This is a genomic window from Streptomyces sp. NPDC027185 (assembly GCF_055567035.1).
In genome coordinates, this window is the sequence record NZ_JBVHRF010000001.1 from 1,156,986 (window position 1) to 1,245,264 (window position 88,279).

Annotated in this window: 60 protein-coding genes, 1 tRNA gene, 1 rRNA gene and 1 other RNA gene; 19 read left to right on the forward strand and 44 right to left on the reverse strand. The window is 74.0% G+C overall.

The features are described 5' to 3' along the window. Positions 1-14: 14 nt before the first annotated feature. The 3 genes from ACZ4M8_RS04985 to ACZ4M8_RS04995 all read right to left on the reverse strand — a co-directional run bounded on the left by ACZ4M8_RS04985 (position 15) and on the right by ACZ4M8_RS04995 (position 2,162). Positions 15-404 (reverse strand): type II toxin-antitoxin system death-on-curing family toxin, encoded by a 390-nt coding sequence (locus tag ACZ4M8_RS04985; RefSeq protein WP_467603334.1) that lies wholly within the window; start codon positions 402-404, stop codon positions 15-17. Beyond that, positions 401-601 carry a CopG family transcriptional regulator gene (locus ACZ4M8_RS04990; RefSeq protein WP_467603336.1) on the reverse strand — a complete coding sequence of 67 codons (201 nt, stop codon included), beginning with the start codon at positions 599-601 and terminating at the stop codon, positions 401-403. The genes ACZ4M8_RS04985 and ACZ4M8_RS04990 overlap by 4 nt, the downstream gene beginning before the upstream one ends. A gap of 64 nt (positions 602-665) precedes the next feature. Next, positions 666-2,162: an MFS transporter gene (locus ACZ4M8_RS04995; protein WP_467603337.1), complete on the reverse strand. Its 1,497-nt coding sequence runs from the start codon at positions 2,160-2,162 to the stop codon at positions 666-668. A gap of 548 nt (positions 2,163-2,710) precedes the next feature. On the opposite strand from ACZ4M8_RS04995, the gene ACZ4M8_RS05000 reads away from it, so the two are divergent. Further along, positions 2,711-2,782: transfer RNA gene (locus ACZ4M8_RS05000), tRNA-Cys, on the forward strand. A gap of 258 nt (positions 2,783-3,040) precedes the next feature. Here the strand turns inward: ACZ4M8_RS05000 and ACZ4M8_RS05005 are convergent. The 9 genes from ACZ4M8_RS05005 to ACZ4M8_RS05045 form a co-directional block, all read right to left on the reverse strand. Beyond that, positions 3,041-5,383, reverse strand: a complete 2,343-nt coding sequence (locus tag ACZ4M8_RS05005; RefSeq protein ID WP_467603338.1) for a xanthine dehydrogenase family protein molybdopterin-binding subunit — start codon at positions 5,381-5,383, stop codon at positions 3,041-3,043. Next, positions 5,380-8,163 carry a 2Fe-2S iron-sulfur cluster-binding protein gene (locus ACZ4M8_RS05010; RefSeq protein ID WP_467603339.1) on the reverse strand — a complete coding sequence of 928 codons (2,784 nt, stop codon included), beginning with the start codon at positions 8,161-8,163 and terminating at the stop codon, positions 5,380-5,382. Before ACZ4M8_RS05010 ends, ACZ4M8_RS05005 begins: the two co-directional genes overlap by 4 nt. Further along, positions 8,160-9,056 (reverse strand): FAD binding domain-containing protein, encoded by an 897-nt coding sequence (locus ACZ4M8_RS05015; RefSeq protein WP_467603340.1) that lies wholly within the window; start codon positions 9,054-9,056, stop codon positions 8,160-8,162. Before ACZ4M8_RS05015 ends, ACZ4M8_RS05010 begins: the two co-directional genes overlap by 4 nt. Before the next feature lie 291 nt (positions 9,057-9,347). Then, complete coding sequence (locus ACZ4M8_RS05020) at positions 9,348-11,030, reverse strand: beta-N-acetylhexosaminidase (RefSeq protein ID WP_467603341.1); 1,683 nt, start codon at positions 11,028-11,030, stop codon at positions 9,348-9,350. 11 nt (positions 11,031-11,041) lie between these two features. Next, positions 11,042-12,040, reverse strand: coding sequence for a carbohydrate ABC transporter permease (locus ACZ4M8_RS05025; RefSeq protein ID WP_467603343.1), 999 nt, complete (start codon positions 12,038-12,040; stop codon positions 11,042-11,044). Further along, complete coding sequence (locus ACZ4M8_RS05030; RefSeq protein ID WP_467603482.1) at positions 12,037-12,993, reverse strand: carbohydrate ABC transporter permease; 957 nt, start codon at positions 12,991-12,993, stop codon at positions 12,037-12,039. The genes ACZ4M8_RS05025 and ACZ4M8_RS05030 overlap by 4 nt, the downstream gene beginning before the upstream one ends. A gap of 5 nt (positions 12,994-12,998) precedes the next feature. Further along, positions 12,999-14,297 (reverse strand): extracellular solute-binding protein, encoded by a 1,299-nt coding sequence (locus ACZ4M8_RS05035; RefSeq protein ID WP_467603344.1) that lies wholly within the window; start codon positions 14,295-14,297, stop codon positions 12,999-13,001. Between the two features lie 331 nt (positions 14,298-14,628). Further along, the gene (locus ACZ4M8_RS05040) at positions 14,629-14,928 is read right to left on the reverse strand and encodes a DUF3039 domain-containing protein (protein WP_467603346.1); all 300 of its coding nucleotides are present in this window, start codon (positions 14,926-14,928) and stop codon (positions 14,629-14,631) included. Beyond that, positions 14,915-16,096, reverse strand: a complete 1,182-nt coding sequence (locus tag ACZ4M8_RS05045; RefSeq protein WP_467603347.1) for an MFS transporter — start codon at positions 16,094-16,096, stop codon at positions 14,915-14,917. The genes ACZ4M8_RS05040 and ACZ4M8_RS05045 overlap by 14 nt, the downstream gene beginning before the upstream one ends. Before the next feature lie 241 nt (positions 16,097-16,337). Here ACZ4M8_RS05045 and ACZ4M8_RS05050 point away from each other — a divergent pair, with 241 nt between their 5' ends. After that, positions 16,338-17,627: a LysR family transcriptional regulator gene (locus ACZ4M8_RS05050; RefSeq protein WP_467603349.1), complete on the forward strand. Its 1,290-nt coding sequence runs from the start codon at positions 16,338-16,340 to the stop codon at positions 17,625-17,627. Positions 17,628-17,698: 71 nt separating this feature from the next. On the opposite strand, the gene ACZ4M8_RS05055 is transcribed toward ACZ4M8_RS05050, so the two are convergent. Further along, positions 17,699-18,373 (reverse strand): YqgE/AlgH family protein, encoded by a 675-nt coding sequence (locus ACZ4M8_RS05055; RefSeq protein WP_467603350.1) that lies wholly within the window; start codon positions 18,371-18,373, stop codon positions 17,699-17,701. A gap of 297 nt (positions 18,374-18,670) precedes the next feature. Between ACZ4M8_RS05055 and murA the strand changes: the two genes are divergently transcribed. Continuing rightward, entirely contained in the window at positions 18,671-20,017 is a 1,347-nt protein-coding gene (murA, locus tag ACZ4M8_RS05060) for a UDP-N-acetylglucosamine 1-carboxyvinyltransferase (RefSeq protein ID WP_399090276.1), read from the forward strand. Positions 20,018-20,370: 353 nt separating this feature from the next. Here the strand turns inward: murA and ACZ4M8_RS05065 are convergent, their stop codons facing one another. From ACZ4M8_RS05065 to ACZ4M8_RS05080, 4 genes are all read right to left on the reverse strand, one after another. Beyond that, the gene (locus ACZ4M8_RS05065; protein WP_004951951.1) at positions 20,371-20,652 is read right to left on the reverse strand and encodes an HU family DNA-binding protein; all 282 of its coding nucleotides are present in this window, start codon (positions 20,650-20,652) and stop codon (positions 20,371-20,373) included. A gap of 353 nt (positions 20,653-21,005) precedes the next feature. Then, the gene (locus ACZ4M8_RS05070; protein WP_467603351.1) at positions 21,006-22,439 is read right to left on the reverse strand and encodes an NAD-dependent malic enzyme; all 1,434 of its coding nucleotides are present in this window, start codon (positions 22,437-22,439) and stop codon (positions 21,006-21,008) included. Positions 22,440-22,881: 442 nt separating this feature from the next. Then, the gene (locus ACZ4M8_RS05075; RefSeq protein WP_467603352.1) at positions 22,882-25,365 is read right to left on the reverse strand and encodes a HelD family protein; all 2,484 of its coding nucleotides are present in this window, start codon (positions 25,363-25,365) and stop codon (positions 22,882-22,884) included. Positions 25,366-25,605: 240 nt separating this feature from the next. Then, a complete protein-coding gene (locus tag ACZ4M8_RS05080) occupies positions 25,606-26,223 on the reverse strand; it encodes a CGNR zinc finger domain-containing protein (RefSeq protein WP_467603354.1) in 618 nt (205 codons plus the stop codon). A 351-nt stretch (positions 26,224-26,574) separates the two neighbouring features. Between ACZ4M8_RS05080 and ACZ4M8_RS05085 the strand changes: the two genes are divergently transcribed. Next, a complete protein-coding gene (locus ACZ4M8_RS05085; protein WP_467603355.1) occupies positions 26,575-27,351 on the forward strand; it encodes a class I SAM-dependent methyltransferase in 777 nt (258 codons plus the stop codon). Positions 27,352-27,692: 341 nt separating this feature from the next. On the opposite strand, the gene ACZ4M8_RS05090 is transcribed toward ACZ4M8_RS05085, so the two are convergent. Then, positions 27,693-28,847, reverse strand: a complete 1,155-nt coding sequence (locus ACZ4M8_RS05090) for a uroporphyrinogen-III synthase (protein WP_467603356.1) — start codon at positions 28,845-28,847, stop codon at positions 27,693-27,695. Positions 28,848-29,448: 601 nt separating this feature from the next. Between ACZ4M8_RS05090 and ACZ4M8_RS05095 the strand changes: the two genes are divergently transcribed. Next, positions 29,449-29,592, forward strand: coding sequence for a hypothetical protein (locus ACZ4M8_RS05095; protein ID WP_467603358.1), 144 nt, complete (start codon positions 29,449-29,451; stop codon positions 29,590-29,592). A 176-nt stretch (positions 29,593-29,768) separates the two neighbouring features. Continuing rightward, complete coding sequence (locus tag ACZ4M8_RS05100; protein ID WP_467603360.1) at positions 29,769-30,542, forward strand: GIDE domain-containing protein; 774 nt, start codon at positions 29,769-29,771, stop codon at positions 30,540-30,542. 118 nt (positions 30,543-30,660) lie between these two features. Here the strand turns inward: ACZ4M8_RS05100 and ACZ4M8_RS05105 are convergent, their stop codons facing one another. Further along, complete coding sequence (locus tag ACZ4M8_RS05105; RefSeq protein WP_467603361.1) at positions 30,661-31,641, reverse strand: LysR family transcriptional regulator; 981 nt, start codon at positions 31,639-31,641, stop codon at positions 30,661-30,663. A gap of 103 nt (positions 31,642-31,744) precedes the next feature. Between ACZ4M8_RS05105 and ACZ4M8_RS05110 the strand changes: the two genes are divergently transcribed. Then, positions 31,745-33,037, forward strand: a complete 1,293-nt coding sequence (locus ACZ4M8_RS05110) for an MFS transporter (RefSeq protein WP_467603363.1) — start codon at positions 31,745-31,747, stop codon at positions 33,035-33,037. Positions 33,038-33,069: 32 nt separating this feature from the next. On the opposite strand, the gene ssrA is transcribed toward ACZ4M8_RS05110, so the two are convergent. From ssrA to ftsE, 5 genes are all read right to left on the reverse strand, one after another. Then, positions 33,070-33,439, reverse strand: a transfer-messenger RNA (tmRNA) gene (gene ssrA, locus ACZ4M8_RS05115). 169 nt (positions 33,440-33,608) lie between these two features. Further along, on the reverse strand, positions 33,609-34,109 hold the full coding sequence (smpB, locus tag ACZ4M8_RS05120) for an SsrA-binding protein SmpB (protein ID WP_399090247.1): 501 nt from the start codon (positions 34,107-34,109) through the stop codon (positions 33,609-33,611). 18 nt (positions 34,110-34,127) lie between these two features. After that, a complete protein-coding gene (locus tag ACZ4M8_RS05125) occupies positions 34,128-35,333 on the reverse strand; it encodes a S41 family peptidase (protein ID WP_467603364.1) in 1,206 nt (401 codons plus the stop codon). 78 nt (positions 35,334-35,411) lie between these two features. After that, on the reverse strand, positions 35,412-36,323 hold the full coding sequence (gene ftsX / locus ACZ4M8_RS05130) for a permease-like cell division protein FtsX (protein ID WP_399090242.1): 912 nt from the start codon (positions 36,321-36,323) through the stop codon (positions 35,412-35,414). A gap of 32 nt (positions 36,324-36,355) precedes the next feature. Then, on the reverse strand, positions 36,356-37,045 hold the full coding sequence (gene ftsE / locus ACZ4M8_RS05135; RefSeq protein WP_030287586.1) for a cell division ATP-binding protein FtsE: 690 nt from the start codon (positions 37,043-37,045) through the stop codon (positions 36,356-36,358). A 251-nt stretch (positions 37,046-37,296) separates the two neighbouring features. Between ftsE and ACZ4M8_RS05140 the strand changes: the two genes are divergently transcribed. Continuing rightward, positions 37,297-37,485, forward strand: a complete 189-nt coding sequence (locus ACZ4M8_RS05140; protein ID WP_467603366.1) for a hypothetical protein — start codon at positions 37,297-37,299, stop codon at positions 37,483-37,485. 108 nt (positions 37,486-37,593) lie between these two features. Here ACZ4M8_RS05140 and ACZ4M8_RS05145 read toward each other — a convergent pair whose 3' ends face one another. The 4 genes from ACZ4M8_RS05145 to ACZ4M8_RS05160 form a co-directional block, all read right to left on the reverse strand. Then, positions 37,594-38,454: a hypothetical protein gene (locus ACZ4M8_RS05145; RefSeq protein WP_467603367.1), complete on the reverse strand. Its 861-nt coding sequence runs from the start codon at positions 38,452-38,454 to the stop codon at positions 37,594-37,596. 356 nt (positions 38,455-38,810) lie between these two features. Then, positions 38,811-39,929, reverse strand: a complete 1,119-nt coding sequence (prfB, locus tag ACZ4M8_RS05150; RefSeq protein ID WP_467603369.1) for a peptide chain release factor 2 — start codon at positions 39,927-39,929, stop codon at positions 38,811-38,813. A 44-nt stretch (positions 39,930-39,973) separates the two neighbouring features. Continuing rightward, the gene (locus tag ACZ4M8_RS05155) at positions 39,974-41,281 is read right to left on the reverse strand and encodes a serine/threonine-protein kinase (protein WP_467603370.1); all 1,308 of its coding nucleotides are present in this window, start codon (positions 41,279-41,281) and stop codon (positions 39,974-39,976) included. Positions 41,282-41,527: 246 nt separating this feature from the next. Beyond that, positions 41,528-43,201: a serine/threonine-protein kinase gene (locus ACZ4M8_RS05160; protein WP_467603372.1), complete on the reverse strand. Its 1,674-nt coding sequence runs from the start codon at positions 43,199-43,201 to the stop codon at positions 41,528-41,530. Between the two features lie 513 nt (positions 43,202-43,714). Between ACZ4M8_RS05160 and ACZ4M8_RS05165 the strand changes: the two genes are divergently transcribed. Next, positions 43,715-46,972, forward strand: a complete 3,258-nt coding sequence (locus ACZ4M8_RS05165; RefSeq protein WP_467603483.1) for an FtsK/SpoIIIE domain-containing protein — start codon at positions 43,715-43,717, stop codon at positions 46,970-46,972. 631 nt (positions 46,973-47,603) lie between these two features. Then, positions 47,604-48,545 carry a class I SAM-dependent methyltransferase gene (locus tag ACZ4M8_RS05170; protein WP_467603374.1) on the forward strand — a complete coding sequence of 314 codons (942 nt, stop codon included), beginning with the start codon at positions 47,604-47,606 and terminating at the stop codon, positions 48,543-48,545. Between the two features lie 82 nt (positions 48,546-48,627). Here the strand turns inward: ACZ4M8_RS05170 and ACZ4M8_RS05175 are convergent, their stop codons facing one another. Further along, entirely contained in the window at positions 48,628-49,323 is a 696-nt protein-coding gene (locus ACZ4M8_RS05175) for a class I SAM-dependent methyltransferase (protein WP_467603375.1), read from the reverse strand. A gap of 446 nt (positions 49,324-49,769) precedes the next feature. Here ACZ4M8_RS05175 and ACZ4M8_RS05180 point away from each other — a divergent pair, with 446 nt between their 5' ends. From ACZ4M8_RS05180 to galE, 3 genes are all read left to right on the forward strand, one after another. Beyond that, positions 49,770-53,522: a bifunctional glycosyltransferase/CDP-glycerol:glycerophosphate glycerophosphotransferase gene (locus tag ACZ4M8_RS05180; protein WP_467603377.1), complete on the forward strand. Its 3,753-nt coding sequence runs from the start codon at positions 49,770-49,772 to the stop codon at positions 53,520-53,522. Positions 53,523-53,795: 273 nt separating this feature from the next. Further along, complete coding sequence (locus tag ACZ4M8_RS05185) at positions 53,796-55,439, forward strand: glycosyltransferase (RefSeq protein ID WP_467603486.1); 1,644 nt, start codon at positions 53,796-53,798, stop codon at positions 55,437-55,439. 41 nt (positions 55,440-55,480) lie between these two features. Continuing rightward, complete coding sequence (galE, locus tag ACZ4M8_RS05190; protein ID WP_467603378.1) at positions 55,481-56,467, forward strand: UDP-glucose 4-epimerase GalE; 987 nt, start codon at positions 55,481-55,483, stop codon at positions 56,465-56,467. Positions 56,468-56,530: 63 nt separating this feature from the next. Here the strand turns inward: galE and ACZ4M8_RS05195 are convergent, their stop codons facing one another. The 3 genes from ACZ4M8_RS05195 to ACZ4M8_RS05205 all read right to left on the reverse strand — a co-directional run bounded on the left by ACZ4M8_RS05195 (position 56,531) and on the right by ACZ4M8_RS05205 (position 61,604). Next, entirely contained in the window at positions 56,531-57,679 is a 1,149-nt protein-coding gene (locus ACZ4M8_RS05195) for a glycosyltransferase (protein WP_467603379.1), read from the reverse strand. Continuing rightward, positions 57,676-60,558: a bifunctional glycosyltransferase/CDP-glycerol:glycerophosphate glycerophosphotransferase gene (locus ACZ4M8_RS05200; RefSeq protein WP_467603381.1), complete on the reverse strand. Its 2,883-nt coding sequence runs from the start codon at positions 60,556-60,558 to the stop codon at positions 57,676-57,678. The genes ACZ4M8_RS05195 and ACZ4M8_RS05200 overlap by 4 nt, the downstream gene beginning before the upstream one ends. 407 nt (positions 60,559-60,965) lie before the next feature. Next, entirely contained in the window at positions 60,966-61,604 is a 639-nt protein-coding gene (locus ACZ4M8_RS05205; RefSeq protein WP_467603382.1) for a TetR/AcrR family transcriptional regulator, read from the reverse strand. Between the two features lie 274 nt (positions 61,605-61,878). On the opposite strand from ACZ4M8_RS05205, the gene ACZ4M8_RS05210 reads away from it, so the two are divergent. Next, positions 61,879-62,817, forward strand: coding sequence for an ABC transporter permease (locus ACZ4M8_RS05210; RefSeq protein WP_467603383.1), 939 nt, complete (start codon positions 61,879-61,881; stop codon positions 62,815-62,817). Further along, positions 62,810-63,661 (forward strand): ABC transporter ATP-binding protein, encoded by an 852-nt coding sequence (locus ACZ4M8_RS05215; RefSeq protein WP_467603385.1) that lies wholly within the window; start codon positions 62,810-62,812, stop codon positions 63,659-63,661. Before ACZ4M8_RS05210 ends, ACZ4M8_RS05215 begins: the two co-directional genes overlap by 8 nt. Before the next feature lie 122 nt (positions 63,662-63,783). On the opposite strand, the gene ACZ4M8_RS05220 is transcribed toward ACZ4M8_RS05215, so the two are convergent. The 3 genes from ACZ4M8_RS05220 to ACZ4M8_RS05230 form a co-directional block, all read right to left on the reverse strand. After that, the gene (locus ACZ4M8_RS05220) at positions 63,784-68,799 is read right to left on the reverse strand and encodes an NAD-glutamate dehydrogenase (protein WP_467603386.1); all 5,016 of its coding nucleotides are present in this window, start codon (positions 68,797-68,799) and stop codon (positions 63,784-63,786) included. Between the two features lie 476 nt (positions 68,800-69,275). Next, on the reverse strand, positions 69,276-69,938 hold the full coding sequence (locus ACZ4M8_RS05225) for an HAD family hydrolase (protein WP_467603387.1): 663 nt from the start codon (positions 69,936-69,938) through the stop codon (positions 69,276-69,278). Positions 69,939-70,365: 427 nt separating this feature from the next. Continuing rightward, positions 70,366-70,860 (reverse strand): DUF6912 family protein, encoded by a 495-nt coding sequence (locus ACZ4M8_RS05230; RefSeq protein WP_467603389.1) that lies wholly within the window; start codon positions 70,858-70,860, stop codon positions 70,366-70,368. A 315-nt stretch (positions 70,861-71,175) separates the two neighbouring features. On the opposite strand from ACZ4M8_RS05230, the gene ACZ4M8_RS05235 reads away from it, so the two are divergent. Further along, complete coding sequence (locus tag ACZ4M8_RS05235) at positions 71,176-72,276, forward strand: Rv3235 family protein (RefSeq protein ID WP_467603390.1); 1,101 nt, start codon at positions 71,176-71,178, stop codon at positions 72,274-72,276. Positions 72,277-72,452: 176 nt separating this feature from the next. Here ACZ4M8_RS05235 and secA read toward each other — a convergent pair whose 3' ends face one another. Next, on the reverse strand, positions 72,453-75,278 hold the full coding sequence (gene secA / locus ACZ4M8_RS05240) for a preprotein translocase subunit SecA (RefSeq protein WP_467603391.1): 2,826 nt from the start codon (positions 75,276-75,278) through the stop codon (positions 72,453-72,455). 238 nt (positions 75,279-75,516) lie between these two features. On the opposite strand from secA, the gene ACZ4M8_RS05245 reads away from it, so the two are divergent. Further along, positions 75,517-76,119, forward strand: a complete 603-nt coding sequence (locus tag ACZ4M8_RS05245) for a GNAT family N-acetyltransferase (RefSeq protein ID WP_467603393.1) — start codon at positions 75,517-75,519, stop codon at positions 76,117-76,119. Between the two features lie 151 nt (positions 76,120-76,270). After that, on the forward strand, positions 76,271-77,455 hold the full coding sequence (locus ACZ4M8_RS05250; protein ID WP_467603394.1) for a winged helix-turn-helix domain-containing protein: 1,185 nt from the start codon (positions 76,271-76,273) through the stop codon (positions 77,453-77,455). Positions 77,456-77,551: 96 nt separating this feature from the next. Here the strand turns inward: ACZ4M8_RS05250 and ACZ4M8_RS05255 are convergent, their stop codons facing one another. The 7 genes from ACZ4M8_RS05255 to mtnA form a co-directional block, all read right to left on the reverse strand. Further along, positions 77,552-78,307, reverse strand: a complete 756-nt coding sequence (locus ACZ4M8_RS05255) for a response regulator (RefSeq protein ID WP_467603395.1) — start codon at positions 78,305-78,307, stop codon at positions 77,552-77,554. Between the two features lie 224 nt (positions 78,308-78,531). Further along, positions 78,532-79,224 carry a ribosome hibernation-promoting factor, HPF/YfiA family gene (gene hpf / locus ACZ4M8_RS05260; RefSeq protein ID WP_467603488.1) on the reverse strand — a complete coding sequence of 231 codons (693 nt, stop codon included), beginning with the start codon at positions 79,222-79,224 and terminating at the stop codon, positions 78,532-78,534. A 252-nt stretch (positions 79,225-79,476) separates the two neighbouring features. Further along, on the reverse strand, positions 79,477-80,262 hold the full coding sequence (locus tag ACZ4M8_RS05265; RefSeq protein ID WP_467603397.1) for a ComF family protein: 786 nt from the start codon (positions 80,260-80,262) through the stop codon (positions 79,477-79,479). An 88-nt stretch (positions 80,263-80,350) separates the two neighbouring features. Then, a complete protein-coding gene (locus tag ACZ4M8_RS05270) occupies positions 80,351-82,267 on the reverse strand; it encodes an LpqB family beta-propeller domain-containing protein (protein WP_467603398.1) in 1,917 nt (638 codons plus the stop codon). Beyond that, positions 82,257-84,296: an MtrAB system histidine kinase MtrB gene (mtrB, locus tag ACZ4M8_RS05275; protein ID WP_467603399.1), complete on the reverse strand. Its 2,040-nt coding sequence runs from the start codon at positions 84,294-84,296 to the stop codon at positions 82,257-82,259. The genes ACZ4M8_RS05270 and mtrB overlap by 11 nt, the downstream gene beginning before the upstream one ends. Position 84,297: 1 nt before the next feature. Next, positions 84,298-84,975 (reverse strand): two-component system response regulator MtrA, encoded by a 678-nt coding sequence (gene mtrA / locus ACZ4M8_RS05280; protein WP_004000747.1) that lies wholly within the window; start codon positions 84,973-84,975, stop codon positions 84,298-84,300. Next, positions 84,972-86,120 (reverse strand): S-methyl-5-thioribose-1-phosphate isomerase, encoded by a 1,149-nt coding sequence (mtnA, locus tag ACZ4M8_RS05285; RefSeq protein WP_467603401.1) that lies wholly within the window; start codon positions 86,118-86,120, stop codon positions 84,972-84,974. Before mtnA ends, mtrA begins: the two co-directional genes overlap by 4 nt. Before the next feature lie 152 nt (positions 86,121-86,272). Here mtnA and ACZ4M8_RS05290 point away from each other — a divergent pair, with 152 nt between their 5' ends. Beyond that, positions 86,273-87,559 (forward strand): DUF7847 domain-containing protein, encoded by a 1,287-nt coding sequence (locus ACZ4M8_RS05290; protein ID WP_467603402.1) that lies wholly within the window; start codon positions 86,273-86,275, stop codon positions 87,557-87,559. A gap of 456 nt (positions 87,560-88,015) precedes the next feature. Here ACZ4M8_RS05290 and rrf read toward each other — a convergent pair. Further along, positions 88,016-88,132: ribosomal RNA gene (gene rrf, locus ACZ4M8_RS05295) — 5S ribosomal RNA — on the reverse strand. Positions 88,133-88,279: the final 147 nt, after the last annotated feature.

The following is an 88,279-nucleotide window of genomic DNA, read 5'->3' on the forward strand; positions in this document are numbered from 1 at the left end:
AAGTGGGGCGAGCGTCACGTCAGCCTCTCCCGCAACGACCGCAAGTGTGTGGCGATGACCAGGACATCCTCAAGTTTCCCGGTCGCCACGTCGATCACCAACCGTTCCGCGAAGTCGATGTCGGGTCGGAGCGACTCGCCGTTCATACGGAGGAACGCCATACATGACAGCCACGCTGTGCGCTTGTTGCCATCGACGAGCGGATGGTTGATGACGAGCGACTGGAGTAGCGACGCCGCCTTGCCGAAAACGTCCGCGTACGCCTCCTGACCGAACATCTCCGCGGACGGCCGGTGCACGGCCGACTCCAGAAGCCCCGCGTCCCGCACTTCGATGCGCATGTCGTCGCAGGCGATCCCGGCGAGGGACAGGACTTCCTCCGCGGTGAGGTAGAACACCGTCACTTCAGGCGCTCCAGGAGCTCGCGCCACTTTGCCGCCTCCTGGATGCCCACCTCCCGCACCATCGCCTCCCGTGCGTGCTGCGCCAGGTAGTCGTCCACCGCCCGGAGCACCACGGCGTGCATGCTGCGCCCCTCCAGCTCAGCCTGCTTCTTCAGCGCTTCCGTCCGGTCGTCATCGAGACGCAAATTCATAGCCATACCGAAATGGTACCGAGAATGGGGTCACTTCAGTACCGGATTGCCGCACCCCCGTCCCTCTCCCTTACACCGTCTCCGCAGGTCGCAGCCGTCCCGCCAGGACGGCGCCGAGGGCGGCGACCGCGGCCATCGCGGCGAAGACGGCGAGGAAGGCGGCGGGCGGCGCGGCAGCGGCGGGGTGGGGGCCCGCGCCGGTGGCCGGGGAGCCGCCGCCGAAGGCGACGAAGAGGGCGCCGCCGAGACCGACGAGAACGACGTTGCCGAGCGCGTCCGCCATCTGGAGCGAGGCGGAGTTGGCGCCCGCCTCCTCGGGCCGGGACAGCTTCAGCAGCAGTACCCCGCCGCTGGAGATGTTCAGCCCCATCCCGAAACCGCCGACCGTCCACGCCACCGCGACCGTCCACACCGGGACCGCGTCGGCCAGCACCAGCGGCACCGCCGCGACGGCCACCGCCAGGAACGCCATCCCGGCGCCCATCAGCCGCTCCCGGTACGGCTCGCACCGCGGGCGGCTCTGGACGTACGAGCCGAGGGCCCAGGTCAGACCGCCGCCGGTGAGGGAGAGCCCGGCGAGGGTGGCGGACAGCCCGCGCTCGGTCACCAGCAGCAGCGGGATGAAACTCTCCGCGGTGACCAGCGCACCGGCCGCCAGCCCGCGCATCAGCACCACCATCGGCAGCCCCCGCGCCGCCCGGAACGTGCCCCGGGGCAGCAGCCGCCGTACCGCGGGCACCAGCAGCGCCAGCCCCGCGGCCGCCGGGAGCACCGCGTACGGCGTCAGCTGCCCGCCCGCGTACTGGAGCAGCCAGGCACCGGCGGCGACGGCCAGCGCGAGGAGGGCGCGGCGGCTGCGGAGCACCGCGCCGAGGCCGCCGCGCGGGTCCGGCGCCTCGCGTGGCAGGGCGCGCAGCGCGGGCAGCATCACCGCCAGCGGCAGCAGGATCAGCACCGGGATGGCGAGGAAGACCCAGCGCCAGCCGGCGTGCTCGGCGACGGAACCGGCGGCCAGCGGGCCGACGATCACGGGCAGCACCCACGCCGCCGAGAACGACGCCATCACCGCCGGCCGCAGCCGCTCCGGGTAGGCCCGCCCGACGACGACGTACAGCGAGACGATGACCAGCCCGCCGCCGAGCCCCTGTACCCCGCGCCCCGCGACGAACAGGCCCATGGTCGGCGCCGCCCCCGCGATCACCAGCCCGGCGCCGAACCCGCCGATGCCGGTGAACAGCGGCACCAGCGGCCCCCGCCGGTCATTCCACTCCCCCGCCAGCGCCATCGCGAAGAGGCTGGTGGTGAAGAACGCGGAGAAGGCGAAGGCGTACAGCCCGATGCCGTGCAGCGCGCGGGCGGCGAGGGGCATCGCGGTGTTCACCGCACTCGCCTCGAAGGCGATCAGCGACACCACCGAGACGATCCCGAGCGTCAGCGCCCGGTACCCCCGCCCGAACACGCCCCCATCGGGCGGCCCGCCCTCCCCGACGGGCCCCGGCCCGTCCGAGGCGGACGACGGATCGGCTGAGATGACGACATCACTGTCGCGCGCGGCGTCGGCGGTCATCGCCCCAGCGTAAGGGCCGACACGCCGCACAGCCCCTGTCCCCGGCCCGGACATCCGACGGGTATCTCCCTCGGCCGAAGGGCCTACGACGGGGGCCGACGGTCCCTGCCCCCTCCCCTTACGGGAGGGGGCAGGGACCCCGTACGGGACGGGTGCGCCGCGGCGGGCGCCGGCCCCGTAGGGGACGGGGACCGGTCTCGTAGGGGACGGGGACCGGTCTCGTAGGGGACGGGGACCGGTCTCGTAGGGGACGGGGACCGGTCTCGTAGGGGACGGGGACCGGTCTCGTACGGGCCGGGCGCGGGACCCGTACGGGCGGCCCCGTACGGGCGGGCGGGCACGGGCCCGGCGCCCGGGTCCCGTACGGGCGGCGCACGCCGACGGGTGGCCGCCACTGCCCGCCGGATGAACCCCGCGTTGCTCCGCGTGACCGCTCGTTGCCGCGTATTGCCGTACGTGTGCGCCGTGTTGCGGGCTCGTGGCGGGGCGGGCCGGGGGCTTCCGGGGGCCGCGCGGGTCTGCCTACAGTCGGTGCATCGCCTCATCCCGGCCGTGTGCCCGAGTGGTTGAGGGACTCGCCTGCAAAGCGAGTTACGCGGGTTCGATTCCCGCCACGGCCTCCGGTCCCTCGATCAGGGACTCATCGAGGGCGGTCCCGCTGCGGGTGGACCGCCCTCGACGGCGTTCGTTCCGCGGACGGCGCGCTGTCGCGTCGTCGTGCTCCACGCACCGTCCCGGAACGGACCGCCGTACGTCCTGAAGGCGGCCCCGACCTCGGCGGGGACCGCCTTCAGGTCTTTTCCGCCGCCCCGCACCGGGAAGAGCCCGCCGGGCCGCCCGCCCCGAGGACGTACGGCCCGGCGGGCCCCGGAAAGGCCCTACGCGTGCGCCTGCGGCACACCCTGCGCGCTCTGCGCCACCGCCGCCTGCGGGCGGATCGGGAGCCGGCCGATGGGACGGCCGGTGGCCGCGCGGACCGCGGAGGCCACCGCCGCCGGAGAGGTCACCACCGGCACCGCACTGGCCGCCTTCGCGCCGAACGGGGCGACCACGTCGCGCTCCTCGACCAGGCTCACGATGCGGATGTCCGGCGCGTCCAGCGCGGTCGGCAGCGCGTAACCGGTCAGATCCGGGTGGCGCACCTGACCGCGCGTGGTGCGCAGGTTCTCCATCAGCGCGGCGCCCAGCCCCTGGGTGACCCCCGCCTCGATCCGGGCCCGCAGCTGCCGCGGGTTGAGCACCCGGCCGACGTCCTGCGCGACGGACATCTCCACCACGCGGACGGTGCCCAGCTCGATGTCGACGTCGGCGACGCAGCGGATCGCGCAGAACGCCATCCCCACGAACGCGTCGCCCTGCCCGGATTCGTCCAGCGGCTCCGTCGGATGCGGACGGCACTGCGCGGTGGCCCACAGCTCCTTGCCGTCCAGCGCCTCCGCGACGGTGGTGGAGAGCACCCCGTCGTACGAGGTGATCTTGCCGTCGGTGATCTGGAGCAGTTCGGTGGACATCCCGAACTTGTGGGCCAGCGGCTGGAGGAGCTGGGTGCGGACCATCCTGGCGGCCCGTTCGACGGCGCCGCCCGAGACCCAGGTGTGGCGGCCGTGGCAGGCGCGTCCGGCGGGCGGCTGATCGGTGTCGACGCCCGCGATGTGCACCTCCTCGACGCCCAGCGTCTCCTGCACGATCTGCCGGGCCAGCGTGGAGAATCCGCCGCCGGTCTCCACGGCGGCGCAGATGACGGTGGCGACCGACCCGCTGACCTTGACGGTCGCGGTGGACACCTCGTCGGCGCCCTCCGCGCCCAGCATGTGCACCATGCCCAGCGCGTAGCCGACGCCGCGGCGCACCGCGCCCGGCTCCCCGGCGCCCTCCGGGCCGCCCGGCAGCAGCCACTCCGCCTCCGGGGTGTCCTTGGGCAGCTCCGGCAGCGGCGCCTCGGTGACCGCGCGCAGCAGCTCGGCGACGGGCGCGGGGCACGTCACCGTCTGCCCGGTGGGCAGCAGGTCGCCGGTGGCCATGACGTTGCGCCGCCGGATCTCGTCCGGCTCCAGGCCCAGCCGCGCCGCGAGCTTGTCCATCTGCCCCTCGTGGGCGGCGCAGACCTGCATCGCGCCCTCACCGCGCATATGGCCGGAGGGCGGGTTGTTGGTACGCACCGCCCAGCCCTCGATGACGGCGTGCGGGACAACGTACGGGCCGCAGGCGAAGGAGACGGCGGCGGCCAGCGCCTCGGCGGAGGTGTCCGCGTAGGCACCGGCGTCCATCAGGATCTGCGCCTCGACCTTCACCAGCTTGCCGTCGGCGTCCGCGTGGTGGCGGTAGCGCAGCAGCGTCGGGTGGCGGTGGGCGTGGGCGAGGAAGGACTCCTCGCGGGTCGCGGCGAGCTTGACCGGGCAGCCGGTGCGCAGCGCCAGCAGCCCCAGGGAGAGCTGGATGCCGGGGTCCTCGCGGTCCGCGGTGGCGCCGGGCACGCCCGTCACCACGACCTTGACGCGCTCGGGGTCGAGGCCGAAGGAGGCGGCGGCCAGATCGCGGTCGGTGTGCGGGTCGGTGGAGGCGGTGTAGATCTCCACGCCGCCGTCGGGCCGCGGCACCGCGAGCCCGGCCTCGGCGCCGATGGGCGCGGGGTCCTGCCGGCCGATGCGGTACAGCCCCTCGACCATCACCTCGCCGACGGCCTCCGGGTCGCCGAAGCGGAGCGGAATGTGCCGGATGAGGTTGCCGTCCGGGTGCAACGGCTCGGCCTCGAAGGCGAGTTGCGGATCGGTGACCGGGTCCAGCAGTTCGTACTCGACGGCGATGGCGGCGGCGGCCAGCCGCGCGGTGTCCGGGTGGTCGGCGGCGATCGCCGCGATCGGCTCACCGTGGTAGCGCACCTCGTCCTTGGCGAACACCGGCCGGTCGGCGACGCCGCGGCCGTGCCCGGCGTCCCCGGGGACGTCCGCGTGCGTGACGATCGCCCGGACGCCGGGCAGTTCGGCGGCCTGCGCGGTGTCGAGGGAGACGATCCGGGCGCGCGGGTGCGGCGAGCGCAGCACCGCCGCCCACAGCAGCCCGTCGGCCCAGAGGTCGGCGGCGTACGGGAAGGTGCCCTGGGTCTTGGCGGACGCGTCGGCGGACGGCAGGGAGACGCCCAGCCCGTGCGGCGGCGGCTCGACGGGCGGGATCGGCACCCCGGCGGCGGGGGTGGCGGTGGCTGCGTCGGTCGTGCCGCTCATGCGGGGCCTCCCGTCCGGTGCGGTGCGTCCGGACCGTAAGGTTCGTCGGGGTCGTGGCCGGGGGCGCCACCGTGCCCGTCCGGGGCGGGCGGACCTGGCTCGTGCGCCCCTTGCGGGGCGGGCTCCTCCGGGCCCGTCTGGTGCGGGATGTGCGCCGCGTCCTCGGGCGCCTCCGCCTCCGCGGCGGCCTCGGCGGCCTTCTGCCGGGCGGTGACGACGGTGTCGACGGCGTCGAGCACCCCGCGGTACCCGGAGCAGCGGCAGAGGTTGCCGCAGAGCGCCTGACGGGTCTCCAGCTCGCTGGGGGCGTGGTTGCCCTCCAGGAGGTCGTGCACGGTCATCGCCATGCCCGGGATGCAGAAACCGCACTGGACGGCGCCGGATTCGGCGAGGGCGCGCTGCACGTCGGAGGGGCGGCCGCCCTCGGCGAGCCCCTCGACCGTACGGACCTCACTGCCCGCGGTGGTGGCGGCGGGCACCAGGCAGGAGGCGACCAGCCGCCCGTCCACCTGCACGGAACAGGCCCCGCACTCCCCTTGGGAGCAGCCGTCCTTGGCCCCCGCCAGCCCGAGCCGCTCGCGCAGCACGTACAGGAGCGACTCACCGATCCAGGCGTCGGTGACCGGCCGGTCGGCGCCGTTGACCCGCAGCACGTACGAGGCGTGCGGATGCTCCTCGGCGTACGCGTCGGCCCCGGCGGTGTCCGGCCCCGAGTGCGGCAGGACCTGGGGGGCCGGGTCGGGAGCGGACGCGTCGGGAGCGGATGCGTCGGGAGCGGCCGTACCGGGCGCGGGCGCGTGGGCCGCGGACGTCTCGTGGTCGGCGGGCTCGTGACCGGCCGTCTCCGGGGCGGCCTCGGGGCCTTCGGGTGCGGTGGCCCTGGGCTGTCCGGGGGCGGCCGGGGGCAGGCCGTCGTCGCCGGGCTGCCGGGGAGCCGTTCCGGTGGCCTCGTGCGTCTCGTGCGCCTCGGCGACCTCGTGCGCCTCAACGGGCTCCGGCGTCCCGCCGATCGCTCCGGTGGCGCCGTCGGTCGTCACGGTGCCGTCGGTGAATCCGGGGGTCGCGGTGTCCGCCGGGCCCGGTACCGGCGCGTCCTCCGGGTGACCGGCCCCGGGCACGGGGGCCGCGGAGTCGCCGGGGGGCGCCCCGGTGACGGCGTCCTCCGCCGCGGGAACGGCCTCGGCAGCGGCCTCCGGCACGGGGACGCCGTGCGCCGGCGTGCCCTGGACGGCCGTGCCGGACGCGGCGACGGACTCCTGGGCGGGCGCGGCGGCAGGCTCGTCGCCCGGCGCGTGAACGGCCCCGTGGACGGCGTCAGGGCCGGGCTCGTGGTGGTACGCCGGTGCGTCCGGCTCCGCGCCCGGCGCCCCGGGGACGCCGGACTCCGGCTCCGGTGCGCCCGGGGCCCCGGCGGCGGGCAGGCCGTCCGCGGGGAGGCCCTCGGCGGGCAGGCCGGTGGCGGTGCCCGCCGGACCGGCGTCCGCCTGCGGGGCCTGCGGCTCCCCGGTGGCGTACGGCGCGTCCCCGGCGAACGGGTCCGCGGTGAGGTGGCGCTCGTCCGGGACGGCGTGCGGCTCCCCGGCGGGCTCCGGCGGCCGGGGCGCGGTGTCCGCGCCGGGCCCGGACGCGGCGGGCGCGCCCTGCTCGCCGGGGGCGTGCGGGGCCTCGGTGTGCGCCGTCTCCGGCGCCTCCGGACCGGCCGTGTCCTCGGCGGGTGTGCCGTAGCCGGAGTACGTCCCGTAGGCACCGTCGCGTACCGCGTCGAGCGGGAACTCGCCGGCGGTGTCGGGCTGTTCAGCCGCGGCGGGGACCGTCCAGGACACGGTGTCCGCCGGGGGCTCGGCAAGGTGGCCGGAGGGCTCGGGGGCGGGCGCCTGCGACGTGGCCGGGTCGGCCGGCGGCCACTGGGCGAGCGCGTCGGCGGGCAGGGACCAGTGGCCGCTGCCGCCGCCCGGCGTCACGGGCGGCGCGGCCTCCTGGGCGCCGTACGCGTCACCGGTGCCGTGGGCGGTGTCCTGGGGCAGCCCGTGACCGCCGCCCTGCGGGTACGGCTCCTCGGAGATGCCGCCGAACAGCGGGTCCTGCCCCAGCGGGTGACCGCCGTAGCCGCCCTGGCCGCCGTAGGTGTCACCGGACGGGGCGTAGCCGTACGGGTCGGGGGCCGGGTGACCGGGGTCCTGGCCGCCGTAGGTGTCGCCACCGGGGGCGGCGGGGTCGTAGCCGGTGCGGTACCCGGTGGCGGGGTAGCCGCCCGTGGGGCCCTGGCCGTGCGGGGCGGGGCGGCCGTCGTCGACCAGGTATTCGCCGGACTCCTCCAGGACGTCGTCCGGGGCGCCCGGGACCGCCCACTGACCGGTGCCGCCGGCGGCGTCCGTACCGCCCGCGACCGGCCATTCGACGTGGTCGCCGCCCCACTGGGTGCCGTGCGGCGGGGTGCCGGTCGGCCCGGCGTCCTGCCCGGTGTGGGCGGGGTAGCCGGCCGACGGGTCGGCGTACCCGGCGGAGGGGTCGGCGAACGGCATCGTCCACTGGCCGGTGGCCGACGGGTCGGTGCCGGCACCGGGGATCGGCGGGGTGAAGGTGGCCGGGGGGACGTAGCCGTGACCGGGTGCGGCGAGCGGGTCGGCGCCCGGCTGGTAGTAGTCGCCGCCGCCGAGGGCCGCGGTGGTGAACCCCTCGGGCAGCTGCACGAAGGCCGTGGCCTCCTGCTCGTACTCGCCGCCCTGCGGCAGCGGCTGCCAGCCCTGCTCGGACTGCGGACTGCGATTGTCGTCGCTCACGAGAGCGCCCTCCCAAGTGCGCGGCGGGCCAGGGCCGCCACCGTACGGCGCAGATGCAGCGCGGCGGGCGGCAGGGTCTGCGGCTCGGAGCCGTCCTGCGGCGGCGCCGGGTCGGGGATGCAGGCGGCCGCCACGTAGTCGCCGAAGGCCGCCAGGGCCTCCGGGACGAGGGCGCGTTCGCCGTCCCAGTCGATGAGGGAGGCCACCCACTGCTCGGCCTCCAGCGGCCGCAGCGGCATCGCGGCGACGGCGCCGACGGCGCACCGCACCCCGCGCCGCGCCGGGTCGAGGACGAGCGCGACGGAGGCGGTGGCGCGGCCGGGGCCGGTGCGCCCGGTGGCCTTGAGGAACGTCTGCGGGGCGTGCAGCAGCGGAACCCGGACATAGCCGACAAGTTCGCCGGGGTGCAGCATCTCGCGGCCCGCCAGGAGGTGGCTCACCGGGATCTCGCGGCGGCCGCCCCCGGGACCCGCGATGATCAGGGTGGCTTCCAGGGCGGCCAGGACCGGCAGGGTGTCGCCGGTCGGCGCGGAGCTGACGATGTTGCCGCCGAGCGTCCCGGCGTTGCGGATCTGCGGGGGCCCGGCGGCGCGGGCGGCGGCGGCGAGCCCCGGGATCAGCGCGGCGAAGTCGGGGCGCCCCATGCGGGCGAGGGTGAGTCCGGCGCCGAGGAGGGCGTGGCCGTCCTGGTACTGCCAGCCGCGGATTTCACTGATCCGGGCGAGGCCCACGAGGCCCGCGGGTCTGAGGAGTCCGGCGTTGACCGCCGCCATGAGGTCGGTGCCGCCCGCGACGGGTACGGCGGCGGGCATGGCGGCGAGGGCCGCCACCGCCTCGTCGAGCGAGGCCGGCAACGTCACCGTGTGCGACGCCTGCGGTGCGTGCGTGGTCAAGCCAGCTGCCCCTTCCCCGGTGTCCCGGCAGTTCCGCTCGCCGTACGGTACGTGCTCACGGTCCGGACGTGGCAACTCTGGCACATTCTCGCGGGGGCCCGGCGCGAGGGTCCGCGAAGCGGTGGTCCGTCCCGAACGTCGCGCCGGTCCGCCTCCGTCCGGGGCGGCGGGCCCGCGGGGCGGCGGTGGTACGGGGCCGTACGGGCACGCCGGGGCGCCCGCGCGGTGCCCCGGGGCGGCGGTCGTCCGGCCCGGGAGCGGCCCGCACGGGCGCCCCGTTCGTACGGCGGCTCACACGTTCGGGGGCGGCCCGTCGATCGGGCGTCCGAGCAGACCGGGGCGGCGCTGCCAGGGGTGGGGGCCGCCGGGCGGGCGGTAGGCGACGCCGAGCGCGTCCAGGCGCGGGTAGTGGGCGGTCATCCGGCGGTCGAATTCCTGGTAGTCGCGGTCGGCGGGCGCGGGCAGCCGGGACCAGGCGACCTCGGCGAGCGCCACCAGCCGCGGGAAGACCTGGTAGTCACGGCGTTCCTGACTCTCCATGACCTCGGTCCACACGTTGGCCTGGGTGCCGAGCACCCGCTCCGCCTCCGTCTCGGTGAGGGTGTCGGGGACGGGTTCGAAGCGGTAGACGTCCTCCAGCGTGCGGACGAAGCCGATCGGCACCGGCTCGTCGGGCCCGGCGTCCTGCCGGTGGTCCAGATAGACCTGCTGCTCGGGGCACATGACGACGTCGTGGCCGGCGCGGGCTGCGGCGACGCCCCCGGCGTAGCCGCGCCAGGAGGAGACCGCGGCGCCCTCGGGCAGGCCACCCTCCAAGATCTCGTCCCAGCCGATGAGGCACCGGCCGCGGTCGGCGAGCCAGCGGGCGAAGTGGCCGAGGAACCAGCTCTGGAGGCCGTCCTCGCCGTCGACACCCAGTTCCGCGATGCGCTTCTGGGCGGCGTCGGACGCCTTCCACTGCTCCTTGGGGCACTCGTCGCCGCCGAGGTGGACGTAGCGCGACGGGAACAGCTCCAGGACCTCCTCCAGCACCTCCTCGTAGAAGCGGACGGCGTTGTCGGTGGGGGCGAGTACGTTCGGGTTGATGCCCCAGGTGTCCCAGACGGAGAGGGAGGACGTGTCGATGACGTCGGTGTTGCCGAGTTCCGGGTACGCGGCGATGGCCGCCTGCGAGTGGCCGGGGATATCGATCTCCGGGACGACGGTGATGTGGTGGCGCGCGGCGTAGGCCACGATCTCGCGCAGGTCGTCCTTGGTGTAGTGGCCGCCGTGCGGGATGTCGGTCCACAACGGCGAGGCGCGGTGGCCGAGTTTGGTGCGGGCGCGCCAGCCGCCGGTGCGGGTGAGTTCGGGGTGGCGGTCGATGGGCATCCGCCAGCCCTGGTCGTCGGTGAGGTGCAGATGCAGGACGTTGAGCTTGTGCGCGGCGAGCAGGTCGATCCAGCGCAGCACGCCGTCCTTGGGGGTGAAGTGCCGGGCGACGTCGAGCATCATGCCGCGCCAGCCGAAGCGCGGGGCGTCCTCGATCCGCAGCGGCGGCAGTGACCGGGCGCGGATGCCCGGGGTGAGCGGTGCGCGGCGGAAGACGTCGGCGCTGTCGTCGGCGAGGAGTTGACGCAGGGTCTGGGCCGCCCAGAAGACGCCGGCCGGGCCGCCGCCGTCGAGGGTGAGTCGGGCGCCGTCGATGGTGAGCCGGTAGCTCTCGGGGCCCAGGCGGCGGGCGAGTTCCGGGTCGGTGCGCAGCCGGATGCGGCTGCGGCAGCCGTCGTGGTGCGGGGGCAGCGGCAGGGCGGTGGCGGAGCCGAGGGCGGTGCGCAGCCAGTGGGCGGTGTCCTCGGTCCCGGGCCCGGCGTCGATGCCGGTGGCCGCGTCGAGGACGAAGGCGTCGCCGTCCGGGAGGCCGTCGGCCCGGAGCGGAAGCGGAATGACGGTGTGGTCCGGGGCGCCGGGGTGTGTGGTGGAGTGGTCAGGCATGCGGGAACCCTTCAGTCCTTCACCGCGCCGCCGAGGCCCGAGACCAGCCGGCGCTGTACGAGTACGAAGAAGACGAGGACGGGGAGGGTCATCACGGTCGACGCGGCCATGATGCCGCCCCAGTCGTTCTCGTCGGGTTTGAAGAAGACGAGCAGCGCCATCGGCAGGGTGGAGTTCTCGGTGGCGCTGATCAGGAACGACTTGGCGAAGAGGAAGTCGTTCCAGGTGGAGATGAAGGAGAAGACGCTGGTCGCGACGAGTCCGGGCAGGACGAGCGGGAAGAGGATCCGCCACAGGAAGCGGGCCCGGCTCGCCCCGTCCAGCGCGGCGGCCTCCTCCAGGCTCTCGGGAACGGCCCGGACGAAGCCGCGCAGCATCCAGATGGCGAACGGCAGCGAGAAGGCGAGGTGCGGCAGGATCAGCGAGCCGAGCGTGTTCAGGCCGATGCCCGGCACGGCGGTGCCGACGTCGCGCAGCAGGAAGAAGAGCGGGATGGTCAGCGCCTCGACGGGCACCGTCTGCGCGATCAGGAACATGATCAGCAGCGTGGTGCGGAAGCGGAAGCGGAACCGCGTCACGGCGGTGGCGGCGAGGAAGGCGATCAGCGCGGAGGCCACCACCACCGTTCCGGCGACGAAGAGGCTGTTGAGGAAGTAGCGGCCGAAGTCCTCCTGCTGGAAGACGCGCCGGAAGGCGTCGAGGGAGGGCGCGAGCGTCCAGGGGCGCGGCGAGTCCGACTGCACCTCGGCGTCGGGTTTGAAGGCGGAGAGCACCATCCAGTAGAGCGGGAAGGCGACGACGACGGCGATCAGCAGCGTCGCGGTCTCGGCGGCCGGCCGCCAGGGGCGGCGGCGACCACGGCGGCGGCGGAGAGGAGCGGCGGCGCGGGCCGTGCCGCCGGCGCGGACCGGCGACGCGCCGCCCGCCGGGCCACCGGCCCGCGGAGCACGGTCCTGCGCCGTCCGGGCAGCCCCGCCCGTACCGGTCTCCCCGGTGTGCGGTCGGCTCACAGCTCCTCCCCCTGGCGGCGCAGCAGCCGCAGATAGACGAGGGTCACGCCGAGCAGAAGCAGCAGCATGACGACGCCGATCGCCGCGCCGAGGCTGTACTGCGAGGAGGCGAAGGCCCGTTGGTAGGCGTAGACGTTGAGGACGAGGTTCTGCCGGGCGACACCGCCGCCGTCGGTCATCACATAGATCTGGGTGAAGAGCTTGAAGTCCCAGATCACCGACTGGAGCGTGACGACGACGAGGATCGGCCGCAGCATCGGCGCGAGGACGCTGCGCCAGATCCGCCACGCGGAGGCGCCGTCCAGGGACGCGGCCTCCACGATCTCGGCGGGGACGGCGCGGATCCCGGCGTAGACGGTGACCATGACGAACGGGAAGGAGCACCAGACGACTTCCAGGAGGACGAGCGCGAAGGCGGTGTAGCGGTCGTACGTCCAGGAGAAGTCGGCGAAGCCGCTCAGCCCGAGGGCGGTCAGCACCTTGTTCACGGGGCCGAAGTCCGGGTCGAAGAGGAAGAGCCAGACGGTGGAGCCGGTGATGGCGGGCGTGGCCCAGGCGCCGAGCCCGGCGAGCATCAGGGCGAGCCGGGGCAGCGCCCGGACCCGGGTGAGCAGCACGGCCAGCGCGCAGCCGGTGGCGAGGGTGGCGAGCACGCACGCCGCGGCGAAGACCACGGTGGCGAGCAGGACCGACCAGAACTCCCCGTCGCCGAAGAGCGCGGCGTAGTTGCCCAGCCCCTGGAAGGTCGTCGGCCGGCCGCCGCTGACCTGCGCCTGGGTGTATTCGAGGAACGAGATCAGGCCGAGCTGGTAGATCGGGTAGACCAGCAGCGCGCCGAGGACGGCCAGCGCCGGGGCGAGGTAGAGCCACGGGGCCCAGCCGCCGTGGCTCCGGGCGGGGCCGCGCGGTGCGGCGCGGGGGCGGACGCGGGCGGCGCGGGGCCCGCTGCGCAGGAGGGTCACTTGCGGAAGGCTCCGTCCATGGCGCGGGCCGCCTCGCTTGCCGCCGCGTCGACGCTTTTGCGGCCGCTGACGATCTGCTGGTACATCGTGGGCAGCACCAGCGAGGCGTCGACGGTGGCCCAGCCCGGCGTGACGGGGACGAACTCCGCACCGGCGTCGAGGGTGTCGGTGAACGGCTTGACGTACGGCCGCCGCTTCGCCGCCTCGGCGCGGACGTCGGTGAAGGTCGGCAGGAAGCCCATCGCGTCGAAGAGTCCGCGCTGCGCCTTCTTCCCGGCCAGCCGCTCCATCAGGTCGACGGCGAGGGTGCGGTGGGCGGTGCTGCGCAGCACGCCGATGTTGTTGCCGCCCGCGAACGCCGGGGCGATCTCGCCCTCCTTCCGGCCGGGCAGCGGGACGACGCCGTATTTCCCCTTGACCTTGCCGGCTTCGACGGCGCGGTGGTTGAAGTCGCCGCCGATGGCCATTCCGGCGCGTCCGGCAGCGAAGGCGGTGACGGTGTCGTTGCCGTTCATCCCGGCGCACTTGGACGCCGGGCAGTTGTCGTCACCGAAGAGCGCGGCGTACGCGGCGATGCCCTTCCTGGCCTCCGGGGTGGTGAGGGCGGCGGTGTAGGTGCCGCCTTTCTCGGTGGCGAGGGCGCCGCCGGCCGACCAGAGGAACGGCAGTGCGCCGTAGGTGTACGTGCCGCCGACGGCGAGTCCGTACAGCGCGGGGTGGGCCGCCCGGATCTTCCGCGCGGCGGCGGCCATCTCGTCCTGGGTGGCCGGGGGTCGGAGGTTCAGCTCCTCGAACAGGTCGGTGCGGTAGTAGAGGGCGCGGACGCCGACGAAGAGCGGGGCGCCGTAGATCTTGCCGTTCACGGTCACCGACCGCCGGGCGGTGGGGTCGGTGTCCTTCGCCTCGGGCCAGGCGCCGAACTCCTTCGTCACATCGGCGAGTCCGCCGTCCGCGACGTATCCGGCGGTGTCGGTGTTGCCGTACTCGATGACGTCGGGGGCGCCGGACGGGTCGTTGAAGGCGGCCTTGACGCGCTGGGCGCGGGTGTCGACGGGGATGTAGTCGACGGTGACCTGCACGCCCTTGTGGGCGGCGGTGAAATCGGCGACGGCCTCCCGGACCACCTTCTCCTTGGGGGCGTTGCCGACCTCCCGGAAGAGCCAGACCCGCAGTGTGCCGGTGCGGGAGTCGCCTCCGGCGGCGCCGGACGAGGTGGCCGGGGCGCACGCCGTGGCGGTGAGAGCGGTCAGGGCGAGCGCCGCTCCGGCGGCGGCCAGACGGGGGGAGAGGTGCATGACGGGACCTCCAAGAGTGTTGCAACATACGCAACGGGCGTTTCGCAGTGCACAACTCTGAGGAGATTAAAGGGCGTTGCCCGGTCGGACAAGGGTTCGCCAGAGGTCTCCACCACTCCCCGTCCGCCGCCCCTCGGCCCCGTACGCCACGGGGCCGCACCCGTCACCGGACCGCCCGCCCCCGGACACGGCGAAGGGCCCGGGTTCACGAAAGAACCCGGGCCCTCGGCCCTGTCTGCTGCGGCGCACCGGCCCCGCGCGGCGGTCCGCACCGCCCGCGCCCGGCGGACGGCGGGCTGACCGTCCGCATCGGGCCGGTGTGCGGCTCCGGCTACTTCTTGCCGTCGCCCTTGCCGTCCTTGCCCTTGTCGCCACCGGCGCCCATGGACTCGTAGATCTCCTTGCACATGGGGCAGACCGGGTACTTCTTCGGGTCGCGGCCCGGCACCCAGACCTTGCCGCAGAGCGCCACGACGGGGGTGCCGTCGAGCGCGCTCGCCATGATCTTGTCCTTCTGGACGTAATGGGCGAAACGCTCGTGGTCGCCGTCACCGTTCGACACCTGCGGCGTCGGCTCTACGAGGGTTCCCGTTCCTGCCCCGCGCTCGGGCTCGGGCTCAAGAGTGCTCATACTCGCCAAGGGTACCCAGGCGCCCGGCGTGCCGGGAGCGCCGGGCGCCCACCAGGTGGAGGCCCAGACCGGCGGCGGCGACCCCGGCCGCCGCCCACGGCAGCGCGGACGGCGCGAGCCCCGCCGACAGCGCGAGACCGCCGAGCGCCGAGCCGACCGCGGAGCCCAGGTAGAGCGCCGAGTTGTTGAGCGCCAGGGCGACGGTGCCGCGCTCCGCGCTCAGCGCCAGCAGCCGATGCTGCTGCGGCACCTGGAACGCCCACCCGACCGCACCCCAGACCACCAGCAGCGCCGCCGCCGCGGGCAGCGCGACCGGCGCCGCCACCGGAAGCAGCGCCTGCGCCACGACGATCACCACCAGCAGCCCGCCGGCCAGCGCCCGCACCCGGCCCGTACGGTCCACCAGCGGTCCGGCGGCCACACTGCCCAGCACCCCGCCGACGCCCCACGCCCACAGGTACGGCGTGACCTCGCGGACGCCGCCCGCCGCCGCGAGCACCGGCGCCAGATACGTGTAGAGCCCGAGGCTGGCGACGGCCGCGAGGAACGACACCCCGACGACGGGGGCCACCGCACGGTCGGCGAGCGCGGTCAACCGGGCGCGCAGCGGCACCGCGGGACCGGCCGGTACCGGCGGCAGCAGCGCGGCCAGCCCGGCGAGCGCCAGCGCGCCCAACGCGGTGACCAGCCACATCGTGGCGCGCCACCCGGCGCGCTCGGCGAGCAGGACGCCCAGCGGTACGCCGAGCACGGTGCCGGTGCCCATCCCGCCCATCACCAGCGCCAGCGCCCGGCCGCGCCGCTCGGGCCCCACCAGCGCGGCGGCCGCCGCCGTGGCGAGCGCCGCGTAGACCCCGGCGCCCGCACCGGCGACGATCCGCGCGCCGAGCAGTGTGCCCAGGGTCGGGGCCACGGCGGTCAGGGCGTTGCCGAGCGTGAAGAGCGCCAGCGCGGCGAGGATCAGGGCGCGCGGCCGCACCCCGGCGAGCAATCCGGCGACCAGCGGCGCGGCCAGCGCGTAGGCGAGGGTGAAAGCCGTCACCAACTGCCCGGCCAGCGCCACCCGGGTACCGGTGTCCGCGGCGATCACCGGAAGCAGCCCGGCCATCACATAGGCGTCCAGTCCGAGCGTGAACGCCCCCAGCATCAGCAGTCCCACTTTGCGCACCGCGCGCTCAACTCCCCTCTCACACCGGGATGTCACCCGGAAGCGGCCCGGCCACGGACCGGCCGGCGATCGGCACCACGCACCGACCGGGGAAACGTAGGCACTCTCCGGATAGCCCCGGAAATGCCCGCGAGCAGCTATTTATGCTGGTGAGGCATAGATCGGCGAGGCGGGCCGGGCGACCGGAGCAGGACCCGGCCCGCCCCCGCGGAAGAGACGGCGGAAGGCAGGGAGCGACACGATGACCGGGGCCACCGAGCACCCGCACGGGGCGGGGCGGTACGACACGGGGGCCGGCGCCCCGGCGGGCAGGGGGCCGGTGACCGGGGAACCGGCAGCGGCCAGGGCCGACCGCATCCCGCCGGCGGGCGGACCGGACGGCACCGGGACGCGTACGGCTCCGGCCGCCCCGCCGCGCACCTCCGGCCCCACACCTCACCCCTGCCCCGCCGGTACCGGCGCCCCGAGTCCGGAGGCCGCACCGGCGCCCGGCCCCGACCCCGGCCCCGACCTCTCCCCTGACCCCGGCCCCGGCCCCGACCTCTCCCCGGAGGCCGGAGTCACGGCCTCTCCCGTCCCCGACGCCCTGGACGCGCTCGGTGCCCTCGACGGGTGTTCCGGTATCGAGTTGCGGCACCTGCGGGGGTTTCTCGCGGTCGCCGAGGAGCGGAGTTTCACCTATGCGGCGGCCCGGCTGCGGATCGGGCAGCCCGCGCTGACCCGTACCGTCCGCGCGCTCGAAACGGCGCTCGGCGCCCGGCTGCTGGACCGTACGACCCGCCGGGTGGAGCTGACCGCCGCGGGCCGCGGGCTCCACGCCGACCTGGCGCCGCTGCTGCCCCGGCTGGCCGCCGCCCTGCGGGCCCCCGCGCGGGCCGCGCCGCTGCGGCTCGGCTTCACCTCCCTGCTGCCCACCGCCTGCACCGACCTGACCTCCCGCTTCACCGCCGCCACCGGCACCGGCGTACGCCTCGTCCGGCGGGACGCCCCGCTCGCCGGGCTGGAGAGCGGGGAGGCCGACGTCGCCGTGGTCCGCGGCGCCCTCCCGCGCGGCGCCGCCGTCCGCACCACCGTCCTGCTGCACGAGCCCCGGGTCGCCGCGCTGGCCCGCGCCGTCCCCGGTACGGCGGGCCGGGGCCCCGGCGGCGACGCCGACACCGAGGCGCTGCGGTCCCTCGCCCGGCGCCGGGTCCTGGACTGGACGGAACTGGCCCGGCTGCCGCTGGTGGTCAACACCGTCACCGGCTCCACCGGCCCCGAACTGTGGCCCGAGGGACGGCGGCCCCGCCTGGCCTGCACCGCCGGGAACGTCGACGAATGGCTGGAGGCGGTCGCCGCCGGCCACGGCGTCGGAGTCGCCCCCGACTCCCTCGCCCGCCGCCACACCCACCCCGGCATCCGCTACGTACGCCTGAAGAACGCCCCGCCGGTCACCGTCCGCCTGGCCGTCCCCGAACGCGGCGCCCACCCCCTGGCGGAGCGCTTCCTCACCCTGGCCCGCCCCGCCTCAGCCCCCGAACCCCCGAGCTGACGGACGGACCGGCGAGGTCACCGGCGGGACCGGCGAGCAGCCCGGCCCACGAGCGGGCCGGACCGCGGGCCTCAGTTCAGCGACGGGTCGTCCGGATACGTGGCGACCATCGCGAGTTCGTTGCGCTGGCGGCGCAGGACCGCGCGCCACAGCCCCTCGGGGTCGGGGGACGAGACATCGCCCGGCTCGGAGTCGACGACGTACCAGGCGCCCTCGGAGAGTTCGTCCTCCAACTGCCCCGGCCCCCAGCCCGCGTACCCGGCGAAGATCCGCAGGCTGCCCAGGACGGTGGCGAGCAGCTCCGGCGGGGTCTCCAGGTCCACCAGGCCGATCGCGCCGTGCACCCGCCGCCATCCGGGGGGCTCCTCACCCGGCGCGGCGCCGGGCCGGGCGTCGTCCGGGCGCGGTCCGGCGGCGGTGGCCTGGCCCCGTCCGGGCCGTACGCCGCTCTCCAGGGTGGGCACGTCGTCGGCGCCGGCGAGCCCGCCGGGCATGACGGCCACGCCGAGCGCGGAGTCCAGCGACACCGGGCCGCCCTGGAAGACCACGCCGGGCTCGCCCGCGAGCGCCGCCCATGGGGCGAGGATGTCGCCGACGCCCACCGGGGTGGGCCGGTTGAGGACCACGCCGAGGGAGCCCTCCTCGTCGTGGTCGAGGAGCAGCACCACCGCGCGGTCGAAGTTCGGGTCGGCGAGCGCGGGCGTCGCGACGAGCAGCCGGCCTGTGAGCGAGGACGCCTCGGTCATGGCGCCATGATCCCGCACTTCGGGCCGGAGCGGGGAGTCGATGCCCACACCTGTGCGAGTGCAGGGCAGGGCGTACGGCGGCAGCACCGGCGCACACCACCCCACGCCCGACATCACATTCAAGACAATTGGCCTCTTTTTTGGCCAATTGGTGATTACAAAGCAAAGAATGATCGCAACCGAGCGTGTTGTGACAAAGCCCTTACATGCCGGAGGCCCACTCGTGCCTAGGGACACCCCCTCCGGCCCCCTTACCATTTCTCCTTGGCCCTGCCCGTCTCCAGGAACGCGAGATCCATGACCGTCTCTACTGACGACGTACTGCTTGTCCACGGCGGCACCCCGCTGGAGGGCGAGATCCGGGTTCGCGGTGCGAAGAACCTCGTACCGAAGGCCATGGTCGCGGCCCTGCTCGGCAGTGGCCCCAGCCGGCTGCGCAACGTGCCCGACATCCGCGACGTCCGCGTGGTGCGCGGCCTGCTCCAGCTGCACGGCGTCACCGTGCGGCCCGGCGAGGAGCCCGGTGAGCTGGTCCTCGACCCCTCGCACGTCGAGAGCGCCAACGTCGCCGACATCGACGCGCACGCCGGTTCCTCGCGGATCCCGATCCTGTTCTGCGGCCCGCTGCTGCACCGCCTCGGCCACGCCTTCATCCCGGGTCTGGGCGGCTGCGACATCGGCGGCCGTCCGGTGGACTTCCACTTCGACGTGTTGCGGCAGTTCGGCGCGACGATCGAGAAGCGCGCCGACGGGCAGTACCTGGAGGCCCCGCAGCGGCTGCGCGGCACCAAGATCCGGCTGCCGTACCCGTCGGTCGGCTCGACCGAGCAGGTGCTGCTGACCGCCGTCCTGGCCGAGGGCGTCACCGAGCTGTCCAACGCCGCGGTGGAGCCGGAGATCGAGGACCTGATCTGCGTGCTCCAGAAGATGGGCGCGATCATCTCGATGGACACCGACCGGACCATCCGGATCACCGGTGTCGACAAGCTCGACGGCTACACCCACCGCGCCATCCCGGACCGCCTGGAGGCCGCCTCCTGGGCGTCCGCCGCGCTGGCCACCGAGGGCAACATCTACGTCCGCGGCGCCCAGCAGCGCTCGATGATGACGTTCCTGAACACCTTCCGCAAGGTCGGCGGCGCCTTCGAGATCGACGACGAGGGCATCCGCTTCTGGCACCCGGGTGGCTCGCTGGACGCCATCGCGCTGGAGACCGACGTCCACCCCGGCTTCCAGACCGACTGGCAGCAGCCGCTGGTCGTCGCGCTGACCCAGGCGTCGGGCCTGTCGATCGTCCACGAGACGGTGTACGAGTCGCGCCTGGGCTTCACCGAGGCGCTCAACCAGATGGGCGCGCACATCCAGCTCTACCGCGAGTGCCTGGGCGGCTCCGCCTGCCGCTTCGGGCAGCGCAACTTCCTGCACTCCGCGGTCGTCTCCGGACCGACCAAGCTCCAGGGCGCCGACCTGGTCATCCCCGACCTGCGCGGCGGCTTCTCGTACCTGATCGCGGCGCTCGCCGCCCAGGGCACGTCCCGGGTGCACGGCATCGACCTGATCAACCGCGGCTACGAGAACTTCATGGAGAAGCTCGTCAGCCTCGGCGCCAAGGTCGAGCTGCCGAACGGCGGCCCGCAGGACTGACGCCCGCCGCACCGCGCGAAGGCCGCCCCCGCTCCCGTACGGAGCCGGGGCGGCCTTCGCGTTGCCGGGCCCGGCGGGCGGCCTTCGGGCGGCCGGGCCCGGCCGCCCTCCGCGTCCGTCGCCGTCTCCGCCCCGCTGACGGCGGTCCGGCGCCGGTCCGTCCCTCTTTCCCCGGGTCCGTCCGTCAGGTCCGCAGCGGGGCGCGTACGGGCGCACAGGGGTGCATATGCCCGGGAGCACACCACGGGCGTGCGTACCGGCGCTCCGGCGAGGCGGCCGGGCCGTCTGCGGGGACGACGAAGGGCGGCCGCCCCGGAGAGGGGGCGGCCGCCCTTGCGATGCCTGCTGGGGGCTTACTTGCCCTTGGCGGCTTCCTTGAGCTTGGAGCCCGCGGAGACCTTCACGCTGTAGCCGGCGGCGATCTGGATCGGCTCGCCGGTCTGCGGGTTACGAGCGGTGCGAGCGGCACGGTGGGTGCGCTCGAAGGTCAGGAAGCCGGGGATGGTGACCTTCTCGTCGCCCTTGGCGACGACCTCACCGACGGTCTCGGCGAGGGCGGCCAGAACGGCGTCGGCGTCCTTGCGGGTCACCTCGGCACGATCGGCCAGAGCGGCCACCAGCTCACTGCGGTTCATTTTTGTACTCCCGTGTTCTTCTTGCCAATGGGCGTGCCCCGCGGCCGAAGCCGCGTCTCGGGCACAGCGAAGCCGATGCTGCCAGGGCCCTCGGACAGTCCCCGGACCCGGGTCTGCTGCCAGACCCTCGCGCCCGGTTACGCATCCTGCCCCCACCTGCGGCGGTAAAGCCAATCCGGCACCCTGGCGGGTCACACGGAAAGCGCCGGCGCCCCGGTCGGCGTGACGTTCCGCACCCGTAACCGCTCGGAGGCCGCCACGCGTGGTGGCCGGCCGGTTGCCGTCCGCCACCCTAGGGGCCGCCCGGCGTGGCCCGTCCGCGACGCGCCGTGCCCGAAAGGCCCCGTGGGGCGTCAGAGTGCAGTGGTGGCCGTCACAGCCGGGTCCCCGGCCTTCGCGGCGTCCTTCACCGCACCGGCCACGGCGCCCGCGACCTTGTCGTTGAAGACGCTCGGGATGATGTAGTTCGGGTTGACCTCGTCCTCCTGGACGACGTCGGCGAGGGCGCGGGCCGCGGCCAGCATCATCTCGGTGTTCACCGTACGGGACTGGGCGTCCAGCAGACCGCGGAAGACACCCGGGAAGACCAGCACGTTGTTGATCTGGTTGGGGAAGTCGGAGCGGCCGGTGGCGACGACGGCGGCGGTCTGCCGGGCGATGGCCGGGTCGACCTCCGGGTCCGGGTTGGCCAGCGCGAAGACGATCGCGCCGTCGGCCATCTTCGCGACGTCGTCGCCGTCCAGGACGTCGGGGGCGGAGACGCCGATGAAGACGTCCGCGCCGACGACGGCGTCCTTGAGGGTGCCGGTGACGCCCTCGGGGTTGGTGTTGTCGGCGATCCAGCGCAGCGGGGAGTCCGGGTCGGCGGAGACCAGGTCCTCGCGGCCCGCGTGGACGACGCCGTGGATGTCGGCGACGACGGCGTGCTTGACCCCGGCGGCGATCAGCAGCTTGAGGATGGCCGTACCGGCGGCGCCCGCACCGGACATGACGACGCGGACGTCCCCGATGGCCTTCCCGACCACGCGCAGCGCGTTGGTCAGGGCGGCGAGCACGACGATGGCGGTGCCGTGCTGGTCGTCGTGGAAGACCGGGATGTCGAGGGCCTCGCGCAGCCGGGCCTCGATCTCGAAGCAGCGGGGCGCGGAGATGTCCTCCAGGTTGATGCCCGCGAAGCCCGGCGCGATGGCCTTGACGATCTCCACGATGGCGTCGGAGTCCTGGGTGTCCAGGCAGATCGGCCAGGCGTCGATACCGGCGAAGCGCTTGAACAGGGCGGCCTTGCCCTCCATGACCGGCAGCGCGGCCTTGGGGCCGATGTTGCCGAGGCCGAGGACGGCGGAGCCGTCGGTGACCACGGCGACGCTGTTGCGCTTGATGGTCAGGCGGCGGGCGTCCTCGGGGTTGTCGGCGATGGCCTGGCAGACGCGGGCGACGCCGGGCGTGTAGACCATGGAGAGGTCGTCACGGTTGCGGATGGGGTGCTTCGACGACATCTCGATCTTGCCGCCGAGGTGCATCAGGAACGTACGGTCGGAGACCTTGCCGAGCGAGACGCCCTCGATGCCGCGCAGCTTGCCGACGATCTCGTCGGCGTGCGCGGTGGACGTCGCGGCGATGGTGACGTCGATCCGGAGTTTCTCGTGGCCGGACGCGGTCACGTCGAGGCCGGTGACCGACCCGCCGGAGGACTCCACGGCCGTGGTGAGCTGGCTGACGGCGGTGCCGCTCGCGGGAACTTCCAGTCGCACCGTCATCGAATACGAGACGCTAGGCGCCGTTGCCATGGCCGACTTCCTCTGCTTTCCCTTGTTTCCCTATGCGCTGTCCCAGGAGCGCGGATGCCCTGCGCATCGTCCGATCGTCCCACCTACCAGCCGGTACACGGTAACCAGCCCTATATTCCGGAAAGACACTTCCACCATACGAGAGAGATTCGCCGGGCGGAAGGGGCGTCGGCAGGACGGTTTCCGGCCCGGGGCGGGGTGGGCTCCTCCCGTGCCGGGAACGGCAACGGGCGCCCCTCCCGGAGGAGGAGCGCCCGTCACGCGGTCTGAGACACCGACCCGCCATGCTCGCCTCGCGGCAAGTGGTCGCTCGTAGCGACGATGGTTGGGCCCGGGGGCTTGGATCGGGCCGGTGCCACGGACAAGGCTAACAAACCCTCCCGGAAAGCGAATCCCGTGGCCGCCGCCTTTCGCCGCGGCGGGGCCCGGCCGGGCCCGGACGTCAGTCGCGGAGCAGGTCGGGGACCCCGTCGGCGTCCGGCTCGTCGCGGTCGCCGGAGAGGACCGTCAACCGCTGGGTGGCGCGGGTCAGGGCGACGTAGAGCACCCGCAGGCCGGCCGGGGACTCGTCGGCGATCTCGGCGGGCGCGACCACCAGCGCCGCGTCGTACTCCAGCCCCTTCGCCTCCAGGGAGCCGAGGGCGACGACGCGGTCGCCGAGCGGGGCCAGCCAGGCGCGGGCCTGTTCGCGGCGGGCCATCGCGGTGACCACGCCGACGGTGCCGTCCACCTCGGCCAGCAGCCGCCGGGCCTCCTCGGTGGTGGCGGCGGCCAGCGCCGCGTCGAGGGCCGCGGCGCCCCGGCCGTCCGGGGAAGCCACCGCGAACCGCGGCCGCAGGCCCGTCGAACGGACCGCCTCCGGCGCCGCCGTTCCGGGCATCGCCAGCGCCAGGACCTTCGCGGACAGCTCGGCGATCTCGGCCGGGTTGCGGTAGTTGACGGTGAGCCGGAAGCGGCGGCGGGGGCGGGTGCCCAGCGCCTCGTCACGCGCCTCGGCGGCCTCGTCCGGGTCGGACCACGACGACTGGGCCGGGTCGCCGACGACCGTCCAGGTGGCGTGGCGGCCACGGCGGCCGACCATCCGCCACTGCATCGGCGTGAGGTCCTGCGCCTCGTCGACGATCACATGGGCGTAGTCGGTGCGCTCCTCCTCCAGACGCTCACGGCGGCTGCGGCCGGAGGGGCCGCGGTCGGCGGCCGTGGTCAGCTCCTCCAGACCGGTGAGCTGGTCCAGCGGGTCGGCCTCGCGGGGGCGGGCCGGACGGGCCGGGGCGCCGAGGATCAGCTGGAGTTCGTCGAGGAGCGCCACGTCGTGGACGGAGAGCGGGCCCTCGCCCCGGGCGTCGAGGCGGCCGAGGGAACGGGCCAGCTTCCGGACCTCGCGCGGGGTCAGGACGCGGCGCGCCCAGCGGCCGAGGGTGCGCTCGTCGGCCATCGCGGCGAGCACCCCGCGCGGGGTCAGCTCCGGCCACCAGGCGTCCAGGAACTCCTGGAAGACCGGCTCGGTGCTGACGTCCTCGTCGAAGCCGGCGCGCGCCTCGGCGGCCAGCTCCGGGTCGAAGTAGCGGCGGCCGGCGCCGGACTTCGTCCACAGGGCGTCCAGGAGGAGCCGCCGGGCGCGCGGGCGGAGGAGGTTGACGGGGGCGGTGCCGCCGAGGGCGGTGCGGCGGACACGGCCCAGGTCGGCGGCGTCCAGCTCGATACGGGCGCCGAAGGCCACCACGCGGAGCCGGTCCGGCGGACCGGCCGGGGCCGGCGCGGCGTCCTCGTCCGGGAAGGAGAGCTGGGTGCCGCCGTCCGGGGCCGGGGCGGGGGCCGCCGCGTCGAGGGCGCCGCGGGCCGCCTTGCGCAGCAGCTTCTGCATCCGGCCGGAGCCCTTGATCCGGGCCACGTCCGGCGGGTCGTAGGCGGTCGCCTCGGCGCCGTCGACGAGGGAGCCGAGGGCGCGGATCGCGACCTGGCCCTCCTCACCCAGGGACGGCAGGACGCCCTCGGTGTACGCGACGAGCAGCGGGGTCGGCGAGACGATGAGGATGCCGCCCGCGTAGCGGCGGCGGTCCTGGTAGAGGAGGTAGGCGGCGCGGTGCAGGGCGACGGCGGTCTTGCCGGTGCCGGGGCCGCCCTCGACCTCGGTGACGGACGCGGCGGGCGCCCGGACGACCAGGTCCTGTTCGGCCTGGATGGAGGCGACGATGTCGCGCATGGTGTGGCTGCGGGCCCGGCCCAGCGCGGCCATCAGGGCGCCGTCGCCGATGACGGCCAGCTCCTCGCCGCCGAGCGTGGCGGTGACGTCCGGGCGCATCAGATCGTCCTCGACGCCCAGGACGCGGCGGCCCTTGGAGCGGATGACGCGGCGGCGTACGACCCGGCCCGGCGCGACGGGCGTGGCCCGGTAGAAGGGGGCGGCGGCCGGGGCGCGCCAGTCGATGACCAGCGGTGAGTAGTCCGCGTCGAGGACGCCGAGGCGGCCGATGTGCAGCGTCTCGGCGATGGCGGCGCGGCCGTTCGTGACGGCGCCGTCGGCGGGCTCGACGGAGGTGAAGGCGCCGTCCGGGCCCTTCTTGCCGTCCTTGCCGGGGAGCAGGTCGATCCGGCCGAAGAGGAAGTCCTCGTACTCGGAGTTGAGCCGGTTGAGGTGGACGCCCGCCTGGAAGACCTGGGCGTCGCGCTCGGCGAACGCGCCGGGCGTGCCGACCTGACCGCGCTTGGCGGCGTCGTCCATGAGGAACTCCGCCTCGTGGATCTTCTCCTCCAGGCGCCGGTAGACCCGGTCGAGGTGCGTCTGCTCCGCGGCGATCTCCCGCTCGCGGAGCCCGGCGGGCGCGGCGGCGGAGCCGGAGTCCGCGGCGGGCTCCGGGGCGACGGCGTCCGAAGAAGTGTGCTCCGGCGTGTGATCCGGTGCGTGCGTGGCGTTCTGCGCGGCCACCCAGGCCCCCTTCTGGTGTGCGTAGGGCAGCCGTCAACCGTACGCGACCCGGGCACCGTACGCATCCGATCCCCCGCGCGCCGGGCGGGGAGGGGCTGGTGGGGCGGGGCGGGCCGGGTTCGCGGGGCCTGTCGGGTGCCGCCGGGGGCGGGCCCGCCCGGGGTCGTCTTCCGGGGCGGCTACCGGGGCCGGGCTGCCCTGCGGCGGCCGGGCTCCCGCTCGCTTCCGGTCCGTCCCGGCTCAGTCTCCGGTGCCGTCCCCCCGCGGGGGCGCCGGGCGGGCGCCCCGGTCCGCCGCTCGTCTGCGGTGGCGGGCGACGCGTTCGCGGTTGCCGCAGACGCCGCTGGAGCACCAGCGGCGGCGCCGGCCGCGGGAGGTGTCCAGGAAGAGGAGGCGGCAGCGGGCGCCCTCGCAGCGGCGCAGCCGGTCCCGGGTGGCGTGGTCGGTGAGGAGGTCGACGGCGTCGCGGGCGACGGCGGCGAGCAGCGCGGCGCGGTCGGCCGGGCGGGCGAGCCGCGGGGCGAGGGCGCCGTCCGGGCCGCGGACGGCCTGGACGGCGGGCGGGCCGGCGGCCGCGGCGGTGGCGTTGAGCAGGTCCAGATCGATCACGGCGTCGCCGCCGGTCAGTTCGGCGTGCAGGACCCGCCGCACCACCTCCCGTAACCCCCGGAAACGCGCCACCCAGCGACTGTTGACCCCGTCCAGCGCGGTATCCGCGGGGACCACACCGGAGCCGGTCAGCCAGCGTTTCAACTGCTCGGGTCCGGTGAGGAGTTCGCCCGGCGGGCCGGAGGTGGCCAGCAGGTCCAGGCAGATCCGCCCGCAGTCGAACCGCAGGCCCTCGTCAGGCGCCGCCATGCTCCTGATCACTCCTTCGGAATCGAGGATGCGTCTTCCAGGGTGCCCGGCGCCGCGGGCCGCCGTCACCCACCGCGCCGGGGCGGCCGGGCCCGCCCGGCGGGGCCGGCCCGCACCCCTGCCGCGCCCCGCCCCCTCTCCCGTACGGCGAACAGACCGGACACACAAGACCGTTGACGCTCCCGCGCGCGAGGTGTCGCCGCACGCGTCGATCTATACATTCCGCGTATACAGCTGATGTACAGTCCGGCCGTGGCGTCGCGGAAAGCCCCTGTTTCCGCCCGGCCGGGCATGCCGTGTCGCCGACCGGCGCCCGGTCGGCCCGCCCGCATCCGAAGGACGAAGGTCACCATGTCGCGCACCCCTTTGCACACCAACCGGTCGAGCCTGTCCCACAAGGTCGGCTACGCGGTCCGCAACCCGGCGAAGATCGCCCCGTACGTCCGGCGCACCGCGCGTGACACCTGGCTGCGGCTGCGCCACCCCGGGCACGTCGCCTACTACCGCGCCGTGATGGCGTCCGACGCGGGCCGCAACCCGGAGGCGGCGGTGGGCAGCCGCACCCACGAACGGTGGCTGGCGCTCGGGCAGATGCAGTTCGACTACCTCACGGAACACGGGCTGACGCCGCAGCACCGGATGCTCGACATAGGCTGCGGCAACCTCCGGGCCGGCTGGCGCTTCATCGCCCACCTCGACCCCGGCCACTACTACGGCATCGACATCTCGCCGGACATCCTGATCTCCGCGAAGCAGACCCTGACCACCTACGAACTCCAGGACAAGCTGCCGCACCTGACGATCGTCCAGGACCTGAAGCTGGACTTCCTGCCGTCCGGCCACTTCGACGTCGTCCACGCGCACAGCGTCTTCTCGCACTCGCCGCTCCCCGTCATCGACGAATGCTTCGCGCACGTCGGCCGTGTCCTGGCGCCCGGCGGCTTCTTCGACTTCACCTTCGACCGTACCGAGGGCGCCGAACACCAGGTGCTGCGCGAGGACTTCTACTACCGCACCGAGACGCTGATCCGCCTCGCGGAGAAGCACGGTCTCCGCGCCCGCTTCATGGACGACTGGGAGACCCGCAAGCACGGCCAGTCCAAGATCCGGGTGACGAATCCGGAGTGAGACCGGGGCCGGGGCGGGGCCGCGGCCTCCCTCACGGATGGCGGGCGCCGCCCCCGAGGGCCGCGCCCGCGAGGCACCGGGCCCGGCCCCCTGAGAACCGTCGTCCCTCCCGTAGGGAAATCCCCCCGATCCCGTACGGGAGGGACGGCGTCCCGTAGGGGGCGCAATCCGCCCCTTGCGGGCCGGAGCCGGGCCGCACGGCCCCGAGGAACGCCGTGAGAACTCGTGAACTCGTGAGGCCCGTCCCGTGAGGGGAAAGCCGCCCCCGTGAGGCCATCGCCCGCCCCCCCCCGAGACCGGGGCTTCCCCCGCGTCAGGGCCGCGCAGCCGGAGCGGCGCCCCTACGCGCCCCCGTACTTGTCCGTGTCCGCGTGCGGGTCGAGCGCCAGCCGGTAGCCGCGTTTGACGACCGTGTGGATCAGCTTCGGGTCACCCAGGGCCGTCCGCAGCCGGGCCATCGCCGTCTCGACCGCGTGCTCGTCCCGCCCGGCGCCGGGCAGTACGCGCAGCAGCTCGGCGCGGGGGACCACCCAGCCCGGCCGTCCGGCCAGCGCCCGCAGCAGCGCCATCCCGGCCGGCGGCACCGGCCGCAGCACACCGTCGAGCAGTACCGCCCGGCCCCGGATCTCCAGCCGCCGCCCGGCCACCGGCAACCGCCGCGCCCGGCCCGGCAGCTCCCGGCACAGCAGCTGCACCAGCGGCCCGATCCGGAACCGTTCGGGCTGGAGCGTGGGGATGCCGTACTCCTGGAGCGGCAGCGCGGTGACCGGCCCCACGCACACCGCCGGGACCTCCCGCACCAGCGCCGCCACCACCGCGTCCCGCATCCCGCGCTCCGCCGCCCGGCGCAGCAGCGAACTGGCCGCCGGAGCGCTGGTGAACGTCACCGCGTCCAGCCCGTGCCCGGTCAGCGCGTCCAGCAGCCGGTCCACCGGCCCCAGATCCTCCGGCGGCAACCAGCGGTAGACCGGCACCCCGACCACCTCCGCCCCGGCCGCCCGCAGCGCCTCGACGAAACCGGGCAGCGGCTCACCGTGCAGCTGGACCGCGATCCGCTGCCCGCGCACCCCGTCCGCCAGCAGCCGGTCGAGGACCTCCGCCATCGACTCGGACGCCGGTGACCACTTCTCCCGCAGTCCGGCGGCCCGGACCGCACCGCGCACCTTCGGGCCGCGCGCCAGCAGCTCCACCCGGGCCAACCGGTCCAGCAGCGCCTCGCCCAGACCCCAGCCCTCGGCCGCCTCGATCCAGCCGCGGAACCCGATGCCGGTGGTCGCGATGACGGCGTCCGGCGGATGCGCGAGCAGGGCGCGGGTGGCGGTCAGCAGCTCGGAGTCGTCGGCGAGCGGCACGATCCGCAGCGCCGGTGCGTACACCACCTGCGCGCCGCGCCGCTCCAGCAGCGCCCCCAGCTCCTCGGCCCGCCGCGCCGCGGTCACCCCGACGGCGAACCCGGCCAGCGGCGGCGCCTCACCCGCCCCGCCGGCACCGCTCACCCCGCCGGCACCATCCGCCGCGGCGCCACTCGCCCCGTCGGCACCGCACGGGCCGGAGCCCGCTCCGCCCCCGGCCCCGCCGGTCCCCGCGTCCGTCCCCGTCTCCCGCTGCGCCTCGTCCATGTCCGTCGTCCCGTTCCGCCCCGCATCGTGTGATCCCCGTCCGCCGCCGGCCCCGCCGCGGCTCGGGCGGCACCGGGCCCCCGAGTCTGCCAACGTCTCATGTCGGCCACGGACCACCGGGATTTCCCACCTGTTACGGGACGATTGCCGCGACCGGCACCGCCACCCGCCCCTCCCCCGCACCACGGGCCCGGGGACCACCGTGCGCCACACCGGATGTATACGACCCGCTCGTGGCGGAACACCGCCGGGGAGCGTCGCCGGGCACCGTCCGGGGCAAGCGTTCCCCGGACGCCCCGCCCTCATCCGCCACGGCCGACGCCCCGGCAATTCCCCTGAAAACCAGGGAAAAACGGGCACCGGCGGCGCACGGGCGGGCCGGTAGACTCCCTCCGCGATCGGCCCGGACCCGCCGGACCGGCCGGTCGGACCGGCTGACCGGAGCGCCCGGTCGGTCTCCGCACACCGGGGGAAGCGCATGCAGTGGTGGGAGTGGGCGGTCGTCGTCCTCGCCGTGGTGTTCCTCGGCTGGTTCGCCGTCGGCCATCTCGTCCGGTCACTGCGGCAGACCGCCGGTTCGCTGACGGAGAGCTACCGCAGGCTCCGCGAACTGTTCCGCTGAGCGGCACATCCCGTAGGGGACGCTCCCGGACCCGTACGGGACGGACGGCAGCCCCGTACGGGACGGCGGCCACCCCGTAAGGGCTCCGGGAGAGATCCACCCCGGTCCGCCCGCCACCGGCCACCACCGGCCGCCGGAAGAGTCCGGCCCTACGTCGTGAGAGTTCAGGAGGACGCGTGATTCCGTTCCTGGGGATCCTGCTCGTCGGTATCGGCGTGGTGAGCGCCTTCCAGATGCTGCGGGCGAAGAAACGCGTCCGCACGATGATCACCACCGAGACGCTGTCGTCGCAGGAGCTGTCGCAGCTGCACCGGGCGGCGCTCGACGCGGTCGGGCCGGGCGCGTTCCGGCAGCTCACCGAGGTCGCCGGGGTCGTCCGCCCGTCCGGCGCCGGACCGCTGACCTCGGAGCTGAACAAGACCGAGTGCGTCTGGTACCGCACCCGCGTCACCCGCAAGTTCGAAACCCGCGGCAGCCGGCCCAACCAGCGGCGGCGGCGCACCGAGGTGGTCTCCGACTTCCTCAGCCCCACCCCGTTCCTCGTCGAGGACGCCTCGGGCCGCACCACCGTCCTGCCCGGGGACCAGGTCATCGAGCACGCCGCGAAGACCCACGACCGGTTCGAGGTCTACCGGCCCGGCCACGACAAACCCCTCGGCCTCCTCGACATCCCCGGCATCACCCGCAACGAACGCACCCTCGGCTTCCAGCAGGAGGAGTGGACGGTCGCCCCCGGCACCCGCTGCTACGTACGCCGCGAGGCCCGCGACGACGAGGGCGGCACGCTGACGGTCTCCGCCCCCAAGGACGGCAGCCCCTTCCTGATGGCCGCCATGTCCGAGCAGGACCTCCTCGCCACCGAACGCCGCAAGTCCCTCGTCTTCCGCGTCCTGACCATGTTCTGCACCCCCGTCGGCGCGCTCCTGCTCGCCCTGGCGTACGCGCTGTAGCCGCCCCCGGGGAGCGAACGGCGCGGGCGCCCGGGACCACCGGGGCGCCCGCCCGCCCTTCCCGCACCGCCCGGCGGCGCGCCTTCCACAGCCGTCCCGCTCCGCGGCGGCCCCGCCGTCACTCCCCCGCCTCGACCCCCATCACCGCCGCGTCCCCCTCCGGGAGCCACACCGGCCCCTCGGGGACCGTCAGCCAACCGCCCTCACAGGCCAGCTCGCGGGCGGCGGCGCGCAGGGCGTCGAGGCCGGGATGGCGCAGCCCCCGGCGCCACACCATGCTCACCGGTGACAGCGGAACCGGTTCCACCAGTGGGCGCAGCACCATCCCGGGCACCTCGATGAACTCCGTGCTCGCCAGCACCGACCAGCCCCGTTTCCGTACCGTCCGGGCGAACTCCCGCTCCCCGTCGATCTCCGGGAACGGCGCGGCCATGGCCACGCCCCGCCCCGCGAAGAGCCGCGCCGCCAGGTCCGTCCACTCCGTCGTCCGCGGATTGCCGGCGGCCGCGTACAGCGTCTCCCCGGCCAGCGCGGCGAGCGGCACCCCCGCCCGCCCGGCCAGCGGATGCCCCGCGTCCAGCAACACCGCCATCGGCTCCAGCCGCACCGGCTGCTGCGCCAGCCCGGCCCGCGCCCCGGGCGCGAGACCGGCGTACCGGCCGAACGAGACGTCCAGCCGCCCGGCCGCGATCTCCTCCGCCGCGCCCGCCAGCCCGCCGTGGAACCGCGCCACCAGCTCACAGCTGTCCGGCAGCCGCTCACGGGCCGCCTCCAGCACCCGGTGCCCGGTACCGGCCTGCGCCCCGACATCGACCAGCAGCGGCCGCCCGGCGTCCGCCCGGAACGCGTCGGCCAGCGCGTCGTGCGCCGCCAGCACCCGGAGCGCGTACGGCAGCAGCCGCGCACCGTCCGCCGTCAGCACCACCCGCCGCGTCGTCCGGACGAACAGGCTCGCCCCCACCTCCCGCTCCAGTCGCCGCACATCCCGGCTGAGCGCTTGCTGGGCGACGTAGAGCCGGGCCGCGGCACGGGTGAAGTGGAGCTCTTCGGCGACGGCGGTGAACGCGCGCAGCAACCGGGGGTCGATATCGCGGGGCATCCCGCCAGCGTTCCAGCCGGGCCCGGGACTCACAACAGCGTTGCGTGAATGACGCGTTGACAGGTGTTGGACGCACCGCGCCGCCCGGGGCCACGGTGAAGGTGTGATCCTCTTCCTCGCCGCCCGCCCGGTCACCGCCCGCCCCCCGCGCACCCGCCGCCCCTCCACCCTCGCCCCGTACGCCCGGCTCTTCGCCCGGCCCGGCACCCGCGCGTTCACCGCCGCCGGGCTGCTGGCGCGACTGCCGATGGGCATGCTGAACGTCAGCGCGCTGCTGATGATCGCCCGCATCCACGGCTCGTACGCGCTGGCCGGAGCGGTCACCGCCACCGCCCTCGCCGCCACCGCGGTCGTCGGCCCCTGGACGGCGCGGCTCGTCGACCGGTACGGCCAGGCCCGCGTCGCCGTCCCGGCCACCGCCCTCGCCGTCACCGGCTCCCTCGCCCTGGTGCTGTGCGTCCGCGGCGCCGCCCCCGCCTGGACGCTCTTCCTCTGCGCCGCGGCGACCGCCACCACCCCCAACACCGGCGGGATGGCCCGCGCCCGCTGGGCGTATCTGCTCCGCGACGACCCGGCCGCCCGCCACACCGCCCACTCCTTCGAACAGGCCGCGGACGAACTCTGCTTCCTCCTCGGCCCGTTGCTGGCCACCCTGCTGTGCACCACGGTCTTCCCCGAGGCCGGCACCACCGTCGCCGCGGCCCTGCTGCTCACCGGCGTCCTGCTCCTCGCCACCCAGCGCCGCACCGAACCACCCGTCACCGCGGCCACCCGCCGCACCCGCTCCCCGCTCCGCACCCCGGGCCTGCCCCCGCTGCTGGCCGTCTTCACCGCCACCGGCGCGGTCTTCGGCTCCCTGGAGGTGATCACCGTCGCGTACGCCGACGGGCACGGCGCCCGGTCCGCTGCCGGGGCGATGCTCGCACTCCAGGCGGCCGGCTCCTGTGCCGCGGGTCTGCTGTGCGGACTGCGGCCACCCGCCGGGAGGCCGCACCGGCGCCTGGTCGCCGCACTTGCCGCGATGGCCGCGCTGCTGACGGCCGTACCGCTCGCCGCCGCCACCGGCCGGCTGCCGCTCGTCGCCGCGGCGCTCCTCGTCGCCGGGATGGCCACCGCCCCCGCCATGATCGCCGGAATGGCGCTGCTGACGGCCCGCACGCCCCCGGAGCGGCTGAACGAGGGGATGACGCTGGCGGTGACGGCGCTGCTGACCGGCATCGCGGCCGGTTCGGCGGCCGGCGGCCGCACCGTGGACGCGCTGCCGCCCGGCGCCGCGGGCCCGTACGCCGTCCCCGTCGCGGCGGCGGCCCTCGCCCTCGCGGTGGCACTGGCGACGACGCGCCGCCCGGCCCCGGCTCGGGCGCCCGCGGAAACGACTCAGGCCCCGGCGTCCTGACGGACATCCGGGGCCTGGGCCTCACATGGGAATTGTGGAGATGGCGGGAATCGAACCCGCGTCCAACGGTGCGGAATCAGGGCTTCTCCGAGTGCAGTCCGCTGCGATTTTCTCGGCCCCGGAGATCACGCGGACAAGTCTCCGACGGGCTCAGTCACTGTTTGATTTCCTTCTGAACCCCGTGACCGGGATCAGAAGTTTAGTTCCCTAGCTGATGCCAGGATCCGGGTCGGGAACAGCCCCGGGCTGACACTTCGCAGGTCGCTACTTAGGCAGCGAGGGCGAAGGAATCGCGCTTGGTGTTGGCGATTATTGGTTGCGACATATGGTTAACGAGATCATTGCCGCTTCCTCGACTCGCTTCCCCTGCTTCGACATCCGCTGTCGAAACCGATCATCCCCATGTTGTTTTTTCAAAAGCACCGCGCCCGGCCCGGCAGAGCCGGACAACGGTCACGGGACCGCACACCCTCGCTGGGGTGCGTAGCCATCGTACGTGAACAACGCGCGACGGTGCCAGCGTATTCCGGGGCCGGCGGCGGGTGGCCGGCCCGGTGCGTCCATCGCCGCGTCAACCGCGCTGGCGACGGCGTGCGGCGGAGACCGCGCGCTCCGCCTCACGGCGGTCCTGCTGCTCTCGGAGGGTCTGCCGCTTGTCGTACTCCTTCTTGCCCTTGGCGAGCGCGATCTCGACCTTCGCCCGGCCGTCCTTGTTGAAGTAGAGCGCCAGCGGCACGACCGTATGACCGGATTCCTGGCTCTTCATCTCCAGCTTGTCGATCTCCGCGCGGTGCATCAGCAGCTTCCGCTTCCGGCGGGCCGCGTGGTTGGTCCAGGTGCCCTGTGCGTATTCGGGAATGTGCACGTTGTGCAGCCACGCCTCGTTGCCGTCGATGTGGACGAAACCGTCGACGAGCGAGGCACGGCCTTGCCGCAGCGACTTCACCTCGGTGCCGCTGAGCACCAGACCGCACTCATACGTGTCCAGAATGTGGTAATCGTGGCGCGCTTTCTTGTGCTGTGCGACGAGCTTGCGCCCGGGATCCTTGTCCTTGCCCTTTTGCTTAGCCATAGTGCGGCCATTTTCGCACTACGCCCCCGTGCCGAGGCCACTCAATACCGTGACCGCCCGCGCGGTCGCGCCGTCCTCGGCGGTGAGGTCCGGGGTGATCCCGTGCCCGTCGACCGTCCGCCCCGCCGGGGTGCGGTAATGGCCGACGGTCAGCTCCGCGACCGACCCGTCCGGCAGCGTGCTGGGCATCTGCACCGACCCCTTCCCGAAGGTCGGCGAGCCGACGACCACCGCCCGGCCCCGGTCCTGGAGCGCCCCGGCCAGCAGCTCGGCGGCGCTCATCGTGCCGCCGTCGACCAGCACCACCAGCGGCGTCCGGGTGTTCCCGCCGCCACCCGCGTACAGCGCCCGCTGCCGGCCGTGCACGTCGTACGTGGCGACCAGCCCGCCGTCCAGGAACGCGGAGGCGGCGGTGGTGGCCTCGTCGACCAGACCGCCGGTGTTGCCGCGCAGGTCCAGCAGGAGACCGGCACCGGGCGGCGCGGCGCGCACCGCGTCCCGGATCGCCGCGCCGCTGCCCTTGGTGAACGCCTCGGCCCTGATCCGCACCGGGCCCGACGCCCCGGCCGGGCGGTCGGTGGTGACGTCCTGGCTGCGCAGCCGGGCGCGGCGGACGGTGGTGCTCCACTTCCGGGTGCCGCGCCGCAGCGTCAGCTTCACCGGCGTACCGGCCCGGCCCCGCCCGGCCTCGGCACCGCCCCGGCCGTCACCGTCACCGCGGAGCATCGCGACGACCTCGGTGACCGGGCGGCCCCGGACCGGCCGTCCGTCGATCGCCGTCAGCTGATCTCCCCGGGCCGTCCCGGCGCGGGCCGCGGGCCCGCCGGACTGCACCCGCGAGACCTCCATCCGGCCGCCGCGCACCTGCCGCAGCCAGAGCCCGACGCCGACGTAGTCCCCGTCGAGCTGCCGCTGGAAGTCCTCGAACTCACCGGCGGTGTAGATCGTCGACCAGCGGTCCCCGCTGCGGCTGACCACCTCGGCCGCCGCCTGCGCCCCGGACTTCCCGGCGGCCATCGCCTCCGCCGCCGCCTTCTCGACCGCCGCCCGGTCAGCCGTACGGCTCCCCTGCGCGGCGGACGGAGCGGGGCGGGGGTGCGGGGTGCGGCCGGAGTGCCAGCTGCCCACCGCGGCGCCGGTCGCCAGCACGGCGGCGAGCGTCAACGCCGGCACCGCCCCGCGGCGGATACGGCGGGATCTGACGAACAGACACGGGCCGGACATGGCGGTGAGTCTAGGCGAGACAAAGGCGCCGCACGGTGAGTTGACCGTACGGCGCCTGGTGTCAGCGGTTGGCGGATGTCACACCTTGAGGTACTTGCGCAAGGCGAAGAACGCGGCGAAGGCGGGCATCACCAGACCGATGAGGAGGATCAGCGGCAGCACCGAAACGACCGAATCCCACCCGATGAAGTCGACGACCTTGATCTTCTCCGCCAGCCAGTTGTTGATCAGGGCGTACTTGCCGCCGACGATCAGCACGCAGGCGAACGCGGCACCGATCAGCCCCGCGATCGCCGCCTCCATGATGAACGGCATCTGGATGTAGAAGCTGGACGCGCCGACCAGCCGCATGATGCCGGTCTCCCGGCGGCGGCTGAACGCCGACACCCGGACGGTGTTGACGATCAGCAGCAGCGCCACGACCAGCATCAGGCCCATGACGCAGAGCGCCGCGATCCGCATTCCGTCGAGGAGGTTGAACAGCGGCTCGACGGTGTCACGTTGGTCCTGGACCTCCTGGACACCGGGCCGCTCGGAGAACGCCGACTTGATGACCTCGTACTTCGTCGGGTCCTTCAGCTTGACCCGGAAGGACTCCGGCAGCTGGTCGGGCGTGACCAGACCGGCGACGGGCGTGTCGCCGAACTGCTCCTTGTAGTGCTTGTACGCCTGGTCGCTGGACTCGAACAGGACCGGCTTCTGCACGATCGGCAGCCGCTCCAGGTCCGCTTTGATCTCCGCCTTCTGCTGCTCGGTCGCGGCGCCCTTGGCGCAGTTGGCGCCGGAGGTGTCGTTCTTGTTGCAGAAGAAGATGGAGACGTTGACCTTGTCGTACCAGTAGCCCTTCATGGTGTCGACCTGGTCGCTCATCAGCAGCGAGGCGCCGAACAGGCCGAGCGAGAGGGCTACGGAGACGATGACGGCGAAGGTCATCGTGAGGTTTCGGCGGAGACCGACGCCGATCTCCGACAGGACGAACTGGGCGCGCATGGCGTCCTTTCAGTACTGGGGGCCGTACACGCTTAGTGCTGGTAGCCGTACACACCGCGCGACTGGTCGCGGACGAGGCGGCCCTTTTCGAGTTCCATGACCCGCTTGCGCATCTGGTCGACGATCTGCTGGTCGTGGGTGGCCATGACCACCGTCGTACCGGTCCTGTTGATCCGGTCCAGCAGCTTCATGATGCCGACGGAGGTCTGCGGGTCGAGGTTGCCGGTCGGCTCGTCCGCGATGAGGAGCATGGGGCGGTTGACGAAGGCGCGCGCGATGGCGACGCGCTGCTGCTCACCACCGGAGAGCTCACCCGGCATCCGGTCCTCCTTGCCGCCGAGACCGACGAGTTCGAGGACCTCGGGGACCGTCTTGCGGATCTGGCCGCGCGGTTTGCCGATGACTTCGAGGGCGAACGCGACGTTCTGGCCCACCGTTTTGTTGGGGAGGAGCCGGAAATCCTGGAAGACGGTGCCCAACTGGCGGCGCATCTGCGGCACCTTCCAGTTGGACAGCTTCGCGAGGTCCTTCCCCAGGACGTGCACGGCACCGTGGCTGGCGCGCTCCTCGCGCAGCAGCAGTCGCAGGAAGGTGGACTTACCGGAGCCCGAGGAGCCCACCAGGAAGACGAACTCGCCGCGCTCGATCTCCAGGGACACATCCCTGAGGGCGGGGCGGTTCTGCTTCGGGTAAGTCTTGGAGACGTTGTCGAATCGGATCACTTAAGACACCACGGTCGACCTGGATAGGGACACGGGTTGCCGGGTTGCGGCTCCCGTCGGTGTGCGTGACCCTACGCGAACCTCACACGGCGACGTAGCCGGTGGTCCTGGTTGGTGCGTTTGCTCACGGCGTCCACGGGACAAAACCAGTCCATTCCGGCGGGACGCGCCGTTCCGTGACCGAGCTGGCACAGTGGTAGAGGAACACTCACGTCCCCCTGAACGTTGGGGGCGGAGGAGAAGGAGGTCGCATGACGTACGACCGATTGGTGTGCGCCAACTGCGCGGCCCCTGTGAACGAGGGCCGCTGCCCCGTGTGCCGCGCCAGCCGGGAGCGGCTCCAGCAGCAGAGCCCGTTCGCCCAGGTCAACCCGGCCTTGCTGGTGGCGCTGCTGGTGGCCGTCGTCGCGGTGGCGCTGCTGCTGCAGCAGGCCGTCTGAGCCGGCGGCGCGCCCGCGCGGTGACAGCGGGTGAGGTGTCCGGTACGGCCCGAGGGCCCGGAGCGCGGGTGCGCTGCGGGCCCTCGGTCGTGGTGCGACGGGTCGGCGTCAGGCCGCGGCCGCGCCACCGCCGTTCTTGTTGATCAGGCGGGGCATCAGGCGGAAGCCGATACCACCGGCGATCATCGTCGCGGCGCCCACGAGCAGGAAGGTCGTGCCGGAGGCACCGGTCTCGGCCAGCTCGCCGCCCTTGGGCTGCTGCTTGGCCGGGCCGGGGGTGTCCCCGATCTGCTCGTTGGCCTGGCCCGGCTGCTCGATCGGCTTGCTGCCGGCGTTGTCGGTGCCGGTGCCGTCGCCGGTGGAGCCGCCGGTGCCGTGGCCGCCGGTGGAACCGCCGTCGCCGTGACCGCCGGTGTTACCGCCGTCGCCGTGACCGCCGGTGTTACCGCCGTTGCCGTGGCCACCGGTGTTGCCACCGTTGCCGTGACCGCCGTCGGTGCCGCCGTTGTCCTGGCCACCGTCGGTGGAGCCGCCGTCCGTGGAGCCACCGTCGGTCGAGCCACCGTCGGTGCTGCCACCGTCCGTGGAGCCGCCGTCGGTCGAGCCGCCGTCGGTGCTACCGCCGTCGGTGGAACCGCCGTCGTCGCTGCCGCCGATCCAGCCGCCGTCGTCGCCGCCGTCGTCGCTGCCACCGTCGGTACCGGCGATGGAGCTGCCACCGTCGGTGCCCGCGATGGAGCCGCCGTCGTCCTGGCCGCCGTCCTCACCGCCGGTGGTGCCGCCGTTGTCGTCGCCGCCGGTGGTGCCGCCGTCGTCGTCGTGGCAGAACAGGTCCAGCAGGCCGCACTCGCTGCTGCTGGACTGAGGCGTCGCCGCGGAGGCCGCGCCGGCCGCGGTGAGCGACGCACCGGCCGCGATCACCGCACCGGCCGCAATGCGCGCCACGCGCAGCCGCGTCTTCTTGGTCATATGTCTGCTACCCCCAGTAGCTGAACTCGTCATGGAGCATGCCGTACGGGGGTGTGGACCGGGGTGTACACGAGTCCTGGCGCCGCTCTCGGGCGGGCCCCTCATCTCCCCGTTCACACGCGCACCCCGGACAGACGCATGCCGCGCACAGCCTTCCCAGTTCTCCCCGCAACGTCAAGGTCGAATAAAGTCCCGACGTCCGAAAGAGTAGGAATTGGGCGTTACATGGACGTACGACTGTGACCTAACCGCCGAAAGCAAAAACAACTGCCCTCCGGGGAGGAGCAGTTGTTTCTACGTCAGAAAGGTGCGAACGGGAGGAAGCGGACAGGCCGCCGGGCCGTGCGCCGGGGGAACTACTCCCCCGCGCCCTGCTCCTGCTGCTTGCGCCAGCGGATGCCCGCCTCCAGGAAGCCGTCGATGTCGCCGTCGAGGACGGCCGTGGGGTTACCGACCTCGAACTCCGTCCGCAGGTCCTTGACCATCTGGTACGGGTGCAGGACGTAGGAACGCATCTGGTTGCCCCAGGAGTTGCCGCCGTCGCCCTTGAGCGCGTCCATCTTCGCCTGCTCCTCCTGGCGGCGGCGCTCGAGGAGCTTGGCCTGGAGGACGTTCATCGCGGTCGCCTTGTTCTGGATCTGCGAGCGCTCGTTCTGGCAGGAGACGACGATGCCGGTGGGGATGTGCGTCAGGCGGACCGCGGAGTCCGTGGTGTTGACGCCCTGGCCGCCGGGGCCGGAGGAGCGGTAGACGTCGACCCGCAGCTCGGACTCGTCGATCTCGATGTGGTCGGTCTGCTCGACGACCGGGAGCACCTCGACGCCGGCGAACGACGTCTGGCGGCGGCCCTGGTTGTCGAAGGGCGAGATGCGCACCAGGCGGTGGGTGCCCTGCTCGACCGAGAGGGTGCCGTAGGCGTACGGGACGTTCACGGCGAAGGTGGTCGACTTGATGCCGGCCTCTTCGGCGTACGACGTCTCGTACAGCTCGGTCTTGTAGCCGTGGCGCTCGGCCCAGCGGAGGTACATCCGCTGGAGCTTCTCGGCGAAGTCGGCGGCGTCGACGCCACCGGCCTCGGCGCGGATGTTGACGACCGCCTCGCGGGAGTCGTACTCGCCGGAGAGGAGGGTACGGACCTCCAGCTCGTCGACCGCCTTGCGGACGGCGGCCAGCTCGCTCTCGGCCTCGGCGCGGGTGTCCTCGTCGCCCTCGTCCTCGGCCAGCTCGAAGAGGACCTCCAGGTCGTCGACGCGGCCGCGCAGCTCCTCGGCGCGGCGCAGCTGGCCCTGGAGGTACGAGAGGCGGCTGGTGATCTTCTGGGCGCTCTCCGGGTCGTCCCACAGGGACGGGGCCGCGGCCTGCTCCTCGAGCACGGCGATATCGGCCCGCATCCTGTCGAGGTCCAGGACGGCCTCGATCGACCCCATGGTCGAGGAGAGGGACTTCAGCTCTTCGGAAACATCGACGACTGCCACGCACCCAGCCTAACGGCTGACGCCGACAGTGTGCCCCGGCCCCGTCAGGGCGCCGCCGGACCGGACTGTTCGATGCCGGGGCCCGCGTCTCCCGTATCGCCGTCGCCCGAGGTCAGCCAGGTGCCCAGGCCCACCGCGGCGAGCAGGGCGACGGCCGCGGCGCCGAGCCGGACGCGGCGGCGGCGCACCGCCTCCGGTGACGAGCGGTGACGGGCCGACCCCGCGCGGCGCTCGCCCGGCGCGCGGGGGGCGCGGGCGGTGCCGTGCGCGCCGCCGGCCAGTTCGTCCGGGCCGGGGACCCGCATGCTGGTGTGCGTCTCGCGGTTCGAGTCGGGGGCCGCGCCCTGGACGAGCGCCACGGAGCCGCGCGCCGGGGTGGCCTCACCCGCCGTGGCCGTACCGGCGTCGGCGCTCCGGGGGGCGGGCTCGTCCTCGGCGACGCCGTCCGGGCCCTCCTCGTCGTCCGGCTCGTCGATGTCGAGGGGCGGCATACCGGCCAGCCCGGGAAGCAGTTCGCGCAGGCGGGCGGCCAGCTCGGGGGCGCGCAGCCGGGAGGCGGGCGCCTTGGCGAGGCACTGGAGGAGCAGCTGCCACAGCTCGTCCGGGATACCGGGCAGCGGCGCCACCCGCTCGGTGACATGGCGGCGCAGCACGGCTCCGGGGTGGCCGCCGCCGAACGGCGTGAACCCGGCGAGCAGCTCGTACAGGACGGTGGCCAGCGCGTAGACGTCGACGGAGGCGCGCGGCGGGAGGCCCTCGATGATCTCGGGGGCGAGGTAGTCGGGGGTGCCGATGACCTTGGCCGAGCGGAGGGTGGCGGGGCCGGAGCCGGACGCGGGCTGGGGCAGGCGGCGCGGGGAGTCGACGAGGCGGGCGATGCCGAAGTCGGTGAGGAGGGCGGGGTGCGCGCCACCGGGGCCGAGGGGGCCCTGCATGTCCAGGAGGATGTTCTCCGGCTTGACGTCGCGGTGGACGATCCGGGCGGCGTGCGCGGCGGCGAGCGCGTCCGCGACGTCGGCGGCGATGGCGACGGCCGCCTCCGGGGCCAGCCGCCGTTCGCGCTCCAGGCGGGTGCGCAGGTCGGTGCCGCGGACCAGGTCCATGACCAGGGCCAGGTCGTTGCCGTCGACGACCAGGTCGCGTACGCCGACGACCCTCGGGTGGTCCAGGCTCAGCAGCGCCGTCCGCTCCTGGACGAAGCGGCCGACCAGCTCCTGGTCGGAGGCGAGGTCCTCACGCAACAGCTTGATGGCCACGGCCCCGTCGGGGCCCTCGCCCAGCCATACCGTGCCCGCACTGCCGCGCCCCAGGATCTGGTGGGCGGTGTACCGGCTGCCGATCTTCCGTGCCAAGACTGCTCCGACGTGTCGGGCCCCCGAGCGTCCTGCGGGGGCTGAGGTTGACGTCAAAGCTACGCGGACGGCGGGGCGTTCCGTGCCCGGGACGGCGGCAACCTTCCGTTCTGGGGGAGAAATCACCGCCGGAAGTCGATAAATCCACTGGCCGACCGGGGTGTGGCGTCCGGGAGAGCTGCCCCGGACAGCACGGTGCCCCGGGTGTGTCACCCGGGGCACGCGGTCCGCCGACGGCTGCCGCCGCTAGCCGAGGTTGTTGATGAAGTGCTTGACGTCGCGGTAGGTCGAGCCGATCCAGTCGAAGAAGCTCTGGGTGGTGCCGATCCACTCCTGCGGGATCATCTGCCAGATCAGCCAGCCGGCCACGACGAGGATCACCAGCGTGAACAGGCAGCCCTTGAGGCAGCCGAGGCCCGGGATCCGCATCGGGTTGGCGCTGCGGCGGCGCGGCTCCCGGGGCTCGCGGGCCGGGGGGCGCTCCGGTTCGTAGCGCTGCGGCGGCGGCTCCTGGCGGCGCTGCGGGGGGCGCTGTTGTTGGGGACGCTGCTGCTGCGGGGGCTGCTGCTGGGCGTACGGCACCGGCGCCGGCTGTCCGTACGGCTGCTGGGGCTGCGGCGGCTGCTGCTGCGGGGCCGGGCGGCGCTGCGGGCGGCGGCGCAGCGGGTCCTCGGCCGGGTCGAGGTACTGGACCTGCGTCTGGTCGTTGCGGTCGCGCGCGGCCCGCATCTGGGACTCCCAGGGGTGCGGCCCCTCGGGCTCCTGGGGTCCGTCCGCGGGCGGGCCGCCCGGCATCGGCGGTACGGGCGGCATGGCGCGGGTCGGGGCGGGCCCGGCGGGGGCGCCGGTGGCGGGCAACACGCTGGTGGCGGCGGCCGGGTCGACGGCGGAGCCGGTGGGCAGCACCTGGGTCGGCTCGGCGTCACCGCTGCCGCCCTCGGTGCCGGGGACCTGCGCCGGGGACGGGTCGGGGGCGAGCAGCGCGGCGACGCCGAGCGCCGCCTCGGCCTGCTGCGGGGTGGCGTGGACGCCGACACCGGCGGCGACGGTGCGCAGCGCGCGGGCGAGGTTCTCGGCGCTCGGCCGCTCCTCGGGGCGCTTGCGCAGACACCGCTCGATGACCGTCCAGAGGGGCTCGGGGACGGACCCGGGGCGCTGCGGCTCCTCGCTGAGGTGGCGGTGGAGCACCTCCAGGGCGGTCGAGCCGGCGAACGGCGGACGGCCGGTGACCAGCTCGTACAGCAGGATCCCGGCGCCGTAGATGTCGACGGCGGAGGTCTGCGGGCGGCCCTCGGCGGACTCCGGGGCGACGTAGGCGGGGGTGCCGACGAACTCGTGGGTGCGGGTCAGGCCCGGGGAGTCGGCGAGGCGGGCGATGCCGAAGTCGGTCAGCATCGGATGCATCTCGCCGTCGCCGTCGGCCCCGGAGAGCAGGACGTTGGCGGGCTTGAGGTCGCGGTGGACGACGCCGTCGGCGTGGCTGGCGGCGAGGGCGTCGGCGATCTGCGCGGTGAGCAGGGAGGCGGCCACCGGGCTGAGCGGGCCGTTGTCCCGGAGGTAACGGTGCAGGTCGGGGCCGTCGACGAGGTCCATGACCAGGGCCAGCAGATCGCCTTCGACCACGAGGTCGCGGGTGCGGACGATGTTGGGGTGGGTCAGGCGCAGCAGGACGGAGCGCTCCCGCAGGAAGCGCATCACCACGTCCGCGTCGTTCGCCAGCTCCTCCTTGAGGACCTTGATCGCGACCGTCTCGCCGGGCTCACCGGCGACGGCCGCCTCGGCGCCCGCCGTCTCCCGCCCCCAAGGAGCTCCGACAGGCTGCGCGCCAGGGGGGACCCCCATGCGCGCACGCCAGACGGTGCCCGTGGCGCCGCGTCCCAGCGGCTCGTCGAGCAGGTACTTGCTGCCTACCGGCCGCACGTCATGCGCTCCCTGGTCGGTGATCAACTGTTGCCGGTCCGCTGGGTCGTCCGCGGCCCGTCGCCCCACTGTAGTGCCGCGGGCTCCCGCCGCCGTCGCGCTGCCGCGTCGCCCGTGGGGCCGGTCACCCGTGGTGGCCCGTGGGAAGACGCGAGGTGCCCGCGGTTGGTTGCGCGGCGGGGAGCCGGGACCGCGCCGGGGGGAGCGGCGCGCCACGGGCGGGCGGCGCGGCGGGGGCGGTTTTCGGCCGGACCGGGCGGGCGGGGCGGGGCCGGGGTCCGCCGTTCGCCGGTGGTGTGCCGTACCGCGGGCCCCGAGCAAGATCGTCGGGCGCCGGTCGGCGGACGGGTTGTCGGTGGCAGGTGCGAGGATGCACACAGCACACATGCCGTGGTGGATGTTCCCGTCCGCGGCGTGCTGGTGGGACTTGTACGAGCCGATGCGCTCGGGCGCGGTGGGGGGTTGAGCGGACCCGTCGCCGAACTCCCCGGGCAGAAGGGACCGTTGACGGCGATGCAGATCCGGCTGACCGTCCTGGGGCCGCGCGGCGGCCACCCCGCGCGCGCCTGCGACGTGCTCGTGACGGCCCCCGCCGGGACCGCGCTCGCGGCGGTGGCCACCTCGCTCGCGACGGCGGTCGCCGGGCCCGGAGCGGACACCGGCGGCCCGGTCGTGCTGTACGCCGGGGCCGAGCGGCTCGACCCGCAGCGGGCGGCGCTCGGCGAGCCGCCGCTGATCGACGGCGCGGTCCTCTCCCTCCAGTCCCCCGGGCCCGATCCCGCGCACGGTCTGCCGCACGGCCCGGCGCGGCTGCGGGTGGTCTCCGGGCCGGACGCGGGCGGGGTCCATCTGCTGCACGGCGGTCAGATCCGGGTGGGCCGGTCCGCCGACGCCGATGTGCCGCTGGACGATCCGGACGTCTCCCGGATGCACTGCGCGGTGACGGTCGAGCCGGACGGTTCCGTCTTCGTCGCCGATCTGCGCTCCACCAACGGCACGACCGTGGACGGCGCCGAGGTCACCGCGGGCCCCGCGCGGCTGGCCCCGGGCGCCCTGCTGCGCGTCGGTGAGTCGGCGCTGCGGCTGCGGCCGCCGGCCGCCGTCCCCGATCCGGCGCTGGCGACGACCCCGGACGGCGAGGGCCATCTGCGGCTGCGTCCGGGCGCGCCGTCCGGGCCCGCCGGTTCCGCCCCGGGCGGGCAGGGCCCCGCCCTCCCCGGGGGCGCCACGGCTCCGACGGTGTACGGCCGGGGCACTGCGGCGTCCGGGCACGGCGCCCCGGGCGGCCCGGTGCCGTTCGTTCCGGGCAGCCGTCGTCCGGAGCCGGAGCCGCCCGCCGCCGTGGCGGGCGACGCCCCCGGGGCGACCTCCGCGTACGACTACGACGCGTACGGCGTGCACCACCCCTACGGCGCGGCGGCGGACGGGCCGGAGCGTTCCCGGCAGCGGCGGGACACCCCACTGCACGGCACGTCGCCGGACGCCTTCGGGCCGTCGGGCACCACCTCGTCCGGGGCGGGGACGCACGGCGGGCAGCTGTCGCTGGCCCCGCCGGACGAGGCGGCGCGGCGGTCCGGGCGGCGCGGCGGGATCGGTGCCTGGGCGCGGCGGCTGGCGGGCGGGCGGCCGGTGGACGGTCCGGAGGAGCCCGCCGCCCCGGAGGCGCTCGCGGGCGCCGAGGCCCCGGCCGCCCCGGTGCCGCCGGTTCCCGGGCCGTCCGGGGCGGAGGCGGAGCGGTGGCCGGACGCCGCCGCGGTGCTGCTGACGGCGCTCGGCCCCGGGCCGCGGCTGTGGGAGCGCGACCGCGGGCATCCGGACGCGCTGGCGGTCCGCCTGGGGACGGCCTCGCGCGCCGGTGGCCGGGTCGCGGAGCCGGTGGCCGTGGAGTTGCGGCGGGCCGGTTCCCTGGGGCTGGCCGGGCCGCGGGAGCGGCTGACGGGGCTGGCCCGTTCGGTCCTCGCCCAGCTCGCCACCTGGCACTCCCCCGGCACTCTGGAGATCGTGCTGCTCAGCACGGACCGCGCGCGCCCCGCCGAGGAGCGGGTCGCCGACTGGTCGTGGCTGGGCTGGCTGCCGCACGTCCGCCCGGCCCACGGCCAGGACTGCCGGCTGTTGCTGGCGTACGACAGGGAGCAGGCCGCGGCGCGCACCGCGGAGCTGGTGCGGCGGCTGGACGACGGGCCGCTGGGGCCGGGCTGGGCGAGCGCCGAGCGGGCGGAGATCGCCGCGGCGGCGGCGCAGCACCAGGGGCCGTTCACGGTCGTGCTGGTCGACGGGGATCTCGGTTCGTCGGCGCTGCGGGAGACCGCGGCGCGGCTGGCGGCCGGGGGTCCGGCGGCCGGTGTCCATCTGCTGTGCCTGGCCGAGACGCCCGCGGCGTCCCCGGCGTTCCCGCTGGCCGCGACGTACGAGGCGGCCCGGGTGGCGTCGCCCGCGTTCGGGGAGTGCGGGGCGGTCGCGGTGCTCAGCGGTGATGTGGCGACGGCGCTGCGGGTGGTCCAGCCCGGTTCGGGGCCCAACGGCACGGTCGCCACGCTGGACGCGGTCTCCGGCGCGTGGGCGGAGCGGTGCGCGCGGGCGCTGGCGCCGCTGCGGGAGGCGGAGCCGGCGGACGGCGGGCGGGCGGCGCCCCGGGTGGCGGCCCCGCTGCCCGGTTCCGCGCGGCTGCTGGACGAGTTGGGGCTGGCCCGCGCCACCCCCGCGTCGCTGATGGCCCGGTGGGCGGCGGCGCTGGACGGCGGCGCGTCCGGGGCGGCGGCGGTGCTGGGCGCCGGGCCGCGCGGTCCGCTCGCCGCCGATCTCGCCGCCGACGGCGGCGGTCCGCTGCTGCTGGAAGGCGCGCCGGGCTCGGGCAAGACGGAGCTGCTGCGGTCGCTGGCCGCCTCGCTGGCCGCCGCCGACCGCCCCGACCTTCTGTCGCTGGTGCTGGTGGACGGCGGGGGCAGCGAGCGCGGTGAGGGGCTGCGGCTCTGCACCGACCTGCCGCACGTCACGACGTATCTGGCGGCGTCGGACCCGGTACGGATGCGGGAGTTCGCGCAGGCGTTGTCGTCGGAGCTGAAACGGCGCGCGGAGGTGCTGGGCGGGACGCCGTTCGCCGCGTGGCGGGCGAAGCATCTGCCCGCGCCGCGGATCGTCGCGCAGCGGCGCACGCCCGAGGGCGCCGCCGAGCCGGACCCGTCGGCCACGGGCACGCTCCGGCTGCGCGCGCGGGGCGGCGCCGGTTCCGTCCCCGGGGAGGCGGCGGACGTGCCGCCGATGCCCCGGCTGTTCGTGCTGGTCGACGACTTCGACGCGCTGGTCGCGCCCGCGCTGGGCAGTACGGGACGCCCGTCGGCGGGTTCGGTCGTCCGGGCCCTGGAGGCGGTGGCGCGGGGCGGCGCGGAGCTGGGCGTCCACCTGATCGCCGCGACCGGCCATCCGGAGCGGACCGCGGAGACCGCCACCGGCGAGCGGGCCGCGCTCCGGGCCGTACTGGGCGAGAGCGACGATCCGGCGGAGCCGGTCCCGCCGGGCCGGGGGCGGCTGTACCGCACCCGCGACGGTTCGTCGGCCCCGTTCCAGGCGGGCCGGGTGACCGGCCGGATACCGCGGACGGCCACCCTCCGCCCGACGGCCGTCCCCCTGGAATGGCAACGGATGGGCGACCCGCCGGCCCGCCGCCCCCTGCGCGAGCTGGGCAACGGCCCGACCGACCTGGCCCTCCTGGCCAGCGCCCTGCAACGCGCCGCCCAGTCGTCGGGGGCGGTGGCGGGGCCGCCGTTGGTGTGAGGGGGCGGGGCGCCGGGCCTCCCGGCGTACGTGCGGGGGCGCCCGGCCGGGCGGGCTGCTGAACTCCGGCCCCTCGTGACCGCCGGGCTCCCGTCCGTCCGGCACCGGGGCGTGCCCCGCCCTCCGGCCCGTCCCGGACGCAACGGCCCTCGCCCGGCGGGGCCCGTCGTGGCGGTCCGGCCGCGGTTCCCGTCCGGGCCGGGCCGCCGCGGACCCGGCCCGCCCTTCCCGCCTCGGCCCGGCCCCCGCGCGCCGGGCCACGTACGGCCGCCCACCGCCGGGCTCGCGCACCACCACCCGGCGACGAACGCACATCGCGGCCGGCCACTGAGCGCCAACGCCCCTTCACTCCGAGGGTTGGGGTGAGAGCGGAGGCGCGGCGCCCCCTGGTCCCCGCCGGTCGTCCGCGCACCTCCCGCACCGCACGCCTCTCCTCTTCCGGTTCCGTACGACCCGTTTTTCGCCACCTTCCGTTCACTTCTCGCCGCCTACGATGACGGCGCCGTGCGAGGTGGCGGGCGCTCGGGGGCGTGCCGTACGTCCTGTGCCGTACGTCCTGTGCCGCACGTCGCGCGCCGTCAGATCGCTGCCGTAAAGCCGTCGGATTCCGACCGTCTGGAGACGGACCGCCATGACTGCTCCCCTCGCGGACCCCCGTGCACCGCTGCCGCGCCCCACCCGGCTCTCCGAGGTCAAGGGGTGGTTCTTCACCGCGGATCAACTGCTCTTCGACTGGTTCCTGGCCTACCAGTCGAGCGCGGGGCACCGCGGTGACCTGCTCGAACTCGGTGCCTACCTGGGCAAGAGCGCGATCTTCCTGGGCGCGCGGCTCGGGGAGGGGGAACGGTTCACCGTCTGCGATCTCTTCGATTCGCCCGCCGAGGACGCGTCGAACACAAAGGAGATGGCGAAGTCCTACGCGACGCTGACCCGGCGCGCCTTCGAAGCCAACTACCTCGCCTTCCACGACACACTGCCGGACATCGTCCAGGGCCTCAGCTCCCGGGTGCGTGAGCACGTCCCGGCGGACAGCGTCCGCTTCGCCCACATCGACGCCTCACATCTCTACGAGCACGTCCACGGCGACATCCTGGCCGTCCGGGAGCTGCTGACCGCCGCCGGCGTGGTCGTCCTGGACGACTTCCGCGCCGAGCACTGCCCGGGGGTGGCGGCGGCGACCTGGCAGGCGGTGACCAACGAGGGGCTGCACCCGGTGTGCATCACCGGCACCAAGTTCTACGGCACCTGGGGCGACCCGGAGCCGCTGCGGAGCGCGCTGCTGGCGTGGCTGGCCGGGCGGGACGGTATCTGGCACGAGGTGCAGCAGGTCAACGGCGCGCCGCTGATCCGGATCAGCGCCAAGGGCGCGACGGAACCGGTGCATCCGGTCTCCCGCCACCGCCCGGCCGGCGGGGCGGCGGCGCGGGCGCCGGAGCACGTCCCGGGGGCCGGCGGGCGGCGCCCGGCGCGTCCGGCGCGGGGACCGCTGCGGCGACTGGCGGCGGACTGGCTGCCCCCGGCCGTCACCCGGGCGCTCGTGGAGGCCCGGCGGGCGCGTACCGCACGCCGCTGAACCCCGGCGCGCACCCGCACCGGCCCGGCGCGCGCGGGCGGCGGCGCGCCCCGGCAGGCCCAGGGCGCGCCGTGTGCCGGGGTCAGCCCGGCAGCCGCTCCCTCGGCACCCGCGCGGCCAGCACGAACGCGTTGGCGGCCAGGACCTTCCCGGCGGGGCGGGGCAGCGGGCAGGAGTAGGTGCGGCGGACCGACAGGCCGGCGGATTCGGCGTAGGCGCGCAGCAGGCGGAAGTCGGTGAAGCGGCCGGGGGCGGGGGCGCCGCGGTGGCCGGCCTCCTGCGGAGTGATCAGGACGACGCCGCCGCCCGGCCGCACGTACGGCAGATAGGCCCGCAGCAGGCCCTCGACCTGTTCGTCGTCGAGGTGCTGGAGGACCTGCGCGGACAGCAGGGTGTCGAAACCGCCGGGCCGGGCGTGGGCGCTGGTCAGAAAGGCGTCGGCGGTGTACGCGGTCAGGCCGCGGGCGCGGCAGATCTCGGCGGAGTGCGTGTCGTGGGCGATCCCGACGCTGCCCGGCGCGCAACCGGCCAGGGTGTCGCCGGTGCCGCAGCCGATGTCCAGCACCCGCCCGGCCCCGATGCGGCGCAGCGCCCGGCGGTAGGGCGTACGCGGCGGGCGCAGCCAGGGCAGCAGCGGCCGGGGCGGGTCCTGCGCGCCCGTCGGCGGGCCGGTGCGGACCGGCGGGGCGGCCGCGGTACGGCGGGAGGCCGGTGTGCGGCGGGCGGCGGGAGCGGTGGGGGCGGCGGGGGTTTCGGTCCGTCCGGACATCCCGGGCATCGAGGTCACCTTTCCCTGGGGGCCCGGCGACCGGCCGGGCCCGCTACGGCATCGGCTCCGGTCTACGGCATCCCCCCGGGCCGCGACGCACACCACGCCGACCGACCGGCGCGGCTCCCCGGCACGGGGGTGCCGGGGAGGCCGAGGCGGAGGCGGGGGACGGGGCCGGACCCGGCGCCGACGCCCCCGGTCCCCCTGTCCCCGGGGCCGTACCGCGGTCGGGGGACGCACCCGGACGAGCCCGCACCGGCCCCCGGTCCCGCTCCGTCCCCTCACCCTTTCAGCGCAGATGCGGTGACCGGGGCGGGGGCGGGTGAGTTGTCCACCTCAGTTCCCCGCCCCGGAGGTTCCCGCCCCGGTTCCGGTCCGGGCGTTCGGCCCGGGAGCGTCCGGTTCCGGGGGCCGGGGCGTCCGGGTTCCCCGTTCGGAAAGGCTTGGTCGCGCGTATGAAGCCACGGCTCACCGTCGTCGTCCCGGTGCACCGCACCGCAGGGCCCCCGCGGCACACCGAGGAGTGCCTGGAGTCGGTCGCGGCGCAGACCTCGGCCGCGCTGGACGTGGTGATGGTGGACGGCGGGCCGGAAGCGGACGGGCCGGGGGCCGCGCAGGCCCGCCGCTTCGCCGCCCGCGATCCGCGCTTCCGGCTGGTCCGCGCCGCCGGGGCGGGCCCCGGAGCGGCCCGGAACGCCGGAGCGCGGCACGCCTTTCCGGACACGCCGTACCTCGCCTTCCCCGGGCCCGACGACGTCCTGTTGCCGCGCGCGTACGAGGAGCTGACGGCACTGCTCGACGCGTCCGGCGCGGATCTGGCGACCGGCGGGGTGCGGCTGCTCGGGGCGGACGGGCGGCCCGCGGTGCGGCAGCCGGCCGCCCGGACCGGCGCGTCGCGCACCCACATCGCCGAGGACCGCACGCTGCTGTCGGACACCCCCGCGGGCAACAAGGTGTTCCGGCGCGCCTTCTGGGACCGCCACCACCTGGCCTTCCCCGAGGGCACCAGCTGCGACGACGCGGCGCTGACGCTGCCCGCCCACTTCCTCGCCGACGCCGTGGACGTCCTGCGCGCCCCCGTCTGCCGGCTGCGGACACCGGGCGAAGGGGACCGGCCCCCGCTCGGCGTACGGGCGGTCGCCGAGCGGTTCGCGGCGCTCGGCCGGACCGCGGAGTTCCTGGCCGACCCCGAGCGCACCCGCGGGGTGCCCTGCCGCGCGGAGTACGACCGGGCGCAGCTCACCGAGGGGCTGGACGACCTCGTCGCGGCGGTGCCCGGGGCCGGTCCCGAGGTGCTCGACGCGTTCTTGGAGCACGCCCGCGCCTACCTCGCCGGCGTCGATCCGCGGCTGCTGGCCGCGCTGCCGGTGCAGGCGCGGATGCGCTGGTACCTCGTCCGGGCCGGGCGGCCGGAGGATCTGCTGCGGTTGCTGGCGTACCAGCGGCGGCAGGCCACGGCGTTCCTGGTGACGGGGGTGCCGCTGCGCCGCCGGGCCGCGCTGCCACTGGATCCGCCGCTGCGGCTGCCGTCCGCCGTCACCCGGCTGGGCCGCGACGACTTCCCCCTGCGGGCACACCTCCAGGAGGCCCTCTGGCGGGACGACCTGCTGTTCCTGCGGGGCTACGCCTACCTCCGCAACCTGGGCGCCCCGCACCGGCACAGCTACCTGGGGACGTTGACGCTGTCGCAGGGCCGGCGCCGGATCGTGCTGCCGCTGCGGCCCGCGGAGTCGGCCGCGGCGACCGCCGAATCCGGCCAGGACCTGCACTGTTACGACTGGTCGGGGTTCACGGCGGTGCTCGATCCGCGGCGGCTGCGATGGCTCGGCCGGTGGCCGGAAGGCGACTGGCGGGTGACCGTCACCCGCACCGCGGCGGGCGTGGTGCGCACCGCCGGACTGCGCCCGCCGGAGTCCGGCTCCGGCACCTCACCGCGCACCCACGACACCGGGGAGGGCGTACGGGTCACGCCCCGGTACGTGGACGGCCTGCTGCGGCTGACCGTCGAGCGGATCGGGTACCGGCTGACCGCCCGGGAGGCGACCGGCGGCGCCCTGTCCCTGACCGTCGCCGCCCCGCCCGGCGCCGCCGCCCCCACCGCGCTGCGGCTGACCGATACGGAGAGCGGCGCGGTGGTGTCGTTCCCGGCGACGCCGCCGGAGGAGGAGCCGGAGCACGCCGGGGAAGGGGGGCCGGAGCACGCCGGGAAGCCCGCGCAGGGCGGGAAATCCGCGTACGGCGAGGAGCCGGAACCCCGCGAGGAGCCCGCGGCCGCGTCCGGTGGGCGGACCGAGCCCCCGAACCCCGTCCCGCCGCCTCCCTGGAAGCCCCGCCGCCCGGCTCCCGGGCACACCGTCCGGATCCGGCCCGACGCGCTCGCGGCGGCCCGCCCCGCCCCGGACGCCGGGAGCGGCACGTCCCCCGGCGGCGCCACGGGGACGCCCCGCCCCGGCGCACCCGGAAGTGCCGCGCCCCCCGGCGTCACCGGGGACGCACCCGGAAGCGCCACTCCGCGCTCGACCACCTGGACCGCCGACCTCGTCCTGCCCGGCGGGGCCACCGCACCCATCGCCTGTTCGCCCGCGCTGGCGCCGCTCGCACCGGCGCCGGTGCGCGGGCGGCAACTGGTCGCCGCGGCAACCGCCGCCGGGCATCTGGTGGTGCACGACCGGGTCCCGCAGCCGTACGCGGACCGCGTGGTGTGGCGGATCGACGGCACCCTGCTACTGGCCGGGACGCTGCCCGCCGGCGCGCCGCCCGCCACCGAGCTGGTGCTCGCCCACACCGCGCACGCCGCCGAGTGGGCCTTCCCCACCACCCACGACGGCGAGCGGTTCCACTGCGCGCTGCCGCTGGCCGCGCTGCCCACGCCCGGCGGACGGCTGCCGCTGCCCGCCGGGCGCTGGGCGCTGCGGCTGCGGGCGGCCGGCCCGGCCGCGCCGGACGTCCCGGTCCGCTTCGCGCCGTCCGTCCTCGACGGACTGCCCGCCTCCCGGGCGGTCCGCGGCAAGCCGTTCACCCTCGACCGGCGCGACCACGACGAGGCGTTCCTGGCCGCCGGGGCGACGCTGCCGGTCACCGACCGGGGGCCGTACCGGCGGCGGGTGCTGCGCGAGACGCACTACCCGCTGCACCGCGGGCGGCCGCTGCGCGACACCGTCCTCTACAGCAGCTTCGGCGGCCGCGCCTACGGCGACTCGCCGCGCGCCGTCCACGAGGAACTGGTGCGCCGGGGCTCCGACGCGGAGCATCTGTGGGCGGTACGCGACGGGCAGACCGCCGTACCGGAGACCGCGCGCGCCGTCGTCGTGGGCAGCGCCGAGTGGCACGGCGCGCTGGCGCACAGCCGCTGGGTGGTCGCCAACACCCCGCTGCCGGGCTTCTTCCGCCGCCGCCAGGGTCAGCTCGTCGTCCAGACCTGGCACGGCACCCCGCTGAAACGGATCGGGGCGGACGCGCCGGACGGCCGCGGGCCGTCGGATCCGGAGGCGGCCCGTCAGTGGAGCGTGCTGCTGTCGCCCAACGCGCACAGCACGCCCGTCCTGCGCGAGGCGCTCGGCTTCCCCGGGGAGCCGCTGGAGAGCGGGCTGCCGCGCACCGACGCGTTCTTCGCCCCGGACCGCGCCGCGCGCGCCGCCGCGGTCCGCGCCCGGCTCGGCGTCGACGACGGCCGCACCGTCGTCCTGTACGCCCCGACCGTCCGCGGCCACCTCGCCTACGACCGCCGCCACCACCGGCTGCACCTGCCGCTGGACCTGGACGCGGCGCGGCGGGCGCTCGGCGAGGACCACGCGCTGCTGGTCCGCGGGCACCCGCTGGTCGCCGACCGGCTCCCGGCCCGCCACGCGCCCTTCGCCACCGACGTCACCGGCTACCCGGACGCCACCGAGCTGCTGCTCGCCGCGGACGTGCTGGTCACCGACTACTCGGCGCTCGCCGCCGACTTCGCCGACACCGGCCGCCCGATGCTCTTCCTCACCCCCGACCTGCCGTACTACCGCGACACGCTGCGCGGGTTCACCGTCGACTTCGAGGCGGTGGCGCCGGGCCCGCGGCTGGCCTCCACCGGTGAGCTGACCGACGCGCTGCGCGATCTGCCCGCGGTCGTCCGGGAGAGCGCCGGGGCGTACCGGCGTTTCCGGGAGACGTTCTGCCACCGCGACGACGGGGCCGCCGCGGCGCGCGTGGCGGAGGTGCTGCTGCGGTGAGCGCAGATGTCCGGCGGTGGTCGGGCCGATGGAGGTTCGGCGGACATCGGCATCGGGCGGCGGCCGCGTCGTTACACCTGATAACGGCGTGGCCCGCGGCCACGTGCCTGCCAACGCGGAATGTCGTATCCGTTAACGGACGGCAATGACACGGAAAACCACGGCGGCGGGCGCAACCGCAGGGCGGGAATCCCCCTCTGAAGCAGAGACAGGGGAGACCGGAGCCCGCCGCGCAAAGAGATGCCGTCGACACGGAATGTAGATGTAGTGACTGTGAAAGAAGCCCTAGAGCCATCGCCGGGGCCCATCCTCACTCCGGCCGCGCAGATCAGCATCATCGTCATCGCCTTCAACGACGTCACCCACGTCGCCGAGGCGGTGCGTTCCGCGCTGGCCCAGGAGGCGGACGGCTCGGCCGTCGAGGTGATCGCGGTGGACGACGCCTCCACCGACGGCACCGGCGCCGCGCTGGACGCCCTGGCCGGCGAGCACCCGCGGCTGCGGGTGCTGCACCGCGCCGAGAACAGCGGCGGCTGCGGCACCCCCCGCAACGACGGGCTGCGCGCCGCCACCGGCCGCTTCGTGATGTTCCTGGACAGCGACGACGTGCTGCCGCCGGGCGCCGCCCCGGCGCTGCTGCGCGCCGCCCTCGCCGAGGACGCGCCGGTCGCGTCCGGCGCCTGCGTCCGCCGGGAGCTGCCGGCCCGCCGCGACGTGCCCTGGCAGCCGGCGCTCTACCGCGACCGCGCCGTGCACACCGCGCCGGGCGCCAGCCCCCAGCTGGTGCGCGACACCCTGTGCGTCAACAAGCTCTACGACCGGGCGTTCCTGGCCGAACACGCCATCGCCTTCCCCGAGGGCCGCTTCACCTACGAGGACTTCGTCTTCACCGCCCGGGTCCTGGCCGCCGCGCCGCGGCTGGTGACGATCCCCGACAGCGTCTACATCTGGCACGTCCGCCGCGCCGCCGCCCGCCAGTCGATCTCCCTGGACCGCAAGGCCGTCAGCAACTGGCAGGCACGCATCGAGGCGCACCGCGACAGCGTGGCGATCCTGCGCGACTCCGGCCGCGCGGAGCTGGCGCGGGCCGCGCGGACCAAGTTCCTCGACCACGACCTGCGGATGTACCTGCGCGAACTGCACACCCGCGACACCGCCTACCGCGCCGAGTGGTGGCGGCTGACCCGCGCCTATCTGGACGGTTTCGACGAGGCCGAGCTGCTGGCCGCCCGCGCGCCCGCCCGCTGGCTGGCCCGGGTGGTGCTGGCGTCGCCCGAGCCGCCCGCCGACCTGAACCGGCTGACGCAGCTGGCCGCCCGGCCCGGCCGGCTGCTGCCGCCGTACGCCCGGGACGGTGCCGGACGGCCGGTCTGGTCGCCCGAGCTGCCGCAGGTCGAACTGGACGCGCTGGACTCCAAGCCCACCCACCGGCTGCCGGTGACCATCGACGCGGAGCCGGTCATCGGCCGCCGCGGGACGCTCCGGCTGCGGGTGCACGACATGTACGGACGGCTCGCCGAAGCCGGTCCGGTCTCCGTCGACATCGAGTGGCGGCGGCGCGCCGACGACCGGCGCGGCCCGGTGCAGACCGCCGCGCTGACGCCGGGGCCCGCGGAGACCTGGACCGCCGAGGTGGCCATGGACCTCGCGGCCCTCGCCGACCACGGACCGGCCCCCGACGGCGGTCCGGTGGCCTGGGACCTGATGACGCGGGTGCAGTGCGCCGACGGCACCGGCTTCCGCGCCTCGCTGCGGGCGACCGGCCCGGGGCTGCGCCGCCGGGTGCTGCCCAGCCGCCGCCACGCCGTGCTGCTGGTCCAGCCGTACGCGACGACCGGCGGGGCGCTGGCGGTACGGCTCGCGGCCGGGGTGCGCAGCGTGTGGCGGATCGCGGCGGCCCGGCTGCGCCGCCGCTGAACTCCCCCGGACTTCCCCACCTCCAACCCTAGGATTGGCGCATGACTTACTTGATCACGGGCGGTGCCGGCTACATCGGCTCCCACGTCGTACGGGCCCTGCGGCAGTCCGCCGAGGCGCCGCGGGTGGTCGTCCTGGACGACCTGACGACGGGCGTCGCCGCCCGGCTGCCCGAGGACGTGCCGCTGATCGTCGGCTCGACCCTGGACCGGGCGCTGCTGGATCGCACCCTCGCCGAGCACGGGGTGACGGACGTGGTGCACCTCGCCGCGAAGAAGCAGGTCGGCGAGTCGGTGGAGATGCCGCTGCACTACTACCGGGAGAACGTCCACGGGCTCCAGACGCTGCTGGAGGCGATGGCCGCCGGCGGCGTGGGCCGCCTGGTGTTCTCCTCGTCCGCCGCGGTGTACGGCATGCCGGACGTCGACCTCGTCACCGAGGACACCCCGTGCGTGCCGATCAATCCGTACGGCGAGACGAAGCTCGTCGGGGAGTGGATGGTCCGCGCGGCGGGCAAGGCGCACGGCATCAGCACCGCCTGCCTGCGGTACTTCAACGTCGCGGGCGCGGCCACCCCGGAGCTGGCCGACACCGGTGTCTTCAACATCGTGCCGATGGTCTTCGAGAAGCTCACCGAGGGCGCCGCGCCGCGGATCTTCGGCGACGACTACGACACCCCGGACGGCACCTGCATCCGCGACTACATCCATGTCGCGGACCTCGCCGACGCGCATGTGGTGGCCGCGCACAAGCTCGCCGAGCGCGGTCCGGTGCGGGATCTGACGCTCAACATCGGCCGCGGCCAGGGCGTGTCGGTGCGCGAGATGGTCGACCTGATCACGGAGCTGACCGGGCACACCGGGGTCACCGCCGAGGTCACCCCGCGACGCCCCGGCGACCCGGCGCGCGTCGTCGCCTCCGCCGACAGGACCGCCGCCGAGCTGGGCTGGAAGGCGCACCACGACGTCCGCGAGATGATCACGTCGGCGTGGGCCGGATGGCAGCACCATCACCCCGAGGCGCGCTGAGGCACACACGGAAAGGCGCCCCGCACCGGGCTTTCCGGTGCGGGGCGCCGTCGTCGTACCGGGTCAGCGCTCCAGGAAGGCGAAGAGGTCTTCCCAGCGCCGGGTGATCCGGTCGGTGGAGTAGCGCCGGACGTTCTCCCGGGCGGTGGTGCCGAGCCGGTCGCGCAGTTCCTGGTCGGTCAGGAGACTCTCCAGGTGGGCGGCGAGTTCGTTGATGTTGCCGGGGCGGGCCAGCAGCCCGTCCTCGCCGTCGCTGACGATCTCGTGGACGCCGGGCGCGCAGTCGAACGCCACACACGGCACCGCCGCGGCCATCGCCTCCATCAGCGACAGCGGGAAGCCCTCGGCGCGGGAGGACTGGGCGAAGACGGAGGCGCCGCGCAGCGCCTCCGGCACGTCGTCGGTGCGGCCCATGAACTCCACCGACCGCTCCAGGCCCAGCGCCTCACGCTGTTTGAGCAGCAGTTCCTCGTCCTCACCCGAGCCGTAGATGCGCAGCAGCCAGTCCGGGTGGCGGGGGGCGAGCAGGGCCCAGGTGTCGAGGAGCAGGTCGACGCCCTTCTCGTCGGAGAGCCGCCCGATACTGGCGACGACCTTCTCCGTACGGGCCGAGGGGACGTCCGGCATGACGGGCAGCGGGTTCGGCATGAAGTCGGCGTTGTCCATGCCGGCGCGGATCCACTGGTCGGCGTCCTCGCGGGTGAGGGCGAGGAGCCGGTCGACGCCGGCGTAGTACCGCTTGACGCGGGCGAAGCGGGAGGAGGCCCGGCAGGCGGCGAACGACTCGTGGGTCATGCCGATCACCGGCATCCCGGCGGTGTCGGCGAGCGTCACCCACTCCATGGCCCACACCTGCGCGCAGATGACGATGCCGCCGGGCCGGGCGGTGGCGAAGCGGGCGGAGAGCCGGTCGGCCGCCTCCCGCATCCCCGCGTCCCGGGCGGCGCGGCGGCGCCGCTCGGCGAGGTTGAGACGGCCCTTGACGCCGCGCGCCGAGGCGACCTTCGGCGGGTGCTCGGTGTAGAGGGTCTCGGTGGGGTAGGGCAGGTCGCCGAGGACGGCGCGGTGCTCCGCCGGGGCCGGGACGATGCCGATGACGTGCGGCCGGTGGCCGCGCTCGGCGAAGAGCCGGGCCATCTGGTGGGTCCAGGTGGTCACCCCGCCCAGCTCATCGGTGCTGTTGCAGACGAAGTAGATGTCGCGGCCGGTCACTTGGCGTCTCCTTCGCGCTCCGCGGCGGCGAAGAACCGGTCGACGACGCGGCGGGCCGCGTCCCCCCGGTCGTACTCGCCGTAGGTGGCGGTGAACCGATGCCGCGCCTCGCGGTGTTCGGCGTCCGCGGACTTGAGGTGGTCGAGGGCGTCGAAGAGCGCGTCCTCGGTCTCGACGAACGGGCCGGGTGCGGTGGCCTTGAGGTCGAAGTAGGTGCCGCGGGCCTCGGTGGCGTACTCGTCGTAGTCGTACGCGTAGAAGACCATCGGCCGGTCGAGGAGGGCGTAGTCGAACATCACCGAGGAGTAGTCGGTGATCAGGGCGTCGGACAGCTCCATCAGCGGGGTGATGTCGTGGTGGCCGGTGACGTCGATGACGGTGCCGCGGACGGACGGCGGCAGGACGACATGGTTGAGGTAGTGCGAGCGGATCAGCAGCACGTACCGGTCGCCGAAGCGGGCGGCGAACTCGTCGACGTCGAAGGGCAGCTCGAAGCCCTTGACCTTGCCGTCCGGGGCGGCGCGGAAGGTCGGGGCGTAGAGCAGGACCGTCTTGTCGGCGGGGATGCCCAGTTCCTCGGCGAGCGGGCCGCGGACGCGGGAGCCGGAGCTCTCCTCGGCGCGGCGGGCGGCGACCAGGGCGTCGTTGCGCGGGTAGCCGGTGCGCAGCAGCACCTCGGGGCGGAGCCGGAAGGCGCGGGCGAGGGTGCGCTCGTCGTGCTCGGAGCGGAGCAGGAAGTGGTCGAAGCGGTCGAGGACCTGCTGGTAGGCGTCCTTCGCGGCGCGCGCCTGGAGCCGCAGCCGGGGCTCGTCGAAGCCCATCCGCTTGAGCGCCGAGCCGTGCCAGGTCTGGATGTACGTGGTCTCGGGGCGCTTGGTGAGCTTGAGCGGGAAGCCCTGGTTGTCGATCCAGAACTCCGCCTGGGCCAGCGCCCGCAGGTACGGCCAGCTCCAGCGCTTGACGAGGGTGGCGTCCTCGGGGAAGCCGTCGGGCTTCTTCCCGGCGTAGCTCCACACCGCCTCGAACGCGATGCCCTGGCGGCGCATCTCCTCGTAGATCGCGCGGGGGCTGTCGCTGTACTGCTTGCCGAGGTGGCTCTCGAAGACGACGAGGCCCTTGCGGACCGGCAGCTTGCACAGCGCCTCGTGGTAGACGCGGAGCTTGGTCTCACCGGAGGAGAGGTCCCGCTTGGCCTTGCGGGCCTTGCGGATACCGGTCTTGGCGAGGGCGGCGGCGGGGCTGCGCAGCGCCTCGCCGAGCAGCTTCTGGGTGGAGCGGGTGGCGCGGCTCTCGGCGCGCAGCACGAAGGTGAGGTGGCCGCGCTTGGAGGGGGCGGGCTCGATGCGGTCGGAGACCAGGCGGGTCAGCCGGGGGCGGACACGCAGCGCGTGCGCGGTGTCGAGATCGACGCCGCCGACGGTCAGCCGGGTGCGGGTGATCTCGCCGTCGGCGTCGAGGATCAGCCGGACGTCCCAGACCGCGTCGATCACGCCGAGCGGACGCAGCCGCCGGGCGAGGTCCAGCTCCGCGTCCCAGAGGATCTGGTCGCCGTCGAGCCGCAGGCTGCGCAGCGGGAAGGAGAAGGTCTGCAGGCTGCGGCGGCGGGCCTTCAGCTCGATCCGGCCGCGCAGCGGGGTGGCGGGGGTCAGCGCGCCGAGCGGGTTGACGACGGAGCCGGACAGCTCGACGGTGCCGAGTCCGTCGTCGGCGTAGCCGGTGAGCTGGTTGCGGAGGAAGAGCTTGCCGATCGGGCGGGTGTGGTACCCGGCGTCGGTGACGTCGAGGACGCGGCGGCCCTCGGGGTCGTCGAGGTGGCGGTCGCTCCAGTAGACGCGGCCGTCGCGCTCGGTGAGCGGGGTGGAGAGCTTGTCGCGGTTGATGAGGGTGTCGACCGCGGGCATCAGCGCCGCCCAGTCCTCCTTGGCGAGGAGGTAGGCGCAGATGGCCTGTATCGGCTGCACGCGCTCGTACGCCTCGGGGGCGATCCCGGCGAGATAGCCGTTGGCCATTTCGGCGAATTCGCGGCGGTAGCCCTCGTCGAGCAGCGGCAGGTCCCGCAGGTGCAGGACGAGGTCGTGCTTGAGGAATTTGACGTCCTTGTGGAACTTCAGGTCGTCCAGGCCCTCGGCGGCGAGGAGTTCGTCGACGCGCCGGTGGATTTCCATGCGGTGTGCGAAGTTCGCGATTTCATGGCGCCGGTTGCTGATCGATTTCGTGGCCGCCTTCTCGAAGACGTTCCAGAAATAGACGTGGTTGGGGATCAGCGTGATACGGCGGGCGGCGACATAGGCCTGCGCGGAGAAGAGCAGGTCCTCGTAGTGGATACCGACGGGGAATTCCAGTCCGGCCTCGCGGAGGAATTCGCGGCGGTAGCACTTGTTGGTCGACAGCGTGTCGAAGACCAGCAGGTCGGGGAGTTCGGAGATCGATTCGAGGGTGCGGGTGCGGGCGTAGAGCCACGGGTACCACTCGACGGTCTTCTTGGTGCGGGTGTCGGCGTGGACCCGTACGCACATACCGGAGACGAGGTCGGCGCCGGTGCGCTCGGCGGCGTCGAGCATGTTGCGGCAGGCGTTGGGCTCCAGGACGTCGTCGCTGTCGAGGAACATCACGTACGTGCCGCGGGCGTGCGCGACGCCGTGGTTGCGCGGGGCGCCGCAGCCGCCGCTGTTCTGCGGCAGTTGGAGCGCGCGGACCTTGCCGGGGTGCGCCGCGGCCAGCTCCTGGGCGACGGCGAACGATCTGTCCGTGCTGCAATCGTCGACGATGACCACTTCGACACCGTGCAGCGTCTGGTCCACGGCGGACCGGACGGCGGTCGGCAGTCGTTCTGCGTCGTTGTAGACGATCACGACTACGGAGACGTCAGGCACGGGCACCCCTATCCTCTGTTTCCTTTTCCGGACGAGCCATCAAAACTACCGCGCCGGGCCGCTCACGCCGTGGCACGGCGGACGGGCAACGGCGGTGATTCCTGCGGTTATTCGTACGCCTGGCCACCCGTCCGTGGCACGGTCCCCCGCGGGGATCATCCGTCGATGACACGCCCGGCGGGCGGGCGCACGGCGCTCCGGACGCCCGGCGCCTTTCCTGTGTAGAGGCACCGGGCCCCCGCACGGTTCCGCCGCCCGCCGTGAGGTGGCCCACGCGCACAGCGGGGCGTACGGGCATCTTCGCCGCTGACGGGGACGAACCGGCCGGGGCCGCCCCGGGACGCACCGGGCGCGGGCCCCGCCGCCCGGCCGGCCCGCCCGGCGCGACCACCACGACCGCCGCACCCGGGCCGTTACCGCCCCGCACCGAGGGCCCCCGTGACCGCGTCCGCCAGGTCGTCCAGGTAGCCGTCCGGCAGGTCGTCGCGGGCGACCACCAGCCGCCAGTACAGCGGGCCGGTCAGCAGGTCCAGCGCCAGCCGGCCGTCGGCGCCGGCGGGCAGTTCACCGCGGTCGACCGCGCGGGCCACCATCGCCGCCGCCATGCCCTCCTGACTGTCGTGGAGCGCGGTCTTCAGCGCACCGGCCAGCTCCGGGCTGCGGGCCGCCTCGGCCAGCAGGTCCGGGATGATCTGCGAGGCCATCGGGTGGCGCAGGGCCCGCGCGGCGACCTCCAGCAGCATCCGGACGTCGCCGCGGAGGGTGCCGGTGTCGGGGGTCGGCAGCCCCTCGGCGGCCAGTGCGGAGACCACGTCGAGGACCAGGTGGAGCTTGGAGCGCCAGCGCCGGTAGACGGCCGTCTTGCCGACCCCGGCGCGCCGCGCGATGCCCTCGATGGACATCCGGGCGAATCCCACCGCGGCCAGCTCCGCGAAGACCGCGGCCCGGATCGCGGCGGTCTTGTCCTCCCGCAGCACGGCGGCGCCGGCCGGGGCCCGGCGTGCCGTGGCGGACGTGTTGCCGCTGCCGTTGTCGCTGCCGTTCTTTGCCATGGCTTGAGCATAGCGTCACGACGCTACGGTTGCGTCTCGACGTCGCCTCGTCCTAGTCTCGCTCCGACGTCACGACGAAACGGTCCCGTTCCGACGTAGCCGCCGCGGCCCGCCGTACGCCGACCCCGTACGGCACCCGGCCTCCGGTCCGGACCTCCCGTCTCCCCCGACCCACCCGCCGTCCGCCCCGCGCCTCCCGCGCGCCGGACCCCGTCGCCCCGCCGGTGCGCACCGGACCCGTTCCGCGCCCGACGGCCCGTACGAAAGCGGCCCCATGCCCCAGACCCTCGCTCCCCCCGCGCCGGCCGGACCGGACTCCGTCCGGCTCCCCGGTCCCGGCGCCGCGCCCGATCCGCACCTGCGGGAACTGGCCGCGCGCCACGGCCTGTCGCCCAGCGGCGCCCGCCCGGCCCTGCCGGAGTACACCCGCAGACTCTGGGCGCGGCGCCACTTCATCACCGCCTTCGCCACCGCCCGGCTCACCGCGCTCTACACCACCGCGCGGCTGGGCCAGCTCTGGCAGGTGATGACACCGCTGTTCAACGCCGGGGTCTACTACCTGATCTTCGGCATGCTGCTCCACACCGACCGCGGCATCCCGGACTTCATCCCGTTCCTGTGCACCGGGATCTTCGTCTTCACCTTCACCCAGTCCACCGTGCTCGCCGGGACCCGCGCGGTCTCCGGCAGCCTCGGGCTGGTCCGCGCGCTGCACTTCCCGCGTGCCTGCCTGCCGCTCGCGTACACCCTGATCCAGCTCCAGCAGCTGCTCTTCTCCATGGGTGTGCTCGCCGCCATCGTGCTGCTCTGCGGGGTGCCGCCGACCTGGCACTGGCTGCTGATGATCCCCGCGCTGCTGCTCCAGTCCGTCTTCAACGCCGGACTCGCGATGATCATGGCCAGGATCGGCGCCCGCACCACCGACACCGCCCAGCTCATGCCGTTCATCCTGCGCACCTGGATGTACGTCTCGGGCGTCTTCTACAACCTCGCGGTCTTCACCCGGCACGCCCCGGCGCTCATCGCCGCGGCGCTGAACGCCAACCCCGCGCTGATCTACATCGATCTGATGCGGTACGCCCTGATCGACTCCGTCCGCGCCTCCGCGCTGCCCGCCCACGTCTGGCCGATGGCCCTGGGCTGGGCGCTGCTCTCCGGCGCCGTCGGCTATGTCTTCTTCTGGAAGGCGGAGGAGGAGTACGGCCGTGGCTGACACCACCACGTACGCGGAAACCACCGGAGCCACCGCGGCGGACGGCGCCGCACCGGCACCCGGCGCACTCGACGTACCCGGCGCCCCCGGCGACCGCGTCCCCACCGTCATCGCCGACGGCGTCCACATCGTCTACAAGGTCCACGGCGCCGGCAGCGGCCGCGGCAACGCCGTCTCCGCGCTGCGCCGCATCGTCCGCCGGACCACCACCGCCGGGACCCGCGAGGTGCACGCCGTCCGCGGTGTCACCTTCACCGCCCACAAGGGCGAGGCGATCGGCCTCATCGGCTCCAACGGCTCCGGCAAGTCCACGCTGCTGCGGGCCATCGCCGGACTGCTGCCACCCGCCGCCGGACGCGTCTACACCGACGGCCAGCCCTCCCTGCTCGGCGTCAACGCGGCCATGATGAACGACCTGACCGGCGAGAAGAACGTCCTCCTCGGCGGCCTCGCCATGGGCATGAGCCGCGAGGAGGTCCGCGCCCGCTACCAGGACATCGTCGATTTCTCCGGCATCAACGAGAAGGGCGACTTCATCTCCCTGCCGATGCGGACGTACTCCTCCGGTATGGCCGCCCGGCTGCGGTTCTCCATCGCCGCCGCCAAGAACCACGACGTGCTGATGATCGACGAGGCGCTGGCCACCGGCGACCGCGCCTTCCAGAAGCGCTCCGAGGCCCGCATCCGCGAACTGCGCGAGGAAGCCGGCACCGTCTTCCTCGTCAGCCACAACAACAAGTCGATCCGCGACACCTGCGACCGCGTCCTCTGGCTGGAGAAGGGCGAACTCGTCATGGACGGCCCGACGGAGGAGGTCGTCTCGGCGTACGAGGCGCACAAGTAGCCCCCGGACGCGGAGGGTGGCGTGAGCCCGTACCCGCCCCGGAAACGGGCGACGGCCCCGGAGCGTGGTGCTCCGGGGCCGTCGCCGTGCGGGCGGACAGGGCCCGCCGCGTCAGCCGGTGATCAGCTGTGCGTCCGCATCAGGGTGCGCATCGTCCGCATCGCGACGGAGAGGTTCGCCAGGTCGAAGCCCTCCGAACCGTGGATCTCCTCCAGGGTCGCGCGGGCACGGCCCAGGATCGCGGCGTTCTTCTCCTCCCACACCGAGAACCGCTGCTCCGGCGTGGCGGAGGCGTCGCCCTCCGCCAGCACGTCCGAGGTGAGCGCGGCGTGCGCGGCGAACAGGTCCTCACGGATCGAGGCGCGCGCCATCGACTGCCAGCGGTCGTCGCGCGGCAGCTCCAGGATGCGGTCGAGGAGCTGGTTGATCCGCAGCCGGTCGGCCAGGTCGTAGTAGACCTCGGCGACGGCCAGCGGCTCCTTGCCGGTGCGGTCCGCGACGGCGACGATGTCCAGCGCCGGGAAGACCGACGAGAAGCCGGACACCTGCACGGCCAGCGCCTCCGGGACGCCCGCCTCGGTCAGCTCCGCGAGGTTGGACTCGTACCACTCGCGGGCGCCGCCCTGGAGCAGCTTCGGCAGCTGCTCCCAGACCGCGGCGACCCGGTCACGGAAGAAGTCGATGGTCTCCGACAGCGCCAGCGGCTGCGGGCGGTTGTTGAGCAGCCAGCGGGTGCCGCGCTCGACGAGCCGCCGGCTGTGCAGCCGGATCCGGGTCTGGACGGCGGCCGCGACGCGGTTGTCCAGCGCCTCGACGTCGTCCCACACCTGGCCCAGCCGGAAGATCGCCCGCGCCGCGGTGTGCGCCCGCACGACCTCTTCCAGCGAGGCGCCGGTCTCCTCCCGCATCCGGTGCAGGAAGCTCGTACCACCGGTGTTGACGGTGTCGTTGACCATCACCGTGGTGACGATCTCGCGGCGCAGCGCGTGACCCGCGATCTGCTCGGCGAACTTCTCGTGCAGCGCGGACGGGAAGTACGCGTTCAGCAGGTGCTGGAGGTACGGGTCGTCCGGCAGCTCCGTGCGGATCAGCGCGTCGGCCACCGTGATCTTGGTGTACGCGAGGAGGACCGCGGTCTCCGGCTGGGTCAGACCCCGGCCGGCGCTCAGCCGCTCGCGGATCTGCCGGTCGGTGGGCAGGAACTCCAGCGCCCGGTCGAGGTGACCGTCGCGCACCAGGCGGCGCAGGAAGCGCTGCTGGGCGTGGATCATGGCGCCGGACTGCGCCTGGGCCAGCGCCAGCGCGGTGTTCTGCGCGTAGTTGTTGCGCAGCACCAGCGCGCCGACCTCGTCGGTCATCGCGGCGAGCAGCTTGTTGCGCTGCTTGACCGTCATGTCGCCGTCCGCGACCAGGGCGTTGAGCAGGATCTTGATGTTCACCTCGTGGTCGGAGGTGTCCACACCGGCACTGTTGTCGATCGCGTCGGTGTTGATCTTCCCGCCGTTGGTGGCGAACTCGATCCGGCCCAGCTGCGTCAGACCGAGGTTGCCGCCCTCGCCGACGACCTTGGCGCGCAGCTCGTCGCCGTTGACGCGGATCGCGTCGTTCGACTTGTCGCCGACATCGGCGTTCGACTCGGCCGACGACTTCACGTACGTGCCGATGCCGCCGTTCCACACCAGGTCGACCGGCGCCTTGAGGATGGCCTTCATCAGCTCGGCGGGCGTCATCTTCTTGATGCCGGCCTCCAGCCCGAGCGCCGCGCGGATCTGCGCGTTGATCGGGATGGACTTCGCCGTCCGCGGGTGGATGCCGCCGCCCTGCGACAGCAGCTCGGTGTTGTAGTCCGCCCACGACGACCGCGGCAGCTCGAACAGGCGGCGGCGCTCGGCGTACGAGGTGGCCGCGTCCGGCTTCGGGTCGATGAAGATGTGCCGGTGGTCGAAGGCGGCGACCAGGCGGATGTGCTCGCTGAGCAGCATGCCGTTGCCGAACACGTCACCGGACATGTCACCGACGCCGACGGCGGTGAAGTCCTGCGTCTGGGTGTCGTGGCCCAGCTCCCGGAAGTGGCGCTTGACCGACTCCCAGGCACCGCGGGCGGTGATGCCCATGCCCTTGTGGTCGTAGCCCGCGCTGCCGCCGGAGGCGAAGGCGTCACCCAGCCAGTAGCCGTACGACTCGGCGACCTCGTTGGCGATGTCGGAGAAGGTCGCGGTGCCCTTGTCGGCGGCGACCACCAGGTAGGTGTCGTCGCCGTCGTGCCGGACGACGTTCTGCGGGTGTACGACCTCGCCGCCGACGAGGTTGTCGGTGATGTCGAGCAGACCGGAGATGAAGGTGCGGTAGCAGGCGATGCCCTCGGCGAGCCAGGCGTCCCGGCCCTGCGCCGGGTCCGGCAGCTGCTTGCCGACGAACCCGCCCTTGGAGCCGACCGGCACGATGACGGTGTTCTTCACCATCTGCGCCTTGACCAGGCCGAGGATCTCCGTACGGAAGTCCTCCCGCCGGTCCGACCAGCGCAGACCACCGCGCGCCACCTTGCCGAAGCGCAGGTGCACACCCTCGACCTTCGGCGAGTACACCCAGATCTCGAACGCCGGGCGGGGTGCCGGGAGGTCCGGGATGGCCTGCGGGTCCAGCTTCATCGAGAGGTACGCGTGCGGGCGGCCCTCGGCGTCGCGCTGATAGTGGTTGGTGCGCAGCGTCGCCTTGATGACGGTGAGGAACGAGCGCAGGATGCGGTCCTCGTCCAACGAGGCGACCTGGTCGAGCGCGCCGTCCAGCTCCTCCAGCAGACCGTCGATCAGCTCCGTGCCGGCGCTCTGCCGCTCCGGCGACATCCGCGCCTCGAAGAGCGAGACCAGCAGCCGGGTGGTGTGGACGTTGTTGGCGAGCGTGTCCTCCATGTACGTCTGGCTGAAGGTCGAACCGGCCTGCCGCAGGTACTTCGCGTAGGCCCGCAGCACCATCGCCTGACGCCAGTCGAGACCGGCGCGGAGCACCAGCTCGTTGAAGCCGTCGCTCTCGGCGGCGCCGGTCCACACGGCGGTGAAGGCGTCCTGGAACCGCTCGCGGGCGTCGTCGCCGTTGACCTTCTCCGGCATCCGCAGCCCGAAGTCGTAGACCCAGGCCAGCGTGGAGTCGGAGCAGGGCAGCTCGTACGGGCGCTCGTCGACGACCTCGACGCCCAGGCGGTTCAGGCCCGGCAGCACCTTGGAGAGCGAGACCGGCTCACCGGTGCGGTAGATCTTGAAGCGGCGCTCGTTGGGCGCGGCACCGACCGGCTGGTAGAGGCTGACCGCGAAGTCCTTGCCCGGGTCGGCGGCGAGCTTCTCCAGGTGCTGGATGTCGGCGACCGCGCTGCGCGGGGAGTTGTCGGCCTTGTAGCCCTCGGGGAAGGCGTGGCCGTAGCGGCGCAGCAGCTCGGCGGCGCGCTCCTCACCGACCTCGGCGGTCAGCGCCTCGGCGAAGCCGTCGGCCCACGAGCGGGCGGCCTCCACCAGACGCGCCTCCAGGCGGTCCACATCGGAGTCGGTCAGGTCCGGCAGCGTCGCACCGGGCGCGACGCGGACGACGAAGTGCAGCCGGGAGAGGATCGACTCGGTGTTCCAGGCGGTGAAGTCGACGCTGGTGCCGCCCAGCTCCTCCTTGAGGATGTCGATCAGCCGCAGCCGGACACCGGTGGTGTAGCGGTCGCGCGGGAGGTAGACCAGCGCGGAGTAGTAGCGGCCGTACTCGTCCTGCCGCAGGTAGAGCCGCAGCCGGCGGCGCTCCTGGAGGTAGAGGACGCTGGTGGCGATGGAACGCAGCTGGTCGACGGGGGTCTGGAACAGCTCGTCGCGCGGGTACGTCTCCAGGATCTGGAGCAGGTCACGGCCGTCGTGGCTGTTCGGCGAGAAGCCGGCGCCCTCCAGGACCTCGGCGACCTTCCGGCGGATCACCGGCACCCGGCGCACCGACTCGGTGTACGCCGCCGACGAGAACAGGCCGAGGAAACGGCGCTCACCGATGACGTTGCCGTCCTTGTCGAACCGCTTGACGCCGACGTAGTCGAGGTAGGACGGGCGGTGGACGGTGGCGCGGCTGTTGGCCTTGGTCAAGATGAGCAGCTTGTGCTCACGGGCCTTGGCGCGGGCGTCGGCGGGCAGCCGGTTGAAGGACGGCGAGACGGGGTGACCGTCGTCCTCGGCGTGCACGGGGTCGGCGCGCAGGATGCCGAGACCGGTGCCGGGCACGGCGGAGAGCACGTCCTCCTCGGCGCCGCCCTCACCGGGCGCGGTGATCAGCTCGTACTCGCGGTAGCCGAGGAAGGTGAAGTGGTCGTCGGCGAGCCAGCGCAGCAGCTCGCGGGCCTCGTCGATCTCCTGGTCGCGCAGGTCGTCGGCGGTCGGCTCGGACGGCAGCTCATCGGCCATCCGCAGCGCGGCGCCGCGCATCTTCTCCCAGTCCTCGACGGCCTCGCGGACGTCGGAGAGCACCCGGAGGAGGTCCGCGGTGATCTGCTTGAGGTCCTCGCGGTCGGTCTCGCGGTCCATCTCGACGTGGATCCACGACTCGGTGACCGCGTCGTGCGGCAGCCCGGCCTTGGCGCCGGTCTTCGCGGCGGCGGCCTTGGCCTTGGTGGTCCGGCCCTTGCCCTTGGTCGTGGGCTCGGCGGCGGCGGTGCCGTTCGCCTCGCCCGGGTCGAGGACCTCCAGGAGCTTGCCGGTGACGTCACGGCGGACGGTGACCTGCGGGTGGATCACCAGGTGGATGCCGCGGCCCTGGCGGGACAGCTCGTTGGTGACCGAGTCGACGAGGAAGGGCATGTCGTCGGTGACGACCTCGACGACGGAGTGGCTGGAGGTCCAGCCGTTCTCCTCGACGGTCGGGGTGTGCACCCGGACGTTGGCGGTGCCCTGCGGGCGCTTCTCGGCGAGACGGAAGTGCGAGATCGCGGCGCCGAGCACGTCCACCGGGTCACGGTCCGCGAGGTCCTCGACGGCGGTGTGCAGGTAGTAACGCTGGAGATAGCCCGCGAGGGTCTCCTTGTCGAGACCTCTCACCGGCTGCTTGCTCCCGGCCGGGCTGCTTTCAACGACCCGAGCCGCCCGCTCAAGCAGCTCGGTCCTGGCTTCATCCAGCTTGTTCTGCATGTCCTCTGGCTCCTGTCGCGCGCCGTTGCGTGACGTCGTGGAAGAACTCCGTGGATGCTGCACAACGCCGCGGTGACGCGGGGTGTCCTGTCGCTGCCGACGCTATGCCGCGCTGAGAGAGGGCCGGGGCGTATGCGCAGTCTTTTGACGGAGTCGTCACACGCTCGTGGCCGCAAAGACCAGCGGCCGCCCGGTCACGTACGTGTCCCGGGCGCACGGCGGGGACCTCGATGCCCCCGCGGGTTATCGCGCTGATCACGCTGCAAGGCTATCGCTCTTCGCTTCGGTGCCGTCATCGGCCTTTCACGTCCAAATCTCTCCCCCGAACTTAGCCCTTCCGGACAACGCCCTCCCGGCGCCTTTATGCCAGGTGTATCCGTGCGGTCCCGAGTCGTTACGGGGCGGTCATTTCCGGACGGAAAGCGGCTGGGCGCGGTGGGAACTCCGCACGCGCCACCGCACGTCACCGCACCGGCTCACGCCGTGAGATTTCCGGCCACCTCAACCGCCTCGGCGAGAGTGTCGACGACCGGGACGCCCGCCGCCCGGAGCCGCTCGCGGCTGTGCGAGCCACCGGTGTAGAGCACCGCCAGAGCCCCCGCGTGCCGGGCCGCCACCGCGTCGTCCACCGCGTCCCCGATCACGACCGTACGGCCCGGATCCACGGACTCCAGCGCCGCGAGATGGCGCACCATGTGCTCGCTCTTACCGCCGCCGGTGGGCCCCGTACGGCCGTCCACCCGCAGGAAGTGCGGCTCGATGCCGAAGCCCCGGACCAGCGGTATCAGCTCGTCGTGGCCGAACATGCTGAGGATCGACTGGCTGCCGCCCGCCGCGCACCACCCGGCCAGCAACTCGTCCGCGCCGTCGGTCAGACCGCAGCGCGCCCGCCGGTCGGTGTAGTGGCGGTGGAACGTCTCGTCCATCACCAGCCACTCGGCGTCCGTCGGCATCCGCCCCATCAGATGCTCGTAGAAGAGCGGCACGGGCACGCGGTACAGCGCGCGGTAGCGCTCCAGGGTGAGGGGCGCCAGGCCGATCTCGGCGAACGCCGCGTTGGTCGCGCCGAGCACGGCGTCGATGTCGTGGAACAGCGTGCCGTTCCAGTCCCACACGAGATGCGTGGCGTACTCACCCATACCTGCCCCCTGTCCGCTCACCGCCCTGCGCCGGGCACACGAAAAACCGTACCCGGCACCACTGACAACGCCCCTCGCCCCGCCCCCGCCCCGGAAGCGCACGCCGGGCGCGACGCCTCACAGCCGGGGCGCGGACCGCGGATGCGGACGGCAGGAACGGCCATTGCGGACGGCGGGCGCTCCGGCGGCAGGACCGGGCCGGCAGCCGGGATCGGGTAGACCCGGCGACGCGGGCCGACGCCCCGGCAGCGCCCCCGACGGCCGGGGCTCGGGCGGGCCCGGCGGCGCAGCGCTCCCCGGTGTCCAGACCGGACCAGCCCCAGCGGCACGGACCGATGGCGGGCCCCGGGCGGACCCGGCGGCGCAGCCCGGCGGCAGGACCTGGCGCGTGTGCGGCCCGCGGCCCCGTCGGCGTGCCCCGCCCGGTTCAGCCCAGCAGGCCCGGGATCTCCTGCACGCCGAACCACATCAGGTCGTGGTCCTCGGCGCCCTCGACGGTCCGCCGCGCTGCGGTGTCGCCCCCGTCGGCGGCGGCCAGCGCGTCCGCGGCGGCCGCGACGGCCTGCTCCGCGTCGGCGGCGTCCACATGGACCGCGGCCGCCTTCTTCATCGGCACCGGACCGCTGACCCGCACCGCGGCGGGGTCCTCCGCGGCATCGGGCGCGGCCGTCACGGCGGCGTCCGGTACGTCCGCGGCCACCACCACCCGCCGCCGGGCGGCGTCCGGCGCCGCGGCGAGCTGCCGCAGCGACGCCTGGGCCGCCTGGCCCAGCGCCGTGTACTCCAGTTCCTCGATGTCGTCGGAGATCCACTCCCGCAGCGCCGGGGTGACGGCGTACGCGTCCAGCGTGCCGGGGCCCAGCTCCCCCTTGCCGTGTGCCTCGGCGAGCCCGGGAAGGGTCAGGGGAACGTAGACGCGCATGACGGCCGCTTTCACTCAATTCACGCAATTTCATCGAGCCCGGAGAGGTGCCCGGCGCCCGGGAGGGCGCCAGCCAGCATACGGGCGCGCGTCCCCTTTCGAGGGGCGCCCCCACAGCCCGGACGACACCGTTCCGCCCCGCCCGGACCCCCTTCCCGAGGCTTGTTCACGCCTCCGCCACCCGGAACGGTGAACTTTCCGGAGCCCCTCCCGCCGCGGCCGGCGCGTTGCCCGCGCCCCGCTCCGTCGGTAGAAGAGCCCCACCGAAGCTACTGCCCGGTAAGAAACCGGGCCCGGCAGAACGGGGGCGACCGCATGACCAGCACCACGACCACCGGCCCGATCCGCACCACCGCACCACCGCGGCCCGTACCGGGCCCCGCACCGCGGCCCACTCCGCCCGGTGCCCGTCCCGACGGCTTACCGCCCGTCCCCCACCCCCGCCAGGCGACGGACTCCGGCGCCGCCTCCGCACCACACCCCGGCAGCGCCCGGAACGCCGCCCACCGCACACCCTCCGGCGCCCCGGCCTCCGGCCCCTCCGGCACGACCGCCCGCCAGGCCCGAGCCGCCGCCGTCGCGGCCTCCTCCGACGGCACCCCACCCGCCCGTACCGCCCCCGGGGCGGACACCCCGCCGCCCGGCGCCCCGGGCGGCGCCCCGCCCCGCTCCCCCGCGGGCCGCAGGCCACCGGGCCGCCCCGGAGGTTCCCGACCCGGCGCGGGCCCCCGAGGGCGCGCCGGCACCCGGCCCACCGGCCGCGCGGGCTCGGCGCCGGCAAGCCGCACGGGCACCGGCCCCTCCGGCGGCGCCCGCCCGGTACAGACCCCTCCCGTAAGCCCGGCGCCACCCTCCCGCACGGGCCGGGCCGACCTCACGGCCTCGGCGCCGACCGGCCACGCGGACGCGGCGCCGGCCGACCGCACGGTCCCGGCCCCGCCTCCCGGACGCGCCCTCCCGGGGCGCTCCCTGAGCGCTGCGGCCGCGGTCAGCAGGAGGGCGGCCGGAGGTGCCGCGCTGCCGTCGCCCGGCGCGCGGCGGCACGCCCAGGAGCACCGGCCGCACCAGTGGTTCGCCCGGCAGCTGCTGCGCACCCTCACCGGCGAGCTGCCCGTCCACGCCCTCCTCGGCCACGCACTGCCCGCCGCGTACGACCGGCTGATCGAGCTGGCGCCGCTCACCCCGCTACGGCCCCGGAGCGGCGCCGGGGCACGGCCGTTCGACGTGCCGACCGTCCGGGAATGCGGGCTGAGCAGGCCGCGGGACGGTGTCATCGAGGCGTTCGCCCGGATCGCCCACGGTGAGCGGCTGCGCGCCCTCGCCTTCCGGCTGGAGCTGGGCGCCGACGCCCGCTGGCGCTGCGCCGCCCTGGACATCGGCCCGACCCCGGCCGGCTGGGGCACCGGCCTGGGCTGACCCGCCCGCCGCCGACCGCTCGGCCATCCGCCGGTGCCCGCACCGGGCCCGTACGCGACGACCGCACACGGGCACCGCCCGCGACCGGCGCCCGCCCGTCCCCGTGAGGCTCCGGCCCACGGACGACGGCGGGGCCCCGGGAACATGCTCCCGGGGCCCCGCCGTCACGGCTCAGCTCACTTCTTGCGGCGCCGGCCGCCCTTCTGGGCCTTGCGGCGCTCCGCGCGGGTCAGGCCGTCCGACTCCGAGCGGGCCGGAGCGTCGTCGTCGCTGGTGAAGTCGCCCTCGATGACGCCGCCCTCACCGTCGACCGTCGGCGCCGAGAAGTGCAGCCGGTCCGGCCGCTGCGGCGCCTCCAGGCCCTTGGCGTGGATCTCGGGACGGCCCGCACCGGCGGGCACCGCCTCCGGGGCCTCCTTCTCCAGGGACAGCGCCTCGGCGCCCTCCTCCACCGGGACCTCCTCGACCTGCTGCTCCACCTGGACCTCCAGGTTGAACAGGTAGCCGACGGACTCCTCCTTGATGCCCTCCATCATGGCGGTGAACATGTCGAAGCCCTCGCGCTGGTACTCGACCAGCGGGTCCTTCTGGGCCATCGCCCGCAGGCCGATGCCCTCCTGGAGGTAGTCCATCTCGTAGAGGTGCTCACGCCACTTGCGGTCCAGGACGGAGAGGACCACGCGGCGCTCCAGCTCCCGCATGACGTCGGAGCCGAGCTGCTCCTCACGGGCGGCGTACTGCTGGGCGATGTCGTCCTTGATCGCCTCGGCGATGAAGTCGGAGGTGATCCCGGCGCGGTCGCCGACCTCGTCCTCCAGCTCCTCGACGGTGACCTTCACCGGGTAGAGCTGCTTGAACGCGCCCCACAGGCGGTCCAGGTCCCACTCCTCCGCGAAGCCCTCGACCGTCTCCGCCTGGATGTAGGCGTCGATGGTGTCGTCCATGAAGTGCTTGATCTGCTCCTGGAGGTCCTCGCCCTCCAGAACGCGGCGGCGCTCGCCGTAGATGACCTCACGCTGGCGGTTGAGCACCTCGTCGTACTTCAGGACGTTCTTCCGCGTCTCGAAGTTCTGCTGCTCGACCTGCGACTGGGCGGAGGCGATGGCCCGGGTGACCATCTTGTTCTCGATCGGGACGTCGTCGGGAACGTTGGCCATGGCCATGACGCGCTCGACCATCTGGGCCTTGAACAGCCGCATCAGGTCGTCACCGAGGGAGAGGTAGAAACGGGACTCGCCCGGGTCGCCCTGACGGCCGGAGCGGCCGCGCAGCTGGTTGTCGATCCGGCGCGACTCGTGTCGCTCGGTGCCCAGGACGTAGAGCCCGCCCAGTTCCTTGACCTCCTCGAACTCCGCCTTCACCGCCGCCTCGGCGCGCTCCAGCGCGTCCGGCAGGGCGGCCGCCCACTCCTCGACGTGCTCGACCGGGTCGAGGCCGCGCTGGCGCAGCTCGGCCTCGGCGAGATCGTCCGGGTTGCCGCCGAGCTTGATGTCGGTACCGCGGCCGGCCATGTTCGTGGCGACCGTCACGGCGCCCTTGCGGCCGGCCTGGGCGACGATCGACGCCTCCCGCTCGTGGTGCTTGGCGTTCAGCACCTCGTGGTCGACGCCGCGCTTCTTGAGCTGCTGCGAGAGGTACTCGGACTTCTCGACGGACGTCGTGCCGACCAGGATCGGCTGGCCCTTCGCGTGCTTCTCGACGATGTCGTCGACCACCGCGTCGAACTTCGCGGGCTCGGTGCGGTAGATCAGGTCGGCCTGGTCCAGCCGCTGCATGGGGCGGTTGGTCGGGATCGGGACGACACCGAGCTTGTAGATCTGGTGGAACTCGGCGGCCTCGGTCATCGCCGTACCGGTCATACCGGAGAGCTTGTTGTAGAGGCGGAAGAAGTTCTGGAGGGTGATCGTGGCGAGGGTCTGGTTCTCGTCCTTGATCTCCACCCCTTCCTTCGCCTCGATCGCCTGGTGCATGCCCTCGTTGTAGCGGCGGCCGGCGAGGATACGGCCGGTGTGCTCGTCGACGATCATGACCTCGCCGTCGATGACGACGTAGTCCTTGTCGTTCTTGAACAGTTCCTTGGCCTTGATGGCGTTGTTGAGGTAGCCGACCAGCGGGGTGTTCACCGACTCGTAGAGGTTGTCGATGCCCAGCCAGTCCTCGACCTTGCTGACGCCGGACTCGTGGATGCCGACGGTCCGCTTCTTCTCGTCGACGTCGTAGTCGCCGGTCTCCTCGATACCGCGCTGCGGGTTGGCCGCCTCGCCCTTCTTCAGACGGCGCACCAACTTGGCGAAGTCGCCGTACCACTTGGTGGCGGAGTCGGCCGGACCGGAGATGATCAGCGGCGTACGGGCCTCGTCGACGAGGATGGAGTCGACCTCGTCGACGATCGCGAAGTTGTGGCCCCGCTGGACGAGTTCATCCTGCGACCAGGCCATGTTGTCGCGGAGGTAGTCGAAGCCGAACTCGTTGTTCGTGCCGTACGTGATGTCGCAGCCGTACTGCTCACGGCGCTGCGCGGGGGTCATGTCGGCGAGGATGCAACCGACCGTCAGGCCCAGGAACTTGTGGACCCGGCCCATCATCTCGGAGTCGCGCTCGGCGAGGTAGTCGTTGACCGTGATGAGGTGGACGCCTTCGCCGGAGAGGGCGTTCAGATACGCCGGGAGGGTGCCGACGAGGGTCTTGCCCTCACCGGTCTTCATCTCGGCGACGTACCCCAGGTGAAGGGCCGCGCCACCCATCAGCTGGACGTCGTAATGGCGCTGGCCGAGCACCCGCTTGGCGGCCTCGCGGACCGTGGCGAACGCCTCGGGCAGCAGGTCGTCGAGGCTCTCGCCGTCCTTGTAGCGCTCCTTGTACTCATCGGTCAGCGCCCGCAGCTCGGCGTCGGAGAGGGCCGCGAAGTCCTCCTCGATGGAGTTGACCTGCCCCGCGATGCGGTGCAGTTTGCGCAGGATCTTTCCTTCGCCTGCACGCATGAGCTTGTTGAAGACGGACACTTGGGCTGGTCTCCTTGCCGGTCGGGCCTGCACTGTCGGGTGCGCGGGCGCGGCATTTTCCAAGGGGCAGGCCCCGCCGCAACGGCCATCGTAAAGGAGGACACCGTCCGGTCGGGAGGTCCGCCGCAGCGAACCCCTCCAGCCCCTCTTCCCATGAACGCGCGAGGCCGCGGGAAGGTGCCGGGCCGGGCCGTGAAATCCCTTCGCAGCGGCGCCCCGGGCACCGGAGAATCCCCCCATGAGACCCGTCACCCTCACCACGGAACGCCTGCTGCTGCGCCCGTTCCGGCCCTCGGACGCCCCCGCGGTGCACGCCGCCTGCCAGGACCCGGACATCCCGCGCTGGACCAGCGTCCCGTCCCCGTACACGCTCCTGGACGCCGAACACTTCACGGGCACGTTCTCGCCGCAGGGCTGGCGCCAGGAGACCGACCTGTCGTTCGCCGTGCTCACCCGGGACGCGCAGGTGCTGGTCGGCGCGGTGGGCCTGGTCCGCCTGGAGCGGCTGCGCACCCCGGAACGCCAGGCCGAGCTGGGGTACTGGACCGCCCGGGAGCAGCGCGGCAAGGGCTACACCGCCGAGGCCGCCGCCGCGGTGGTCCGCTGGGCCTTCCGCGACCTGGGCGTGGAGCGGCTGGAGTGGCGCGCCGAGGCGGGCAACCACGGTTCGTGGGCGGTCGCCCGCCGCACCGGCTTCCGCCGGGAGGGCACCCTCCGCGGCGAGCTGGTGCGCGAGGGCACCCGCCGCGACGTCTGGCTCGGCTCACTCCTCCCCTCGGACCTGCCGGACGCCCCCGGGGAGGACACGCGGCGCACGCCGTATCTGCCGTACGAGGAGTGATCCGGGGCGGTCGGGACCGTGCGGGCGGGCGACGCGCGGCGCCGCACCGCCGCAGGTCCAGATGCCAGGGGGCAGGGCTCCGTCGCTGGTCAGGGGCGCGGGACGGCTCCGGGCCGGGGCGTTGTCAGTGGTCGCCCCTACTCTGTGCGGCATGACCACCGTGACTCGGCAACCACGCTCCGTGACCTCCCTCTCCCGCGACGAGGCGCGGCGGCTGGCCCTGCGCGCCCAGGGCCTGCTCGGGGCGGACGTCCGCCGCGCCGGGGTGCGCGGGCTGCTGCGCCGCCTCGGCTCGGTGCAGCTCGACACGATCTCGGTGCTCGCCCGCTCGCACGAGCTGGTCCCGTACAGCAGACTCGGCGCCCTGCCCCGTACGGAGATCGAGGCCGCCTACTGGAGCGGTGACCGCAGCTTCGAGTACTGGTCGCACGCCGCCTGCATCCTGCCCGTCGAGGAGTGGCCGCTCTTCGCCTTCCGCCGCCGCGCCTACCGCGCCCGCCCGCACTGGCACCACGAGCTGTCCCCCGCCGCCTACGACACCGTCCTCACCCAGCTGCGCGAGCGCGGCCCGCTCACCGCGAGCCAGCTGGGCGGCGCGAAGAACGGCGGCGAGTGGTGGGACTGGAGCGCGTCGAAGGTCGCGGTGGAGCGCGCCCTGATGTACGGCGAGGTGGTCTGCACCCGGCGCAGCGGCTGGAAGCGGGTGTACGACCTCGCCGAGCGCGCCGTACCCGCCCCGCTGCTGGCGGACGAGCTGGCGGACGAGGAGTGCGTGCGCCGGCTGGTGGCGCAGGCGGGCGCCGCGATGGGCGTCGCCACCCGCGCCGACCTCGCGGACTACCACCGCCTCAAGACGGCGCAGGTCGACGCCGTGCTGGACGGCTCCGGTCTGGTGCCGGTCGAGGTCGAGGGCTGGTCCAAGCCCGCCTGGGCCGACCCGGCGGCGCTCGCGGCGCCGCCCCGCGGCCGGCACCGTACGACGCTGCTCTCCCCGTTCGACTCCCTCATCTGGGACCGCCCGCGCACCGAGCGGATCTTCGGCTTCACCCACCGCTTGGAGGCGTACGTCCCGCGCCCGAAGCGGATACACGGCTACTTCGCGATGCCGCTGCTGTCCGGGGGCCGCCTGATCGGCCGGGTCGATCCGGCCCGCGAGGGCACCACGCTCGTCGCCCGCCAGGTGTCGATGGACGGCCCGAAGGCGGTCGGCCCGATGGCCCAGGCGCTGTACGAGGCGGCGGGCTGGGTGGGGTGCGACACCGTCCGGGTGGCGCGCTGCGACGACGCGGCGCTGGCCGCCGCGCTGGACCGGGAGCTGACCCGCCTCGGCGGCTGAGCGGGAGGTGCGGGGCGCGGCCTGCCGGACACCGTCACGCCGGGCGGCCCCGCGCCGCCCCCGAGCAGGAGCGACGAGCGGCGGGAGGTCGGGCCCTCACCGGATTTCGAGGATCTTCTCCCGCATCGCGTAGACCACCGCTTCCATCCGGGAGTGCAGCTGCAGCTTCTCCAGGATGTTGCGGACGTGGTTCTTCACGGTGTTCTCGGAGATGAAGAGTTCCTTGGCGATGTCGCGGTTGTTCCTGCCGGTGGCGACGAGCTTGAGGACCTCCAGCTCCCGGTCGGTGAGGCGGGGCGCGGGCACCAGCCGCCGCTCGTCCGTCCGCTGGATCATCGACTTGAACTCGGTCAGCAGCTTGGCGGCCATCGAGGGACTGATCTGCGACTGTCCGTCCGCGACGGCCCGGATGGCGGTCGCCACCTCGTCCGTGGAGATCTCCTTGAGCAGATATCCCGTGGCCCCGGCCTTGATCGCCTCGTAGAGGTCGGCCTCCTCGTCGCTGATCGTCAGCATGATGATCTTCGCGCTGGGGGCCACCTCCTTGATCGCGGTGCACGCCTCGATCCCGCCGCGCCGGGGCATCCGTACGTCCATCAGCACGATGTCGGGCAGCAGATCGGCGGCTTTTTCGACCGCCTCGCTGCCGTCCCCGGCCTCGCCGACGACCTGGATGTCCTCCTCCTGGGCCAGCACGATCTCCAGCCCCCGCCGGAAGAGCGCGTGGTCGTCCACCACCAGAACCCGGATCGGCTCCCCGCGGGACGGATCCCCGCCCCTTCCGAACCCGTCACCGGCGCCGCTCCCGCCGTCGCCCGCGTCGCCGCGCACGGGTCCGAAGCTGTCCCCCATCGTTCCTCCCCGTCAGCTGCCCGGCCCGACGGCCAGAGCTTGGACACAAGGCTGGTTGACAACGGCCCCCGCGGCCAGCCCGATCAACGCCATACGGCCGCTCCCCGGCACCCCCAGGTGCCCCTGCGCCATGGCCCGGCACCAACTCTATACGGCCTCAACTCCTCCTCCTTGCAGGCACGATGGTGCCCCGGGCGCACGCCCGGGGCACCATGAGGATGAGGTCAGCCGCCGAGTGCGCCCCCCGCGCCCCCGGCCCCTTCCTCCCCGAACGAATCGGGGTTCAGGTGGATGACGCCGTAGTCGTAGCCGTGCCGCCGGTAGACGACACTGGGCTGCTTCGTCTCGGCGTCGACGAAGAGATAGAAGTCGTGACCGACCAACTCCATCTCGTAGAGCGCCTGGTCGAGCGCCATGGGCGCCGCGGAGTGGGTCTTCTCCCGGACGACCAGCGGACCGTCCCCCTGGACGTCCAGGGACGCCACCTTCTTGGTGGGCACCTTCTCCTCGGACACCACGTCCGCGGCGAGCTCTCCGTTGGGCTTCAGGCTCGCGGCGTCGGGGACGCTCACCGCGACATCGCTGGCCGGGATCCGGCCGCTGCCCCGGCGGGAGAAGCGCTTGTCGTGCTGCTTGCGCAGCCGTGCCTCCAGCTTCGCGGTGGCCAGATCCAGCGCGGCGTACGGATCACCGGCCGCCGCCTCGGCCCGCACCACCGGGCCTCGGGAGCGAAGGGTGATCTCCACCCGGTCGGAACGGTCGGCCTGCCGCGGGTTCGGCTCCTTGGACACTTCGACGTCCAGGCTGATCACCTTGCCGTCGAGCTTCTGGACCTTATCCAGCTTCAGCTTCTCGGCCACGTGCTTGCGGAACCGCTCGGGCACCTCGGTCTTGCGGCCCTTGACGACGATGTCCACGCAGAACTCCGTTCCCGGATCGCTCCGCCCGAAGGACGGCGCGATTCCTTCTTGCACCAGGCTCCGGTGAGTGCCGAAGCCTCGGACTTGGCGACTTTCACCTCCTCCTCCCCCGGGGACGGGCTCTCCACTCTCCTGATTTCAGGGTCGCTGCAAACGGCCTCATATGCACCCAGCACGACAAACGAGGCAAAGCGTCCGCCAAGTCCTCACAACCGAACATAGCTCTCTCCGGCCTCTGTCGGCACCCCCTCACGGCCACCAGCTGCGTTCGAGTGGTTTTCCCTCCCCCACCTGGAACGTCCCTGACCGGGCCGCGGTCGCCGGCCGTACGGCGAACGACGGCCCCGGGGCGGCCACCACCGCCGCTCCCAGCACCCGGCACCCCGCGGCCGCCACCGCCCGCCGCGCCTCGGCGAGCGTCGCCCCCGTGGTCACCAGGTCGTCCACCAGCACCACCGGCCCCGCCACCGGCCCGGGACCACCGCCCCGCACCTCCAGGGCACCGGCGATGTTGGCCAGCCGCTCCCGGGCGCCCAGACCCGCCTGGTCCGCCACCGGCCCGCGCTGCGCCAGCCCGGCCCACACCCGCGCCGGCCTGCCCGTACCCCGCAGCTCACGGGCGGCCGCGTACGCCAGCCGCCGGACCGGGTCGTGCCCGCGCCCGGCCACCGCCCGCCGCGCGGACGGCACCGGGACCAGCACCACAGGACCCGCCCGCGGGCCCACGCCGCCCTGCCGCCCGCACAGCCCCCGTACCGCGCCTGCCAGCGCCGCCCCGAGCGGCCCGGCCAGCCGGAGGGCGCCCCGCTCCTTGTGCGCGAGCAGCGCCGCCCGCACCTCCTCCGCGTAGACCGCGCCCGCCCACACCTCGGGCAGCCCGGCGGGCGGCGGGTCCGGGCGCACCCGGGCCGCGCCGCGCCCACCGCGCGCCAGCTTCCGGCGGCACGGCCCGCACAACTCCGTACGCGGCCGTCCGCACCCGGCACATTCGACCGGCAGCATCAGCCCGGCCAGCTCTCGCCACATCCCCCGCATGACTCCACTGTCACGCGCGGGGCGGCCCCTCACCAGCCCTGTGGAAAACCCCTCCGGCGCGCCGGTCCCCGGCCGCGTAGCCGCGCACTCACCCCGGGTAGACCGGCGCCGTACCGTCCTTCGCCACGGTCTTCCAATTGGCGTCCGGCGGCAACCGGACGATGCCGTCGACCGCGTCGGCGATCAGCGGACGGGTCTCGTCCTCGGACGCCGCCACCGCCTTGACGCCTGTGACGCCCGGCAGGCTCGGCACGTTCGACGCGGATCCGTCGGTCTCCATGAACTGCATCTGCTGCACGCCGCCGGACTCCCGGCCCACGACCACCAGCCGGCTGCCGCCCGCCCAGGACGCCGCGACCACGTCCTCCAGCTGCGGTGCGATCGGCCGCAGCTCCTCGACCGACAACAGCGGATGCGCCGACGAACCGCCCCGCTCCACCCGGCCGAGCTGCAACGTCGTCCGCCCGCCGTCCTCCACGAGGACCGCGATCCGGATGCCGTCGGCGGCCATCCGGATCGCCTTTATCCGCCGGTCACCGAGGCCGGGCACCGCCACCTGCTCCGGATCGCCCTTGCCCTCCCGCATCCGCAGCAGCCGCGACCCGCGCTCGGTGCGCTCGGCGATCCACAGATCCCCCAGGCCGTCCCAACTCGGCGCGGTCAGACCATCCTTGACGGCGCTGGTCAGCATCGGGCCGCCCCGCTCCGTACCGTCCTGGAGCGCGGCGACGTACAGCGACCTGCCGTCGGTCGACACACCGGCGGCGGTGCGCTCGTCCCGGGCGACGGCGACCGAGCCGAGCGGCGTCCGGCCCGTCCCGAACGGACCGCGCACCGGCGACGCCTCGGTCGCCGCGTCCGACAGCGCGACGAGCCGGTGCTCGGCGTCGAGGTAGTACTCGTCCGCCGGCCCGCCGGACTGCTGCTGGGGCGCGAAGTCCCGCTCCGCCCGGCTCTGGCTCAGGACGCACAGCGAGTCGCCGGCGGGGCCCTGCAGCTCCACCTCGCTGATCTTCGACGCCCGCGTCATGTCCTGGACGGTGAAGAACATCTGAGCCGCCATCCGCCGGCACTGCCCGGTGTCCGTGCTCACCGCCTCCTTGCTGAGCTTCACCCGCAGTGCGTTGGAGTCGTCGAGCGCCAGGGTGCGGCTGGCCAGCCGGGTACGGGAGGGGAACTCCGAGACGGTGACCTGATTCAGCCAGTTCGTCGGCCCGTCCAGCAGCGCCTGCACGCTCGCCGTGATCGGGTCTATCCGCCGCCGCAGATAGACCGGATCGGCGACCAGGACGTTACGGCGCGCCTTGGGCTCCTGCGACTCCGTCTTGTAGGACGCGAAGTAGAACTTGTTGACGGACTGGTAGATGCGCTGGAAGTCGGACTGCCCCAGCACCAGCCCGTTGGGCAGCCGGTCGATCCGCCACTGCCCCTTCTCCTTGATGAGGTGGATCGTGCGGTGGTACGGCTTCTCCTCCGGTGTGTACGCGTGTCCGGCGTCCACCGTGGCGACCTGACTGCCCGACAGCGTGACGGTGTATCCGTCGCGGTCGCCCCGGACCTGCGGCCCGCTCTCCGGCTTGGGCCGCTCCTGGAGCACGTTGGTCACCAGGAACGGCCGCCACGTCCGCCGCGCCGACTGCGCCAGATACTGCGTCGCCGTCCGGAAATCCGCCTCGTCGCTGGTGGTCGCGTCGAGGAAGCTGCGGACGATGTTGGTCGGCTGCGCACCGTCCTGCGGCGGTACGCCGTACACCCGCACCTGCGAATCACCGTCGGCGCGCGGCGACGGATCGACCGCCTTGACGTCCCCGCTCTCCGGCATCGAGGCACACCCGGCCAGCAGGAGCGCCGCACTGCCCAGCACCGCCACGCCCCGGACACCCCTGCGGCCCCTGGCGGCCCGGGGGCGCGACGCCTCGGCATCCGTCCCGCCCGGCCCCGCGGCCGCGCCCCGGCGCACCGGGGAGACCGCAGCCCCCCGCCGTCGTCCCTGCTCAGCGCTCACCCAGCTCACCTTCCCGGTCCCCGCCACGGCCGTTTCCGGCCGCCTCACCGGGGGCCGCCTCACCGGCGCGCGACGGCGCCCCGCGCGCCGCCTTCTCGTCCCGTACGCCCTCCGCCGACGCACCGCGTCCGGTGGGCCCGGCGGGCAGCGCCGCCCGGGACACCGCCGGCAGGGCCGCCGGGGTACGCCCGCCGGGCCACCGGGCCGCGGCAGCCGCCGCGCGGTTGCGCCGCGAGTCCTCCGGCTCCAGCGGGATCGGCGAGCCCCGCAGCGGCTCACCCGCCGTACGCGGCAGGGTCAGCCGGAACTGCGAACCGCCACCGGGCTCGCCCCACGCCTGGAGCCACCCGCCGTGCAGCCGGGCGTCCTCGACGGCGATCGACAGGCCCAGCCCCGTACCGCCCGTCGTCCGCGCCCGCGCCGGATCCGCCCGCCAGAAACGGTTGAACACCCGGGCCGCCTCGCCCGGCTTCAGCCCCACGCCGTAGTCGCGCACCGCCACCGCCACCGCGCCGCCACGGGGCCCGCCGGCCGACGCCAGCCGCACCACCACGTCCCGGCCCTCACCGTGCTCGACGGCGTTGACGACGAGATTGCGCAGCACCCGCTCCACCCGCCGGGAGTCCGCCTCGGCGATCACCGGCTGCTCCGCGCCACGCACCACGATGCGCGTCCCGGTCCGCTCGGCCAGCGGCTCGGCGCCCTCGATGACGCGCTGCACCACGTCCCGCAGATCGACCGGCCCGGCCTCCAGCGCCGCCGCGCCGGCGTCGAACCGGCTGATCTCCAGCAGCTCGGCCAGCAGCGACTCGAAACGGTCCAGCTGCCCGCGCAGCAGCTCCGCCGAGCGCTTCGTCGCCGGGTCGAAGTCCTCGCGCGCCTCGTGAATGATGTCCGCCGCCATCCGGACCGTCGTCAGCGGCGTCCGCAGCTCGTGCGAGACGTCCGAGACGAAGCGGCGCTGCATCCGGGACAACTCCTCCAGCTGCTGGATCTTGAGCTGGAGGTTCTGCGCCATCTTGTTGAACGATTCACCCAGACGAGCGATGTCGTCCTCACCGGTGACCTTCATCCGCTCCTGGAGCAGCCCGGCGGCCAGCCGCTCGGAGATCCCCGCGGCCATCCGCACCGGCGTGACGACCTGCCGCACGACGAGCCAGGCGATCGCGCCGAGCAGGATCACGACGAACACCCCGGCCGTCGCCAACGTGCCCGTCACCAGCTTCAGCGTCTCCGCCTCCTGCGTGAACGGGAAGAGGTAGTAGAGCTGGAACTGGTTGCCATTCACATCGTTGAGCCGCTTACCGATGATCAGCGCAGGCAGCCCCTCGTCCGAACCGACCCGCTTGATCTGCGTGTACTGCCGGAACGTACCCGCCCGCGCGTCCAGCTTCCGCCGCAGATCCGGCGGGACGCTCGCCTCCGGATCGACGTCCCCGGAGGCGCGCGGCCCCCGGGTGCCACGGCTGGCATCACCGAACGGCTCGTCGGAGTCCGAGCTGAGCGCCACGACGGAGAACACGCCCTGACCGCCACTGGCCAACTGCTCGACCAGGCCGGTCAGCCAGGTCGCGGAGTCCTGGGTGCCGCGCCCGGAGCGCGCGGCGTCGTCGCCGGTGGCGCCGGTGCCCGCACCGGCGCCGTCGGCGAGCTTCTGCGCCACCCCGAAACCGCCCGCCGCCTGGCTCTGCGCCGCCTGCGCCTTCGCGGTGAGCAGCCCGTTACGGACCTGCCCGACCACGACCACACCGAGCAGCAACACCACGACCAGCGACATCAGCAACGTCGAGGCGACGACCCGCAGCTGGATGTTGCGCCGCCACAGCCGCAGCGCCGGCAGCAACGGCCGCCGCACCCACCGGCTGAACAGCCGCAGCAACGGATGCACCGGACCGCTGACCGCACCGTCCGGCAGCAACTGCCCGCCCCGCAGCAACCGCGCGACCACCCGCGCCGACAGGGACGTTCCGCGTACCGGGTCGGTGGAACGCCCCCGCTTCTCCTCCGGGGCCGCACCGGTCCGGCTCATATCAGCTGGGCCCGGCCTTGTAGCCGACGCCGCGCACGGTCACCACGATCTCGGGCCGCTCGGGATCCTTCTCCACCTTCGAGCGCAGCCGCTGCACATGGACGTTGACGAGCCGGGTGTCGGCGGCGTGACGGTAGCCCCACACCTGCTCCAGCAGCACCTCACGGGTGAACACCTGCCACGGCTTACGGGCCAGCGCCACCAGCAGGTCGAACTCCAGCGGCGTCAGCGCGATCGACTGGCCGTCCCGCTTCACCGAGTGCCCGGCGACATCGATGACCAGGTCACCGATGGCCAGCTGCTCGGGCGCCGGCTCCTCCGATCGCCGCAGCCTGGCCCGTATCCGGGCGACCAGCTCCTTCGGCTTGAACGGCTTGACGATGTAGTCGTCCGCCCCCGATTCGAGGCCGACCACCACATCCACGGTGTCGCTCTTGGCCGTCAGCATCACGATCGGCACCCCGGACTCGGCCCGGATCAGCCGGCACACCTCGATGCCGTCCCGCCCGGGAAGCATCAGATCGAGCAGCACAAGATCGGGTTTGCTCTCGCGGAAGGCGGCGAGCGCCTTGTCACCGTCCGCCACGAACGACGGTTCAAAGCCTTCGCCGCGCAGCACGATGCCGAGCATCTCTGCCAGTGCGGTGTCGTCGTCGACGACGAGGACGCGTCCCTTCATTCGGCCATCATCCCATTACCTGATCGTGACGTACTCCAACGTGACGTGGAACACAGCTCGGCGAGCCCGTCCCGGGTCACCGGCGAGACCACCCCCGCCTCCGTGACGATCGCCGTCACCAGCTCCGCCGGCGTCACGTCGAACGCCGGGTTGTACGCCGGCGCCCCCACCGGCGCCACCGGAAGGGACCGCCCGCCCGCCACCGGGAACTCCGTCACCTCACACCCCGGACGCTGCTCCACGACGATGTCCGCACCCGTGGCGGTCGCCGGATCGACGGTGCTCAACGGCGCCACCACCACGAACGGCACCCGGTGGTACCGGGCCAGCACCGCCAGCGGATAGCTGCCCACCTTGTTGGCCACCGAGCCGTCCGCCGCGATCCGGTCCGCCCCGATCAGCACCGCGTCCACCTCCCCCGCCGCGAACAGCGAACCCGCCGCCCCGTCCGCCAGCACCGTGTACGGCATCCCGGCCCGTCCCGCCTCGTACGCGGTCAGCCGCGCGCCCTGGAGCAGCGGCCGGGTCTCGTCCACCCACAGCCGGCGCAGCGCGCCCCGCCGGTGCGCGGCGAGCGCCACCGCCAGCGCGGTGCCCTCCCCGCCGGACACCAGAGCGCCCGTGTTGCAGTGGGTGAGGATCCGGTGCCCGCCCCCGGGCCGCAGCCCGTCCAGGAACGCCAGCCCGTGGCGCGCCATCCGCGCACTGGCGTCGGCGTCCTCGGCGTGCACCGCGCGCGCCTCGGCCAACGCCGCCGCCGCGGCGCCCTCCGCGCCCGTACCGGCGTCCACCGCGGCCCGGTACGCCGCGGCCGCCCGCCGTACTCCGTATCCCAGGTTCACGGCCGTCGGCCGGGCGTGTGCCAGCGCGTCGGCCGCCGCTCCCACGTCGTCACCGCGCGCCGCCGCCAACGCGACGCCGTACGCGCCCGCGATGCCCAGCAACGGCGCACCCCGCACCGCCAGCGTCCGTATCGCCCGCACCAGCTGCGGCACGTCCGCGCAGATCAGCTCGGTCTCCTCGGCGGGCAGCCGGGTCTGGTCGAGCAACACCACGGCAGGGTCGCTGGGCGGCTCCGCCCAGCGCAACGACGGGACGACGGGCGCCACCGCGCCGGTCTCGGGTACTTCAGCACGTTCGGCCATCCGCCCAGTCTGCCGCCGCCGCCCGCCCGAGCAGAACCACCCCCTCCAGGCCACAGCCACGGGGCACCACCTGCCATGACACGATGACTGCCGCCGCGGAAGCCGGTCCCCGGGCCGCCACGGCGGCGGCCGGGAAGCATGAAGGAGCGACGATGAACAACTCTCCGGGCTGGGCCTCGCCCGGATCCGCCCCCTCCGACGAGCCGGACCGCGGCGCCCGGGAGCACCCCGACGGCCCACCGCCCGACGGCCCCGCCACGGAGGAAACGCCGGCTCCCCCGCAGTGGTCGAAACAGCAACCACCCGCCGGTACGTGGTCCACGCCCGCCGGTGTCCCCGGCCCCCGCGGCCGCGCCACCGCAGGTCTCGGTACGGGCGGCCAGGCTCCCGGCGGTCCGCCCTGGGGCGGCAACTGGTCCCCGGTGCCGCCCGCCGCGAAGCCCGGGGTCATCCCGCTGCGCCCGCTGGGCGTGGGGGAGATCCTGGAGGGCGCGCTCTCGATGCTCCGCCTCCACTGGCGCACCGTCCTCGGCATCTCCCTCGTCATCGCCGTGGTGGCGCAGGTCGCCATCACCCTGGTGACGGGCCTGTGGTTCCCGGACACCGGCCGGGCCCCGGTCCTGGAGATCGACTCCACCGAGGCCGTCACCAAGGCGTTCCGCGAGCTGGGCCGGACGGTCCTCGGCAACGGCATCACCGCGCTGATCGGGCTGCTCGCCACGATCCTCGCCACCGGCCTGCTGACCATGATCGTCAGCCGCGCCGTCCTCGGCCGCCCGGTCACCGCCGGGGAGGCATGGCGGGACGCCCGCTCTCAGCTGCCCCGGCTCTGCGGCCTCCTCTTCCTGCTCATGCTGCTGCTCACCGCCGTGATCCTGGTGGCCGCGGTGCCGGGCGGGATCCTCGTGGCGGTCGGCTCCGCACCCGCCGGATTCGCCCTCGCCTCGCTCGGCCTCCTGGCCGGCAGCGCCGCCGCCGTCTGGCTGTGGGTGCGGTTCTGCCTCGCGCCGCCCGCCCTGATGCTGGAGAAGCAGGGCATCGTCGCCTCGATGCGCCGCTCCGCGAAGCTCGTCCGCGGCTCCTGGTGGCGCATCCTCGGCATTCAACTCCTGATGTACCTGCTCGTCGGCATCGTCGAGTTCATCGTCCAGATCCCTCTCACGCTCATCGCCTTCATCATCGACGGTGACAACCTCATGGGCTGGCTGAACGGCACCGCCCCCACCACCGGCTGGACGTTCCTCACCCTCCTGGGCCTCGGCGCCGTCATCGGCTCCACCCTCACCTTCCCGCTCAGCGCGGGCGTGACGGCCCTCCTCTACATGGACCAGCGCATCCGCCGCGAGTCCCTCGACATCGAACTCGCCCGCGCCGCCGGCCTCACCGACTACGACACCCCCACCGTCCCCGCCCAGTCCCCCTCCCCCACGGAGAACTGACCCCGGCACCGGCCGGAAACCCCCTCGCCCGCCCCGTCTCCCCCAGGGAGCCGGGGCGGAGCCATATCCGCTCCCCTATACGCACCGAATTACGCAGATGAACCCGACCTCCCGCACAACCGGTCCAGCCATCCCGCCCAGTCGCTCCTATACGCCCCGAGGCCACAGTGAGAACCGCCCCAACGCCTCCCTCTCAACGCCAAGGGACAGCCCAGGGCCAAAGAACCGCCCTCTCCAGAACCAGCCCCGCACAACGACACACGAGAGCATGCTGGCATTCCCCGGCGTGGAAGGCCAACGAAGGGCCGAGGAGGGCCGCCGCCCCATCACCGGCACAACGCAAAAATGCCCCGGCCCCGCAACCCAAAACTGGCTACGAAGACCGGAGCAATTGGTCTTTTCCCCGAAAATGCGGAAAGCCCCGCACCATAAGATGCAGGGCTTTCCCCAAAAATTGTTCGGCGGCGTCCTACTCTCCCACAGAGTCCCCTCTGCAGTACCATCGGCGCTGAAAGGCTTAGCTTCCGGGTTCGGAATGTAACCGGGCGTTTCCCTAACGCAATGACCACCGAAACACTATGAAGTTAACCAACCCGGCACATCACAGGTCGTTACTTCAGAACCTACACAGTGGACGCGAGCAACTGAGGACAAGCCCTCGGCCTATTAGTACCAGTCAACTCCACACCTTACAGTGCTTCCATATCTGGCCTATCAACC

Bases quoted from the DNA above. Each gene is read 5' to 3' on its own strand.
- ACZ4M8_RS04990 (WP_467603336.1), bottom strand. From the start codon at position 601: ATGGCTATGAATTTGCGTCTCGATGACGACCGGACGGAAGCGCTGAAG.
- ACZ4M8_RS04995 (WP_467603337.1), bottom strand. From the start codon at position 2,162: ATGACCGCCGACGCCGCGCGCGACAGTGATGTCGTCATCTCAGCCGAT.
- ACZ4M8_RS05005 (WP_467603338.1), bottom strand. From the start codon at position 5,383: ATGAGCGGCACGACCGACGCAGCCACCGCCACCCCCGCCGCCGGGGTG.
- ACZ4M8_RS05020 (WP_467603341.1), bottom strand. From the start codon at position 11,030: ATGCCTGACCACTCCACCACACACCCCGGCGCCCCGGACCACACCGTC.
- ACZ4M8_RS05035 (WP_467603344.1), bottom strand. From the start codon at position 14,297: ATGCACCTCTCCCCCCGTCTGGCCGCCGCCGGAGCGGCGCTCGCCCTG.
- ACZ4M8_RS05040 (WP_467603346.1), bottom strand. From the start codon at position 14,928: ATGAGCACTCTTGAGCCCGAGCCCGAGCGCGGGGCAGGAACGGGAACC.
- ACZ4M8_RS05050 (WP_467603349.1), top strand. From the start codon at position 16,338: ATGACCGGGGCCACCGAGCACCCGCACGGGGCGGGGCGGTACGACACG.
- ACZ4M8_RS05055 (WP_467603350.1), bottom strand. From the start codon at position 18,373: ATGACCGAGGCGTCCTCGCTCACAGGCCGGCTGCTCGTCGCGACGCCC.
- murA (WP_399090276.1), top strand. From the start codon at position 18,671: ATGACCGTCTCTACTGACGACGTACTGCTTGTCCACGGCGGCACCCCG.
- ACZ4M8_RS05065 (WP_004951951.1), bottom strand. From the start codon at position 20,652: ATGAACCGCAGTGAGCTGGTGGCCGCTCTGGCCGATCGTGCCGAGGTG.
- ACZ4M8_RS05070 (WP_467603351.1), bottom strand. From the start codon at position 22,439: ATGGCAACGGCGCCTAGCGTCTCGTATTCGATGACGGTGCGACTGGAA.
- ACZ4M8_RS05080 (WP_467603354.1), bottom strand. From the start codon at position 26,223: ATGGCGGCGCCTGACGAGGGCCTGCGGTTCGACTGCGGGCGGATCTGC.
- ACZ4M8_RS05085 (WP_467603355.1), top strand. From the start codon at position 26,575: ATGTCGCGCACCCCTTTGCACACCAACCGGTCGAGCCTGTCCCACAAG.
- ACZ4M8_RS05095 (WP_467603358.1), top strand. From the start codon at position 29,449: ATGCAGTGGTGGGAGTGGGCGGTCGTCGTCCTCGCCGTGGTGTTCCTC.
- ACZ4M8_RS05105 (WP_467603361.1), bottom strand. From the start codon at position 31,641: ATGCCCCGCGATATCGACCCCCGGTTGCTGCGCGCGTTCACCGCCGTC.
- smpB (WP_399090247.1), bottom strand. From the start codon at position 34,109: ATGGCTAAGCAAAAGGGCAAGGACAAGGATCCCGGGCGCAAGCTCGTC.
- ACZ4M8_RS05125 (WP_467603364.1), bottom strand. From the start codon at position 35,333: ATGTCCGGCCCGTGTCTGTTCGTCAGATCCCGCCGTATCCGCCGCGGG.
- ftsX (WP_399090242.1), bottom strand. From the start codon at position 36,323: ATGCGCGCCCAGTTCGTCCTGTCGGAGATCGGCGTCGGTCTCCGCCGA.
- ACZ4M8_RS05140 (WP_467603366.1), top strand. From the start codon at position 37,297: ATGACGTACGACCGATTGGTGTGCGCCAACTGCGCGGCCCCTGTGAAC.
- ACZ4M8_RS05145 (WP_467603367.1), bottom strand. From the start codon at position 38,454: ATGACCAAGAAGACGCGGCTGCGCGTGGCGCGCATTGCGGCCGGTGCG.
- ACZ4M8_RS05165 (WP_467603483.1), top strand. From the start codon at position 43,715: ATGCAGATCCGGCTGACCGTCCTGGGGCCGCGCGGCGGCCACCCCGCG.
- ACZ4M8_RS05170 (WP_467603374.1), top strand. From the start codon at position 47,604: ATGACTGCTCCCCTCGCGGACCCCCGTGCACCGCTGCCGCGCCCCACC.
- ACZ4M8_RS05175 (WP_467603375.1), bottom strand. From the start codon at position 49,323: ATGCCCGGGATGTCCGGACGGACCGAAACCCCCGCCGCCCCCACCGCT.
- ACZ4M8_RS05180 (WP_467603377.1), top strand. From the start codon at position 49,770: ATGAAGCCACGGCTCACCGTCGTCGTCCCGGTGCACCGCACCGCAGGG.
- galE (WP_467603378.1), top strand. From the start codon at position 55,481: ATGACTTACTTGATCACGGGCGGTGCCGGCTACATCGGCTCCCACGTC.
- ACZ4M8_RS05205 (WP_467603382.1), bottom strand. From the start codon at position 61,604: ATGGCAAAGAACGGCAGCGACAACGGCAGCGGCAACACGTCCGCCACG.
- ACZ4M8_RS05210 (WP_467603383.1), top strand. From the start codon at position 61,879: ATGCCCCAGACCCTCGCTCCCCCCGCGCCGGCCGGACCGGACTCCGTC.
- ACZ4M8_RS05220 (WP_467603386.1), bottom strand. From the start codon at position 68,799: ATGCAGAACAAGCTGGATGAAGCCAGGACCGAGCTGCTTGAGCGGGCG.
- ACZ4M8_RS05225 (WP_467603387.1), bottom strand. From the start codon at position 69,938: ATGGGTGAGTACGCCACGCATCTCGTGTGGGACTGGAACGGCACGCTG.
- ACZ4M8_RS05230 (WP_467603389.1), bottom strand. From the start codon at position 70,860: ATGCGCGTCTACGTTCCCCTGACCCTTCCCGGGCTCGCCGAGGCACAC.
- ACZ4M8_RS05235 (WP_467603390.1), top strand. From the start codon at position 71,176: ATGACCAGCACCACGACCACCGGCCCGATCCGCACCACCGCACCACCG.
- ACZ4M8_RS05245 (WP_467603393.1), top strand. From the start codon at position 75,517: ATGAGACCCGTCACCCTCACCACGGAACGCCTGCTGCTGCGCCCGTTC.
- ACZ4M8_RS05250 (WP_467603394.1), top strand. From the start codon at position 76,271: ATGACCACCGTGACTCGGCAACCACGCTCCGTGACCTCCCTCTCCCGC.
- ACZ4M8_RS05255 (WP_467603395.1), bottom strand. From the start codon at position 78,307: ATGGGGGACAGCTTCGGACCCGTGCGCGGCGACGCGGGCGACGGCGGG.
- ACZ4M8_RS05265 (WP_467603397.1), bottom strand. From the start codon at position 80,262: ATGCGGGGGATGTGGCGAGAGCTGGCCGGGCTGATGCTGCCGGTCGAA.
- mtrB (WP_467603399.1), bottom strand. From the start codon at position 84,296: ATGAGCCGGACCGGTGCGGCCCCGGAGGAGAAGCGGGGGCGTTCCACC.
- mtrA (WP_004000747.1), bottom strand. From the start codon at position 84,975: ATGAAGGGACGCGTCCTCGTCGTCGACGACGACACCGCACTGGCAGAG.
- mtnA (WP_467603401.1), bottom strand. From the start codon at position 86,120: ATGGCCGAACGTGCTGAAGTACCCGAGACCGGCGCGGTGGCGCCCGTC.
- ACZ4M8_RS05290 (WP_467603402.1), top strand. From the start codon at position 86,273: ATGAACAACTCTCCGGGCTGGGCCTCGCCCGGATCCGCCCCCTCCGAC.